Raw genomic sequence first — 115,343 nt, forward strand, 5'->3', positions numbered from 1 at the left:
GATACGCACGTCACGGCTCGGATTATGAATGATGTCGAGGATCTCCGTCCACTTCTTGAAGTTCAGGCGCTTCGCTTCCATCTGAAAATGATCGAGTACGACCTGATCGAGCCTCTCGTTGCGATACATCTCGGGAATCTCATAGATGCTGTTCTGAATATCAGAGGCTGAGATGATATTCTCGTTGCGCACGTTGCAGAAAAGAGAGAGCTTCTCTTTCATATCCTGACTGAGCGGAGTGCGCACGCGACAGACAAGCACGTCGGGCTGAATACCGTAGGTCATCAGCTCCTTTACGCTGTGCTGCGTCGGTTTCGTTTTCGCCTCACCGGCTGCCGTAATCGTCGGCACAAGCGTCAGATGAATGAAGCAAACGCCCTCTCGCCCCTTTTCGCGTCGCATCTGTCGGATGGCTTCGAGAAACGGAACGGACTCGATATCGCCGACGGTGCCGCCGATCTCAACGATCACGAAGTCGATCTCTTCGTCATTGGTCAGATCGGTGATGCGTTTCTTGATCTCGTTAGTGATATGGGGAATAACCTGAACCGTGCGGCCCAGATAATCGCCGCGTCTTTCCCGCTGTATGACGGCGTTATAGATCTGCCCCGTGCTGACAGAGTTTGCCCGGGTGAATTTCGTATTTCTTGTAAAGCGTTCGTAGTAGCCGAGATCGAGATCGGTTTCGGCCCCGTCGTCGGTAACATAGACCTCGCCATGCTGAAACGGACTCATCGTTCCGGGGTCGATATTGATGTAGGGATCCATCTTCTGCATCGTAACGCGGTATCCACGGCTTTCGAGCAGAGTTCCAAGAGCAGCGACGGTCACACCTTTTCCAAGGGACGAGCAAACTCCTCCGGTAATGAAAATATAGCGGGCACTCATGAATCGGCAGACTCCTGCAAGCGGGGATGTACTCCACCATTTTTCTTGCGGGAATACATGTCGAGATCGGCCTGATGCATTACGGAATCCAGATCATCCAGTCTGCCTGTAGACAGCCCGTACGAAAATGCAAAGGCCGGATCATGCTCGCCACAACGCTCCTGCAATCTGTTTAACGAGGCTTCGAGGCGTCCGAGGATTTCAGGCAGCTTATCGGGAGACGAATTCTGAATCAGTACAAGGAACTCATCCCCTCCGATGCGAAAAATTCGGTCCGTTCCGCGTATCAACAGCTGAAGATAATGCGCGATATAGCAGAGCGCCCGATCTCCGGCCTGATGCCCGGCGCCGTCGTTGATCGCCTTGAAGTTATCCAGATCGATGACGGCAAGGGCGCAGCCTCGATCTTCGCTGCGTCTGCCTGTCCACTCTGCGCGAAGATCCTCAAGCCGGCGGCGATTGAAAACGCCCGTCAGCGGATCACGATGGGCGAGATCTCTCGTCTCTTCGTAAAGCATGGCGTTTGCGAAGGCGATGGCGGCAAAATCGGCGATGGTCTGTATAACGATAAAATCCTGATGCGTGTAGCCGCCGCCGTCGTAGCGGTTGATCAGCTCGATAACGCCATACACCCTTTCTCGAAAACGAAGCGGAACGGCCATGACCGATCGCGTCTCGAACCCGGTCTGCTCGTCCACCTTGCGCGAGAATCGATCATCTGAGCGGGCGTCGGGAACGAAAACGGGCTCCCCGGTCTGGGCGACGTATCCGGCGATGCCCTCCCCTGTTTTCAGCCGGATGTTCTCGATACGCTTCAGATCGATGCCTTCGGCGACGACAAAGAAGAGCTCGTCGGAGTTCGCATCGACCCGCATCAGGCTCCAGTGCGTCGGATTAAAGAAGGTCTGAATCTCCTTCATCACGCCTTCGACGATATGTCTGAAATCGAGAGACGAGGTGATCAGCTTGCCGATGCTTGCATAGAGATGCAGCAGGGAATGGTCGGCTCCGTCGGTCTGAGAATCATCCATCCTGTCTGACTCTTGCAAGATGCCTCCCCGCGTCAAACGGTTTCTCGGCGCCTTGCAGGCACGTGAGGCGCTCAAAATGAGGCGATTTCGGGTGAGATCTGCTCTCAGGTGGGGGTTTGCACCTTTACCGACGGCACCCTACCGGGGAAAGGGCGGCGCTTTTCCGGCCGATGGCTTTGTACTGTTACGGTTCAGTAAGAGGGAGTTCTTTATGCCGGAGGAGGCGGCGGGGTTAGTCATGAGCATCCCTCAAGCGATCTTTCCAGTAGTCGGGATGACGGCTCTGGTGGGCTACCGCCACGATATAGACAATATCATCATGGAGCATGTACAGAATATTGTAAGGGTAACGATGCAGACTCTTTGATCGAACCAACGTCTCTCGAACCGTAGAACCCTCGGGAAAGGTACATACATAGGTGAGGCACCGATCAAATTCTTCTACAAAGTTTCGGGCTGCCCGACTGGATCTGATCCGATAGTATTTTATCGCCTCCGTGAATTCTCTGTCGACCGCCGCATCGAATTTATATCCTCTCATGCACCATGGCCCGGGCCTTCGCCATCACGACATCGCCTTCGAGCAGTTTCGCTTTACCATCAAGGATTGCCTGCGCACGCTTTTCCGCTTCGGCGATCCAGGCTTTCTCTATTTCCGGATCTGTCTTTTCCACTTCTTCAGAGAGATCCAGGAAAAGAAGCTCTCGTTCTTCGGGCGTCAGTTCCTTCACCGCTTCTCTCACTTCTTCCAGAGTCAACTTAGCCATCGCCATTTACCTCACCTCATAAGCTCTTCACTTCACGCCTTTCGTCCACTCCTTTTCTGCTGCTCGACCGGCTTCACCCCTGCTCCACCGTCGGCGTCAGAATATCTGCGTAAAGAACATAAGGCTGCGCCTGCTCCACCCAGCGTAGCTCCTCGGCCTCCAGATACTGTTGCAGCTCAGAACGCTTGCCCCGGCCGTTCAGATACTCAAGCAGCCGGTCGTCGCCTGCAAGCATCTCGATGGCAAGCAGGTCGTCTCTGTATTCGTAGGTCTCGGTTCGCCAGGCAAAATCGGCAAACCGCTCTTTTATGAGGCGCAGCAGAGCCAGACTGAAGAGCAGAGAATGAAAGCGGCGGCCGAGAGGAAGAAGCTGCCATCCGTTGCAGACCGAGCCTGCGAATTTGTGAAACGTGGGAATAAAGCGCAACGGACGTAACGACAGATCGTCCTGGCGAATCTCATCTCTCTGTGCAAGAGACATCATCCAGTTCTCGTCGATATACGGAGCGCCGAAGATCTCGAAGGGCCGCGTCGTTCCGCGCCCCTCGCTCAGATTCGTTCCTTCAAGCAGACATTGCCCTGCATAGACGAGCGGCGTGATAGGCGAAGGCATATTCGGCGAAGGAGGAATCGTCCAGGGCGGCTGCATGGCTGTGCGCCTGTCTATCTCTTTCGTTAACCATCCGGTTTCATCTTTGATCGGAATGCTGTGATCATAAGGTATGACGGCAAATTTCAGACGGTGTCCGTTTTTCAGATCGGGATGCCGGTCGCGGTAATATAGAAGAAGCTCCGCCGCCGTCAGCCCATGACGATGCGGAACGCCGGGCACTCCCACAAAAGAAGCATAGCGACTCTGAAGAGGCGTCCCTTCAACGGCCCTGCCCGCCGGATTCGGACGATCGACGATACAGAATGCAGGCGGATTCTCAAGAGTGAGAGCGACCTGCATCGTATAAAAAACGCTCGTTAAAAATGTATAGTACCGCGCACCGACATCCTGAACATCTACGATAATCATATCAAGATCCTTTAATAAGGATGCATCGGGAAGAAGCGAACTCTCACGCTCCCCGTACAGCGAAACCCACTGCACGTCGCGAAGAAATCGATACGGCGAAACGGAATCGATCGGTATCTGATCCTGTAGCTCGGCAAAAAGACCATGCTCTGGAAGAAAAACTCTCTCAAGTCCAGGGATAACCTCAAATGAATAACGATTTCTGGCAAAAGAAAAGGATACCTGATTGGCAAGTAGTCCGACGCGCATCTCGCGGGGAAGGACATCAAGCAGGCGATCGACGGGATCAATGAGCATGAGACAGTCCACGCTAAGATTCCAGGCAGTCAAACCCTCCACTTGAGGCCGAACCAAAAGAGATGCGGAAAGTTTTACAGGCACGGAACTCCTTTATGAAAAATTCTCGCAGCCTGAACCTTTTAGAACCTGCGACATTGACGAAACGCGAAAAAAAACCGAATCATTGAATAAACAAACAAGAGTCTGGCGTCTCATTTACGTCGGATGTATACAAAGCGGCAAACCCCTCAGAAAAAATCCAGTGGAGAGAGGTTACGTAAACGTTAAAGATCGGATCGCCGATGATCGGTGGTCACAGGCAGGGGAATGGGATGAAAAAGAGTATGAATGCTTTCGTTCTGAGGGCAGCTTTGCTGCTTTTCTCTGCTATGCTTTCTGGCTCCTGCGCTGCCTGGCCTGCGTTCACGGCGGCGGCCGGTCTTGCAGCCGGTACAGGCGGAGGCGGATCTCTGTTTTTCATGCCAGGCGGCAGCAGCGAGAGCGTCCTTTCTTCGATTGAGATAACGGCGCCTTCACCGACTTTCGCGAAAACGACGACACAGGCCCTTCGCGCAACAGCGCTCTTTTCAAACGGCACACATTCCGATATTACGGCCGATGCTCTCTGGTCATCGTCAGATTCGAGCATCGTGAGCGTATTGCCCGACGGCACCGCCACCGCTGTAAATACCGGCTCGGCCACCATCACCATAACGTACTCGGGTAAAACGGGTCAGCTCGTGCTCACGGCAAGCTCAGCCCCTCTCACCTCGCTGAATATCTCCTGTGTGAACCAGGCAAGCGCCCTTCCCGTCGGCGTGACGCGCGCCTGTACGGCAACCGGCAATTTTGCCGATGGATCGACACAGGACCTTACGTCTGATCCGAATACCGTCTGAAGCACCGCAAGCAGCCATATTGCAACGATCTCATCGACAGGCGTCGTGACGGCGCAGAATACGGGAACGACGACTATCAGCGCAAGCCATAACGGGATTCAGGCCGCCGGGGTTAGTCTGACCGTCAGCGCCGCCGCACTCAGCTCTATCGAGATATCGCCGGCGAATACGTCTTTGCCGTTAGGCAAAAAGCAGCAGTATACGGCAACAGGTACCTACAGCGACGGATCGACGCAGACGATTACCGATCAGGTAACATGGTCGTCGGCAGACACGAACATAGCGACGTTCAGCTCTGCTTCCGGACAGGAGGGATTCCTCTCCACACATGCCGAGGGATCGGCGACGCTGACGGCGACGCTGGGTGCTGTGTCGGCTTCGACAGGCCTGACCGTAACCGAGGCCGTTCTCGAATCCATCAGCATTACGCCGCCTCCCCGTCCGCTGCAAAGGGAACGACGCTTCAGTTAACGGCTACCGGATTGTTTTCCGATGGAACGACATCAAATATCACAGATCAGGTAAATTGGTCGAGCGACGACGCCGATATCGTAACGGTCGCTAACGGCGCAGGATTCGAAGGAAGGGCGACGGCCGTCGCCACCGGGTCGACGACGATCACCGCTGAAATCGGCGGCATCGACGCCTCGATAACGTTCACCGTAACGCCCGCCGTGTTGAGTTCGATTCAGGTTCATCTCGACGATTCCTCGATTGCGAAAGGAACATCGACGACGGCTACGGCAACAGGCGTTTATACCGACGATCCACGCAGGATATCGGAGATCAGGTTTCCTGGACGTCTTCGGTGCCTTCTCGCGTACAGATCGGAACGTTAACAGGAACGACCATAGCCCTGATCTCGCCCAAAACCGGTTCGACAGGAAATGCCACGATTACGGCGACGCTTGGCGCAGTAAACGGCACGGCTACGTTAACCGTCACGGCGGCGACCCTTGTTTCTATACAGATTGATCCGACCAACCCCTCCGTTGCTCTCGGGTTGACGCAGGCCTTCACGGCGACGGGAACGTACACCGATGACACGACGCAGGATCTCACGACGTCTGTAACATGGAATTCCAGCAATACCTCTGTGGCGACGATCAGCAATGCAGCCGGACAGGAAGGCGTGGCGACGACGCTATCGCAGGGAACGACGCAAGTCGGCGCACAGCTTGGCGCAGTGAACGCGCCGACCACGACCCTGACCGTCGGTGCGAAAGCACTGCAGTCCATTACGATTGCGCCTAATCCGACGCTCAGCATTGCAAAAGGCCGCACCCAGAATTTTACGGCAACAGGTAATTATACGGACGGGTCGACGTCCGATCTGACCGAGACGGTAACATGGGTCAGCTCTGATACGGACAGCGCTGCGATCAGCAATGTTGCAGGCAGCCGCGGACGTCTGACGGCCCTTGATGAAGATACCGTCGATATAACGGCGACCTACAACTCTATTACCTCCGATGCCACGGAGGTTACGATCACGGCCGCCGTGCTTGATTCGATTCAGGTAACGCCTGACGATGCAAGCCTCGCTAAGGGCCTTCAACAACAGTATACGGCAACGGGGGTTTACTCCGATGCGACGACGCTCGATCTGACCGATCAGGTAACCTGGAGCTCGTCTAACGCCAGAGCGACCGTTTCCAATGCAGGCGGATCTCAGGGAATGGTTGTGGCGGTAACGACAGGTTCCGTTTCCATCTCGGCGACGCTTGGCGGGGTCACCGGTTCGACCGATTTAACCGTAACAGCTGCGGTTCTTGTTTCGATCGCCGTTTCGCCGACCGAACCGTCGATCTATTCAGGACAGACGCAGAATTTCACGACGGTAGGAACCTACAGCGATGCCTCGACGCAGTCGATCACAACACAGGTAACATGGACATCTTCAGCGACGACCGTTGCCACCGTTTCAAACGCGGGCGGTACGGAAGGCAGGGCGACCGGAGTTGCCGCCGGCTCTACGACCATAACGGCCACACATGCAGGAACAGGCATAAGCGGCTCGACCACGCTAACCATCCTTGCCTCTGACACGACGGCTCCGACGGTAATCGGAGCGGCGTCCCTGTCGCCCACCACAGTCAGGATAACCTTCTCTGAGCCTGTGAACGAAACGGAGGCGACGACGGCCTCAAACTATAAGGTCTCCCTCGCCTCTGCCGTATCAGGCAGCTGTTCGGATAACGGAAATTTTGCGACCGCTCCGACCACGCTATCGGTTTCGTCCGTCAGCGGCTCGGGCGCCGTCTATACGCTGACCCTGGGCAGCTCCCAGACAAGCGGACCATCGTATACCGTACTCGTCGATCGCGACGGAATTCATGACGTCGGCGCTCCGACTGCCAATGCTCTTGGATGCCCGAACTACGCCGACTTTGTCGGTCAGGAGCAGCTTAAAGTAAGTTCCGCCATATGTGCGAGCACGACATCATTTATCGTGACCTTTTCTAAGCCGGTGAGAACAGGCAACAACGTAGCCGGATCGGCCGAGTGCACGACAGCTACCGAATGTGGATATCGTTACCTGACGACTGGCGGAACGTCGCTCGGCAACATCACCAGCGCGAAGGTTCTTGATGGCGTCGTCTGCGGCGGGGCGACGGCCGATGCCAGCAAGGTCTGCTTGACGCATTCGCTCAATCAGTCGGGAGCGCAGTTTGGTATCGTTGTGGCGAACGCAGTGAACGGCGACGGCTTCGATAATGCCTGGGGATCTATTCGAGATTCCGGAAACACAGAAAACGTGCAGACCTCGCCCCGTGATCGCGTCAGCTTTCTCGGCTGCGGCAACTCCCCCATGAACTTCTCCGATGGGCCGATCTCGACGAATCCGTTCAGCGACGGTTCTTCTTTCGGTTATTTAACCGACTATAACGGGCAGATCTATATCGGCCCGAACAGCCTGGGGAACGCGGCGACCCGCTTCGCCTATAACGGCGGTTCGCCCGATCCCGTATCGTTCTCTTTCACTAAAGATACGACGGGCGAGAATTCCCGGAATACGGCCACTACGCGCGATGGCGGCATCGCCGTCCCTCCCTATGTGACGCTCGGTCATTCCGGATGCACGGCGAACTCCGGAAATCTGTCAACCGGATGCGGTCCCGATAACGAAAACGGACGAGGCGTTTTCTCTACCGGAATTCTCAACGGAATACCGTATCTCTTTCTCGCAGGCGCTCGTTCCGGACAGAACTTCGATTACGTATATTACACTGCCGACACCGATACGGGGCTCGACTTTCGATACATCGACCTCGGAACTATCACGGGAACGGTTACGGCCGGTACGCAGGCGATGGTCGTGCATAACGACCGACTCTATGGCGGATTCGCAAAATTCAACTCCGGCTCGAACGCCCCTGACTTCGGCTATGTGACTTTCAATTCTGCCGATAGCGGCACCGGTTACTGCACAGCCGGCCAGAATTGCGACGCTGAGATCGGTTCCCGGGGGCAGAGATTCTTTATCAACTACCTGCCGTATTTCGGCGGTGATACACAGGGCGACCACTGCGTTTCAGGAACTTGCAACTGGGGTTATTATGTCGGCGTCGATTCGCTGTACGTTTTTCGCGGCTACATATACGCGGCGAACGGAGGTCTGAACAAGGTCGATCGTAACGGCTCCATCATGCGATCTACGGTTTCCGAACCGATCAATGTGTGCACGGGAAGCTCCCCCTATTGTTCGGACTGGACGGAGATCGGGCCGCGATCGCATTCGCGCTGGTACAACTCAAACGCCTGGTGGTCCCTTGAGCTAAAAGGCATCTCGGATCTTATTCCCGCAGATCGGGCGTTTGCGATGTTTGCCGAGTACAACGGTAATCTCTATGTCACGCGAACTGTATGCCAGACCGCACAATCAGCGGCGACCGGTATTCCCGGAAGCTTTACCGCAATCGCCGGATGCACGGACGGCACCGATACCAATCGGCGGGCCCAGCTCTGGAAATGCGTACCGGAGACGACGGGCGGGGCTGACGTCTGCGATGCAGGAGACTGGTCGGTCGTCGGCGATAACGGAACAGGGATTACAAACTTCGGCGATGCGAATAACCGAAGCATCACGATGGTGATAAAAAGCGGACCGTATCTGTATGTGGCCTTTGATAATACAAACGGCCTTGAGGTCTGGCGTACATCCGAAGCGAATCCCGGTTCATCGTCGGCCGTATGGACGCAAATCGGCGGCGACGGATTCGGCGATCCGACGAACATCCGCCAGTTTTTTTCGGCCGTGTCCGTATCGGTGAACGGCGTGGATTTCCTTTACGTGAGCGCCGGTCGTAACGGCGTTCCCGTGCGAGTCTACAGGCAGCAGAACTGATGAAAGCGATACGACTGTTAAACATTCCCGTGTTACCCTTGATACTGCTGGCGGCCTGCAGCGTCGACGCCCGGCCGCTTCAATTTGAAGTCGTGCCGCGTTTGCAGGGTACCGCCGTTCAGGCCGGCGGTGATGGTGATCTCGTCGGAACGCAGATCTATCGCTTCTCGCTAAAACGAGCTATCGACGTCACGCTCTCCGCAGAGATCGTAGCTCAGCGAACAGGCATAAGCGCAAGCTTCGTTCGGGAGGGGCTTCTGTTTTCGCCGGCAATCCCCTGCCAGAGCGCCGGTCTGATCATTCGATGCCATGCAGCGGCCGGCCAGACCCTTATAGGAACCTACCGGATAACCCTGAATAGCAATGACGGCAAGCCGATCACTTACAGACTCTTTGTGGCTTTACAGGGCCCCGGCTATGCTGAGGTGGAGGCGCCATGAACGTTCAGCTTCGATCATTATTGATTCTCGGCGCAGCACTATTTCTTACCGAAGGGTGCCGTCATGCCTATGTGCGGTATGGCGAGCTCCCGCCGGCAGTCTGTGTGAATTATCCGGAATCCATGGATTGCGCTCGCGCCAGAAAACGACAGACGGAGCTTCAGAATACGCCCGGGGAGCGCCATATCATCAAACAGAACTATTATCTCTTCGGATACTATCCGCGGAACGTCGTTCTCGACGTGCGGCAGTACTGCCCCGGCGGTCCGCGCTCCATTCATCGTTATACAGGCATGATGGACGGATTTCTCGAACAGCTAACGTTCACCATTTACTCCCCCCAAACGGTAGAAATTGAATGTGCACCACAATAACGAAAGCATCGGGCGCCAACGGCTGGCTACATCGACTCGCCACTGTGCTCTTTGCCCTGTCAGTCATTTTCAGCACGGCATTCTGTCATTCGGTCGTTATCGTTATCGGCGAAGAGAAACCGCCGGCGAGCATATCTGATGCTCCGCCCGAACCGCTGCGAAAAGAGCGGCAGGCAAGTACGGCTATGGGCATCATCGGTCTGGCTAAAGAACCGGAACCCATCGTGTGTCGCCAGCAAAAGCCCGAGGTCAGAATCGTCACAAATTTCACGGATAACGCGATTCACTTCTTCATCGGGCCCTTCTACACGACACGGACGGTGGAGATCTACTGTAGATAACCCGTCGACTAACGACGGCTCATTCGAGAATCTTACGTAATCCGGCTCGTCCGACGGCTGAGAGCAGCTCGGCGCTACGACCGCGTTCTTCGAGAATCGTGCGCGTCAGGATGGTCGTCACCTTGCCGGGACCGAAGTCCAGAACATGCGTGATCGTCGGATCTTCAAGCAGTCCGCGCAGAGAACGATCCCAGTAAAGAGGCATCGACATCATCACGTCGGCAAGAAACTCGCCAAGCCGATCCATCTCACGAAGGTCTTTGCCGTCATAGAACGAATGGACGGGAAATTTCAGGTCGCTGCCTCTGTAGGGGAAGCTGCGACAGGCCACGTCGGCAAAGAAATCATGAATGGCAGGGCCCATCGTGTCGGGTCGATGAAATGGAATCGACACATTCACGAAATTCCAGCTGTATTTCCTTTCCTCGAAAAGGGATAGATAATGCAGCCTGAAGCGAGCCAGATCGGCGGCATGCCCGGTAAGAACGTTGATACGATCGGTATTGATCAGAGAAATGCGAACCGGGAAGGCCTCGTAAGGGCCCGAGGCATTAAAGAGGTCGACATATTCTTGCAACTCTTGCGTCGTCGGGCCTGTCACAACAGACATAGGGCGAGGGGCTTCTCTTTCAACGGCGACGATGCTTTCCATTACGTCGGCGGGAACGGCAGGGAACCCATAGGCGCGTTGCGAATGAAAACCGGCAATCGTATACCAGACGATGAAGCGATACACCGCTTCAAGCATATCCTTGCCTTCAAGGCCAAGGGCCGAGAACACCGCGGCCTGAAGGCCGCCGCTATGTCCCGTTCCCGACGACACATGCGGATAAAATGCTTCAGGAGTATAGCCGCCGAGAACCGCCGCTACATACGACCCAAGTTGAGTAATCTGGTTGCCCGCGAAGGTAATAGTGCAAAGGTAGAGATCGTCATCGTGAGGCCTTACCGTTTTTTCAAGCCATTGCTTGAGTGGAAAGCCCCGCGGATAAAACCGATCAAACTCTTCGCGAACATCGGGCCGATTCAAACAATGTTCGATCGCTTCAAAGCAAACGTCGAAGAACCCAGCAAGTTCAGGCCTTTCGTAGAGAATCTGCATCTCTTTGAGGAAGGAATTACCCTGTCCTCCAAATTGAACATAGAAGCGATTCTCGCCGGATCGGGCGCCTTCCAGAAGAGCGGGAAGCATGGAAGATCAGCCGTACAGAGGAGGGGTATCGGTCAACCCGAATTTCATTTTAGAAATTTTATAAATTTCCTTATAACTGTCAAGGATATTGAATTCGGTTCAATAAGCAAACCGAAGCTTCCTTATTTTTTACTTTACACCGCATGATACTAAAAAATATGAATTGTTTCATAAATGATACACCCGCGGAGCAGCGCTCCCTATTCTTCTCTGAAACCAGCAGGTAACCCATGAACGATACACAGGTCGATATGATTGCGTCGATTCGCGAGCAGATTCAAACCCTGGAGCGGTGGAATCCTGGAATCAAGCGAGTCGATCCCGCTCGAAGATCTGGAAAACTTCAGAAAGTGCTCATTGCCAACCGCGGCGAAATCGCAAAGCGCTTCTTCCTTTCCCTTAAGGAAGAAGGCATTCGTTCCGTCGCCGTAGTAACCGATCCCGATAAAGGCCAGACATGGTACGAAATGGCCGATGAGGTCGTTATGATCGGCGGTTCACTGAACTATACGCACATACCGTCCATTATCGGAGCCGCCATCCTGACGGGCGCGAATGCCATCTATCCGGGTTACGGATTTCTTTCAGAAAACCCCGACTTCGTCGAAGCCATTCACCTTGTCTCTGAACAGGGTCTGAGCGAAACGCCGATCGCCTTTATGGGCCCCGATGCAAGCATCATGCGCAGAGTCGGCAACAAACTCGACGCGCGAAAGCTTGCTAAAGAATACGGCGTTCCGCTTTTCGAAGGGACCGAAAACATCTCTGACGTAGAGCATGCGAAGAAAGAAGCGGCTCGCATCGGTTATCCTGTTATCGTAAAACTCAATGCCGGCGGCGGCGGAAAAGGCATGCAGGCCGTTTTCACCGAGGCCGAACTGGCCGGCGCCATCGAATCCTGTCAGCGCATCGGCAAGATGCTGTATCAGGACGACACCTATTATCTGGAAAAATTCATCGTTAAGCCCGTTCATATCGAGGTTCAGATCTTTAACGGAACGGCGGTCGGCATTCGCAAATGCGCCGTTCAGCGGCGTAACCAGAAAATCGTCGAAGAGAGCGGCGATCATTTTCTTTCCAACCATACCCGACTCGCTCTGCTTGCCGCGGCCGAGAACATGGGCCGCATCTCAGGTTACGAAAAAAGCGGCGGTGCGGGAACTGTAGAGTTTCTCTATGATCCCGACTCCGACGCGATGGGCTTTCTTGAGATGAACACCCGCCTTCAGGTCGAGCATCCGGTGACGGATCAATCGTTAGGCATCGACCTGGCTCGCTGGCAGATTCTTCTTTTCGACGGCCGGGAATCCGAGATTCCCTTCACGCGAGTTCTTGAGAAGCGTTTCATTCACAAAGATCACACCATTGAGTGCCGTATCTATGCCGAAGACCCCGAGAATAATTACACGCCGTCTCCGGGCAAGATCGAAGAGCTCGACCTGCCGACGTTTAACGGCATCCGCTGCGACTTCGGGTTTCGAAGAGGAGACCGCATCCTGCCTGACTACGATCCGATGATCGGCAAACTCATCGCCACGGCCGAGACGCGCGACGAAGCCTTACTGCGGATGGAGCGAGCCTTAAACGAGCTCTATGTACGCGGAATCACTACGAATCAGTATCAGCTGTTGCGCATCCTGCGTTCCGAGCACTTCAAACAGGGAGATTATACGAACCGTCTGCTTGAAGAGCACCCCGATCTCTCGCAGCCCGTACAGGAAGGCGAACTGATCCGCCAGGCTGCTATTCTTGCAGCACTTGCCGAGAACATCAAACTCTTTCGCGAGAAGCGAGACGAACTCTTCTTCAGCAAAGATCTTGAGGCCGTTCTGCATCGCATGGATCTCATTACGTTGCCCGAAAGCTACGAAGTCGAGATCCAGGGCGCAAGCTACGAAGCGCGGTTTCTACAGACGGGCCTGAATACGTTTTATGCCTATCTGAATCGCGTCTTTCAGGGCGAGATCGAACTGCTACCCGCCCTTTCCGGCGAGAACGACTATACATTCCGCTTCGAATATCGCTCCTGCCCGGTACGCGTCGACAGACGTCCCTCCGTTCAGATCATTCGCTTTCCCGATGCACGAGGGCGCATCCACTTCATGAAGGTGAAGGTCTCGGCCCGCGGCGCAAGCGCCGGACGTGATCCGGCGGGGATGGTACGCTCTCCCATTCAGGGAACGTTCGTCAAGATCCACCAGCCAGGCGGCAAACCGGTGGGACGCGGAACGCCCGTGAAGAAAGGCGATCCCATCATCGTGCTGTCGGCCATGAAGATGGAAACGACGATCAGCGCGCAGGCGGATGGAACGCTTTCCTATCTGATCGAAGACGGGGATCTATCGCGACTCGAGCTCGGTCGCACCGGCGATGGCCGCGTCATCGGACGACCGATCACCGAGGGTGAAGTCCTCTTCGTCATCGAATCGGGCGAAGAGGCGACCGAAGACACCTCAGAGCCTGTATCCAACGGATTTCCCGAAGCCCCTCTTCCGACCGGGCTCAGCGAATGTTATCGTCATATCTTTTCAGATCGCTTCATGGAAGAAGCGCTGAAGAATCCCGACGAATATCTTCCCGTCGTGCTTGATCTGTGCAGACTGCTCTATCTCGGTTATAACCGAGAATCGCTCGATCTCATTAACTCTATAGTCGCTATTCTGAAAGAGTTACCCGAGAACTACGACCTGAGTCGTATGGTTCCGGAATCCCTTTTTGCTGATCTGCTGAGCGTTTTTACTGAAAGCAAAAGGCTCTTCTCGCCGCTTGCAGGTGGAAACGTATCCTACTTCAGAGAAACCTATCGCATGTTCGCCCGCTGGGGCGACGTCGCCTATCAGCTGCCGACGCCGTTTCGCTACACGATTCAGAGTATCTTTCTATCGTACGGCGTTGGCGATTATCGTTCAACGGCCGAATACGAACGAGGGCTGACCGGAACGGCATTTCTTTACATTCTGCGCTCCTTTCACTCGACGCGCGACGTCCCCGACATCATGAAGCAGGTGCTGAAACATGCGGCGCAATTCCGGCGTCCGAGCAGCCGGCTCAAGAACCTGCTTCGTAAGCTTGTCGTTCAGGAAGAGGCCGAACAGGAACACTCCCTGGCCGCACTTGCCACCGAGACATTGAACAAGCTGGGCGTACGTTCGTGGAATATGGAGATGACCTACTGGGTTTCGCGTAAGTATCTGCCCGATCTTCGCAAGATGAAGAACGATCCGCTCTCCTTCTCGCATATCGATCATCAGACGCTACGGGCCAACATGGAAGCGTCTCTTGCAAAGCCGTCAGATGATCTCATTCCCTCTTCGGTGAAAGGCATCCTGCGAGAGGAGCTTGTCAGTAAGATCGACGCGCTTAAAAGCAAAACCACGCTGAAGCGCCTCTACTCGCCGAAAGATAAGATCCTCATTTACCTCGCCGGCAACGAAGAAGAGCAGCGTTATTTTGCCTTCGGTCTGGTCGACGAAGTCGTCGCCATGCGCGATAAAGACAGCCGCATCATCGGAAGCGAATCCGTCGAGAGAACCGACATCGACGCCGTCCGCGTCCTGCACGCCTACCAGTCCATTCGTTATCTGCGCGGAAATATCGTCGACATGGTCATCGCCGATGAATCTGTTCCGCTTGATCTCTCGTCTACGGCTCCGGACGTTTACAGTTATCAGGTGATGATGAATATCGTCATGCGACTCATCCCCTTCTTCAATGATCCGGGCATCGATAACAACATCATGAGCATACGGGCGAAGTCTCCGCACACCGGCCGTACGGTGCGCAAGCGGATCTTCGCCACTCCGAAGCAGGGACGCATCATCCTCAATCTGCTTGCGGATAACGATCCAAGAAACCCCTACTGCACGACGCAGCTTGATGCGAAAACCGAGCATCTTTTCAAACTCGGCAAATGGCCGGCGGAACTCTGGATCGACGAATGCTTTGATCCCGATACGGCGAAAGAGATATTGCTCCCGTCCATTGATGGGCCGGCCGATTCTCGTGTCGCCGTCGGTAGCCGTATCTATGCGGGTAAGATCCGCGGCGAAGACGCCGTTTTCTATTTCAAGGATTCGCGCATCGCCGGCGGAGCGACCGGCGACCTCGAAGGAAGAAAGTATGTGGCCGCCTGCTGGCTTGCTGTGGCGAAAGGATGCCCGCTTTACGTCTGGAATGACGGCGCCGGAGCGAATATCAAGCAGGGCATGGTGTCGTTGAACAGAGCCGGTGAAGGCTTCTTTATGAATGCGCTTATGGGCGCCAACCTCACGCCATTCGAAATCTACCGCGAGATTGAACGCCATGATGATCCGGTAATGAAACAGGTCGTCGATGAGATCAGCGTCCAGGAAGGCGTTGACGGCATAAAGAATCCGCCTGCCTCGCAGGCCTTTGCCGTCGCCGTCGGTGTCGGATCATCCACCGGCCTCGACGTTTACGGTTCCAGTCAGGCCGCCATTCAGGTGATGGTCGACGACGAACAGTCGTATCGCGTGCTTACAGGCTCGGCCGTCATCAAGTCGGTCACGGGTGAAGATCTGACTAACTATGAGATCGGCGGGGCGCGCATCATGAACAGGGTCACCGGTACAGTCGACCGGGTGGCGCGCAGCAACCTGCATCTGCTCACGGTAATTCATGAGCTTCAGGAGCTTTTCACCGGCGTGAAAAGCCTGCCGGCAATCCGTCGCATTCCTGTCTCGAAAAATAAGATCGGCCGCGACGCCGACGACGTGTTAACCCCCGACATCATCAAAGCGAACATGGACAACGGCCTATTCGTTCAGTTCAAAGACGAATATTACGGAGGCGGCGCGCTGACAGGCGGTTTCGGCCGCATGGCTGGCCGACCTGTTCTTGTGATGGGACCGCGCAGCAACATGGGTCTGCGCTCGTTTCAGTCAATGGTGCGAACGGCCGAGCTTCTGATCGAGGCCCGCAAACTGGCAGCCGATCAGATCGTCGTTCTCGGTGATGAATGGTTCAGCGAAACGCCGCGCACCGACGCCGCCACGTTGCGCGCCCGTCAGGACGTGCTCAAGCTCATGTCGACGAAGGCAGGATTGCGCATTCATATCGCCACCACGGTCGGCGGATTACGCAAGATCATGCTGCATTCGTTTTGCGACGCTCTGGTCTTCGTACGTGATAGAGACTATGAAGAACGCGACGAAGACGTTATCCGAAACAGCGCCACGCATGTAGTGAACAGCCTCGATGAGGCCTTTGATCTTTCCGTTCGCATCATGCAGCTGCTTCGTCCGATTGGCTCGCCACAGGTCCAGAAGGCGGATTCCGTTCCGGCACTACCCGCAGAATCGACACAGCCTTTCGATATCGTAAGCTCGGTGATCGCCCCGGCATTTGATGCGAACAGCTTCGTCGAATGGTGGGCGGAGATGAACGACTCGAAGAAGGGCCCCTGCCTTGTCACAGGCTTCGCCACTTTAAACGGAGAATCGGTAGCCATCCTGGCCGATCAACCTGCCATCATGGGAGGGGCTCCCGACGCTCCGGGCACCGAAAAATTCCGCATGTTTACCGAGCTGGCGGAGCGCAACGGCATCCCCATCGTCATGCTTTCGAACGCACCTGGCTTTGTTCCGGGAACGCGGCAGGAGCGTCTGCGCATTCAGCAGATCGGCGGACGTTCTCTTGATGTGAACGTTCTTTCCACTGTTCCGATCGTATCGGTCGTGTTGCAACAGAACTATGGCGGGCGTCAGATCCATGCCTTCAGCAAATATCTGCGCCCGGGAACGGTCTCTTTTGCGCTTAAAAGCTCTATCCTCGCCGTCATGGGTGGCAGCTCGGCCTTTGATCTTTTTCAGGGAAAAAAATACGCCGAGCTGCGCGCAGCGGGGAAGGATGCCGAGGCCGAACAGCTGCGCAAAACCTTTGTCGATGACTTCAACACAAAGGCCCGCGCAGAAAACGATGCTCTCGGAACGGGAGTGCTCGACATGGTCATCGATTCGGTCGCCGAGCTGCGCACCAATCTGATCTCGTCGCTTCAGCTATCGCGTGAACGCAACGGCTGAGCCGCCGGGCCGATTGGCGCCCTGGCGTCATTTCCGGCGAATGCTCGCTATTCCTGAGAAAGACTTCGCTTGCCGCCGGGCTGCCGGCGGCATTTGCTGGAACTATGCGCCGTTCACGAAACTCCATACTCGTCATTCTGCTCTCATCGATTTCTTTCTTTGCCGCATGCGGAAAAAGCAGCGCCGCCTTCGAAAAGCAACTCAGCGAGGCCGCGCTGCGACCGGTAGCGGCCCCTGCGTCCGTTGCTCCTGAGACGATCGGCTATGTGCTCTTTGATCCTGCAACGGGAACGGTCGTCGAGGAGTTTAACCGAAGACTGCCGCTGATTCCTGCTTCGACGACGAAGGTGCTGACGCTCGGCCTCGCCCTGCGCGACCTCGGCACCGATTACCGCTTCAAGACGACGCTTGGCTACAACGGCGATCTCGAAACAGGCGACCTTGTGCTCTCCGGAGGCGAGGATCCCGAGCTGCGCGTTCGCGATCTTCTGAGTCTGCTCGGTCAGTTACAGAGCCGCATCGGGACGGAATGGACGGGCCGATTCTATTATGCCGGCGAGCCGCTCTTTGCAAGAGATCGCATCGATGAATCCATGGAAGCGGAAGCGGCATACAATCCGGCGCTCGGCTCCCTTTCCCTTGATTCAAATATCATCTATCTGCGCTGGAAGAAGACAAAAGGATCGTCTGAAGCGCATCTCGTTCCCTCCCTGCCCGGCATCGATCTTTCGCTTTTGAACAAAGAACCGGGAGAGGAGGACGAACGAGAGGTTCTCTATGCGGGCCAGGGAGAGGGATGGCTTCTTCGTAAGCCGAAGCAGCCCGAGGGCATGCGCGCCGTTCCTGTAAAAGACGCCGGACTTTTTACGGGAAGGGTCTTTCAGAGGTTAGCCGCCACTCGGGGCGTGCGTATTCCCGATCCTCAACCGGCCACAACCCCCGACGCCGACAGAACTCTGGCCGTTCATGAAAGTCGGCCTCTTGAAGCGATCGCCGAGCAGATTCTTGCCACAAGCGATAATGTGATGACCGAGCTCGTACTGCTTCATCTTGCAAAAAAAGAATCGAGCAGGCCGCTGCCGCTCCATGAAGCGGCCACCTTTCTGGAAAACCAGTATCGTTCTCGAATGCCAGGTCTTGACTGGACCGGCTTTCAGCTGCGCAACGGCTCTGGACTGACATCGGGCAATCGTATTACTGCCGAACAACTGCTTGCCTCGCTTCTGTACGCCGATTCAATAAACGGAGGCATTGAGCGGCTGCTGCCCATCGGCGGATGGACCCAGGGCATGATGGGGCGGCTGAACCGGCCCGATGAAGCCTTTCGCGTCGTAGCCAAAGCCGGGGGGATTTATTATTCTGTCTCGTTGACTGGATTTGTTTATCCGAAATCCGGGCGACGGCTCGCCTTCGCAATAATGATCACGGACCTGAATCGTAGAAAAGCATACGAATCGGCGAACGATAAGCTATCACGTCGAAAAAGCAACGAAGCCCGCATGTGGATGATGCAGAATCGCGAGGCGCTGGATGGCATCGTATCTTCATGGATCTCTCGATACTGAGAGTAATAATCAACAACCATGGCATCATGAGCACCTGTGCGCTCGTTATTGGCATGATTTCTAAAGGCTATTTTACGTTAGTCTGAGACTCTGTATCATTTTTTCGGTTTGTTACGTCATTTTGCTTGCGCGGAAAGTGTCTTACGGCACAGTACCGCGACAGCAATCTGACAGGCTTTAATGAACTAAAGAAAATGAAAACAACCGAGAAATTGAACGACGAGCAACCGATTGAAATCGCCGATGGAATCTACTGGATCGGCTTTGCCGACTTCGAGGCCGGATTCTCGAATAACCCCTATCTTGTAGCTGACGGAAACGAGGCCGTGCTCTTCGATCCCGGTCCCGGGCATCCCGTCTTTCGCGACATCGTCTATTCCAAGATTCGCCAGATCATCGACCCCGCAAAGATTCGTTACATCGTAGTTCATCACCAGGACCCCGACCTGTGTGGCCTGATCCCTTTTCTTGAAAACCAGCTGCACCCCGAGCTTACCGTAATGGCTCATCCGAGAACGGCTCTGTTTCTTCCGTATTACGGTATTCGTCGCCCCATCGTGCCAGTAGGAGACGGCGATCAACTGCAACTCGCCTCGGGTCGTCGCATACAGATGATTCATACGCCTTATGTTCATTTTGCCGGCAGCATGGTCAGCTACGATATAAATACCGAGAGTCTTTTCTCATCCGACATCTTCGCTGTGTTTAACCGAAACTGGAGCCTTTTTGCCGATACGTCATATATCGAGCATGCGAAAAGTTTTCTCGAACACTACGTTGAGAGCGAGGCCTCTCTGCAATTCGCCTACGAACGATTCAAAAAACTGTCGTTAAAACGCATTCTGCCTCAGCACGGCGGCATCATCGTCGACGAAATCGATCAATTTCTTGATTTATTGAAAGAGGCCCGTCCCGGTCGCCTGTTACGCGAACTGAAAGACTCGCCGACGGAAACCCAGCTGCATAGAATAACCGAAGAATCCCGTCTGTGGCTTTCGGAGTGGTTGGGCCTGCCTCTCTCGACCGATAGCTCGCTCGAACAGCTGCTGCAAGCGGCAATGGATCATTCCATCACCACCGTAGCTCTCTTTATGGAAGAGGTTTCCAGGGTCGCAGACAGAACCGGAACTTCCAATCCTCTCATCGCCGGACGAACTCACAGCAGTGAAACGTTGAAGGCCGCTCCGGTAAAAAAGATTCTCGACTCAGTCGTCGAACGCTACCAGACGCGAAGCGTCGGCTTCAACGAAAACAACACGGCCGAAGAGGCTCTGCAACAGGGTCTGACGGCACATCGCAAAGAGGCCTATATTGCCTTCATCGACATCCGACGTTTCACGGCATGGAGCTCAGACAAAACTCCAGAAAGGATCATCTCACAGCTGAGCGAGCAGCACGAAGCGGTCAGCTCTGTGCTTCAGGCGAACGGAGGGTTCATCAACAAGATCATCGGCGACGGCATCCTCGCATATTTCCCGGCCAGCACACAACAGTCTGGCGATGCGGCGCTGCATGCCTGTATCGAAGTGCAGAAGCAGATCGCCTCGCGCCGTATGCTCGGCGTCGGAATCGGACTTGCCCGCGGCGAAGTCGTGCTCGGCGACCTCGGCGAAAAAACCCGCCTCGACTATACGTTGATCGGCTCTGCCGTTAACCATGCGTCTCGGCTTTCGGACGGCGCCGACCGCGGCGAAGTGCTCATTTCTGAAAGCGTCCTCGATGGTTTAACCGAAAGGTCCTTGCAGAGAATCTCAAAGCTGCGCACCTCTGACACGATCTCGATCAAGATCAAGCCCTACGATCCCGAGCTTGAAGCGATCCGACTTCGCGTAGTGCAATATGGGACCGCCGGAACTGCCGGAATCTGACAGATACTCTATCGATTCCGGCAGTTTTTCCTTCGATCGCTATCAATCACATATTCCCGTGCGATTCGAAAACGCCGAGAAAAACAAGCGAGCCCTTCTCTTTTCGATAGCGCAGTTCTCCGGCTATCGGAACAGACTCGCCGGCCTGTTTTTCATACCAGCGCTCGCTTGAGAGATTCTCAAGCAGAGCGGTATGTTCGAGCAGTCGACGGCCCTGCTCTGACGTTGAGGACTGAATGACCCAGCCGACGTATTCGCGCTGATAGCGCCCTTCACGTGCGTTCTGCACGTTATTGCGCATATCGGAGGTCAGACGTATCGATGCGCGAAAGGGAACAAAGACGAGCTCCCTTTCCACGGCATCGGTGCGCTCCTTTACGGATCGCAGCTCACCAGTCTCAATAGATGTAACCTGACCGACAAGAGAAAGAGACTTCTGCAAATCCGCCTCTGCACTATCAAGTCCCTCGCTGCAGCCTGCAACGATGACCGCAACGAGGAAAATTAATCGGCATTTCATCAGTGTTTTCCCGGCGCAAGCGGCACGTTCCGACGTTCATAGAGAATATACGCTTCGATGGCGATCATCTTCGGATCATCATACTTCAGCTCCGTCCCCTGAAGCGGATTACGGATGCACCAGTTAATCATCTCGCGCATCGTCGCCACCTTTCCCAGCTGCTTCTGGAACTTCGGGTATGTCTCAGGATGCGTGTTTGTGGCATTCGGATGGCACATCGCACACTGCACCGTATTGCCCGCAAGCTCCGGACCGTGAAACAGTCGATCCCCTTCTGCAACGGTTTCCATGAAGGCCTTATTCCACTTCTCTTCCTGGCTTTTATCCCATTCGTCTGCGAGAAGAAAGCCCGCTCCGGCCAGAAGAACGACCGAAAACAGAAGAGCCAGACGCAACGGAATCGAAATGGCAGACGCTTTCATTCTGGATTTCTCAAACATATACTACTCCTTTCAATAATGCGTCTGAGAGAGAGTCCTCTTCTCAGGGGATTGATACTCACGGTCGACGGGATGGCCAACAGAATCATCGTAGGCGACGACGCGATCTCTGTTCTCCCAGAGCTTGTAGGTCATCTCTTCTCGTCCGTTCTCAAAATTCACAAAGGCCCAGCCTGTTCCGTCTCTTTCATGGAAAGGATCCTGCCGATTCATGAAAACCGTCATCTTCGGAATATAGTGAGTATCCTGCTTGTAGCTTTCCGGATACGGCCACGGCCATCCCGTCGACATCAGGGCGTAGAAGCTGATGTTATCGATCTGGTTATACAGAACCTGATGCACATGGCCGTGAAAGACCGTCACCGTGTTGAACCGCTTCAGTTCGGCCTGCACCTTCTCGGCGTCGTCGGTCCAGAAGTTCCACGGCTTGAAGATCTTATACAGCGGCGAATGTGAAAGCACGATCAGCGGCGTTTTCGAATCGACGGCTTCAAGATCCTTCTTCAGCCATGCAAGCTGCGCATCTCCGACCATAAACGGCGATCCTTCAGGGTTATCCAGTCGGGCCATCTGATTCATGCGCTCTTCGGCGGACGGCCACTTTGCAATCCACTTTTCGTCGGTAAGGATGCTATTCAAAACGACGAAATGTACTCCCTTGTGGTCGAACGAATAGTAGAGTTTGCTGATCTTCTCTTCCCAGTACTTTCCAAGATCCAGATAATAGTCATGCTCTCCGATGACGTATTTGATGGGCGCATTCACCCTCGATAGCATCTGCATGCCGTGATCCAGCTCTTCTTTTTTCCCGAGCTGTGCCAGATCGCCGCCAAAGACGACAAAGTCAGGCTTCGGAAAAAGAAGATTCACCGTTTCGATGGCCTTGTTCAGACCGCTGTCAAAGTTGCGCACGAACTGTGTGCCTTTGATATGGGTCAGATGCGGATCAGAGATAAAGGCGAAAGTGAACTTTTCATTCGATGCCTTTGCTCGCCCTCCTCCTCCGCCGCAGCTGATCTCGATCAGACTGAGCGGCAACGTTGCCGCAAGAGCGCCCCCTGCTCGACGCAGAAAGTCCGCTCTGCTTATGCCTTTCTCCATAACACTCTCCTTCTGTACAGGTTATCTCGCAGCCCGGCATTCGTGCCGGTGAAGCGGGTGCCGTTTCAAAGACCGTCTTTTTATTTCTGTAACTGGATCGCTATCACCCGGGCAACAGCAGGCTCCGGCTTCAAACCGTGTATCACTTCGGAAGATCAGGGCTGGTAAGCGCCTTCATAAATTCGATCAGGTCGGATTTCTCCTGCGGCGTCAGCCCGAGAGGCCTTATACCGCTTGCAAGAAAGGGGTTAGCCTCTCCGCCGCGATCATAGAGATCGATCACCTGCTGCAGCGTCGTCAGGCTGCCGCCATGCATATAAGGGGCCGTTAAGGCGATATTGCGCAGCGTCGGCGTTTTGAAGGCTCCGAGGTCTTCTTGCAGGCCTGTAATCGCAAAGCGGCCGAGTTCCGACGTTTCTCTATCGGTAAGGATCTTCTCGTCAGATGCCTCTGCCTGGCCCTTTGCTCGTGCCTCCAGGATCTGCTGCAGCTTCGGCTGCACCAGGGCGAATCCTACGCCGAGGTTATGGAATTTGTCGTCGGTGAACGTGGCGCTCGTCTCACCGATCATGTGGCATTCCTGACAGCGTCCTTTGCCCGTATAGACGGCAAATCCACGGATGGCGGCGGGCGACATCGCCTTTTCGTCTTTGCCAAAGAGGTAACGGTCAAACGGCGAATCGCCCGAAATGATGGTGCGCTCGAATGCTGCAATGGCCTTCACCACGTGATCGATGGTGATCTGCTCGGCCTTTACCTGAAAAACGGTCTCGAATTGAGAGGTGTATTTTTGATCTGCTCTAACGATCTTCAGCAGCTGTTCGTGATCTGATAGGCCGTGCTCCACCGGATTGAGAAGCGGGTCCTTTGCCTGCGACTCGAGGTCCGGACGCCGACCATCCCAGAACTGCGTTTTCAAAAAGGCGGAGTTCAGCACCGTCGGGGCGTTGCGCGTGCCCGTCAGGCCTTTCACGCCCTTTGATACGCGCAGGCGGTCGACAAAGGCCGTAGCGGGATTATGGCACGTCGCACAGGAGACGGTACCATCCGAACTGAAACGAGCGTCGGAATAAAGCTCTCTGCCGAGAGCGATCTTCTCGGGCGTTTGCGGATTATCGCCGGGAACAGGTAGATCGGGCAAGCCGAGCATGCCCGTCTTCACATACGTAAAGGCTGTCGATTCTGGCGTCTTTTCTGCCTCGCCGGACGGACGACATCCGCCTGACAGCAGCACGGCCACCAACATAAATAAAAGGACTCTTTTTCTCTGCACCTGCATATACTCCCCCTATATACAATGGCAATACAGAATAGCTCTAAATTTAGACCCATTCTAAGCACAGGGGGCAAATTAGTGCAAGGCTTTTTTCTCGGAATCACTGCCGATCAGGATATTTCTCGAAATACTGTCTCTCGAGCTTGACTATCTCTTCACCGACCTGTGTGGCCAGGTCTCGTTCCGCTCGCATACCCTTTTCAGCGGTTGTCGGCTGGATGACCGAATACTCAAGGTCAAAGGCCGATCCCTTCGGTGGCAGGGCCGTATACGAATGCTGGCGATCGGAGCGCAGGTAAACGCAAAGCACACGCGTCTCGGGAAGATCCTTGATGATACGCCCGATGCCATACGTGAGCCTTTCGATGTCGAATCTGCCCCGGCGACTGCGCCCTCCCTCGGGGAAGATGATAAATGGATCTCCCATTTCGAGGATATACTCGATACGTCGCATGATCTCTTCGTGATGCTCCTTTCCTCCGGCACGGTCGATGGGAATGCATTTCGCCAGGTATATAATCAGGCGAAAGTACCATCGACTGGCAAAGACCTCACGGGCAGGAACGTTCCAGGCAAAATCCCCGAACCGAAACAGATATCTGTTCAGATCAGCGAAAGCCCACTGTAAGATGACCGAATCGATCATCGTTAGATGATTGGCGCAGATAAGAAGCGGCGCATTTTCTTTCTGCAAATCCTTTCGAAGCGAGGAGAAAAAAGCACGGTGCCTTCTGTGATCGACAATACGATAAGAGCGAAGGCCTCTGAGTAGAATCAGCACCACCATGCCCGTCAGAGCAAAGGCAAGCCAGCCAGCCGTTCGCTGCACCCAGATGGAAAACCGTGACGAGATTGAAATCGAGTGCATCGACTGATCCTCTACTTGCATATACAGTAACAGTGTAACAATGCCAGAAACGAAAAAGCCGCCGCAGAAAGCGGGCGGCTTCTCCAGTGATTCTGTTGGACCTCTTCGGCCTGCCCGTTCAGATAGAGGGCAGGAATCCGGCGAGGAAGGTGCCGATCACCGAGACGAGCAATCCGGCCATGAGCAGAAAAGACGGTCGCGGTAACGGCTCTGAGTCGGCCTGCGATTCCATGAACATATAAACGATCACTCGCAGATAATAATAGGCCGACAGGAAACTGTTCAGAACGCCGATGATGGCAAGCCATACGTAACCGTTCTCGACGGCCAGCTTGAAGATGAAGTACTTCCCGAAGAAGCCGGCCGTCGGCGGGAATCCGGCGAGCGAGAACATGAATACGGCCATGATGATCGCGATCCAGGGCCTCTTGAACGAGATACCGGCCAGATCAATCAGGTCGGTCTTTTTCTCGCCTTCGCGGCCGAAATAGGCCAGAAGGCCGAAGGCGCCGCCCGTCATGAGCGTATAGGCAAGCATATAGACGGCGATCGCATGCTGAATCTCAGCGGCATCGACTCTCTTAATCGCCGTAAAGGCGATGAGAACATAGCCTGCATGTGCGACGCTCGAATAGGCAAGCATACGCTTCACGCTTTTCTGCACAAGGGCGCCGATATTGCCGACAAACATGGTCAACACGGCGAGCACGGCAAAGGCCTCAAGCCATGTTCCCGGCATCTTGAATACGACCATGAAGACGCGGGCCAGTCCGGCGAAGGCGGCCGCCTTCACGCCCGTCGAAAGAAAGGCGGTAACGGGAGCGGCTGCACCTTCATAAACGTCGGGCGCCCAGGCATGAAACGGAGCAAGCGCCACCTTGAAGGCAAAGCCCGAAAGCAGAAGCACGGCAGCCACACCGAGCACCATAGAATCCATCGTCTGCACTTCAAGCTTCGCGTAGATCTCGTTAAAGAAGGTGCTGCCGCTTGCGCCGTACACGACGGCCATACCAAGAAGCAGAAAGCCCGTTGCAAAAATGCCTGGAAGATAATACTTCAACGCAGCCTCGATAGACTTCTCACGCACGCGAAAGTAACCGGCGAGCACATAGCCGGCCAGCGAAACCAGCTCCACGCCGACGAAAAGCGTCAGGAACTCGGCGGCCACGACGAGCGTGATCATACCGGCGACGGCCAGAAGCATCAGCGCATAGTATTCGCCCGTCACCGCCCTCTCCTGCTTCAAATACTGAACGGAGAAGAGAATGGCAAGAAAGGCCGAAAGCACACTCACGCAGATCAGCGTGGCGGCAAACCAGTCTATGACGACGCTGCCGTTAAAGAGCACATGACGCTCCGCTCCGACGCTCAGCACCGTGTTCACGCCGAATATGAGAGCGGCCGTCGTAAAAAGCAGGGCCAGATACGGCGCCAGGTGGCGTCCGCCTTCTTTCAGCATGGCCTCGTTAAACAGCAGGCCTATAGCTCCGGCCGTTACAAGCCAGAGAGGTAAAAGATCGATCAGTTCACGAGTCATCATATCAGTGTCCAGCCTCGCTGTGTTCTACCGCACCTTCGGGGGCGGGCTGCTCATCCGGCCCGGCCTTCTTCATGAGCTCGATCAGCTCTGAGCTGCTCTCGTCGGATTGCACGTAGCTGAGAACGTTCTTTTGAATGGAAGGCGCCATCGCATCGAAGAACGGCTTCGGATAAACTCCCATATAGAACATAAGGAAAAGAAGCGGCGCAAGCACGGTCAGCTCTCGCAGGCTGAGGTCCTTCACATCGTGCATGTGGTCGTTTGTTACGGGGCCGAAGAAGACCTTACCGTAAAGCTTCAGCAGATACCATGCTCCGAGAACGACGCCCGAAACGGCAATGGCGCCAAGCAGCCAGTCCGCCTGAAAGGCCGAGACCAGGATGATATACTCGCCGATAAAGCCGTTCAGGCCCGGCAGACCGGCCGAGGCCAGCGTCGAAATAAGAAATACCGTGGCGAAAACCGGCACGATCTTCGCAATGCCGCCGTAGTCGGCGATCTTGCGCGTATGCGTCTGATCGTAGATCATACCGATCAGGAAGAACATGGCGCCCGTCGAGATGGCGTGGTTGATCATCTGAATCAGACTGCCCTGAATGCCCGATTCAGAGAAGGTAAAGATACCGAGCACGATATAGCCCATGTGCGAGACCGACGAATAGGCGATCAGCCGCTTCATGTCGGGCTGCACGGCGGCCGCCATCGCTCCATGCACGATGCCGATGACGGCAAGAACCATCATCAACGGCGCAAAGAAATGCGACGCCTCGGGAAAGAGCGGCAGGTTGAAACGCAGAAGTCCGTATGTTCCCAGCTTGAGCAATACGCCGGCCAGGATTACAGAGCCACCGGCCGGAGCCTCGGTATGCGCATCGGGCAGCCAGGTGTGAAACGGGAACACCGGCACCTTAATCAAGAAGGCCAGGGCAAAGGCAGCGAAGACCCAGTACTGAGCGGGTAGCGGCAATCGCTTTTCAATAATAATCGTATAGTCGAAGCTGCCCGCATGATGCGCCAGATAAAGCACGGCCACAAGCATGAGCAGCGATCCGATCATCGTAAAAAGGACGAACTTCACCGTAGCGTAAACGCGGTCCTTGCCGCCCCAGATACCGATGATGAAGAACATCGGAACGAGCATCACTTCCCAGAAGATATAGAAAAGGAAGAGATCAAGGGCCAGGAAGGCTCCGAGCACACCCGTTTGCAGAATCAGAATGGAGCTGTAATAGCCGGCCGCACGTTCTTTAATGGAAGAATAGCTTCCAAGAACGACAAGCGGAAAGAGGAAGGTCGTAAGAAGGACCATCCAGTAAGAGACGCCATCCAGACCGAGCTTGTATGAGATTCCGAAGTCGGCCATAAGAGGGAAGCTTTCCACAAACTGAAAGCCATCGGCCGATGCCTCGAAGCCCGTCATAAGTTGCACGGACAGCGCTAAATTCGCAAGGGTTACGCCAAGCGCAACGAGAGCAGGCGCTCTATAGCCTCGCAGAAAGGGAATGATGAACAGTCCCGCCAGGGGTAAGAATATCAGAGCGGATAACACAGCTCACTCCTTTGTTTCTGTAGATTCAAGAACACCGCCATACCTCACGATCTCACAATGAGCAGGTCAATCAGAAGGAATGCCACGCCTGCAAAGATGTAGGCCAGATACATACGCACCTTTCCGTTCTGCAGCAGCTTCAGGCGATCGCCGACTGCATAGGCAAAGGGTCCGAGGCCGTTCACGAAGCCGTCGATCACCATGAAGTCGACGAATTTGAAAGAGACCCAGTCGGCGATCTTGCGGATCGGACCGAGAATCAGCGCCTCATAGAGCTCATCGACATACCACTTATTCTCAAGCAGCTTCTTGAAGCCGCCGGCAGCGGATGCGATCTTACCGCCGAAGGCAGGATTCCAGAGAAAGGCATAGAAGGCGCCAAGGATTCCAAGCAGAGCGACACCGACAGAAAGCCCCATCAGCGGAAGCTCAGCCGAATGATCGACGTTATGAGCCTCGGGCATCGAGACGCCGACAACGGGCATCAGGAAATGCTCGAACATATTGTGGCCGCCAAGCGCATGCGGAACGCCGACAAATCCGCCGACGATCGACAGAATCGCCAGCAGAACAAGGGGCACCGTCATGATAGCATGCTCGGAGATATGATGCGCATGTCCTCTATAAGAGCCGAAGAACGTGAGCACGATCAGGCGAGTCATATAAAAGGCCGTCAGCATGGCCGTAAAGACGCCGATTCCAAAAAGCGCATAGGGCAGCCAGGGGATGACATGATTCTCGGTGGCAATCGTCTTCCATAAGATCTCATCTTTAGAAAAGAATCCTGCGAAAGGCGGAATACCGGCGATGGCAACCCAGGCGACAAGAAAGGTGATCGCCGTTACGGGAATCTTCTTAAGCAGGCCGCCCATGTGGCGGATGTCCTGCTCGTGATGCAGAGCATGAATCACCGAACCGGCGCCAAGAAAGAGACAGGCCTTGAAAAAGGCATGCGTCATCACATGGAAGATACCGGCGTTATACGCCCCCACTCCGACTCCGAGGAACATGAAGCCGAGCTGCGATACGGTCGAATAGGCAAGCACCTTCTTGATATCGTACTGGGCGAGTGCGATCGTAGCCGCGAAAAGCGCCGTTAGAGCACCGACGATGGCGACTACGGTCGAAGCGACGGGCGACATGGCAAAAAGGAAATGCGTGCGTGCCACAAGATACACACCGGCCGTAACCATCGTGGCGGCGTGGATCAGAGCCGATACGGGCGTCGGGCCGGCCATGGCATCGGGCAGCCATACATACAGCGGCAGCTGAGCAGACTTTCCAGAAGCGCCGACCAGCATGGCAATACAGGCAATCGTAGCGATGCCGGCCGTGACGAACTCGGCCTTGCCCTGAATCTCGCTGAAGCTCAGCGTCCCGACGGCGCCGAATACGACAAACATGGCGATGAGAAATCCGGCGTCACCGATACGGTTGGTGATAAAGGCCTTCTTGCCCGCCTCTGCCTTCTCAGGATCGGTATACCAGAACGAAATCAAAAGATACGAACATAGACCGACGCCCTCCCAGCCGACAAAAAGCACCGTCATGCTCTCGCCGAGCACAAGCACGATCATCGAGAAGAGGAAGAGGTTGAGATACGTAAAGAACTTTGTAAAGCCTTCGTCGTCGTGCATATAGCCGACGGAGTAGATGTGGATGAGCGTCGCGACAAAGGTGATGAAGGTGAGCATCACCGCCGTCAGCTGGTCGAACTGAAAGCCGAGATCAATGTTCAGATCGCCGGCGTTGATCCACGTCCAGAGCATCTGCTTGAGCACGATACTCTCTTCAGAGAGAAGCTCTTTGAAGGCCATCATCGTGAAAACGAAGGTCGACGCGGCGGCGATGATGGCGATGGCGGCACTGATCGTCTTCGGAGCCTTCTCGGGCTTTTTCGCGAAGATCAGGCTGATCATGCCGTTCAGGAAGGCGCCGGCAAGCGGAGCGGCGGCGATCAGCCACAGGCTCGATGATTCAACGATGCGAGTTTCTGCGTGAGTCATTCGCTTATCCTTTCAGTTTGTTGAAAATATCGAGGTTGATATTTTCTTTCATGCGATAAAGTGCGATTACGATGGCCAGACCGACGCTGACCTCAGCGGCGGCGATGGCGATAACAAACAGGACGAAGACCTGTCCGGCCGGATCGACGAAGTTACGTGCGAACGTGATGAAGGCCAGGTTCGCCGCGTTGAGCATCAGCTCGACCGACATAAGCACGATAAAAACGTTCTTCCGTGTGAGCACGCCGACGACGCCGATCGTGAAGATCAGCACGCTGAGCGTCAGATAATGAGCGGGAGTGATGACTGTCATAGCTTCCTCTTCGAGATCACCAGAGCGCCGACGACGGCCGTCAGAAGCACAAGGGAGAGAATTTCAAACGGAAAGATATACTTACCGAAGATCAGCTTGCTCATCTCGGTAATATTGCCGAAGCCGTCGACCAGATCCAGTCCCGTAGCCTGAATGCCGGCCGTAATGATGAAGAAAATCGGCAGAAAAACGCCGCCGCCGGCTATGACGAGCACGATGGACGTCAGAAAACGATCGGCCTTCATGGGCCGCAGTTCTTCATTCGTAAGATTGAGGATCATGATCACAAATATGATCAGAACCATGATACCGCCGGCGTAGACGAGAACCTGGATTACCGCGACAAAGCTGGCCGACAGCAGTCCATAAAGACCGGCAAGGGCGACAAAGGCCATCACCAGCGACAGCGCCGCCGCGATCGGATTCGTTCGCGTGACGATGACGAGGGAGCTGATAAGCAGAACCGCCGCGAGCGTATAAAAAACGATGCTTTCGATCATCTCTGTATGTGCTCCAATACTAATTTTTCTAAACTAACCACGACGGCAAGCACGTTCACGGAACGTCATGCTTGCCGTGAGTCATCTGTCGCGGCCGCTCCGGATTATAGTGCGGCACATAGTCTTCATTATTGTGATCTGTGAGCTTCTCTTTCGTCAGAACGAAGCTCTCACGCGTATAACCGGAATGCGAGATATCCGGAACGTCCATGCGAATCGCATCAAGCGGACAGGCCTCGACGCAGAGACCGCAGAATACGCAGCGCAGAAGATCGATATCAAACTTCTCGGGGAATTTCTCGATGCGCGGATCGTCGGATTCGTTGGCCTTGATATGAATGCAATCCGCCGGGCAGTTTGTGGCGCAGAGCATGCAGGCCGTGCAGCGCGTCGACCCGTCCGTACGCTTCATCAGCCGGTGCCGTCCGCGCGTAGCCGGCGGCAGCTCCTTCTTGATTTCAGGATAGCTGAGCGTCGGCATCTCTTCGGGTTTGAAAAGATTCTTCACCAGGTGGCCGGCCGTCAGCATCAGTCCCGACGTCACCTCTCTTAAATAGAAGGTGCGGCCGCCTTTGATTTCAGGTCTCTTTACTATTTTCATATTCATCGACCTCAGAGAATCTTCAACGTACCCGTAACGAGAATGTTGAGCAGGGAAATGGGAATCATCAGCTTCCAGCCAAGATTCATCAGCTGATCATAACGGAAGCGAGGAAGCGTCCATCGCACATGAATATAGAACCAGCAGAAGAAAAGGGCTTTTGCGAGCAGCATCGTTACCTGAAAGGCGGCGACGATGATCTGGGCTATGTCTGCATCGATCTCAAGCGAAAGTGCAAGAGGAATACCGACAAGAGCGGCGACGGCAAGGCCGAACAGACCGAAGGCGATCGCATAATACTCAATAGCGCCAAGGCCTTTCTTGATGACGGCTTTCATGATCGGAGCTCGCTTGTAGACGATGTATCCGCCGACGATGCCGGTCAGAGCGGTCATACCGAGAATCGCAGCGAGCGTATACTGCGGATTGGCGCGCAGCATCTCAGTCGTCACGTACGGAACCTGATACCCACCGAAGAAGAGCGTGGCGACGACGACGGCACCGACGATCATGTTCGCGTATTCGGCCATGAAGAACAGGGCGAACTTCATCGAAGAGTATTCCGTATGATAACCGGCCACAAGCTCTGACTCGCCTTCTGCAAGGTCAAAGGGCGTACGGTTCGTCTCAGCGAATACGGCCGTTAAAAAGACGATAAAGGCGATGGGCTGTGCCACCACGCCCCAGTTCGGAATCGGCAGCGTATGGCCGAATGCCGTGAGCAGCTCTCCCTGCTTCGCAACGATGTTTTCGATGCGAAGGTCCTGATAGACCATCAGGATGGCGACGATGGAAAGGCCCATCGCCAGCTCATACGAAATCATCTGCGCCGAAGAACGAAGACCGCCGAGCATCGAATATTTATTGTTCGAAGCCCATCCGGCGAGGATCACCGCATACACGCCAAGCCCTGTGATCGCGAAGACCATCAGAAGACCGGATTCATAATCCGCTACCTGAAAGCGCAGATCGTAACCGGCGACATTGATCGGAGCGGCGATCGGAATCAGCATCAGCGGAAGCAGCGCCACGGTCATCGCCCAGAACGGCGCAAGCGTATAATAGAACTTCTGCACATGATACGGCGTCACGTCTTCTTTCATAAGAAGCTTCACGACGTCGGCAATGTTATGCAGCATGCCGAAGATACGCACGCCGCCGATATTGGCGCGAATCGGTCCCCAGCGGTCCTGAATAATGGCCGAGCCTTTACGCTCGAACCAGATCATCACGGGAATGAGCTGCAGCGGAATATTCCAGGCCACAAAGGCCATCACTGCGATGTTAATCAGACTGATATCAGCTTGCGTCATACCTTAGCTCCCTGCTGTTCGGGGAAGACATTGAAATCGACTTTCATATTCTGAAACGGCGCCGGTCCGATCGGAGCAAGCGAGAGCTGGATGCCCGTATCGGGAATCGTGCTGAAACGATATCCGTTCAGCTCGGGCGTCTCTTTTGCCATCCAGTCGAACAGAAAAACGGGATCCTGAAAGCGGAAGCCGTCAAAGCCAAGCACGTTCGCCATCTCGCCCACAAGCAGGGCCGGCGGAAGAACACGGTCTCCGTTCTCGGGCTCATAGGCCTGGCGGGCCGCCTGAAGCAGCGACGTGGCGTTCACATAGCTTCCGTTCGTTTCGACGAAGTTGCGAATCGGAAGGGCGATCGAAGCGGCCTTCGCCGTTTCATCGGCCTTCTGAGCGAGCACGATCAGGTTAGCCGCTTTGCGAATCCCTTCAAACTTCGCCTTATCGCTTGAACCGAGCAGGTCGGACTCTACGACGATCAGAACTTTAATCTCGCCCGATGCGGCCTTTTTCGCGATGCCCTCGGCGTCGGTCGGCATGCCGAGCAGCCTCGCTCCGTTTTCGTTCGAGGCATGCGACGGCAGCTTGAGGATATCGTCGCCTTTGCCGTCTGCCGTCGGAACAAAGACGGCGTAGTTAGACGAACCCATCTGCGAAAAGAGCTTTTTCACGGTGAACATCGTTTCAAGCGAAGAAGATCCGCAGACGATGGCGCCGATCTGCGAAGGATCGGTCGTGCGCAGCAGCTCTTCAAGGGCGGAGGCGGCGCTATCGAATCGCGCCTCCAGTCCTTTTAGAAGAGGAGTTTTCAGGCGATTATCTTCGAGCCTTGTAAATGCAAAACGACCGTCGTCGCACATCCATACGCGGTTTAACGCCTTGTTCTCGCGCGGCATATAGCGGTATACGCGATTGCGGTTATGTTCGACGGTGATGGTGCATCCGCGTGCGCAGGACTGGCAGACGGACTTCGCTTTTTTCAGGAACCATACACGCTGCTTGAAGCGGAACTCTTTAAGAGTCAGGGCGCCAACGGGGCAGACGTCGGTGATGTTTCCCGAGTAGTCGTTGCTGATCGTCTTGCCGGGGAAGGTCGTGATCTTCGCTTCATGTCCGCGGCGAATGATTCCAAGTTCCGAGGAGCCTGGAACGTTATCCAGGAAGCGGATGCATCTCGTACACAGAACGCAGCGTTCGCTATCGAGCACGATATGGTCGCCGGCATCCTGCACCTTGCCTTCTTTGAAGTAGCGGGGAACGATGCGGCGGTGATCATACTGACCGAAGTCCATGTAATGATCCTGCAGCTTGCACTCGCCTGCCTTATCGCAGATCGGGCAGTCAAGAGGATGGTCGAGCAGCAGGAATTCCAGAGCGGACTTCTGTGCCCGCTCGGCCTTCTCGCTCGTCGTATGAACGACCATGCCCTCGGCGACCTTCGTGTTACATCCGATGGTTAACATCGGTCCGCGGGGAGTCTCGATCTCCACCATACACGTGCGGCAGTTGCCGTCGACGGGCAGATAACGATGATAGCAGAAATGCTCGAGCTTGATTCCGTTTGTGAGGCAGGCTTCGAGCACGTTTGTGCCTTCGGGCACTTCGAACTCACTTCCGTTAATGACTACCTTGGGCATCTCAGAACCTCACGAAACGGCCGCAGCCGGATAGACGGCGGGTTTACAGTATTTTTCAAAGTCCGGACGGAACTTCGTAACGAAGCTACGCACCGGCATGGCGCAGGCGGCGGCAAGAGCGCAGATCGTGCGTCCTTCCATGTTGTCTGCGATTTCGACTAACATATCGAGCTCTCGCGTCGTCGCCTCGCCGGCAAGGATACGCTTGAGAATACGGTCGACCCAGGACGTTCCTTCACGACAGGGCGTGCACTGTCCGCAGGATTCGTCGGCATAGAAATGCGTCAGCGTTTTAAGGGCCTTCACCATATCGGTCTGGTCGTTCATGATAATCATGCCGCCCGTTCCGAGGAAGGTCTTATGCGCCATCATGCTTTCATAGGTCAGATACAGGTCTTCGGTTTCGGCCGCCGTCAGCACGGGCGTCGACGAACCACCGGGAATGAAGGCCTTCAGCTTACCGCCTTTTACGCCTTTCGCATATTTCTCGATGAATTCAGGCACATGCATGCCGAACGGAAGCTCCCAGTAACCGGGGTTGTTGATATGACCCGAAACGCCGAAGATGTTTGATCCGGTCGAATCCTTTGTGCCGATGGCGGCAAATGCCTCTCCACCGTTATGCACGATCCAGGGCACATGAGCCAGGGTCTTCACGTTATTCACGATCGTCGGGCAACCGAACAGACCTTCGACGGCGGGGAACGGAGGCTTGATGCGCGGCTGGCCTTTTTTGCCTTCAAGAGACTCGATCAGGCCCGTTTCTTCGCCGCAGATGTAGGCGCCCGCTCCGCGATGCGTCCAGATCTCCAGGTCAAAGCCCGAGCCCATGATGTTCTTGCCGACAAGTCCGGCAGCACGAGCCTCGGCAAGGGCCTCGTTCAGCATCTTGAATTGATTCGCGTACTCGCCGCGAATATATATATAGGCCGTGTGGCATTGAATGGCCCAGGCGCCACAGATAATGCCTTCGATAAGCAGATGCGGATCGTTCTCGATGATATAGCGGTCGGTGAAGGTGCCCGGCTCGGATTCGTCTGCGTTGATGCACAGATACACCGGTTTTCCCGTATTCTGAGGCACAAAGGACCACTTCATGCCGGTCGGAAAGCCGGCGCCTCCTCGGCCTTTCAGATTCGACTTCTTCACCTCTTCGATGAGGTCGGTCGGCTTCATGCTGAAAAGCTTCTGCAAAGACGAATAGGCGCCATGCTTGCGCGCCACTTCGAGTTTGCGGCTGTTTTCAATACCAAAGCGTTTTGTCAGGTGGGGTTCAAAACTCATCGTTATCCTCTCAACCCTTCTTCTTCAGATCTTGCAGCAGCGCCTCGAATTTCGGCACGTCAAGATTCTCGTGATAATCGTCGTTGATCTGCACGACGGGAGCCGTGTGGCAGGAGCCCAGGCATTCGACTCGCTGATAGGAAAACATTCCGTCGGGAGTGCAGGCTCCGGGCTGCAGACCGAGCTTCTCTTCGATGAACTGCTTGATCTCGTCGGCTCCGCGCAGATGGCAGGAAAGCGTCTGGCAGACTTGCAGATGGAACTTGCCCGGCTTTGTGCGCTGATACATCGTATAGAACGTCGCCACTTCGTAAACACGGGCGAACGGCACGCCTACAAGACCGGCAAGATATTCCATCGTCTCTTCGGAGACCCATCCGAACTCACGCGAGGCTAACCACAGAGCGGGCAACAGCGTCGCGCGGCGATCGGGATAATGCGTCGCGATCTCTTCGAATTCTTTCAGAGCGGCATCATTGAACTTAACAGCCATTCGTTATCTCCTCTGCAGCGATCGCTCAGCGATCCAGCTCTCCGGCAATGATGTTGATCGAACCGAGCGTGGCGATGGCGTCGGCGATCATACCGCCCTCGATCAGCTGTTGAAAAGCGGCATAGTTCATAAGGGACGGCGGACGGCATTTCACGCGGTAGGGGTTCTTGCCGCCATCTGAGATGATATGGAATCCAAGTTCGCCGTTAGCCGACTCGGTATAATCATAGATCTCGCCGATCGGCGGTTGAATCCCGTGCATGATGAGCTTGAAGTGATTCATCAGCCCTTCGATGTTGCCGTAGGTCATGTCTTTCGGCGGCGTGGCGACTCGTTTGTCTTCGCTCATCACCGGGCCCGGCTTCAGACGCTTGAGCGCCTGGCGGATGATCTTCGCCGATTCGCGGATCTCATAGAAGCGAACATAGATACGATCATAGGTATCGCCTCTGCTGCCGAGAATCATGTCGAAGTCATAGGTCTCATAGCCATAATAAGGATCGCTTTTACGCAGGTCTGATTCGACGCCGCAGGCTCGCAGCGTCGGGCCCGTCCATCCGAACGAAATGGCGTCTTCGGCGCTGATGACGCCGACGTTCTGCGTTCTTTCGATAAAGATGCGGTTCTTCTCGGTAAGGCGCTCCATCTCATCGGTAGAGGCGAGGATCTCGTCGAGAACGGCGTCGACCTCGGCTTCAAAGCCCGGATACAGATCGCGGGCCAGACCGCCGATGCGCATGTAGTTCGACGTCAGTCGGGCGCCACAGAGCTTTTCGAGGATGTTATACACGCTCTCGCGCGGATTAAAGGAATACCAGAAGTTCGTCAGGGCACCGAGGTCGACGAGGTTGGCGCCGACGCACACAAGGTGGTCGATGATGCGGTTCAGCTCGGCGGTGATGACGCGAACGGTGATCGCCCTCTCGGGGATCTCGATCTCCATCATGCGCTCGACGGCCTTGCAGAAGCCGATGTTATTCATGATGGCCGAAAGATAGTTCAGGCGGTCGGTATAGGGGATGCACTGCGTATACGAGTGAATCTCGCAATCCTTCTCGAAGCCGCGATGCAGATACCCCATCTCGGTGATGGCGGCGACGATCGTCTCGCCGTCCAGGGCGCACAGAGCTCGCAGCGTTCCGTGCGTCGCCGGATGCGACGGACCCAGGTTAACGAAAACGAGATCGGTTCTCTGTTTTTCTGTGCGAAACGAAAGAGAGCTGGAATCCCCTTCGTCGGTGATGACAGGCTTTACGGCTTCGCTCATCGCGGGTACCCCTTTTCAAGCAGACGGACGTCCATCTCATCCATAAGGTCGTCGGTCTCGCTCAGCCACTGCTGACGCGTGATCGGATAATCCTTACGGAGCGGATGCCCTACAAACTCAATATGATTCAGAAGACGTTTCGGATTCGGATGCCCCACAAAGCGCACTCCGTACTGGTCGAACGTTTCGCGTTCCAGCCAGTTCGCATTCTTGTAAAGATCGTGAATGCTGCCGACGGCCGGATCTTCCTCGGGAAGATATACGCGCAGAATTACGCGATGCCCTTTGCTCAGCGACTTGAGGTTATAGATAACGCCGAATCGCGCCTTTTTCGGCTGCGGGTACTCGACGTAATCCGCTCCGACAAGGTCGACGAGCATGTCGAACTTCAGATCGGCGTCGTCGCGAAGGCGCTTCACCAGAGCCGGCAGATGCGCCGGATCGATTTCGAGATCGAGCAGGCCATAGGAATCGGAGGCCGAAACCACGGCTCCGGAAATCAGGCCTTTAATCTTTTCTTGCAGCTTATCGTTCGTCAGCATGGCGCTCTCTCAATAATCGAACTTCGGCTCGGCAGCCTGGTATTGCGTCGGAGGGATGCGTCCCTCTTCGGTATTTTCCAGTTTATCCTGGAGCTTGATAACGGCGTCGAATACGGCCTCGGGTCGCGGAGGACAACCGGCAATATAGACGTCGACCGGAATGATATGATCGATGCCCTGCACCGTACAGTAGTTATTATAGAAGCCGCCCGACGAAGCACAGACGCCCATCGAGATCACCCATTTCGGATCGCTGATCTGATCGTAGACCTGCTTCAGAATCGGAGCCATCTTATGCGTAATCGTACCGGCGACGATAAGCAGATCGCACTGACGCGGCGAGAACCGCACCAGCTCGGCACCGAATCGCGAGATATCAAACACGGACGAGATAACGCCCATGAATTCAATACCGCAGCAGGCCGTTCCATAGGGCATCGGCCAGAGGGAGTTCTTTCGCCCCCATGCCACTACGGCCTCACGACGCGTCGTGATTACGGGAAACTGGTTGAACTCAAGCTGATTTATTCCCATTCCAGCGCACCTCTTTTAAGAAGATAGAACCAGCCAAAGACAAGGATACCGAGGAAGGCCAGCATCGAAACGAATCCATAGAGGATGTCGTTCTGAAACCATACGGCCCACGGAAAAAGGAAGAGTACTTCAACGTCGAAGATGAGGAAGAACATCGCCACCAGATAGAACTTCACATTAAAGCGATGACGGGCATCGCCGATCTGTCCTTTCGACTGAATACCGCATTCATAGGCCGACAGTTTAACAGGATCGTTTGTTCGCGGCCCCATAAATCGGGACAGGATCATAAAGAGTGTGGGGATAAGAACTGCAAGAAGGATCGTTACAACGAGAGGAAAAACATTCTGCAGAAGTTCAGATTCCATGAAGGAGCTCCTCGACGCACCGTGTGGAGGTCGATCACAGGTTTTTGATTCTCCGGCTCCGTTCAATTAAAAAACAACACAGCGCTTCTAAATCATTAAATTTTTCATAAGATTTCCTTATACAATACTCCCCTGGACTATATTTCAGAATTCTATGTAACCGGGATTCGCTGTTGACAGCATCTGACATAAGCAATGCTTCCTATTCTATGATTTGCTACGCTGTACTCAGCCCAACAATGAGACTGAGATTCATTATCACCGCATCCGCTTTCCTGTCTGCATGTACTGGCCTGCCGCCTGCTCCTCCCTCTCAGTGTGAACAGATACCAGGCATTCCGGGCCCCGAAGACTTTGTCGTCGATCGCAACACCACAGGCGATCGCCTGATCGTATCAAGCCATGAACGACGTTCCTGGCGCCCCGGAAGCATCTACGCTCTCTCTCTTTCTGCGAGGCATGAGATCGTCGAGATGCGGCGCGAGAACGAGCCCGAAGGCTTCGAACTCAGACCGCACGGCATGGACATGAAAACGATCAACGGTCAACGCAGGCTTTACGTCATCACACATGGAGCGGAACAAAACGGATCCGATCACTCCGTCGTCGTTTACACCGTTACAGGAAACGTACTGCGGTTCGAACGAAAGATCAGCGATCCGCTGCTGGCCTCTCCCAATGATCTCGCTCTGCTTGACGACGGTTCTTTCTATACGTCGATCGATTCGGTCTCGCGTGGAAGCATGATCGATCTGCTCTTCTCTTTAAAATCGGGACGCATCGTGTACTGCTCCGCCGGATCGGCCTGCACGATCGCCTACGATAAAATCGCCTTTCCCAACGGTGTCATTGCCCGGGGTTCGTATCTTTACACCACAGCGTCGCTGGAGAATCGCCTTATGCGATTCAGGATTCGCGAAGACCACACGCTTGAATCTCCGGAAACGCTCGCCGAAATCCCGGTCGGCGACAATCTCATGCAAACAGAGGCAGGTCTGTTAACGACATCGCATCCGTCGGGCTGGTCTTTTCTGCGGCATGCGCGGAATGCCGAGAATCATGCTCCGTCTGTGGTCTATCAATATAATAACGGGACGATGCGAGCCTTACTTGCCGACGACGGGCGCCGCATCAGCGCCGCCTCGGTGGCCTATATAAACGACGATACTCTGTATATCGGACAGGTTTTTGATCCGTTTCTTCTGCGCTGTCGTTTTCATACCGGTTCGCCATGAACCGGTAGCATTACCGAGAACGTCGCCCCTTCGCCTTCGGTCGCTTCAAACCAGACGCGACCGCCGTGGCGATGAACGACGCGATGAACGATGGATAACCCGACTCCCGTGCCTTCGAAGTCATCCTCGCTATGAAGCCTCTGAAAGATGCCGAAAAGACGGTTTGCATACTTCATATCAAAACCCGTGCCGTTATCAGCGATTGATATCACTACGGAGCCGGGCTGTCTTTCGGCAGAGATGACGATTCTCGCATCGGCCCGTTTTCTCGTAAACTTAAAGGCGTTAGAAAGCAGGTTGAAGAAGGCCTGTCGGATCAGGAGTCGATCCCCATGGATCGCAGGAAGCTCACCGCGCACAATCTCAACCTCGCGGAAGCCTTCTATAATGCGCAACTCTTCGAGCATATCATCGAACATCAGATCAAGCGAAACGGGTTCGGATCTTATCTGCTGACGGTTCAGCTTGGCGAACATAAGCAGATCGTCGATGAGCTGTCCCATGCGACGGGTAGCTTCGGCGATCGTATGCAGATAGCGTCGCCCCTTTTCATCGAGACGTTCGGCGTTACTTTCGGAAAGCAGATTCGAGAACCCATTAATAGCCCGTAAAGGAGCTCGTAAATCATGCGAAACCGTGTATGTGAAGGCCTCGAGCTCTCGATTCGCCGCAAGCAGCTCTTCGGTGCGTTCCGCCACCCGGCGCTCCAGATCCTGATTCAACGTTCGCACTTCATCTTCGGCCTTTTTGCGCCCGATAAGCAAACCGACCTGTGCGGCAACGGCGGACACCACCTGCACGCGGGATGAGGCCAGCTCCTCGGCGACGGCAAAATAGAAGCATAGAATAAGCTGCACGGTGTCGCCTGAAAGAACGGGAACGGCAATGCCCGATTTCAAACCTGCATCGACGGCGGCCGTCGCCCTGAGGAATCGATCCGGGTCGCCTAAATCAGAGATTACGATCGGCCGGCCATCTATCCACGCCCTTCCAGGAAATCCCTCCCCTTTCGCGAAGGTTAACGGCAGCGACACCTTACGAAACTCTTCCATGCCGGGTCGGCGGGTAAACCATGCCGGATAACAGATCAGATGATTTTGCTCTGAATCGGGAATCCATATCTCGGCAAAATCCCACTCCGTGGTATTGCAGATCTGAATCAAGACATGCCGCAGGGCCTGTTCCATGTCTTCGGCGACGCCCACGCCGATGGCCACGTCTCGCAGAAGCTGCATCTCTGCCTCTGCCTGTCGGCGTTCGCGAATCTCATGCAAGCGCTCCCGATTGACCTCAAGCAGACGGTGCATGAAGAATGAAAGCAGAAGCGAGAAAAGGGCGCCGCCAAGAAAGATAGGTGAGAACAATCCCTGAAACTGCGGCCAGCCTTCGATAGGAAGACCGGCGATCTGCCAGTTGCCGTCGGGTAAGGGAACTTCGAGAAGGATGGGGCTTTGACCGAACGTAGCCGCCTCTCCGTAAAAGACCTCTCCTTTTGCGCCGAGACCGTCTCTTCCGCGCATGGCGATCTTCAGACGTTTTGAGATATCGGGCATCGAAGTATGAGCAAGCAGACGTTCGAAGTCGATTATGGTCGACGATAATCCCCAGAACGTTGACGGGTCTCTGGAATTATGATCGGTCACGAAGATCGGCGTACGACCGATCACGCCGATGCCTCCCTGCACAAGCTCAACCGGACCGGCAACGACAAGCCTGCGATCCTTCATCATACGCTGCACGCTCGGCCACTGTTCCTCGTTTTGTGAGTAGTCCAGGCCGACCGCTTTTTCGTTGCCCTCGGTCGGATAAACGTAGATGACGACGCTTCCTCGGGCCAGGGCGACATGGCGGATCATATCGGTGCGACGGAAAAGCTCACGGGAAAAGGCGCGGAACTTCGGCTCTGAGATGCCGCCTTCAATCGTGATCAGACCGGCCAGGCCTTCGGTCAGATGCACGGCGCCCAGCAGCTCGCGACTCAGATCGCCACGAAGGGATTCGAGATCGCTGCGCACAGCCTCGCGGCGACGGTCCAGGTTATTCTCGAAATGTAGCTGAGATAGCCGGAAGGCGACGGCCGCACCCAGAAGGAAAAGCAGCACCGGCCCTGCAAACTCCTTGAATGCAGGGCGACGAAAGAAGCGGATCTTCTGGCCATTCTTACTCATGGATAAAAATCACGACAATTATGGAACCGGGGGATGCAGCCTTAGCACCGCCGTGGGTCAACTGCAAATCCTCGGGCCGGGGCGCAAAGAGTGACAGGTTGAATTTCCGCATAGCTTCTACTTGCCCGGAACGATTCGTCCCCGTTTCTTGTTATTATCGGTTCTGACATGCAATCAGACGGCAAACAGAAAGATTTTCAGGTCTCTGAATCCCCCCTTCCCTATGGACAGGATCTTGACCGGTGGCTGAGCGAACGCGTCGCCCTTGCTCCGCGCCAGCCGGGCTGCTACCTCTGGAAAGACGAAACGGGCGAGGTGCTTTACGTGGGCAAGGCCGTGCGGCTGCGCGATCGCCTGCGCAACTACCTCAATCCCGATGATCCGCGGCGCATCGTGCTCATGCAGCGAGTGCGGGATCTGGAATGGATCACCACCGAAACGGCGACGGAGGCATTGATCCTCGAAGATACGCTGATCAAGAAATTCTCGCCGCGCTACAACGTGCGCCTGAAAGACGACAAGCGTTATCCGTTTTTATGCGTTTCGCTTTCAGAGCCGTATCCGCGCATCTTTCTGACGCGCAGGGCTCGCGAAGACGGCAATCGCTATTTTGGCCCCTACACCGACGTAAAATCGGCCCGTCAGATCATCGACCTGATTCACAGAACCTTTCCGATCAGAAAAGTCAGACAGACGCTGCCGCTCAAACGTCCGCGTCGGCCGTGCATGAACTTTCATATAAAGAGATGTCTTGCGCCCTGTCAGGGAAACGTGCCCACCGAAGAATACGATAAGATCGTGCAGGAGATACTGCTCTTTCTTGAGGGTCGGCAGGAGCTTCTTGAGGAGCGCGTGCAGCGGCGCATGGATGAATACAGCGAGCGAATGGAGTTTGAGAAGGCCGCTCTTTATAGAGATCTGCTTCTCTCGCTGCGTTCGTTCACCGAAAGACAGAACGTCCTGCGGCCCGGAACGGCCGATGAAGACGCCGTCGCCGTCTGTTTATCCGGCGATGAATCGGAGCGTGATCATGCGCAGGCCGTCGTGCTCGAGTTTCGCTCCGGGCGCATGATCGCCCGCAAATCGTATGCGCTGCAGGCTGCCTCGGGGTTACCCGAAACTGAGGCGCTCGGCTCTTTCTTGCGGGAGTATTATCTGAACAGCAAGCAGCCTCCGCCGCGCATCGTCATCCCGTCGGATTTTGAAGGCCGCAAAGAGCTTGAAGATCTTTTAAAGGAGCGCACCGGATCGGCCATCCGCTTCGTCGTGCCGAAGGGCGAAGCACGCTCCCTTGTCGAGCTGGCCGCGAAAAACGCCGACCTGCTTCTGCGTGAGCGCGTGCTCGGACTGCGTCATCAGGACCGCAGCAAAGGCCTGAAAGAGATCGCCCGCATGCTCGGGTTAGGCGCTCCGCCGGCGTCCATGGAATGTTACGACATCTCGCACTTCGGAGGCAAAGAGACCGTCGCATCGGGCGTGCGCTTTGAAGACGGACTGCCGCGGCCGGCCGCCTATCGTCATTATATTATACGCAGCGTGGACGGCATCGATGACCCGGCGTCGATGCAGGAGGTCATCGCCCGTCGCCTGCAGCGCTTGAGCAACGAGGGCCGCCCCTACCCCGATCTCATCGTCATCGACGGCGGACATACGCAGTTAAGCGCCGCCCGCGAGGCCGCCGAGGCGCTGGGTGCATCACACGTGCCCATGGTCGGACTCGCCAAGCAGCGCGAAGAGATCTATCTGCCCGACAATCCCGTTCCGCTCACGCCCGATAAAGACAGCGCCGGTATGCGTATTCTGCGTCAGATGCGCGATGAGGCGCATCGCTTCGCCATCACGCATCAACGCAAACGACGCAATCAGGCGGCGCTGAAACACAGCGTCGAATCCATTCCCGATATCGGCGCCGTAAGAAAGCGCGCTCTTTTGAAACACTTTAAAGATAAGAAGATCGAAGAGGCCAGCTTTGAAGATCTGATTGCCGTTCCCGGCATCGGCGAAGAACTGGCCGAGCGCATCGTCAGGCATTTTGCCGCGACATCAGAAGGAAGGAACGCAAATGGATAACGATTTTGAAATCATCAACCGACATCTCGTCGTCAGCAAAGACCTGAACTTCTACGGAAACCTGCATGGCGGCGTCATGCTTCTGTGGATCGACGAGGCCGGCTATCTTTACGCCGTCGAAAAGATCGGCTATGCGAACCTCGTCACCGTCAGCCTTGAGAACGTACGCTTTCAGAATCCCGCACGCAACGGCGACGCCGTCGTTGTCCAGGGACGCATCAAGACCGTCGGTCGCAGTTCGCTCACCATTCAAACGCGCGCCCTTGTAAGAGATCCCGAAGGTCCGCGGGAGATCATCACCTGCGACATCACCTACGTCTGCCTGAAAGATGGGAAGCCGTTCTCGTACTTCAAGTCGCCGGACTATTTGCAGCGGGCGAAGTAGGAGGCGGGGGGTGGGATGCGCGGAGGTGGGGAGTCTGTCGAAAAACCTGAATCAATTCTGAATTCCCCTGGAAATTACCGGCCGGGTAGATTATCGGGGAGCATGGCACGCTACAAACAGCCTGACTCTGATCAGAGCCAGATCGTTATCTTGAATTTCTCGGAGTTGTTTCCGGAGGATCATCCCATCTCCCGCCTGCTTGAGACGGTCCGGCGGCTAGATCTCAGCCGCTTTGATGCGAGTTACAGGAATGATTCGAAGCAGGGAGGTCGCCCGGCCATGCCGCCCGACCGAGTTCTGGCTATCATCATCTATTCATTGTTGTATGGAAACCTTTCCATGCGAGCCCTTGAGCGAGATCTCGGACAGCGTGCAGATTTGATGTATCTGTCCGGTGGGATGGAGATGGATCATTCAACCCTCGGAAAGTTCCGGCTGAGGCATGCGGCAGCAATTCAGGAATTGTTCACGCAGACAGTGTTCCTCGGTATCGAATCGGGATTCATCGATCTGGATACCGTCAGCATTGACAGCACAAAGATCAAGGCCAGTGCAAACAGACGGGATATAGGCACTCGCGAGGAACTTGAAAGGCGTTACGAGCATCTTGAATCTGTCTGTAAGAAACGCTACGATGAATGGGAGGCATCACAGAACGATGCAGAACAGGAATTACTGGCAAAGAAAATCCAACAACTGGAGATCCAGAAAGAGAAGCTGTCTCTGGGGCTGGAGTTCTTGAAATCCAGACCTGACCGAAAGCGAGTTCATCTTACAGATCCAGATGCAGACTGGCACAAAGACGGATCCAACAGCTTCATCGTGGGTTATTCGGCCCAGAATGCAGTGGATTTCCAGAGTGGCATGATTGTTTATCAGGAAATTGTTACGGGACAGAGCGACAGTACATTCACCAGTTCGCTTGTGAACAGAGTTGAGGGCGTAAAGGCGGAGTTCCTTCCCAAAAAAACAGACGAAATCAAATACGTTCTCGATTGTGGATATGCGAGCGAGAATATTCTCAAAGAGCTTACAGGGCATGACCTCTATATGCCAGACCGGGAACTGGCACACAAGAAGACCGGCGGTAAGATCAAGCCGGAGGAAAGAAATGAGGCTGCCGCTGAACCGCCTCTGATTGAGAGCAGCCATGCCTTGTTGCAATTCCACTACGACCGAGACAACGATTGCTTTCAGTGTCCGGCCGGCGAAATCCTCACCTTCCAGCGCGAGAGAAATCTACAGGGAGTCCTCTACCGGCACTATCGACGTTATGGCTGTTCCCGGTGCTCTATGAAAGAGCAATGTATTGGCCCGGAAGGCAAGCGCAAAGAGCTCTGGATTCAGACCAAACATATTCCCGATTTACAAGTCCGTAGTTTACCTCCCCATCATGGAAGCAAAAAAAAGAAAACGGGGATGCGGTCTATTTCCAATCCCCTTACCCTTCTCATGAGAGAGAAGCTGGCAACTCCAGATGGGAAGAAAACCTATGCTCGCCGATTTCCATCTGTCGAGGGCGTCTTTGGTGTGATGAAAAGTGCTCGTAATGGCTGGCAGTTCTTGCGGCGAACAAGAGAAAGGGTTCAAGTTGAATGGTCTGAGCGGTGCATTGCCCATAACCTTGCCCGAATGATCGGGTTTGTCCGGGTAAATCCGATTGCGGCTGACAATATCTGAGCAAGAGCCCGGTCGGGCGACCGGGAGCTCACGCGCTTAACGAGATAGGTTTTTCGACAGACTCGTCCCAGAACCCACCCTCCGAGAATCCCGTGACATACTTCAGCCCATCCCACGCCGCTCCGATGCCGCTGCCAATCACGCCTGCCAGCGCACCATATCCGCCAAGGGTACTCATGCCACCTTCCCAGAATCTGCCCCAGGCAGTGTCAGCAGATTTCACCGGTGCGTCAAAGACGAGGTTGCCATTCTCATCGCGACGACCAAATACGCCGGCTCCCGTCATCAGGTCGACCATACGCTGAGTCTGGTTGAAGTCATTTGTATCCGCAGCCCAGTCGCTCAGGTCATTCTGCCAGTCTCGGGACTGCGACTGCATCATCGTTCCGAGTACGCTGCCCAGATCTGAGAAATCAGATTCCGCCATCGCAGCGTAGTTGTTATCCTGACCGGCATACATCTTACCATACTGCACCGTCATATGCATTCCCGTGGAAAAAATCGAGCGAGTTAAGTCGCTGGCCAGAGTTCCTTGCTGCAACTTCATAGCGCTTGCCGTGCCTGCCGATGCAAACGCTATGGCCGTCCCTATAAGAGCGTTATCCCCACGCTCCCCTGCCAGGCTCCAGTGTCCTGTATAACGACCATCGCTGTCATATTCCATTCCAGAATTCACGAGATTCAGGCCGGTCATAGTCGCCATCGCATAAGCGCTGCCTGCTTTCGTTGCTGCTGCAGCTGCGTTTGCAGCGGCAACGGCTCCCTGACCCGCGGCAGCATTCCCTGCGGCAACGGCATTGCCGGCTACAGCGCCGCCAGTCGCTCCACCTACCACGTCGACCAGCGTATTCATCGCCCCCTGATCCGTCATCTGATAGCTGCGTTTGCCTGTCTTCGGATCAACGTGGATCGAGTTGCCGGCAGCGCTCATCGTTGCACCGACCGCTATCATAGCCGCTCCGATTGCAGTGCCCACTCCCGGAACAAACTGCGCTGCTGTACCCGCCGCTACAAGCAGCGACCCGCCAACCCGTAGAGGCATCACAGAGGCCTGTAGCAACTGCGCCTCCCACATATAACCGGCATCCTTACCGTAAACCTCAGAGGCGACTCGCACGTTCTGGATAGAATTGGCAAGAATCGTCACCGGGTTAAACTGATTCACCGTCGCCGTAAGCGGATCAATCGATCCGGCCATGCGTTCCATACGGCCGGCGTCTTTGCCGTCTATATATCGGTTCACAAGATCGAGCTTGTTATAAAAGCCCAGATAGATGCCGCTCGGGCGATTCCCGCCGTCGCCTAATTCACCGAAGCCGGGGTCATTCACATACTTCAAAATGTCGAGGGCGGCAGAGGCGTTGTCTTCGCTGATGGCCGATGCTATCGCCTCCTGCACCTTCGCGTCGGCATAGCCCTTCAGGTCGTCGTCTTCGTCAAGGCCGGACGAGATCTTCTCGCTCGAGCCTGCAGGCTTGCCGATCCACCATGCTAATTCGCCGATGACCTCTTTATCACGGGAGTTCTTGCGTTCCGATACCGTGCCGGTGCCCATGATCTTCTCAAAGGCATGCTGTAGAATAAGCTTCTGCACGGCAAAGAACGATTCTACCTGTACCGTGTCGGCGGCTTCGAGGAACGACGGCAGATCGGCCATGATCTCGTCGCGGCTCTTATTGATCATGCCGCCATTCTTATCGCGAAGCAGGGCTCCGCCGGAATCACCGCCAAGAGAAGAGAGATAACCGTCAAAGGCTGCTCTGCCGTCAAACCACTGATACGCCTCTACCATGCCGACGGCGCTTGAAACAAGCTTGCTCTGCTTGATATAGACGTTACCCGACCTGACAAATCCCGCTCCAAGAGCAGCCATCTCGGTCTGCTGCTCGATGGCACGGTTCTGACGGTCGATCTGCTCCAGTAGATCTGACATGAGTTTCTGATACTGCTCCAGGATCTTCGCGTTGGCATAGACGACCATCTGAGGCTCAACCGCAACCTCTTCTCCGCTATGGCGCGTATTTATGAAAGGCGGGGCGCTCCGCGTCCTGCTCCGCTCTCGGGAGGGAGCGGTTTCACTGGGTTTTGAGGCCTCTTGTTCCGGGCGCCACGGTTAACGTAAATGCTTCAGGGAAATAGAAATGCCACCAACCGGCGGGCTCTTGCGGCGAGGAACTCCTCGCTATAAACGCAGGCAAAGGGAACAACAGAAAGGCCAGCAAGCGGGTCCCCTCTTCGCCGCGGCGATCCCTGGCGCGGGATCCGTCTGGAGAATTTACTGGCGTTACCCGAGATCCTTGCTTCACCGAAGAAGAATCATCGGTCAGACCGAAGTGATCTTTTCCAACAGCGCTCCCGAGGGCGGGAACAATACCATGAAGTAAGGGCACCTCTCCCCATAGAAGTCATATTCTTATGACGACGTGATCCGAATTCTCGAAAAGGCTGCGCCTGAATTTAACAGTCGGCCTCACGGTCAGCTCTACGGTCTTTCCCCCGATGACATTCTGGCGGGAAAGATGCCCGATAAACGGCTCTTCCGTGAAAAAATCGAGCAGGCGAGAGCGAACCGACCGGAAATCAACAGAAATGAGTTCTGCGGTATCTGCTGATAACATAGGAAAGCCGTTAACTGACCTCAAATCCTCGAACAGCTTGCGGATTTTCCCTCGTGAGGATAACTCAACGGGCATTTTACAGCTTCTCAAAATAATCGGACGGCTTTCTCGAATTTCAACAGGCCAGCGTACAGAGAAGGTCCGCCGCTACTGTTTTTCATCGATACAGCCCTCAGACGGATAACAACGAATAAACCTTTCTCCAGTGTCGTTTGCTATTACTTCTTTCAGATCTTCCCGGCACTCATCAGCCCTGTTCTTGACAAGACGATTATCGTTCCATAGGCCCCAGTCCACTTTTCCCTCGCGAACGACGGCGCCACAACCATACAGCTTACCCGCTAGAAAATGACCGATGTATCGATCCCAATTTGCCCATTGGATAAAATAGGGATTGTTTTGCTGATCCGGTGCTGGCACAAACATGGAAATAGCATCAATATCAATATAAACAATTTCACCACTATCCTCGCTGCAATCTCCTTGCAGGCAGACGATATGATTATCCAGCCATCTTCCATTCAAAACCGTTTGACCTGGGGCGGTACGAATGCCATTCCCCTCGCGATAGTTCCATCGTACATTTCCCTTATAGACGACACCATTTCCCCAAGTAATTGTCGCATCACCTTTCAGATATCCGTTTTCAAAGATACCATCATAATCAACAGGATACTCCTGATCGAACACAAAAGTATACTGGGTCCCTCGACCATTCTTACAATCACCCTTGCAATATGGGCGGTATTCTCCTTTGGTCGAAGGATCACTGCACATCATAACCATTAAGCATAAAAATATGGAGGTGACAAAACTCAGGCATGTGACAGCACCCTTGCTGACCAGGCGCTGTCGATCATCGAGGTTCGATTGGATCGACATATTTTGATTTTCTCTTATCTGTATACTGCGCATAGTAGAAGCCACCTATTCCCTTTTGGTTTTTGTAGTACTTGTTAATTGACGGACCAGTAGATCGATCGTCTCCAAGGCTTTCTGTTACAGTTATATATTCGCCCCTCTTGTAGTCAACAACCTGAACAACATGGCCGGCAAAGGGTTTTCCGTTCCAATTTACTACGCCGTTCGGCCGCCTTGATACACCATTGGCCAGCTCAGAAGAAGAAACTATAATAGTACCTCGCCTGATTTCGTCAGTAGGTTTGTAAAAATGCCTGTTATAGAGGATATTCAGCGGACCGGTATATCCGTTTCGTTCTTTACCTACATCCCACTGTGCTTTGGCCCATGGATCCTTATTCATGCCAGCCATGTCAAAACGAGAGGCAGGCCATTGAATATGCGTCAACGTATCCACATACTTAGTATTCGGGTCTGTTCCAAACGCCTATGTATGAAGATACGATATCCATTCCGAACAATCCAGACCGATTCCCATGGCTGCAGGGTTAAAAGTGAAATTATCATACTTACCATCAGGTTGAAAGTGTTTACTTCCGTTACCCTGATAATGGTGGTAGTAATTGCCATACACTTTTTTCTCGGCGCTTCGTACCATGCGCTCACCGATCCAGACACCTTCCTTCTTCCATAGATCGTTTGTTTCTCTCGTGCTATTCCAGAAGTCTAACTCTTCAGATGCACTGAATGGCCGCATTGGCTGCCCCGGCTGCGGTGGTACGGGCGCTTGATAGGCCGGCTGTTTGCCAGATAGGCCCAGATTCTGCCTGATATTTTCACTAAGTCTTGATGTCGCTCGATTCCAATTTTCCTTTAGCTGATTAAAATAGTCAAGGGCTTCTGGAGCGGTCTGGTTGTCCGATGGCTGTGATGCCGCAGTATTCGACTGTGACGGATCTGTCTTCCTGTAAGCTGTAACAAATTTCTCAAGCGGCGTTATGTCAAAGCCTGCATTGATCTTCCCCCCTTTTCCTGGACAGGAGACAGTAAAATGAAAAGGGGTAGTTTATGGGCAAAAGAGGCCAGCATTACGATGATAGCTTTCGCAGAATGGCGGTGGATCGGTGGATTCGCGGCGGCAAAACCAGCAAAGAGGTGGCAGACGATCTTGGGATCTCAGTCAATTCCTTGAGAGCATGGAAAGCGCTGTATCTATCAGAGCCGGGTGGTCCTCAGCAGCAAAACCTGCAAGAGGAAGTTAATCGTTTAAAAAAGGAAGTCATGGAGTTACAGGAGGAGCGCGATATTCTAAAAAAGTCCGTTGCCATCTTCTTGAAACCCCGAAAATGAAATTTGCCTGGATACAGGAGAATCGCTCCGAGTTTTCGGTAAGGAAGATGTGCCGTGTGCTTGATGTATCGGAGAGCGGCTTCTATGAATCACAGATTCGACCTCCTTCACAGCGCTCAACAGAAGATGCTCGAATCGTGGAGGCAATCAGAGTGATCGCTGATGAAATGTTTGGCACCTATGGCAGCCCTCGCGTGACTCCGGAACTCAAGGGGATTGGGATAAAGGTTAACCGAAAAAGGGTGGAACGGCTGATGAGAGAAAACGGCATTTCTGCAATAAATCCGAGGGTTTTTCGTGTAAACACGACGGATTCCAACCATGAATTGCCGGTTTCGCCCGATCTTGTTCAGCGGAACTTTGAACCCGGTGAACTTGATCGAATCTGGGTAACTGATATCACCTATATCGAAACAACCGAAGGATTCGCTTACCTGACGACCTTCATGGATCTTGGAAATCGTGAAATCGTCGGTTGGGAGCTTTCTGACAATATGCGAGCAGAATCAATCGTTGCCGCTTTAAAGCAGGCCTTGAATCGAAGGAGGAATAATATCAATGGCCTGATTATACATTCAGATCGCGGGGTACAATATGCATCGAAAGACTATCGCGATGTATTGAAAGGTAAGAAGATAAGCCAGAGCATGAGTCGCAAAGGGAACTGCTGGGACAATGCTGTTCAGGAATCGTTCTTTCATACCTTGAAGACTGAATGTTTATACAGAATCGGGTTTATTCCAAATTTTGAAGACCTACGAAGAATTCTGTTTGACTATATCGAAGTATTCTACAACCGTAAAAGGAGGCATTCTGCTCTCGGGTATTTAAGTCCGACAGCCTATGCACAGCAAATTGCATGATTCCCTCCGGAATATGGGGGGAAGATCACAATTTGATATGTCCGTTGCAAATCACTACTGACAGTGAAGCTGGTCGCTGAAAAGAGATGTACCGAAATTTCCAGGACAAAATAGAACAACTCGTACTCGAGCTCATAACGTCTGAAGGAGAAAAAACGCTTCTGAACTATGAGGAAAAAATTATTACGGATCTTCAATTCCCAAATAAGTTGCGAATAGAGTTACTTGAAGAGATAAGAGAACTTTTTTCAGATTCACCCGAGTTTCGTGCTCGTCTACACGCATATGCAAGAGAAGACAAAGTTAAGCGTGCCGAATCTTTGACTACCTCTCTTATCAATCACCTACCAGAGGAAGAATTGCGTGAGAAGTTAACGCCGTTGCTGAGGGATCAATTTGAGCTTTCCCTACCTGAGGATTTGCTGCAGAAGATTCTATCAGAACCACGTGAGACTCGATGCTCTCTGTTTCAATCCATTGTTCCATTCACTGAGGCAGAAACAGTCTCATTCTACTGTAACTGGGTCACCACGTACTTTAGCGTGCGATCTTTACAAGACATTCATGTTGAAAGGAGTGAATTGATCGACACTTTTCAATTCGAAATAGGAGTGCTTTGCTCTGAAATCGTCATCATGTATTCGCGTGTCTCCCATCCACTTTTTGAGTTCCCCCCGAAGACTAGCCCAACCTACAATCTTTTTAAAACCATAGGTCACGATCTCGCCGAGGAAGAGCAATTCGCGAAGTACGGGTTGCTAGAGATAGTTGATGATCGTGAGCTATTGGAATCTTTCCCTCGTATACTCGATCACGCAGCAGTTGTTTCGGTCGATGTAACTTTAGCTAGTACTGAACTTTATTCATTTTTACGCGATTTGCATTCAAAATACAAATTCAAGCTTTCTCTTCGACCCGACAATATCAGTTGTTTCCCCGGGATTGAGCGGCGCATTTACCTCAAGGAGGCTATCGAATATGGCAAGATTTTCGAAACACTTAGCCTGTTCTCTGGTAAGCTCAATACCAAACTAAGAAATGCAGAGCTTGATGCCTTTTGGGCCAGCATTAAGGATACGGATCTTATTTTTGAAGAGCTTCTTAATGATTTTATTTATTTCGATAACTATTATGTAACAAATATGATTCATATAGTTCTCTTGCAGACGGGCTCAGGTCCTATCATCCAACACCTGGATCATGAATACATCCTCTATACTGAGGATGAATTCGCTCGGCGCCAAAAGTCACCCAAAATAAAGGGAACAGGTCGGCGGCGTGTCAAAACGTTCAAAATTGATAACGCCACAATGCCACTCGACATCAAGAGAATCCTATTACCCATTATGATACTCACGTTCAAAAACAAGCAATTAGTTTTGGAATACTTCGGTCTCGACTAATTGTAGCATGCCTTCAATAAACTCAAAGATTATTCGCTCCGCTGAGCGACTTTCCTTGATTCCAAAACTCGTATCCGACCCCTACCCTCTACCCTCTACAGAAGCCGGTTGAATGCGAGCTCAAATCTGCCCGGCAGTCAGTTATCACAAACCCTTATGACTCCGTTTGCAATTCTCTACAAACTTCCTAAATTTGACATTTTCCAAATCTGTGGTATAATCTTTCCCAAAAAAAGGAGACTATATGACGGCCCAGAATTCACCTCACAAAACCCCCGTCGATGTAGAAAATCGACAGGATTCAGGCTCCGCTATGCAGGAATTATCCGAAATCAATGATTCGGCAAACTATGCCCTTAAGGGCATGCCCCTCCTCCATTATCAGCACAAAAGGGCTGCCGCACCCTCTCCTGCGGCTCAGAATGCCGCCGCCTTTCCCGGCCCTATCAATATAGTGTTCGCCTTCAAAGTCTTCGATTTCATACTACAAAATCTATATTCTAAACCTTGCAAGTGCGGCTCTACATCATTCACACCTGTAAAAGGGCACCTGGATAAGGTCCGCTGCAAGGAATGTCACAGGCAGACCTCAAGGCTCTCCCACACCCCTTTTAGAAACCTCAGAATTCCGCAGTGGATGATGGGATGGCTTATCTACGAATCTATGGTTCGCCACCCTGCCGTCCTTACATCAGCAGAGATCACAAGGCGGCTTGGAGTAAACGAGAAAACTGCCCTTCTTATGAAGCGCAGACTGCAACTCATGGCCCATGATATGCGACCTGCATTTCAGTCCCTGATACGAGAAGAGTTAGCAGAAGCCTTTCCACAGCCCTATAAACTGCCACCAGACGGCGAGGATGTAAGGCCAGCCGTTGCCGGCAAGCCTGTAGTGCACGCCGATACAATGGCCCTGTTTTCGGCCTCTTTAAGGGCAAATAAGGGCAGAAAACACCACAAGAACAAAGGACTCACTGCAAGTATCTATCTCTCTGATAAGTTAGGTGGAAGGCAGGTAGGAACGCTCGCTCATGTCATGGGAACGGAAAAAGGCTGGGTGCAGATCGACTCTATCTCTGATCTAACAGCAAACACTGTCGGGCCTATCATCAGAAAGGCCATACCCAGAAATGCAGCGATATTCACCGACGAGGGTTATCAATGGCTCTATAGAGTGTATCCTAACCATCGCATGGTGAATCACTCCAAGAAATCTAAAGATAAGCGCTATAAGATGGCAAGGGATCGCTGGTGCCAGAATGGAGTGCATAACCAGGTATCAGAAGGCATCAACGGCTCTCTAAAGATCGCGATGAGGGGCTACAGATATTTCAGGCCAGAGCACTCCAACCACTATCTTATGGAGTGGGAATTCTTGAGGAACCTTAAATATTTCGGCCTCGATAAGATAGCCGAACACATCAAGCGCAGTGATTTACCACGAAGGGGAATATTCGATTGTGCTGATAATGGTGGTGGAATCAGACGAGAACGTCTTCTTCGCCGCCGCGAGCGACGACGATCTCGCCGGCCTCTTCGAGCTTGCGAATGATGTTCACGATCTTCTGCTGGCAGTCCTCGACGTCTTTCAAGCGCACGGGGCCCATGAACTCCATATCTTCACGTAAAAGGGAGGCGGCGCGCTTTGACATGTTGCGAAAGATCTTATCCTGCACGTCCTGGTCGACCGACTTAAGCGCCTTGGCCAGTTCCTGGTTATCGACCTCGCGAAGCACTCGCTGGATGGCGCGGTCGTCAAGCAGCACGATGTCTTCGAAGACGAACATCTTCTTCTTGATCTCTTCGGCCAGTTCGGGGTCTTCCTCTTCGAGAGCTTCGATGATCGTCTTTTCCGTTCCGCGGTCGACGTTATTGAGGATCTCGACGACGGCATCGACGCCGCCGGCCGATGTATAATCCTCAGAGGCAAGTGTGGACAGTTTACGTTCGAGAACTCGCTCCACTTCACGTAAGACGTCGGGCGAAACGCGCTCCATCGTCGCGATGCGGCGAGCGACGTCGGCCTGATAGTTATGCGGCAGCGAGGCGAGGATCTGGCTCGACTTGGTGGCGTCGAGATAGCAGAGAATGAGCGCTATGGTCTGCGGATGCTCCCCCTGAATAAAGTTTAACAGATGCTGCGGGTCCGTGCGGCGAATGAAGTCAAACGGACGCACCTGTAAACTGGATGTCAGGCGGTTGATGATGTCGATGGCCTTCTGCGTTCCAAGGGCCTTTTCGAGAACTTCGCGGGCGTAATCCAGACCGCCCGTCGTGATGAACTCCTGGGCCATCATGAGTTCGTTGAACTCAATCAGGATGGCTTCTTTGTCTTCGGGCGTGACCTTGTCGAGCTTGGCCATCTCAAAGGTGAGGCTTTCAATCTCGTCTTCACGCAGATGCTTGAAGATTTCCGACGCCACCTCGGGGCCGAGCGTAATCAGGAAGATGGCCGCCTTCTGGCGTCCGGTATACTGTTGCTTTTTCGATTGCAGTACAGACACTGTGATCTCCGATCTTCCTGACAGAAGCTTTACCGCAAGGGGCCAGGCAACCCTTTTTCGGTCCTTCTCAAAATCGGTAGGATTCCGGTTAAGGAACATAAAAAAACCGACGAAAAACATTTCTATTTTCGTCCTTATCAGTATAGAACGGATGCGTATGAGCCGACAACTATTCCCCGAAAGTCCCGCCTATTTGCGGCAGCTCAGCGCAGCCGGCAGGGAGCGCGCCAGGGCTCTGTTTATTTTTCTGAACGCTCTCATTCTTATCAGCACGGCCTTTATCCTTGCCCTGAATCTGCTGTTAAAACCGCTGCCGACGGTCAATGCGCTTATCGTCTCAGCGATCGCATCTTCTTTCCTGTGTCTGTGGCTTCTTCATAACGGCCGGCCGCAACTCGCCGGCAATATTATCAATGGCGTTATCTTTGCCGTTATCCTCTATCTTACCTATCTCGATGCAACAGGCGCCTATCCGCTGCACGGCTTCACGCAAACGGGTATGATGGCGGCCGGCCTGGCGCTGGCCGGCCTTTTCGGATCAAAACGGCTGCCCCTTGTTTTCGGAGTCGTGTATTCACTCACGCTCCTCGGGCTGGTCTTCTATCTCTCGTCTTTGCATAACTGGTCGGATTTACGACGCTCCACCGTCGAGTTCACGCTCGACGGCATCATCGCCCTTGTCGCCGGCTCCATCCTTATCTTTCTTCTGCGTCGCATCTACGATCGCTCTCTGGCCGCCATATCGACGCGAAACCGTCGCCTTGAACGTTTCTTGAGCAGCCTGCGTCGCAGCGAGGAGCGCTTCCATCGCCTATCTGACGCCTCCTTTGAGGCGGTCGTGCTCTCTCAGGACGGACGCATCCTCGAAGCGAATCGGGCCTTCACCGAGCTTTTCGGGCATAACGCCGACGACGATGTGACGATAGAAGGCCTGGTGAGCGCCGAGCATCGAGATCGCCTCAGATCCCTGCTCAACTCCGACAGTCGCAAAAGCGCCGAGCTTTTATGCAAAAGAAGGGATGGATCGACCCTGCTTGTCGAGGCGCGCTCTTCGATCATCAAGAACCCCGATAGCGCCGTGCGCTCCATCGTGATGCGTGACATTACAAACGAGCGTAAAAACCTCGAGCTTCTCGAACATCTCGCCTATCATGACGCTCTGACAGGCCTTGGTAACCGCAAGCTGCTGCAACAGACGACCGAGAGTATTCTCGTAGAAGGCAGACGCTGCGCCATACTTCTTGCCGACCTCGATCGTTTCAAAGAGATCAACGATACGCTCGGCCATCCTTTTGGCGATGCTCTTTTACAGGGGCTTGCGCATCGCATTCGCGAGAGTTTCCCTGCTCCCTTTCTCACCTGTCGGACGGGCGGCGACGAATTCACGCTGCTTATTCCCGATCCGGACGGCGAGAGCATGGTTCGCGACATAGCGCAGTCGTTCAGCGACGCCATCAACCGAGCCCTTCGCACAGACGGCGTCACGCTTGAGATGCAATGCAGCATCGGCGCCTCGTATTCGCCGAATCATGGGTCGGATTTCGAGGCACTATTCCGTTGCGCCGATGTGGCCATGTATGCCGCCAAGAGGTCGGGTACGGGCATCGCCGTCTATGCAAGCATTCTCGATCTTCACAATCCGCGACGTCTCATGCTTCTTTCTGATCTCGGACGCATGGTCCGCGAGAAAGCCTTCGAGCTGCATTTCCAGCCCAAAGTCGATCTTATAAACCACGACATCGACGGATATGAAGTTCTCACTCGATGGACGCACCCCAGGCTCGGTTCCATTTCGCCGGCAGAGCTGATACCTCTTGCCGAAACGGGAAACCATATCGGATTGTTAACCGAAACCGTAATCGACGTTACGCTCGAGCAGATGCGCTCATGGGCGCCACAGTTCAAACCGACTCTGGCCGTGAACGTTTCGGCTCGCAATCTCGTCGACGAGATGTTTCCAGAGAGAGTCATTCAGGCCATCGAAGAGTATAACATCAATCCGGCGCAGCTCGAGCTTGAGATCACCGAAAGCGCCTTCATGCATGATCCACAACGAGCACTGCAGTCCGTATCACGACTCAATCAGGCCGGCATCACGCTTTCGATCGACGACTTTGGAACGGGCTATTCTTCGCTTTCGTATCTGACTGACCTGCCCGTTCAGGCGTTGAAGATCGACCTCAGCTTTATTCGCGAGATGATCAAGAAAGAGAAGCATCAGATCCTTGTATCGTCGACGATCCAGCTTGCACACGGTCTCGGCCTTGCCGTCATCGCAGAGGGCGTCGAAAACGAAGATACGGCTCGGGCATTAAGAAAGATGGAATGCGACTTCGGCCAGGGCTTTCATTTCGGAGCGCCCGTACCGGCGCCCGCTATCATGCGCCGCTGACGATGATGCATCCTTTTCGTTCATTTTTTTCCGTGCTCGTTGATCAAATCATTGAAAAACCGTCAAAAAAATGAAAGCGAGCCCGACCTGGCCTGTTCTTCATCACATGATACAAAGACGAATTTCGCGCCTGAGCCTCTCTCTCATCACACTGGCGCTCTGCGTCACCGCTCTCAGCGCCGCCTCGCAGCGATTCAACACAAACATCATTTTACGAGAGAATATACAGGGATTGAATGCAAAGCAGATCAAGCGACTGCACGCCGACATGCAGAGAGTGATCGCCATTCTCAGCAGTCACAGAGATGTGGCGAATCCTCCTTCTGCTCTCTGTATGCATCTGTCGGCCTATACTCCGCCGTTTATCAATGCCTCACAACAACCGACTCTTGATTTGCAGGTACCGACAGACTTCCATGACGGCAAATGCGGCGAGGTCATGGGTTATGCGATCACCTTTCGCTGGAACGATCCGAGGCTTCTACTTGGCGACGAGCTGACCGGGCCCGACGGAAAACCGATCATCATTCAACGATCGAGCGTACATGTGTTGCCGCCGCTGCATTCCGATAAAGACGGCGTTCAGATCTTCCATCGCAGCATATTGATTCAGCGTAAAGGCGTTAATCTGCTCGAAAAGGTTACCCGAGGAGAGTATCTGAACGCCTTGATCGCCTCGTGGGATCGTCTTCTTTTTGAACAGAGCGGAGCCGCAGATCTACGAAGCCAGCGAGACGCCGCCTCACATGAGCTGGATTCCCTTTCGGCAACGGAAAGAAAGCAACCGGCCTGTCTTACGGATTCGCTCTTTTCTTCGGCGGGAGACGGCGATTGTGATGAAGGGCAATTCCTCTATCGCGTGCAGCCGCAGTATTTCTCTCGTATGCAATCGCCGGCCGAGCTGCGGCTTCTTCTTATCCACTACGCACAGGATAAAGACGAGAGCGACATCGAAGACATCCAGTATCTACAGAAAGTATTTAACAGTCTGAACACAAAGGCTCTTTCAGATGTCGTGAATCAACCCTGAAAGGCCCTTCGATCGTTACGCCGGAACGTCCACTCCGGCGTAACAATGATTGCCGATCCCTCTTCGTACCAGGGCGATAGGTCGGCAGACTGCGGATTCATTAAAACATGAAACTCCTGAGCCGGCATATAGCTCTGCCCCAGAAGATAAAACCGGCGACCTGCATCATCGACGGCTACATCAAGGACGATAACGGCATGACCTGGAGATCCGGCCTGAATCAAGATCTGTCCCGGTTGAACGGAGCCGGCGATACTGACCGTATCGCGCTGCAATGAAATCGAGCCGGCATACATAAAAAGCGTCGTCAGATAACCCGTAAGGGCATCATGCCCTGCTGCCCTTGACGCACCGCTTCTCCAGAGGACGCGGTTCCCCTTTACGACGGGCCGTTCTCCGTTGCGCCATCTCTCAAAGGGAATGATATCACCCGATGTGAAAGAGAACCGGATGCGCGAGAACTCACCTCGCGAAAAAAGATACTCCGACCTGAGCCTGATCAACGCATCGGCGCATTGCTGCAGATCGCGACGACCGACGGGCATATCGACGACGCGAAAGTGAGCGTCCTGGTTTTGTTTCTGTTCTCCGTTGAAAAGCATGACGGGCACTCCCGGCTTTTTGAGCGGAAGATACCGGAGCCATTCGGCAAACGATCCACGAGCAACGTCGATGCGGCGTGCCTTCACAGGCGGCCTGATATCGGCGACCGTCTCGTGAGATGTCGATGTCAGCCAGGCATAGCGGGGCGCAGAGAGAAGATCGTCAGATAGCGTAAAAGAAGAGAAAACGATGAGAAGAGAGAAGAAGCATGGAGACAGGGAGCGTAAGCAAATGATGATCCCCCGGAGAAAGCCCGGGGGATGCAGATCAGTGTTTCTTCTCACAGTCGTTCTTGCAGACTCTGAGGTTGTTGGCGCAGGCGGCCTTTTTAAGGGCGCTGGCTCCGTTTTCACAGGACTTATGTTCGTCGGTGCAACGCTTCACACAGACGCCATATACGGCCTGCTGAGCCGGTGTGCGTTCTTTCGGCTTCGGATCGGCCATAAGCGTCGATACGGCGAAGAAGAGCATCGGTAGTAAAAGCAGTGTTCGTTTCATCAATTTCTCCTCGTTCAAGATAGACGATTAAGAACCGTCGTTGTTCACAGTCTCTCATTATGGAATGATCTTTGCAAAACTTTTTTTCTTCATTTTATCTGGATTATTAAAAAGCGCAGACGTTTCTGCCCCCTCCGGTTCAGGAATACTGTGAAAGCCATGCCTCCATTCTGCGCTTCACTTCTCTCTTGAGAGATTCGGGCGAAACAACCTCGATCTCAGGCGCATACTGAAGAACCATCTCGGCAGCAACTTGCAGGGTATCGAATCGAACATCGACTTGCAGATGTGAACTCCCTGATCCGTCATCCTCTGTCAGCAGGTGAACATAAGGCCGACGACGCAGCTCTTGCAGCAACAAGCGCGGAAGTCGGATGCATGCATGAAACTCAGGAAGCCTCTTCTTGAAATCCGTCAGTGAAGCCTGCCAGTAAGATGCCAGGTCAAAGCCTGCCGGCCTCTGCACATCATCAAACAGAAGTCGAACGTCCGTGAAACGGGAGGCTCGATAGCTGCGCACCTGCGTTTCGTGCACGGCAACGATATACCAGATGCGGCCTTTAATGACAAGGCCAAGCGGATGCAGGATGCGCTCCTCTGACGAGCCATAACGGGAGAGGATCTGCTTGCCCGAAAAAACGGCCTCCTGCAACGGAGCAAGAAACGAAAGCTCTTCACCCGACGAAAACCAGCCCGCTCCGTCGACATGCATACGCTCCTGAAATTCATGAAGGGCCTGCCTGTAGGGAGCCGGTACAGAGGCAAAGAGCTTCTCGCGGGCGCTCTGCAGACTGCCTTCAAGGCTCAGGTCGCCGGCAATAGCCTCCCCACCGAGAAGCAACGATAGCAGCTCTCTGCGATTCATGCCTGTCAGGCTTGTGCGATACCCTTCAGAAAGCTGCCATCCGCCTCCCTGCCCGCGCTCCGCGTAAAGCGGGATGCCGGCCAGACAGAGTGCCTCAAGATCACGCTGCACGGTGCGCGCAGAGACCTCAAGGCGTCGGGAAAGCTGCTTGACCGAGATTCGACCGGCAGCCTGCAAGATCATGAGCAGACGCAACAACCTCTCTGAACGCATGCCGCCACTGTAGCAGACAAATACGACAGAACACGTCTTATTTCGGGCCCGATTAGCAGGCTGTTAGAAAAACGGGTAATAGACACAGCAAAGGCCCGGTTTCCCGGGCCTTCACGTGCTCTGATAAAGATTCAGGCTAAGAAAAGGTGAGCTATCTCAAGCCTCGTCTTCGTCCTCATCCTCGTCGCCTTCCATTTCTTCAAGCAGCTCAGAATGGCGTACGACGGTACCGGGCTCGATCGACTGCTCTTCAAGAGCGGCCTGGGCGTAATCAAGCAGGTCGGCTACCATTCCGTAAAGCTCCTGCTCTTCGTCGCTGAGCTCCTGGATGACTTTCAGGTCTTCTTCATCGATCCAGTCGGGAACTTCTTCACCGGCTGCATCGACCTCGCTCAGCGTCAGCACCGCCGCAAGGCGCTCCTCGAACTCATCTTCGAGAGCGGCAATCGTATAGGCAGGAAAAAAGCCGTCTTCATCTTCTTCCTGTTCGATGGCCACCTCTACGGAAAGCAGAGGTTCGGCCTCATCATTGCGGTAAAAGTGCAGTGGCCACAGGCGGACCTCGGTGGGTTCCTCACCCTCAAGCTCCATTGTATCATCGGTGGGATTGCCCACCTCCATGCGGATGTCCAGTTCGGTCATGCTGTCGTTTAATCGACTGCGGCCTGGCAGTCGATCCATTTTCCGAGTAACCGTAGCCCGCAGTCGGCACTCGCAGCCGGCTGCCATCCGAACAAATGAATCAAATTCACGCAACGACGCTGAAAAATACCGATCCCCGCGTTCGGTGCCTTTAATTAAGCTGTCTTTTAATTCGTTGCCTTTTACTTCATTTCTTCTGAAAGCCTGTGCAGTCGCTCAAAGGCGACATTGATTCGGTTGAAGTTTTCCATAAGCTCCTGAGACCGCGCAGAAAGATCGAGCGCATGCTGTTCCAGATACTGGATGCTTTTCATGATCTCTCCTTGACCGGTGCGCTGCTCTCGACCGGCGTTCTGCACATCGGTTGAGATGTGGTAGATGCGTTCGAGAGATCGAACGAATTCCTTGAGCGTGTGCAGATTCTGATGATGGCTTCCGGTCAGATGCTCAAGGTTTACGACGACCTCGCTCAAAACGCCGCTCTGCGTTTCGAAGGCGCGGTTCAGATCGGCAAAGAATCCCGATCCCTGCTCGATCATAGAACGGCTACCTTTAATAATCTTCTGAATGTTCTTGGCATTTTCCTGACTGAACTCGGCAAGTCGTCCGACCTCCGAAGCGACGACGGCAAATCCGCGACCGTGATCGCCGGCTCGCGCCGCTTCAATAGAAGCGTTGAGCGCAAGCAGATTCGTTTGATCAGAAATAGAACTGATCACCTCGTTGATCTCACCCAGTCGCACAAAGGATTGCTGTAGCTCGGCAAAAAGCTCGGTCGCAGATTTCAGAACGACCGTAACCGCCTGATTCGTCGTTCCGGCCTCTTGCACCTTACCGTAGAAATGCTCGTTATCATGCAGCATCTTTTCCAGCAGCTTAGATAGCTCCTCACTTCGCCGGTTCATCGACTCGATGACCTGAAACTGCTCCTGCATGTTACTGTAGGTGAGCTCCGCCGAAGCCTTGAGCTCTTCCATCGTTGAACCGATCTCTTCGATCGATCCTGCCTGCTCCTGCGACTTCTGCGAAACGCCGCCTACAAACGTTCGCGTCGAATCGAGTCCCTGCTTCAGAGAATCCAGGTTCTCTCTGAGAACTCCGGCGCTCTCAAGCAGCCGGCCATTCAGGGATCTCGATTCATCGCCCGAACGATTCACATCTTCGAGCAGAGATCGGCTGAATCCGATGACGGCTCTTACGATGAAGGCCGTCGCGAAAAGAAAGGCAAGTTTCAATACTTCGAGTATGAGGTTGTGGTTTCGGCCGGAATAAATCTGATTCATGTCATCCACAAAAACGATACCGGGCGCCGTAAGAACGACCGCAGAGAAGGCTCCATAGATAACAAGAGCGGTTAAACCGACGACGATCGTAAAGAATCTATCGTTGATCAGAGCCGACATGATAATGTAAAAGAAAAACAGGGCATAGAAGACCTGATTATTCAGGTTGGGACTTCCTGATTCGGGAACGATGATAGCATCAAGAATGAGCAAAACGCCGGTAATGCTGATCTCAAACAGCGTGAAGAATTTTGCCACGCTGAGCAGACGCCCCTCCGTCCATTTAAAACGATAGTGGTGAAAGATCAAAGCCATGATCAGAATGACCGTCGTTCCGAAAAGATGGTTCCCGAAAACCACCGGATGCATGATCGTATAGGCCGAGGCCAGCGACGAATAGAAGAATACGACCAGTGCAAATCTGATATAGTTGATCGTAAGAAGAGCTCGTGTCTGCGTCGACAGAGCGAGAGAAGTGTTTTTCTGCATGAAGTCCTCTTTATGCGACCGGATTACGATTTGCCTGCCACGCTGTCTCTCATAACAGACGTTGACGCCGCGAAAAACGCAGGCGATTTCACAAGATCGTGCCCGCGAAATCTCTTCTGCAAGGTGCCGATGAAGCAGCTTTTTCATTGTCAAACCTGTGCATTCGGCGTTGTATAAAAACGATATGAAAGGGACTTCGGCAGAAAAGGCGGTGCGTATTAGAGTTCACTACGCCTCGCATAAGGGGCTCGTTCGCGAGAAAAACGAGGACTCTATTCGCATTGGCGACACAGTAATAACGGACGGACAGGCGGATAGCGTTACGACCGGTGAAATCAAACTTCTGTCGGGAAACTGGCTCGCCATCGCCGATGGACTCGGCGGACATGGGAGCGGTGAAATAGCAAGCGCCGTCGCCGTGCAGGCCCTCGGTCAACCGTCAAACCGGCTTTACGATGAGGCCGGTATTCGCGGCGTACCCGGCTTCGTGATGAATCAGCTGCGTCGAAGAGCTGCGGCCGGCGACGTTTCGCGCAGTATGGGAACGACTCTATCGGCCCTGTGCTTTACGGAGGCAGCGCTCTTCCTTGTGCACGTCGGGGACTCGCGCATCTATTCTCTGCCCGATTTCAGGCGGCTGACCCGTGATGATACGCAGGTGCAGGCTCTCATTGAAAAAGGTGAGATCCCCGAACAGATGCGCAACCGGCATCCTTTAAAGAACCGCCTCACGAGAAGTTTAGTCGCCGACGGCAACACGCCTGCTACGCTTGTAAAAAAGATCCCCGCCCAATATGCCGCCGAATTTTCCTTTCTGCTCTGCAGCGACGGACTGTGGGAGAACTTCGCGGACGACGAAATGAGAGAACACCTTCAGCGCATGAACGAGAACGGGCAGAGCCTGGCCGACTTCGCCGGATGGCTTCTGAGCACAGCTCTGGAACGAGGAGGGAGCGACAATATCAGCCTGATAATTACCGAGCCGGTTCTATAAGATCGTCTTTCAATGCAGGCCACAAGCGATCCGTCATCAGTCTGTAGCCTTCGCTATTCGGATGCAGGCCGTCCGCAAGATTGTACTGTGGGCGACCGACGATGTCGATCATCGGAAACGGAATGAGCTCGCTGCCAGCAAGTTCGGCCATCCTCGGAAAGATGGCGGCGAATCTCTCCTGGTAGCTTGCTGAAAAACCGGGCAGCGGGCCGAAGGCGACGATGCGAATGCGAACGTTGCGGCCGCGCAGGTCTTGGATCAGATTTTGATAATCCTGTTCGACTGCGGCTGGATCCTCTTGCAGAAGAAAATCGTTGGCGCCGAGAAATACCACGACGGTCGATATGCCCGGAAACTTCTCGAAGTAATAAGGAAGCCGACGGGCCGCCATCTCCACCGTATCGCCCGGCACACCACCGTTGATCACCATCGTCCGAACTCCGTGTCCTCGCAGAAGCCGCTCGATGCGCGCCGGAATCGAATCGGTCGGTGGAACGAGATACCCGTATGTCAGACTGTCACCGAGAAAAAGGACGGCGGATTTCATGCCTCTTCGACTTCAAGGATGGCCAGCTGATCGCCGACCTTAACCGTGCTTCCGCGCGGCTGCGTTATCTCGACGATCTGACCTGTATGAGGACACTCAAGAGGAAAGGCCGCTTTATCGGTCACAAGCTCGCAGAGTTCGTCGTTCTCAGAGACGGACTGCCCCGGTTGAACGTTCCAGCCGACCACCTCGATACGCTCTGCATCGCCGATATCGGGAACCATCAGCGGAATTCTTTTCTTGCTCATCATGCGCTCCTTCACACCAGGTTCCTGCCGACTGGAATGAGATCAATCCCTTCTCTTTCGTAAAAAGAGCCTCTGCTGGCCGTCCTTGAGTTCGTCGAAGTAACCCGCCGGTGCGAAATGCTCCCACAGCTCCCGGAAGGCCTCGCGAAGCGATTCGCCATAGGCATGACAGTCGTAACCGGGTCTGCGCCCTTCCTGTTCTTCAAGCGCCGCCTTCTCTTCGGTCAGATAACGACGGCGTCGATCCCTTGACTTCTTCGAAAGAATCAGATATCGCACCTTTTCTCCTGGCTGCAGCTCGATGCCCATCTCGGCAAGCTGTTCCAGAGAAAGAGAGCTCGCCCCATCGACGGTGTATTCGTCCACAGAGCGACTCACCGTACGACGCAGAAGCAGATCTCTCCAGGGGATTTCACTGTTATAAAGACGCTCTTTCCATATACGATAGAGTTCATCCATCGTCGGATGAAGCGCCCTGAGATCGGCGATCGTTTCAGCCGTCGCCATCACATCGAGCATCTGCTGCTGCACATGCCGCAAGAAGTCCGGAGTGTCGCGGCGCCGGACCTGAATGCCGCGCATCTTCATTGTGCCGTCGGTGAAACGCCCGAAGTAACGGTTGGCGACAGGAAGACGCTCGTCCTGACGTGAAGATAAAAAGACGATCCAGGAGTACTCTCCTTCCAGAGACATCTCCACCGATGTCGCCGCAGTAATCGCATCACAGAGCTCCTGCAGCTGCTGCCCGTGACCGGTAGGGCCTGCTACGGGATGAACCGTTGGATCATCAAACGGTGACTCTTTCTGCAAGAAGAGGCAATCGGTAATAGCATGCAGCACTCTGTATCCTCTCTGTTCAGAGATGCGTTTGGCGCGAAGCAGCTTCTGTCTTCCGAAGGCGGTGACGGCTTCATGGCTTTCGAGCCGCCCGAACTTGGCATTGCGATAACCGAGATAGCCGAAGCAGGTTACAAGCAACCACTTCAAGGCATCCTGTCTCTGATGGGCACGTTCCCGCTCTTCTGCCGTCGGCGCATGCTTCTTCTGATGCTTCAGGTAACGTCGGAGTTCCAGTATCGGCGCAAGTGATAGCGGGACGATCCCCTTGCGACGACGGCATACGGGAAAATGCGCCTCGGGTACACGATCGCAATCCGCATAGGACGGCGCGCAGCAGGAGCAGAGAACCGTCTCAGGAGAGAGGTTATGGTGGACCATAATCGTCGGATACATCTGGCTGAAATCGATCTGAATGACGTTCTCTCGAACGTTTGTTTCGCGTATGTCGGGCTCATAGACGAGACCTCCTTTATCGGATGTAATCAGTTCAAGGGCGCTTCGCGGCTCTTCGCTGTGACTTTTCTGCCAGGGGACGAGATAGTTCTGCTTCAGAGCGACGGCGGTTTGAATCATCGTCATGGCCGCCCCCGTGGAGGAGCGCGCCATCCTCTGCACGGGAATACAGGACAGGCGCGAGAGCTGAATCACTCCCTCAAGCCCGCTCTCGCGATGCACGAAAGAGTTGTGGCGGTCGATATGCCACCGCCCCTGTAACGGATAAGACGGCGCACGAAAGATCATGCTGCCGTAGGTGAAATAGCTGCGCCCTTCTGTGATAATCTTGCGGTTCAGTGCCATCTCGCCTGCGGTGATGCGATCGGCCTGCAAAGGGATCTTCTGTTCTTTTGCATGTTTGAAAAGAGCAGGAAATATGGTACGATCTCCGTATTCCGAAAGGATGACGTCGGGGTCGTTACGATAAAAGAAGTCGTTGAAACGATGGATCATGCGCACCGGGTTATCCGTAGGCACCTCGATCTGCTCGGCGCCCGATTCAAGCAGCAGAGCGTTGCCGCGAAGACCGAATCGATGACTGGCGGCCAGAGACAGATAGGCCGTGCGAAGCGGCACCACCGGATACTCGATCGCGGCGGCATCTTCAAGCATGCTTCCGTCAAGCAGATCGAGTCGCTGTTCTTGCTCATTCCATTCGCACTGCAGTCTCAGGCGAGCCATGGGAATCCAGCGGCGATGAAGCAGATAGAGCGTCGGCAATTCAACGTCGCTATGATAGATCTCGATACGCTCGAAAAAGGCATAGAGTTTACGGTGAACCGTTCTGAGAAAAGAAGGTTTTGCAAACGTATAACACACTACGGGCATAACATGACCCGTGTAGAAGTGTATGCGTTCCGTTCGCTCGGGCGAACAGGCGAGTACGCCGAGAACCTGAAGCCTGCGGGTCAGTCTGTCAATCACGGCGGCATCGCCATGCACGTAGATGGACGGCTGAAAACGATCGCAGATCAGATGCGTGCGACCGGTATCATCTCGCATCCAGAGCAGCATGACGTCTTCTCTGTTCTGAAGATCAAACAGATGTCCTTCTATGGTTATCATACATCGGTAACATCTTCCGGACTGCTTGCCTCTACAGAGTTCCCTTCGGCGCTTACCTCAGAGCTTCCCGGCGGATTTCCCTCAGAGCTTTTCAGAGAGTCTTTCAGCCTCTGTAGCTCTCGCTTCATTCTGCTGAGCTGGCGCTGCTGCTCTATAAGAATCGAAAGCATAACCGGATCAGAGGGATTCGGAAAGGCCGCCATGACGCCGGCCTGTACATGCAACTTCGCATAAAGCATCAGATCATCGAAAAGATGCTGATCTTCTCTTCGCAGAGAGGCGCGGAACTTGCGGAATCGATCCCTTACCTTCTCAAGCTGCCATGAGTAGGCGGCGACGGTGCGTCCCATAAAGCCCTCCTGTCGAATGCCGCGTCTTTCTCTGTTTGCTTCAGACGCGGGCGCATGATGTCGGATGTTACACGTGAAGAAGAGCGACCGGTCACCCTCCACACAGAAGCGGCAAGCGCTTCAAGCTCGGGAAAGATCGCCTTGAAAGAAGGATGAGAGTAATGCTCCCTCTCCACGATAAGAAAAGGGGAGGCGGTGGAGCGCAATCGAGCGACCATGCGCCTCAACAAAAAGAGCCCCTCCTCTTCGCCGACGTCGCCATCAAAGAACTGCTTCATCGGAGCAAGCAGAACCGTTAAAGGACGCCGTTCTTTCTCAGCCCTGGCGATGGCTTCGAGTATATGATACGGGGTAAACACCCTCTGCACCAGGATCGCCGCAAGCAGCACATCTGGATTCACGTCCCGACGCAAGGCCTCATCCACCAGGCGAAACACATCAAGTCGGATGGCGCAATCAATGACCAGCACAGGCATGTCTCGCAGAGCAAGGTCTGCAATCCACAGATGAGAGACGTCTGTGGGAAAGCTCTCCCCCGAAAGAAGGGCGACCCCTTCTGGAGGCCATGACTTCGGGAGCCACAGCCCTGAGCGTCGTGATTCTGAGAGCCACGATTCTGAAAGCCTTGCCTCTGAAGGCGACGGGTCGAGAGCAGAAGGCAGCGCAGAACGGGATGAAGCCGGAGGCATAAGCACAATCATCTGAATACTTATCAAAAGACAAGCAAATTTACGACGCCAGATTTTCTCTGCACGAATTTTTTGTGACATTGCAAAGGCACCGGCTCAGTCTGGTGAGACAACCCCATGCTCAAAAATCACAGACTTCGACTCATCACATTTGCCGGCCTGTTCGCTGCTCTCGCCACCGGCGCCGTCCTGCTCACTCCTGTTCTCTATGATCGCGGATGGCTTCAGTTCAACCATCCCGACAAAGAACGCTTTCCCGTCCGCGGCCTTGATGTCTCTCATCATCAGGGAGTCATCGACTGGCCGCTGGTCGGCCGCTCTGAGTACCGCTTCGTCTATATCAAGGCCACAGAAGGCGGCGATTTCACCGATCCACAATTTCACCGGAACTGGAAAGCAAGCGAAGAGGCCGGACTGATTCGTGGAGCCTACCATTTCTATACTCTCTGTCGGCCCGGAAGGGATCAGGCCGAGCATCTTATACGAACCGTGCCCGGGGCTCACATGCTTCCGCCGGCCATCGATCTGGAATTCGGCGGCAACTGCTCGAAACGCCCCGCCAGAGATGAATTCAATCGGGAACTGAATCAATTCCTGGACATGATACGGACCCACTACGGCTCAGAGCCGATCCTCTATACGACAGAGGAATTCTTTAAGGCCTATGGAGATCCCTCATGGATGAAGCGACTCTGGATACGCGACATCTTCTTCGAGCCCGATGATTTTCCGGGTTGGATCTTCTGGCAGTATTATTCAAGGGCCTCCGTTCCGGGCATTAACGGCCCGGTCGATGTCAATGTATTCTATGGAACAGAGGCCGATCTGCATGGCCTTATCTTACAAGAAAAGATAGACAACGATCGCTGAACGGTAGCAGACTGCACTATGTCGCTTTTCTCGACGAACTGGAACGACCACTTCGCCCGACTTAACGAGCGTTACGGAAAACGCAAACATCCGCTTGAGTATCGGAACCTGTATCAGCTGATGATCATGACCATACTCTCGGCCAGAGATTCGGATAAACACATCAATCAGGTAGCGCCGCCGTTTTTTGACGCCTATCCCCGCCTGAGCGATCTGGCCCGTGCAAAGCCGCGTGATCTGCATCCGTTACTTCGCGGAGTCACGAACTACGAAAAGAAGTGCGAATGGATCTGCGAGACGGCAAAGCAGATCGGATCGGACGACAAGATCCCGCTCACACTTGAGGGCCTTGTTGAGATGAAAGGCATCGGACGCAAAACGGCGCTTGTCATACTCCGGGAGATCGGCAAGCCGGGAAAAGGCATCATCGTCGATCTGCATGTCGAGCGCATCGTCCCGCGGCTTGGACTCGGCGAAGGAACGCCTGTGAAGATCGAGAAGGCACTTATGGGAACGCTTGATCCGGCGCTCTGGGCCGATGCCGGAATGTCGCTCTCCTTTCTCGGGCGTGAGATCTGTCGCCCCACAAATCCGAAATGCCCCGATTGCATCTTCGTCGACGTCTGCCCCTACTTCCAGAACCGGAAGACGTGATTTCAAAGACTTCTTTAAGAAAAGGCAACTGTGCCGGTTTTTGAGATGCCCTGTGAAAACAGGCCGTTTCTATCTTGTCAGCGGAGTTTCGATTGGTTTCTTGAACTCATGCAGGCCATGACAGACCTTGATGAGATCCGACAGACGCTCGAAAAGACGATGATGCCGCATGAGCTCGAAGAGGCCATGCCGCTGATCGAAGAAATCCAGCGTCTTAAGCGCGAAAAAAACGCCGTCGTTCTCGGCCATAATTACATGACGCCTGCCGTCTTTTATGGCTGCTCGGATTTTATCGGCGACTCTCTCGGTCTGGCCCGCAAGGCCGCCGATACGGAGGCCGACATCATCCTCTTTAACGGCGTGCATTTCATGGCCGAAACGGCCAGCATCCTCAATCCCGATAAAAAGGTTCTCATCGCCGACCCTGAAGCCGGATGCTCGCTCGCCGAAAGCATCACCGGAGCCGACGTGCGCGCCATGAAGGCGCAGTATCCGGGCGTTCCCGTCGTTACGTACGTGAACTGTTCGGCCGAGGTGAAGGCCGAAACCGACATCTGTTGCACAAGCGCCAATGCCCTGAAAGTCATCGAAAGCCTGCCCGATGATACGATCCTCTTTCTGCCCGACGCCTATCTTGCAAAGAATATGCAGCTTCAAACGAAGAAGAAGCTCATCCCCTATGAAAAAGGGAAGTGCATGGTTCACGAACAGTACACGGGCGAAGATATCGCTTATTTTCGCAAGCAGTTCGACGATCTGCTTGTGATCGCTCATCCTGAATGCGATACCGACGTAACGCAGGCCAGCGACTTCAGCGGAAGCACCTCGCAGATGGAAGGCTTCATCGCCCGAAGCTCGAATAAAAACGTATTGCTCGTCACCGAATGCAGCATGGCCGATAACCTGCGCTCCGTTTTTCCAGACCGTATGTTTGTGGGCACCTGCCACACATGTCCGCATATGAAGAAGATCACGCTTCGCAAGGTGCGTGACGCCCTGCTCTTCGAACAGTTCGAGGTGCGCGTTCCCGAAGACATCCGCGTGCGAGCCGTGAAATCCGTAGAACGCATGATCGCCATCGGCTGATAGTCTGGAAGACCGGCAGAGTTAACCGCAGAGATGGCCATGAAAAGCAAGTAGACGGTGCAAAGTTCTGATGTACTTCCAGTTCGACGGGGCTGGAAGGCCGGTGGCAGGTTGTTCTGCGAAGTGGGACTTGTGATCCCGGCTCAGAGATTAACCTAAACCGGCCACCGAACTTCCATATGAGGTGCCGAGAGGAAAGCTCGGATGACCTCGAATAGGAGACTGGTGTACAAATCAGAGCTTGTCAAGCCCTTCCTGCTCCTTCGTTACTACGAATGAAGAGAGGTGATGGAGTATGGATACGAACAAACCGGTAGTCGGAATCGATCTGAGCAAAAGAACCCTTGAAGCAGTCCGGGTTACGGGCGAACGAATCGAGCGGTTTTCCGGGAAAACAGATGATCAGGGGCTCCGAACCCTTGAAAAATGGCTGAAAAAAGGCGAGACCGTCGTTCTGGAAGCCGGTAGTCAGGCCTTTCGCATTGCTCGACGGCTGGCTAAAAATATCGGCTGCGACATGATCGTGTTGAATCCCGGCGATGTTGCCGTCATCTATGACTCTTTGAAAAAGACGGATAAAGAAGACGCTCTGAAACTGGCCCGGCTGGCGCAGCGCCATCCCCGGGAAGAGTTGCCGACCGTGGAAATTCCGACAGAGAAGCAGGAAGTAATCCGTCGACTCTCTACCGAACAGGCGCACTGGAGCGAGATGATCAGCATGAGTAAGAATCGTCTCCATTCCGTATTCGTCGAAGCAGGAATTGTTCATCTCACAAGAAGCCACCTGAGTCGACGAGAAAACAGGCAGGAAGCGTTTGAATCACTTCCAGAGGTCTATCAGGCTGAGGCTTCCCGGCTGATGCGAGATATCGACCACATGGAAGGGTTAGTTGAAGAGCTGGAAGAGCAGATTCGAGGCGCATTAAAAGAGAATCTGGATTATACATCCCTTGTCATGTCGATGCCCGGTGTCGGTCCTATCCTTGCGCTGGCTTTGCTCGGTTATCTCGGCGATGGGAAAAGGTTTTCCAGCGCCAAACAGGTGGGCTTCTTTGTGGGCCTTGTGCCGAAGGTCCAGATATCCGGAACGATGGTGCATTACGGACATATCGTTCACACGGGATGCAAGCCTATCCGACGAGTCATTATCCAGGCCGCATGGGCATTGACCCGATCCAATGAAGGCGGAGATCTGCGGGCCTTTTACCAGCGACTCTATCCCATCAAAGGGAAGAAAAAGGCCATCGTCGCAGTTGCTCGAAAGATGACCGAGATCCTGTATCTCATGGTGAGGAACGGTGAGTTTTATCGGCATTCAAACCCTGTTAATCTGAAGAAGAAACTGAAATACTACGGTCTGCACAGTGCAGCCGCTTGAAAAGGAATCGCCTGATTAAAAAAATTGGGTCGGAGTGTGGGAGGGGCTTGACTATGGTCATGTAACATAGGAGGTCGCAGAGGTCGCAGAGGTCGCAGAGGTCGCAGAGGTCGCAGAGGTCGCAGAGGTCGCAGAGGTCGCAGAGGTCGCAGAGGTCGCAGAGGTCGCAGAGGTCGCAGAGGTCGCAGAGGTCGCAGAGAACACTGAGAAGACCGGAGAGGAGATAGGGATAAGAACGGTTTCTCCTATCTTCTTCTTTCACGCCTTTCGCGATAAAAAAAAATTCTTACCCTTCTCTCCGCGCCCGCTGAGCCCTCCGCGGTTAAACCTCTTTGCTGTGAGAAAAAACAGAACAATTCACCACAGAGAACGCTGAGGTCGCGGAGAAATCCAGAAGGAAAGTCGGGAGAAGCGATAGGGTTTCAATATCGCTACCGTTAGATTCTCCGATTTTTCTTCTTTCTCGATTTTCGCGTATTTCGCGGTAAGCAAATCCTTTTGACCGCGAAAAGCGTGAAATACGCGAAAACGATCCGAAATAGAGAAGCGTTCGCGTGCGGAAAGGCCTTACCCCACTCCTCCTCTCCGCGCCCTCAGAGCCCTCCGCGGTTAAACCTCTTTGCTGCGATGCTGCGAGAAAAATCAGAACAATCCACCACAGAGGTCGCGGAGAACACAGAGAAGACCTGAGAGAGAAGAATCTGAACCGGCGGCCTTTTCCTCTTGGTCTTCTTTCGTACTTTGCGCGACAGAAAACCCATTTACCAGTAGAGTAGAGAGGGTGCCGGAAGCCCGGCAGCCCTCCCCCTCGTCAAACCGGACGTGCAGATTTCCCGCATCCGGCTTTCCCGAAAACAGACCATCCCAGAGCGTATTCATTTGAGATAGAGCAGTCCCATTTTGCTTATCTGGGAGTAGAAGCTCACACCATTCGGCGGGCGAAAACCACGCTGACTTCTTCTCTTTAAATGCACTGTTAAGCGATGAACTGTATAGGAGTTGACTTTTCTAAAGGAAGCCGCTGGATAACCGAAGCGAAAATAATTTGACCAGCCGACAAGGGTTCTGTTGATACCGCCTATCATCTCATCAATAGGTTGATAGCACATCTTCTTGCCCGTCATGATCTTAAGCCTATCCCGCATCCGCTGCACGGCTTTCTTAGAGGGTAACACATTCAAATAGTCTCGATTTCTGCCCTTGAGATCGCGATCAAACCGAAAGGTAAACCCGAGAAAATCCAGACTCGCTTTCTTCTCCTTCAAGTTGACTGTCTTCGTCTTGTCACGATTGATCTTAAGACCCATGCGGGCTTCAATGAATCCCTCAACAAAATCGGTGAGGCGATCCGATTGATACCGGGCCAACACGACAAAGTCATCCGCATAACGAACAAGTTTTGCGTTGGCCCACACAGCGGGTCCGTTACGACCATGAAACACCTTATCGAAGTAATGTAGAAACAGGTTCGCGAGCAGCGGGGAGATCACTCCCCCCTGAGGCGTTCCCTGTTTCGATCTTGCGATGCGTGGTGGACTCCCTTTATCGTCGGGGGGTTCAACCACAGGCGTCTTCAACCACATCCGGATCAGTCGCAAGACCGACCTGTCACTGATTCTCTGCTCAACGCAGAGAATCAGTTTGTCATGTGGGATGGAATCGAAGTATCCTTTGAGATCAGCATCATATACAGCCTGAAAACCCGACAGAATATGACTTCTGATTTCTGCGAGCGCTGTATGTGCAGATCTTTTCGGTCTGAACCCGTAGGAACAGTCGAGAAAATCAGCCTCATAGATAGGCTCGATAATCAGGAGAGTCGCCATTTGCACGACTCGGTCTTTAATCGTCGGAATGCCAAGAGGACGGCGTCTTCCATCCGGCTTCGCAATATACTTCCTGCGGACCGGGCTTGGTCTGTACGTCTTCTCTTTCAGTTCCTTCTGTATCGATTCAAGAAATGCTTTCGCACCTCCTTTGCTGTTCTCAATTTGTTTGAAGGTTATCCCGTCAACGCCGGGAGAACCGCGATTCGCTTTCACTCGTGAATACGCCGCCTCCAGAACGTCCATCCTGAAGATACGATCATAAAGCACGTAAAATTTGAAGCGTGGTTCGTTCCTCGCCTTGTGATAGAGTTTCGATCTCAAAAGAGCGAGCTTCTCGGAAAGTCCCTTCTGGTTAAGCGGTATCGCTGCCTCAGTTCCCTTTCCTTCTTCCGTAGAGGATGTTTCCATCAAGCGGTCTTACTCCTTTTCTTATCCAAACTTGTTTTCGGCAGAGTCCCTTCGCTCCACCGGAATTACCCGACTTCCTCGCTACTATGGACTCCTCCGACTCCCGATGAGGATGAGTCACAGTTATGGATTCCTGTCACTCGTTGCCGAATCCCTCACCGGGCCTCCCAGGTTCCTCATGTCTTCCTTCTGCAAGTGCTATCCGCTCTGACCCCGAGCAGCCAGTCGGGTGCTAACCATTGCTTCCCCGACCGTGTCAGGCTTCACCAACTCCGAGAGGCTGGCCGCTGCTAATGGTGTAACGAGGCTCATGTCGGTTCACTTTTGTTACGGCCCTTACATTTGATCCGCGTGGCTTCACCCAAATGGATTACTCCAGCAGATGCACGCTTCACTACCCGCCGAATGGCTAATTGCGGGGTGGGTACCTTTCAACCCACGGGAGAACACAGGCTTATCCTGGCGCACCGGAGGCACGGAGGAAATCTAATAGGAAAGTCGGGAGAAGCGATAGGGTTTCAATATCGCTACCGTTAGATTCTCCGATTTTTCTTCTTTCGTGATTTTCGCGTATTTCGCGGTAAGCAAATCCTTTTGACCGCGAAAAGCGCGAAATACGCGAAAACGATCCGAAATGGAGAAGCGTTCGCGTGCGGAAAGGCCCTACCCCACTCTTCTTCTCCGCGTCCTCTGAGCCCTCCGCGGTTAAACCTCTTTGCTGCGATGCTACGAGAAAAAAAGAAAAATCTACCGCAGAGGTCGCGGAGAACACGGAGACGATTAAAAAGGTAGGTATGAGGTAGACTTCCCATTCTTTCCTCTTTCGTGCTTTTCGTGTATTTCGTGGAAAGCACTCTTACTCTTCTTTCTGTCTTTCTCCGTTGTTATTCCTTCTTCTCTCCTTTCGCTTACAAGAAAGCCATAAGAGTGTAGACCACGGAGACACGGAGGAAAGATACGATCGATAAACAAATCAAAGGCCCTCGATTTCTTTCGCGCCTTTCGTGTATTTCGCGGTAAAAAACTCTTACCCTTCTCTCCGCGCCCTCTGAGCCCTCCGCGGTTAAATCTCTTTGCTGCGATGTTACGAGAAAAAAAGAAAAATCTACCGCAGAGGTCGCGGAGAACACGGAGAGGATAAAAAAGGGTAGGTATGAGGAGGACTTCCCCTCCTTTCCTCTTTCGCGCTTTTCGCGTATTTCGTGGAAAAAAGGATCTGTTTCTCCGCCGATTCTCTCCATTTTTCCCGTGACAGGCATAAAAAACGCTCGCCAAAGTGCATATACACACCATAATCAGTGTATATGCACACAACAGTAGAACAACCCGCCTCCAATGAGGTAGCCCTGTTCCAGATCATCGGCGAGCTTGAAAAGCATCCCGAATCCCTGCACCGCATCCGCTTCAAGGATTGCGACCCGTTCGGCCACCTGCACAACGCTCGCTACGTCGACTACGTAATGGAGGCTCGCGAGGAGCACCTGAGAAACCATTACACGCTCGATCTGCAACGGCATGCCGAAGTCACCGGACATGGTTGGGTCGCGCGCAGTTCTCAGCAGGTTTTTTTACGGCCCGCTCGCTGGAACGAAGATGTCTGGATTCAGACGGCCATCCTCGATACGACCCCTTCGGGCATGAAGGTTGAGGCCGTCATGCGCAGCGTGGATCGCAGTATCGTTCATGCGGCCGTCTGGATGGAATTCTCTTATATTGATCTGAAGCGGGGGCTGCCCATCCGACACGAGCCCGAATTTCGTGAATTCGTCGATTCTCTTCAAATCGAGAAAGGATTCCGGCTTTCCCTGCCTGAGGAGCGTATAAAATCGTTCCGAAGCAGGCGGGAATGAGCGACGATAGATTTTTTCTTCTCTGTATCAACCACAACCTGAAGCGGACGGCCAGGGCGACGACGCAGGCCTTCGATACGGCCCTGCGTCCGCACGGATTACGCATCGGGCAGTTCAACGCCCTTGCCGCTCTGCGTCAGCTTGGCGACCTGACGCTTAAAGAAATGGGAGAGTTCCTCGGCCTTGATCGCACGACCCTGCTCCGTTCAATCGAGCCTCTTACAGAAAGAGGCCTGATAGAGCGTGAAAAAGAAGGGCGTCGCGTTATCCTTCGTATGACGCCCGAAGGACGCAATCTCTTTCGCAAGACATTCCCCGTATGGCGTCAGACGCAGGAGGCCATGCTTGACGCCTTCGGTCGCGAACGCTGGGAGGCGATGAAGCGAGACTGTCATGACCTCGAACGCATCGCTCAGGAGACGAAATGATTCGCCCCGGCGACGTTTTCCTGCTCGCCGACAACGTCGGCATCGCCGCCTTTGCCATCACCGGAATGCTCACGGGCATACGACACAGGCTCGATATTATCGGGATTTTGACGGCGGGCTATCTCACCGCCTTCGGCGGCGGCATCATGCGCGATGCTATGATCGGGCGTATCCCCTACGTTTTCCAGGATCCGGTACCGTCGTCCGTTGCGACGATCTCCGTTCTTCTTGTTCTGGCCTTTTACTTTATAAAGAAACGTCGCGCCTCTCGCATAGAACAGAGTCGGATAACGATCTTCTTCGACGCCATCGGCCTGTCCTCTTTTTCGATTGCGGCCGCTCTGCTTGCTATCGACAGGGACCTGAATCTTTTCGGAGTCGTATGGATCGCCTTTATAACGGCCACCGGAGGCGGCATGGTGCGCGATATGCTTTTGAACCGCGTTCCGAAGCTGCTTTTTACGGAGTTCTACGGAACGATCTCAATCCTCATAGGCCTTCTGCTTTATTTGTTATCGAGATACGACCTGCATAGAAACGAGGGCGTGTTGATCGTAATTTTTGTTAGTAGCGTTCTTCTACGTCTGGCCGCTTACCGGTGGAACTGGTCGCTTCCCGTACCGGATAGCTCCGGTAGCACCGACGACAGATCTGAGAATTGAGCGATGACTGCATCGGGGCTTTCTTCGCCTCGAATGCCGAAACCGTACTCGCAGAAGATCGTTTTAACTCCGGCACGCCGTCCCGCTTCGAGATCGGTATGATGATCGCCGATCATTACCATCTGCCCTGGTTCTCTTTCCAGGGTTTGAGCGATACTGAGAAGTCCCTCGGGGCAGGGCTTCAAGCAGGGGCCGTCGCCACCGACAACGATCTCAAAAAATGGAAGCAGACCGAGCTTTTCGAGAATGATAACCGAGGCGGCGCGATACTTATTCGTAAGCACGGCCATGCGATAGCGGGATTTCAAGCGTTCGAGCGTCTCCATTACGCCGGCATACGCCTCGGTCAAGTCGGTACAATGTTCGGTATAGTGCTCCCTGAACGCAGCCAGAGTCACGTCAAGCTCTTCGCCTTCGGCCTCATCGCCCGTTAACTCCGGAAAGCAGCGCTGAACAAGCTGACGGGCTCCGTCTCCAAGGTGCGAGCGAATCAATGCAATATCGAGAGCGGGAAGACCTCTGCTTTCTCTCGTGAAATTGATCGAGGCGGCGATATCTCCCGAAGAATCGACGAGAGTTCCGTCAAGATCGAAAACAAGCAGCTGTAACTCAGACATCCGATGCATGCCCCTCCGCTACGGCATCGTGCGGTCGACTGCTGCGTTCCTCGGCAAAGGCTACGACCTTCTTCTTGAATTCAGGATAACGACGTAGAACGCGATCGAAGGTCGATCTATCGAGATAATACAGGTCGCAATACTCCGCCGCTCGCGCGCTGGCCGTTCGCGGTTGATGAAAAAGCAGAGCCATCTCGCCGAAGAAATCCCCTTCGCCAAGCGTCGCCTTTATCTCGATATCGTCGACCGTCAGAATCTCCACCCGCCCTTTCGAAACGAAATACATTCGCTCACCGAGTTCTCCGCGACGGAATACATAGTCGCCCGGAGTGTAAACGACCGGCCGCAGCTCGACGACAAGCTCTCTGATAAATTCGTTAGACGATCCTCTGAAAATCGGAACCTTTTCCAGGATCTCCATATTCAGATGGATGACGACGTCGGCCTTTAGAGAATCGGGTAGATCGGTGATGACGGATAGCTCATCGTACCCGCGACGGCTTTCCCACAGGTAGTTGTAGTAATTACGGATCCGAGATTGAAGACGCGGCGGGATGTTACGATACCGCATAAACGCCGTAACCTGTTCCATCTTCTCCTGATGATGCGCTCGCGCTACGTCGAGGTTCGCAATCATGGTGGCGATGTTACCGATCAGGTAACCATAGACGCCAACGCCGAGAACCATGACGGCCATCGTATAGATGAGCTGAACGGCATTGGTGCGGTCGGGCGTGATGTCACCGTAGCCCACTGTAGCAATCGTCGTAAGACACCAATACAGAGCGTTCAAATAGTCAAGCAGCGGATCGCCGGTAGAGCCGACGATGGCCAGCCAGCCGCAGGAAACCCAGTGAGCGGCCATGAGAATCCAGTAGGCCAGGATACTCATACGCAACAGGCCCGGATGAAGCGTCGACTGCCTTTGAATGGTTCGCAGAATCCCGGCCAGATGAAACAGCCGAAGAACACGAACCATTCGCACCAGACGCGAGATGCGCTGCGCAAGTAGCGCAGGCAATCCAAGTGGCCCGGCCAGAAGAAAGATCAGATCAAACGGCAACGCCGCCAGAAAATCAGGAACGAACCATGATTTCATGTAACGCCGTCTGACCTCCGAACGATCGACGATCAATCGCCCCTGCTCGGACTGCACGGTATAAAACTGCAGAACGACATCGACGAGAAATATTGCGGCAAGAAGAGAGTCGGCGACGAAGATCCATCCCTTTGCCGTATAACCAAAAACGAGACGTAACGGCACCTCAATCGCCGCGAAGGTTACGGCGAAGAGGATGAAACCATCCCATGCATGCTTCCATCGGTTATCAGGATAGATCAAAGCAACAACTCACCGCTGATTCTGAAAGGGACGCAGCTCTTCAATACCCTTCATCTGAAGATCTGAAGAGATGGTGGCATCGGCAAGCATTCTGTCGCGCAGCTCGACGATCTCTTTCTCACATTCTTCGTCGAGCCTGTAGCCGTTTTCATAGATAAGTCGGATGGTCTGCTCGGCCGACGATCCCTTTACGTTCAGATAACCCGAAACGAAAAGCGAGTTGGCGACGCGCAGCCCCTCGCCCTGACGATCGCCCAGATAAACCTCGCGACCGGCCGCCATGCGGATCTCGGCCGATGGGTTAGCCATACGGAATACGGAGAGGATTTTCAGGCAGTCGTCGGCGGTAAGGCTTTCGGGATTTTTCACCGCATGACCTTCGACGGGCAGAAAGAAGTTTACGGGAATGGAGGCCGCACCGAGTCGATTCAGCTCGAAGGCGACGTTTACAAGATCGGCGCGACTTTCACCCATGCCGGCGATGACTCCGCTGCAGAGCGAGATGCCGCGCGAAGAAACGTGTTCCAGCGTGTTCAGGCGATCCTGATAGGAGTGCGTCGTGGCGATCTCTCCGTAATGAGACTCTGACGTGTTCAGGTTATGGTTATAACGATCAAGACCGGCGTCGGCGAGAATGCGAGCCGTTTCGGGATCATTGATGAGCCCGGCACTCAGACAGACCTTCATGCCGAGCTCATCGTTGATACGTTTGATCAGCTCGGCATATTTTTCGGCCATACGCGGCGAGGTTCCGCGACCGGCTGTGACGAGGCAGTAGCGATGCGCTCCGCTCTTTTTTGCCGCCTTAGCCTCTTCCATGATTTCGTCTTCGGGTTTCGTCTGGTAAACCGGAACTCCCTCTGCCGATTTGCGCTGAGCGCAATAGCCGCAATCCTCGGCGCAGTTTCCGTTACGAATGTTATTCAGGATATGAACGAGAACGCGATTCTCATGAAAATGACGCCGTATCATTTCACCTATACGAAGCACGTCTTCGGTGGCGATGTCGGGGCTTTCCAGAATAGCAAGAGCAAGCTCACGATCAATCAGACCGGAACGCAGCGCTGGATCTGAGTTCAGACGCTCCCGGACGCGTGTTTCGAGGGACTGAAGGGCTTCACCGGAAAGAAGGGCGGACATGGATTCGAAAAAAACGCTGTCCGTGCAGCCGCAAGTACTTTTAAGAGACCTATGTCCGAAGGCCTTTCTCACAGACAGAGCTGGAATTATCTGAATTTTTGCGGCGTTTCACCGCTGTATGATCCGGCCCGTATGGCCGCCCACCGTTTCGATGAACGCCATTCGCTTCAGGGGGCGCTTGTCTTCGCCGAATACCCGGACGTCCTGGGCGAGCTGCGACAATCGGCAGGCCGGCTGCTGCATACGGATGCGAACAATCTGTCGTTCGTCAAGAATACGGCAGAAGGCCTATCTATGATTGCCGCCGGATATCCGTTACAGGCAGGCGACGAGATCGTCAGCTACGTGCACGAATACCCCTCGAACCATTATCCCTGGCTCGTTCAGGAACATAGAGGCGCCACGCTCAAGCTCATTCAGAACAGAGCATACGGGCTTCTTGCCTGCGACGATAGCATCACACTGCCAGGGCCGTGCAGCTTTTCGCTTGAAGATATCGATGCATTGGTAACGCCGCGCACGAAGATCATCTCTATCAGCCATGTGCAGTTCACGTCGGGCTTTGCCGTCGACCTGAAACAGCTCGGCGCTTATTGTAAAGAGCGAAATATCGACCTCGTCGTCGACGCCGCTCAGAGCCTCGGTGCGCTTCCGCTGTATCCCGAGATGTGGAATATCTCGGCGATTGCCGCATCGGGCTGGAAGTGGCTGCTTGGCCCGATCGGCTGCGGGCTGCTCTATACATCCCCTGCCTTTCGCGAGAAGATTCAGACGGTCATGACGGGCGCCGATCTGATGAAGCAGGGCCAGGATTATCTGAATCACACATGGAATCCATATACGGACGGACGCAAATTCGAGTACAGTACCTCGCCCGTTTCTCTTGCCGTCGCTCTCAAGGTCTGCATCGACGAGCTGCCTCTTCAGAATACCATCGAAGGAGTGCGCGATCATATCTTCGCCATGCAGGACGTCTTTATTGAATTGCTGGATCGCTCTTCATTGGCTGGAATAAAAGAGAAGATACGTCCGCTCTGCTTTCAGCCCGAGCACCGATCAGGCATACTCTCGCTTATCGTTCCCGATCCCGATACTGCTTCACGCAAGCTGCGCGATAAGGGTATTGTCTGCACCGTGCGCGGAGGTTATCTGCGACTGGCTCCGCATCTGCCGACGACGGCTTCAGATATTGAGCGGTTTTTCAGTGCGCTGGCTTCAACTGTTTGAAAGCCGTCCCCGAAATCGCTTCTCTGGAACTGGTTTCTTCTCTCGTTGCTCCGGCAGCCCGGCGACAGACCGGCCGACGTTAGCCGGCCTGTTCTTCACATGCGCTGAGATTGTCGACAAGCTTCTGCAATACCCGGCGACACGTCTCCATATCTTTCTCGGCAATGCCTTCGCGCGCCTCCACACGAATCTCAGAGAGTTGCTTCTGGATCGTACTCAACGTGGAACGCCCGAAGTCGGTGAGCTGCACGAAGTTGTTGCGTCGATCTTCGATCGTGCTTGTTCGCTGGATCAGTCCCTTGCGTTCCATGCCCGAGACCAGCCTTGAGATGCCCGTCTTGTCTTTAAACATTCGGTCGGCAAGATCCTGTTGATTCACCTGCGATTCACATCCGAGCATCACGAGAATCAGGCATTGTTCACTTGTCAGTTCCATGCCGCAGCTGGCCATCCTGCGATTGAGTCGCCTTCGCATGGAGTAATGCGCCCTGCCGAGCAGGTATCCGAGTGGATCGGACGTCTGAGGAGGTTCTGGTTGCATGGAACGACTTTTCATCGGGTTATCAATCTCCTGTCAATCGGGATTCGGAACCCGAGCCATCCCGGGTCCGAACTCAGGGATCAGGCCGTTAATCCCCTTTCCCATGTAAAATTCTTGTTCAGATAGTAGTTATTCACCGTAGCGAACAGGATTCCGATCAGGTTGGCCCCATAACTGGCCGCCTGGGCCGGAATCTGATCGGGAGTAACGGCAAGAAGCAGGTTCCAGACGGAGACCTGAATCAAAAACCCATACAACGCCACGACGTGAAATTTTCCAAATCCTGCCAGATTGGACGTAAATCCCGTGCGTTTCCTGTCTTTAAAGGTCCAGGAGTTATTGGCCATATAATTAAAATACACGCTTAACTCGAAACCGATCAGGACGGCAAGTGACGGTCTCAAAAGCGTGCCGCGCTGATATTCAAGGCCGAACAGCGCGGTGGCCAGAAACTGCCCCAGAAGGTTCACAAGAACTCCCGCCGAACCGATCAGGGCATAGCGAAAGAACGTGGTCGAAAGCGTCCGTCCGAGACGGATCTCAACCAGCGCAAAAATATATTGCAAGATAACCGCTCCGTCCAGCTTCGTCTGACCGTGCATCCGATTACGAAAGCGATAGCCGACCTCACGCACCTCGCGTCCTTTTGCTCTTGCGAGAATCTCAAGCAGGATCTTGAATCCTTTCGGGTTTAACCGATCGGCAATCTGTTCAAAGGTCTCTCTTCTAACTCCGAAGAATCCGCTCATCGGGTCATTCACTCCGACAGGTAGCATGATTTTCGCCATCATCGTAGCGGCAAGGCTCATCATCTTGCGAATCCACGACATCTCTCCATAGCTTCCGCTTTCGGCCATGCGCGAACCGACGACGATTTCGGCGTTCTGTAACTCCTGCACCATGCGCGGGATCACCGACTCGTCATGCTGAAGATCGGAATCCATGACGATAAAATGCCGTCCGCCTGCTGATGCCATGCCGGTAACGACAGCCGACGATAATCCTCTCTCATCGATGCGACGGATCAGACGCAGACGGTGATCGGTCATGGCCATCTGCCGCACCATATCGTAGGTATGATCGGGCGAGTTGTCGTCGACGACGATCAATTCAAAACTGAGATGCGCCTCTTCAAAAAGTCGAATCAGCGTCGGAATCAGAATGCTCAGATTCTCTCTTTCGTTATACGTGGGAAGTATGACAGACACGTCTACAGCATGACGGTTCCGCTGTTTTCCCGGAAAATATTCCCGCCTGAATAGCGGCTTGCGTTCCTTGAGCTCCTGCATATTTTTCTCCTCTCTGTTTCAGGGGGTCGCCGTGTGTAACAGGCGACTCTGTTTATCTAATACAGCCCGATAACAATCTGCATTGCTCCGGACCGCTCTTTTCATTACGTAAGATCGTTTCGCAGGAAGCCAGTTTACCTGAATGCTTTCTGCATCCTGTATAACATGCCGATCGGACGGCCCGCTTCGTTGCTTCGTCCCTGCCCTGCAGAGCGTCTGCCTGACAGTAAAGAAGTGCATCGCAGAAACGGCCACAGAGCAGATCGGCGTCTTCCTTAGAATAGTGCGTTTGCTCAGTGGCTTCGCCTTTTTCGGTCGGTATAAGCTTGTACGAGGCCACGGCCAATACACCGACCGCTATCAGAATTACCGGCAGAAAGCGCCAGAGCTTCGAATTTTGAAATCGAATCGTCCACTGCGTAAGATCTGAAGATTGATCGCCCGTATGCCGGCTCATTGTGAGGCCTCCTTCACAGGCGCATACAGCACGCTCCTGCCTTCAAACGGAAGCCGCCAGTCAGGCGAAGAGACTGAAGAGCGCAGAGAAGAAAAACCGGGAAAGTCAATCGGTCGGATGCTCCAGTGTGACCACTCGGCCAGGCGAGCATACCCGGCTGGAGCAGACACATCCTCCTGTAATACAACGACGGCTCTTTCGCCGTCTGCACAGTGGATGCGCTCTTCTATTGAGGCATGGGCGATATCGCTATTAGGTATAAGCAACTGTAATTCAAAGACATCCCACCAGTTACGACTTACAAGACAGACGCCCTGCCCCTTTAGAAGGGATGCCTGCTCTGCAGGAAGAATCGGACGGGTAACGGCAGGCAACAGGCCAAATTGCATGACCAGCATGATCACCGCCGGAGCAAGAAGATGCATGCCTCCCCACTTCCAGTCGCTCAAACCAGAAGAGGCTGCCATCCAACCGGCACAGACTCCCGCGAGAAGTAATAGAGATAGCAAAACCGCCAGATAGGTCGAGGCAAAGAGAAAGAGTGCGATCGAAAGAAGAAGAGCCAGAACGGCGCTCTGAACAAAAAGCAGCCATCCGGCAATGCGATCTTCTTTACGAAACGAAAGGCCCACGGCGACAAAAACAAGCGGAAGGACGGGAACCACATAATAGGGGTCCTTGCGATCGGGCAGAAGGTGAAGCAGCGTTATAAGGATGGCAGCCACAAAAAAAACACGCGCCGTGTACGCAGCTGGCCCTCTTACAGGGTGTAGAAACGAACGTCCGGCAATCCAGAGAACAGGAAGCGTAAACGGCAACAGATAGAGTAGCCATCCTCCGAAGATGCGCATCATCGGCTGGTTATCCGCCGCGAACTTGCCTGCATTCTCGACGACGAAAAAGAACCAGAGCGTTCCAGTGTGACCGTTTGCGGCCAGGGCTACGACCCAGATCAACGGTACAATGAACGACGCCAGGCTGAAAACGATGCCGTCCTTCAAGAAGCTGAGTAGCATTTCTCGCATGCGAGGCGTGTTATTCAGAGCACCCGGCGACCAGAGTCGCATCCCGGCCTGCGAGAGGAAAAGCAACGCTGCATAAACATGGAAGAGTGGTCCTTTATAAAGGAAAGCGATGCCTGTCAGGAACCCTGCCAGAGCCATAAACGCCATGCCCTTCTGGATGCGCCAATGCCGGACGAAAGAATAAGCGACCGCCGTCAAAAAGAAGGCCATCGGCAAATCCATCATCAGCAGACGTCCGAATTTGAAGGCTGCCAGCGAAACAAGAAAGGCGGCCGTAGTAAGAAGGCTTCGCGCAAGAGAGAGCGCATGCAGCCGTGCAATCAGGAATAGAAAGACGGCCGTTCCTGCGCCAAGCAGGGCAACGACAGAACGGTCAGCCAGAAGGGATCTACCGAATAAGGATTCGCCGAGCATCCCCATCCAGAAAAGCAACGGCGGCTTATACGAGTTCGGTTGCTGCGTGAGCTGCGGCATGAGAATCGAGCCGGCATCAAGGCTCTCACGCACGGTGGCGATATGCATGACCTCATCGCCCTGCCGCAGCAGGTTGAGGCCTTCCGCTCCGGGAAGCAGGAGCGTGCTTCCGGCTACAAAAATGGCCAGCGCAATCAATCTCTCTTTCGCCCGGGACGACATGCTCCTGTAAGGAAAATGAAACTGCCGCCGGCGTCAACAGATTTAGGTTGCAGGTGCAACTTTTTCAAAAAAAACTGAATACACTGAATGCATTGAACGGCCGGTTCAGACCTGCAGGCTCTTTCGAAAACGCAATGATCCGTAGCTCAAAAAAGCAACGGCAAAGCCGGTCAGCACCAGAATATTCGGCCAGACCTGCTCCCACCCGCTCCCTTTCAGAAAAATCTCACGCTGTGCGCGCAGGGCATACCGCATGGGGTTGAGCAACGTTCCGTATTGAACGGCCTGCGGCATGTTCTCGAGCGGGAAAAAGAAATCCGAAAGTATAATAAAAGGAAAGAGAACGGCAAAGACCGTCATCATCGCCTGCTGCTGCGTCTGGCTGATCGTCGAGATAAAAAGGCCCATACCGAGCATGGCGAGGATATAGGCGAGGTTCAACACGACAAGCGCCGACAGCGAACCGGCAAGCGGAATCTGAAAGATGAGCATTCCAATACCCGTAGCGATGGCCGCGTCGACGGCGGCAATTACCGCATAGGGGATGGTCTTGCCGAGCATCAGCTCCCATCCGCGGATGGGCGAGACGACAAGCTGTTCGAAGGTGCCGCGTTCTTTTTCGCGGGTGATGCCCATCGCCGTGAGCATCGTCGTGATGACCGTGAGGATCATGGCGATGATGCCCGGCACCATATAATGCGATGAGACCAGGGCCTGATTATAAAGCACCCTTGTCTCGATGTGAAGCGGATGCACGGACGGACGCAGGCCTGAAACGGCGGCAGGCATCGCCTTTTCAGCCGTGCTGTTTAAGATGCGCAGCAGATAGCCCATTGCAATCGTCGCCGAGTTGCCATCTGACCCGTCGAGCATGAGCTGAACCTGCGCCTTTGCATCGGCCGAGCGAAAGTGGCCTTCGAGTCCGGGCGGGATGACGATCACGATACGCGCACGGTTCTGCATCAGAGCGCTGACGCCATAGTTAACATCGCCGGTGATTTCGGTAACGTGAAAATAATCTCCGCGGCTGACGGCCGAGAAGATCTCACGCGAAAGGCCCGATCGATCCTGGTCGACGATGATGGTGCGCAGGTTCCGCACCTCATTATCCGTAGCGACGCCGAACAGGATCATCTGCAACACGGGCACGGCAAAGATAATCAGAAGCATTCGTTTGTCGCGAAACGTCTGAATCCATTCTTTCATGATGATGGCACGCAGAGTCATCAGGCCACCCTCTTCACGGTTTTGCGAGTCGCCACAAAGAGAACAAAGGCGGCAAAAAGAGCAAGAAAGACAAGCTCAAGCACGTAGGCCTCCGGGCCGGTGCCTTTCAGGAATAACGTGCGCAACACGACGAGAAAGTATTTCGCCGGCACTATATAAGTAATCATGCGAATGATGGCAGGCATGCTCTCTATTGGAAAAACAAAATTTGAAAGGATAATACCGGGAAGCATCGTCGCCACAAAGGCCGCCTGCATCGCCGGCAGCTGACTTTTCATCACGCTCGACAGCATCATGCCGAGGCCAAGCGTTCCCGTCGCGAAAAGCACGGCGCCCGGAAGCAGCCAGATCGGATTCCCGCGAAACGGTATGCCGAATACGACGACGGAGAGCACGGCCGTCATCGTCGTCTGCAAGACGCTTATGCCGATGTAGGGGATGATCTTACCGATGATGATCTCGTAGGGGCGCACAGGCGTGGCGATGAGCTGCTCCATCGTTCCCCTCTCCCACTCGCGGGCGATGACAAGCGAGGTTAACAGAGCGGCAAGAATGGCCGTCGTCAGGGCGATGATACCGGGCAGTATATAAAAGCGGCTTTTCAGCTCGGGATTAAAGTAGATGAGCGGAGCGGGTGAAAGGCGTGCGACTCTCATGTCGGCTAACCCGGACCTGTTCAGGCCGTCTTTCATGATCGACTCGGAATACCGCGCAGCGCCAAGCAGAAGATAGTTCTGACCGACCGTCGCCGCGTTATTATCGCTTCCGTCAAGGAGCGCCTGTATCTCGGGCTGATCCCCTCGACGGATGCTTCGGGCAAATCCTTCAGGAATAAAGACGCCTATCTTGATCTGACCGTTATCAAGGGCAGTCATTAAACCGGAGTCGGTCGTTTCGTATCGCTCCAATCGAAACCATCCCCCTGCCGTAAGGTGGGCGATAAAGGATCGGCTCTCTTCTGTGCGGTCGCGATCGACGACGCCCATGCGTATGCCGTCGATATCAAAGTCTACGGCATAGCCGAAGATGAGGATCATCACAACGGGAAGAATAAAGGCCAGGTAAAGCGTGCGAAAATCACGCCGGATGTGAATCCACTCTTTCCAGGCCATCGCATAGATACGCTCCAGTGTCGCCTTCATGCCTGCGCCCTGCCTATTACATAAACGAACACGTCTTCAAGAGATGCAGGAACGACGCGCACCTCGCATCCCTTCTCTCGCAGGGCTCGTTGAAAACTTAGCGCCTTTCCCTTAACGACAACATGATAGCCCCGACCGAAGGGATCGATGCGAACGATCTCATCGCTACGCTGCCTCCATGATTCAAGCAGAGCGCCGACGCTCTCGCCTCCGTGAATCTCAAGCACGGGCCCTGGCAGAATCGTCGCTCGAAGTGCGGATGGGCTATCAAGGGCGTCGATGCGACCCCGATTCATAAGGGCGATGCGGTCGCACTGCTCCACTTCGTCCATATAGTGGCTTGTCACGAAAACCGTGCGTCCGCGCTCCTTCATCTCGCGGATCAAATCCCAGAACATACGACGCGACGCCGGATCGACGCCGGCTGTCGGCTCATCGAGAAAGATCAGCCGCGGATCGTGAATCAACGAACAGCTGAGCGCAAGGCGCTGCTTGACGCCGCCCGGAAGTTTATCCGTGCGCATGCGACGATCTGACTCAAGCCCCGTTTCCTGCAGAATCTGATTCTTACGCCGGCGCAGCGGATCGCCTGCAAGGCCGCGAATACCGGCGGCGAAATTGATGTTCTCTTCGACGGTTAAATCTCCGTATAACGAAAACCGCTGTGACATGTAGCCGATGCTCTGTTTGACGCCTCCCGGGTTTTCGGCGATATCGATACCGAGAACGCGTGCGCGCCCGGAGCTTGGAGGTAGAATACCGCACAGCATGCGGATCGTCGTCGACTTACCGGCGCCGTTTGCACCGAGAAAGCCGAAGATCTCGCCGGCCTGCACATCGAACGAGATGTCATCGACGGCGCGAAAGGAGCCGAAGTGGCGGCTGAGATTCTCAACAAGCACGGCCCGATTCATGCATGCTCCTTCTGGTACTGCACCAGCATGAGCAGATCTTCGATGCCGGGGTGTGCAATCTTCATGCGCCGGACGGTCTTCTTGCTACCGGCAAATACGACGCGAATACCTTCGGGGGCAATAGCGGTTAAAGCTCCTTCGGGTAACTCACGTCGCAGGCGCTCCAGATCGTCGGCAGGCGTTCTCGTCTCGAAAACGAAAACACGGTTCTGCAGCTCGCGAAGCAGTCCGACCGGCGTCCCTTCGCGTAAAAGCATACCGTCATACATCAGACCGACACGATGACAGCGCTCGGCCTCGTCCATATAGGGTGTACTGACAAGCACGGCCACACCGTCGGCTGAAAGAGAGAAAAGCAGGGCCCACAGATCTCGACGCGAGACGGGATCGACACCGTTCGTCGGCTCATCCAGAAGAAGCAGATCGGGTCTGTGCAGAATCGAACAGGCGATGGCAAGCTTCTTGTACATGCCGCCTGAAAGGTCGCCGGCCTTTCTCTCTTTGAACTCCGAAAGCCTCACAAACTCCAGAAGCTCATCAATGCGTCGCTCCCGGTTTTTGTGAACGCCGAAGAGTCGCGCGAAAAAGGCAAGATTCTCGTACACGGTCAGATCGGTATACAGGCCGTAGAGCTGCGGCATATAGCCGATGCGCTCTTTGATACGATCGGGCTCTTTCGAGACGTCAAGGCCCATCACATGAATCGATCCTTCATCTGCGGCTAACGCTCCGGCAAGCAGCCTCATCGTCGTCGTCTTGCCAGCACCGTCCGGGCCGATCAGTCCGTAGATTTCGCCGCGTTCGACCGTCAGGCTTACATGCTCGACGGCGCGAACATCGGCGAAGCGACGCGAGACATCCGACATGCTGATGACGGAGCGAGAATCGGCGCCTGTGATGATGCTTGTCGGCACGGATGATACTCCTATCTGCTCTGCCCCTGCGGGCGTCCCCCATCTGCTTCTCGCAGTGCGATGCGCGCATCGGCCGGCATGCCCGGCTTGAGGATGCGCTCGGAGTTATCCAGGCGAATGCGCACCTCGTATACAAGGCGCGCCCTCGCATCGGCCGTCTGTACGTTCTTCGGAGTGAATTCCGCTTCATCGGCAATGGATTCGATTATGCCCTCGAACTCCCGATCCAGTCCGTCGACTTTTACAAAGGCCTTTGCTCCCGTCTGTATCGAGTGCAGGTCGGGGCCAGGAAGATAGACGTTCAGGCGCACAGTCGAAAGATCGGCGACACTGAGAATGGCCGCTCCCGGAAGGGCTACCTCGCCGATCTCAAAATTTCGCGAAAGCACGACGCCGTCGACAGGCGCCAAAAGCGTGATCTCGCGCACCCTGCTTTTTGAACGACGCAGAGCGGCCTCAAGCTGACCCGACTGCGCCCGTGCCGCCTGCAATCTGGATAACGATACCTTCTCGCGAGTGAGCAGACGATCGAGATCCTGACGGGCCAGGCTGCCCGATCGAAACAGCTGCTCACCGCGCAGACGTTCTTTGCGGGCGTTCTCATAATCGGCCTGGGCCTGTGTGATGCCGCTTCGCGCCGCCTCCAGGCCTGACCGAGAAAAATCGACATCGGCCTCGATCTCCTCATTCTGTAAAAAGACCAGAGCGTCTCCTTTCGCAAAGCGATCGCCCTCGCGCACGGCGATTCCTGCGATACGCCCGGCATACAGAGGCGAGATGCGGATCTGATCGACCTCGATCGTTCCCGATCCGGCGACGGCGGCGCCGTTATCCGAGCAGGCCATCACGACGGGAAGCGGTAACAATAGCGAGACGAAACTGATTCTTCGAAATGGGCTCATGGCTTGCTCTTGTTAAAGATCTCAAACTGGCCGGAGCTACGACCGCTCCAGCGCTCCCAGTCGGCGAGGTTTTCATAGAATTCCGCGGTGCTGCGCAGAAACTCCACCTCGCTTTTCAAAAGCAGCACCTCGGCGTCGAGCAGGCGACTCAGATCGATCGACCCGTTTTTGTGGGCCACCTGAGCCGCCTCAAGAGCAAGCTTCGCTCGCTCCACTCCGACCTTGCGTGATAGAATGGTGCGGCGTCCGCTTTCAATACGCTCGATTAATAGATCGTATTGCGCCTTCAGCGTTCGCTCAAGCTCGTCGGCCTGCAGAGCGGCGTTCTGCGCGTCGATCTTCGCTCTTTCATATACGGCCTCGGATCTGCCCGAATCAAAGATCGGATAACTCAACTGCAAGAAGGCGCTGTACTCGGTTCCGTATCTTTTATCGCCGAGATACGGGTTAACCTGAGCCGCCTTAACGCCCGTAACGACGGTGGGCAGACTCTCGGCCTTCTTCGCCTCGGCCGCCTCTTCGGACGCCCTGCGCTGAAAGGACACGGCCATCAGTCGGGCAAACTCGGGCTCTTCAGCTCGCAGAAGGGCGACGTCGAAATGCATCGCCTGCTCTGATGCACGCTGCAGATCACCGATCGGATCCGGAAGATCTTTCACATTGAGCAATATGGCAAACTGACGCAGCCCGGTGCGCTTGCGATCGGCGGCCTCATCGACGGCGATGCGAGCATCTTCCTCTTCGGCCTGCGCTCGCAGCAGCTCAAGACGTGCGATCGTTCCCGCCTTGAACGCACGATCGGCGTCGGCAGAGCGACGGCGATGACGATCAAGATTGTCGGTGGCCAGATGCTCCATCTCTTTTAGCAGAAGAATCGTCAGATAGGCCCGGCGCACATCAAACTGCACCGTGCGGCGACGATCAAGCAGAAGCCAGCGCGAGGCCTCTTTCATCTGCTTCGACGCCTCCTGTAAATGCGACCGGCGTCCGCCTTCATAGAGAATATAACGCAGCTGTGCGCCGTGACTGAACATATCGTTACGACCCATGTTCAGCTCAAGCGGAGCCATTCCAGGCAGGATCTCTTTACGCACTCCGGGGCGCGGATCGATATGGGAATAGGAGCTGAACAGGCTGAGCTCCGGATACGAAAACGAGTCGGCAATCGCGCCGTCGAGCTCAGCCTTCTTGAGCTCGTTCTCCTGCACGCGCAGCGACGAGTTCGCCTTCCATCCCTGCTCGACGGCTTCGGCCAGCGACAGGCCTTCGCCGCTAAGAGCGAGCGGATGTGCGAAACATACGATAATGAAGAAAGCGGCAACAATCAGGAAGGCGTCTTTTCGCGAACGGCCGCCGCCATAATCGACGCCATCGTATCGCGATACTGAGCCGGATCGAGCTGCACGAATTTTTTCCATTCCAGAACCTCCTGAAAGAGGATGTATCCCATAATAGAACCCTGAATAATGCGAAAGAAAATATACGGATCGACGCTCGCATTTTTCATACGCGGCGTCATCGCTTCGGTTAACGGAATCCACAGCGTATCGTGAATCTGCCGAACGAATCTCTGTTTCTCGTCGTCGGGCAGCGTCATGAGCGAATTGAAAACGATGCGAATCATATCGCGCAGACGTCCTTCGCGAGCGCTTCTTTCGAATAGATCGAAGACGTCTTTCAGGATCGCCTCAAGATCGTCGCCTTCGCGTTGCGCAATGAGCGATTTCATGACGACGTCGAGGTTGGATCCGACAATGCCCTGCACGAGAGCGCCGAGGATGGCCGTTTTGTTCTCGAAATGATGAAAGATCAGCCCCTCTGAGACGCCGGCCTGCCGGGCAATTGCCTTTGTCGTCGTGCCATGAAAGCCCTTCTCGGCAAAAAGAGAAAAGGCCGCCTCAAGGATCAGCTGGCGACTTTCCTGTGCATTCCGATCGTGCTTTCTGCCTGTCTTCGCCTCTTTCAACTCCTGCCTCCGCCAAATCCCTGATTCACCCGACACAAATCCTGCGCAAACCGAGCAATCACTTTGTAACTGATTAATCACTCAATAACGAATCAGTCAGAAGCTGTCTATTCTTTTTTCAGCCGAGAGTGGAGGATCTTACAAAGAATCCTTAAACGGGGGATTTTTTTTACCACAGAGGTCGCGGAGGGCACAGAGAAAACCAAGGCGATCTCCATTTCTCTCGCTTTATTCGCATATTTGGCGGATAGAAATCCATTTACCACGGAGACACGGAGAAAAGGCAGAAAGATAGGTATGAGATCCACTTCCCCTTTTTTCGCGCTTTTCGTGTATTTCGTGGAAAAAATCCATTCATCACTGAGGCACGGAGAAAAGGCACGATGGATGAGGCGATCAAGGGCTACAGATTTCTTGCGCGATTTTCGCGTATTTCGTGGTAAGAAAATCCTTTTGACCGCGAAAAGCGCGAAATACGCGAAAACAATCCGGATAAGAAAAGCGTTCGCGTTGCGGAAAGACCCCAACCCTCCTCTCCGCGTCCTCAGAGCCCTCCGAGGTTAACCTTCCTGATAGATAACACGAGAAAAAGCCAATCCACCGCAGAGGTCGCGAAGGACACAGAGAAGACCGGAGAGATCTCCTTCTCTCGCTTTATTCGCATATTTGGCGGACAGAAATCCATTCACCACGGAGACACGGAGAAAAGGCAGAAAGATAGGTACGAGATCCACTTCCCCTTTTTCGCGCTTTTCGTGTATTTCGTGGAAAAAATCCATTCATCACTGAGGCACGGAGAAAAGGCACGATGGATGAGGCGATCAAGGGCTACAGATTTCTTGCGCGATTTTCGCGTATTTCGTGGTAAGAAAATCCTTTTGACCGCGAGAAGCGCGAAATACGCGAAAACGATCCGGATAAGAAAAGCTTTCGCGTTGCGGAAAGACCCCAACCCTCCTCTCCGCGCCCTGTAGAGTAGAGAGGGTGCCGGAAATCCGGCAGCCCTCCCCCTCGTCAAACCGGACGTGCAGATTTCCCGCATCCGGCTTTCACGAATACCTGTTTCACTGCGTTAAGCATAGGATAGGAATTGCAGCCCCTGTTTCCTCAAATAGGAATTCCAGGTGTCACCCTCCGGGAGCTTCGTCTTACGCTGGCTTTTCCTCGTGAGGAATTTCCAGAATTTCAGATGGAGATAGTAGTTTACTTCGCTGTAGGCTCTCTTGCGGTATCCCACTGCGAAGTAGTTATCCCATCCTCTGAGCGTGCGATTCAGCTCTGCGATGGCCTGATCCACCGGTTTATAGGAGTTCCTGTAGGAGAGGAATTCGTGTATTTTCCCTTTTAGATTCTTGACGGATTTCTTTGACGGATAAACATTCAGGCATAGATAGTTCCTGTGATGGATTCCTTTTTCGTACCGGAAGGAGAAGCCGAGGAAATCAAGAATCGGGCCTGTCGTTCGCAGATCGACCCACCTTGTTTTCTCTCTGTTTATCGTCAGACGGAATCGTGTTTCAAGTAGATCCTCAAGATGATGGATCATCTCTTTCATCGGTTCCTTCATCAAGATCACGAAGTCATCCGCATAGCGTACAATGGATGCCTGAATCTTCCTGCTCGTAGTCATGGCATGGAAGTATTTCTCGAAGTGATGGAGGTAGATGTTGGCGAGAAGCGGCGAGATGACGCCTCCCTGAGGCGTGCCTATCGTGCTTTTGTGCCATTTCTTCTTTCCATTCTCATCGACATCCACTATCGTCGCTTTCAACCACATACGAAGCAGCTTCAAAACGGATCGATCAACGATTCTTCTCTCGACTGCCTTCATGAGATTGTCATGCGGGATGGTATCGAAATAACCCTTCAGATCCGCGTCATAGACAACACGCTTGCCTCCTTTCAGTTCAGACCGTATCGCTTCAACGGCATCATGTGCCGAACGACCCGGTCGGAAACCGTAAGAGGTGTCCAGAAAATCCGCCTCGAAGATCGGTTCGATGATCAGGAGGACGGCCATCTGGATAACGCGGTCTTTGATGGTGGGGATTCCAAGGGGTCTTTTCCGACCATCCTTCTTCGGAATGTACACGCGTTTAACAGGGTCCGGACGATACGTTGATTCTTTCAGGCTGATTAACAGTCCCTCAAGAAATCCATCCACACCGTCTTTTCTCTTTTCAATGTCCTCAAAGCTGATTCCGTCGATGCCCGGCGCACCCTTATTGGCCCTTACTCGTTTCCACGCAGATTCAAGGGTGTCCTTCCTGAGCACATGGCCGTACAGCGAGTAGAATCGAAACTTTGCTTCCGCTTTTGCTTTGTGAAAGAGCTTCGTTCTCAAAAGAGAGAGGTCCGCAGAGAGTCCCCACTGGTTTAGCGGGCAGTAGTCTGCATTTTCCGTAGTAGTTTCCAATCGGTCTTTCTCCTCATCTGAATCAGCTTGTATTCGTCAAGCCTCCTTCGCTCCATCGGAGTTACCCGACTTCGACGCTACTATGAAGCTCTCCGACTTCCCTTCCTGACCGCCCGACGGTTATTCATTCCCGCCGGACGTTTGCTGGCGCATCAGGAGGGATCTCCCAGGTTCCTCGCGTTCGCCTTACATGCGCGCTGTCCTCCAAGACCCCGGATAGCTCCGTGGCGGTGAGCGATTGTTGACCGCTCACGGATGGCAGGCTTCACCATCACGGACAGGTTGGCCGCTATCAGTTGAGTAACGAGGCTGAATAGGTTCGCTTTCGCTACGGCTCGCATGTTCATTTCCCGTGGCTTCGGCCTTTCGGTTGCCCTATGACCGCACGGTTCCTTAACCGCCGAACAATCAATTAGCGGTCCAGGGACGTTTCACCCTGGTGGCTCACACAGGCTTATCCTGGCGCACCCGAGCCCTCAGTGGTTTATTTCTCCGCGGTTTATCTCTCCCCGACTTTCTCCTGCCTCCGTGGTCCATTCTCCTGGTTTTCCCCCGTGCCGCCTCTCCGTAATTCCCCCTCCCGGCTTTACCTCCGCGTCCTCCGAGCCCTCTGCGGTTTACTTCTGCTTTTTCGCCATTCGCCTCCCCTTATTCCCGCTCTCAGATTGCTTGCCTGGCGAAGCCCCGGAAAAGAATGAGGCCATGCCTTCTCTCCATATTATCCAGCATGTTCCGTTTGAACCGGCCGGCATCCTGCCAGATCTCGCTCGCCGGCGGGGCTGGTCGGTCTCCGTAACCGAACAGTTTTCTGGCGATATGCTGCCTCAGGTCGAAAAAATCGACCGCCTGATCGTCATGGGCGGACCGATGGGCACAAAGGACGAGGCGGAGTTCCCCTACCTGACTGCCGAGAAGGCCTTTATCAGGGCTGCGATCGCCCGGGGCACGCCCGTGCTTGGCATCTGTCTTGGAGCACAGCTTCTCGCCGAGACGCTTGGCGCCACCGTGCGGCCCAACGGACAGAAAGAGATCGGATTCTTTTCCGTTCAGAAAACCGACGCCGCTCGTAGCAGCCGCTTCTTTGCCGATTTTCCCGATACGTTCACCCCGCTTCACTGGCATGGCGATACGTTCAGCCTGCCCGACGGAGCGACACAGATCGCCCGAACAGACGTCTGCGAACAGCAGGCCTTTGAGTTCGGTCCGCATATCGGATTGCAGTTTCATCTGGAGATGACGCCCGAGCTGCTTGCAGGATTGATCGAGAATGCCCGGTACGAACTTGTCGCTGCGCCCTTCATCATGTCAGAGGCTGAGCTTAAAGAAAAGGCCGGCCTGTTAAAGGATGCGCATGCGCTGATGGTACGGCTTTTCGAACGCTGGCTGGAGTGAGCGAGGGCTGACGTTGCTTTGATCAGTCTTCCGGCAGTCGAATGCGGATTCTATCGGGCGAGGCCGTAATGATGGCACGATTTTTCAGATCTACGGGATGCTTTTCAAGGATGCGCTTACAGAATGGTCCCTGTTCCGATGACTTAATGCCGGTAAGGCGAATGATGCCGGCATGCAAGACTCCGTACACAATCGCCAGTTCTCCGAAATCCTTATCAAGAGTAACAAGAACGGCGTCGTTCTCGAAGGCGTATCTGAGCATTTCTTTATCGCCCGGGTCACGGCCCCATTCTACAGCCCATACGACCTCGAGTCCTTTACTGCGAAGATAATGGACAGCGGACCTTCCTATACAGGAATCAAGAAGCAGTTTCATTGCATACGGAGGCGTCAGACTGTGATTTCGACCCGTTCATGCGCAACCATTCTGTGTGCGTAGGCAAGGCATGCCAGGATGTCTTCTTTCTCCAGATAAGGGTATGCATCAAGAAGAGATTCGATGCTATCTCCGGCGACAAGCATGCCGAGGATATGTTCTACGGCAATTCTGTGCCCCCGAATGATCGGCTTTCCCGAGAAGATATCAGGATTGAAGGTGATGCGTTTCAGAAGTTCCTGTTCTTTCATGCTTTCATTCTCCCTGTAAACCAGTCTCTCGATGGTGAGGCATTCATCATTAAACCGCATATCGAGCAAGTCTCAAGTTTTTTTCTCGTTTCACGTGCAAACCGGGCGACATTTTGCCGGCCAGAATCCCGCCGGGCCTCGTTTTTTTTGCTGGACGAGGAAAGCGATCTGCGTCTGATTGGACATATACCCCATAGGGGTATATGTCCCGGATTCAGGAGGATCACATGGCAGAGCATCGTTTTATTCAAGAGATTCAGGCGTCGCAGTATGAGGCCCTTGTGGTCGGCGCAAAAGGGCCGGTCATCCTTGACTTCTATTCAGAGGATTGTGTTCCCTGCGAAGCGCTCGCTTCGAAGTTTGAGAGCCTCGCCGATCTTTTCGGTGAAGAGATCCGCTTTTATAAAATCTTTCGTCAACAGAACCGGGAGCTGGCCACAGAGCTCGGTGTGCGTTCCTCGCCGACCCTGATCTTCTATCGCGACGGTCAGGAGGTCGGACGTCGACTTACGGGCGCCATCCGCAAAAAGGACATCGTTGAACAGATTGGCCAGCTGATTCCGGCCGACGCCTTTAATCGCCTCTACGCAAAGCGTTCGTCGTCTACGCGGGAGGTCGACGTGGCCATTCTTGGCGGCGGCCCTGCCGGGCTGACGGCAGCGCTTTATGCGGCGCAGGCCCGGCTTAACGTGCTTGTAATCGATCAGGATCTGACCGGCGGACAGGTGAAGACGACGCATATGATCTCGAACTATCCGGGAACGGGCGGACCTGTATCGGGATGGGAGCTTTCAGAAAAGATGCTGCGTCAGGTGCAGGAAGCGGGCGCCGACGTTATCGCCGCCGTCGACGTTACGATGGCGAAGCTGAAATCGGGCGAGAGCGTTATCCGAATTGACGATGAGATCGAAGTGCATGCCCGATCCGTCATCCTCGCTACGGGCGCCGAGCCGCGAAGCCTGGGCGTGCCGGGCGAAAAAGAGTTCCGGGGACGCGGCATCTCGTATTGCGCCACCTGCGACGGTAAATACTACGACGGCAAAGAGGTCATCGTCATCGGCGGCGGCAATTCAGCCGTCGAAGAATCGATCTTTCTCACGAAGTTCGCTACCAGGGTAACGATCGTGCATCAGTTCGATCATCTGCAGGCGAACAAACAGGCGCAGGAAGAGGCCTTCGCAAACGATCGCATCCGCTTTGTGTGGAACAGCGAGCCGCGCCGATTCGAGCAACTCGCGGACGGACGTATGAAGCTCAGCGTCGAAAACGTCAAGACGGGAGAGACGGATGAGATGATCACCGACGGCGTCTTCGTCTTTGTCGGCATGGTTCCGAATCTGACGGGCATCGAATCCGACGTGCCGATTGAGAAGAATCAATGGGGCTATGTTATCACCGACGAAGATATGGAGACGAACGTTCCGGGTATCTTTGCGATCGGTGACGTGCGGGCGAAAAAATATCGCCAGGCCGCCATTGCCGTCGGCGAAGGATGTATCGCCGCCATTGCCTGTGAAAAACGTCTTGAGGCGATGAAGCATAGCGAAAAAGAGCTTGCGAGCGTTTGATCGGCGCAAAGAGTCAGAGCAGGAATCACAGATGTCGACACAAACGAACGAAGCCATTCAGGTACGATACGCCGCCGAAGCTACGACAGCGTGCTGTCTTTCTTGCGGCGGAGCGCTCGATCATGCAAAGCCGCAGCCCGGCGAGACGCTTGTCGATCTGGGCAGTGGCCGCGGCCTTGATGTTCTGAAGTCCGCTCGTATGGTCGGTGCAACGGGCCGTGCCATCGGCGTCGATATGACGTCGGCCATGCTTGAGGTGGCCCGCTCCAACGCGGCGAAGCTGAAGCTCGACAACGCTGAGTTTATTCAGGCTGAAATCGAATCCCTGCCGCTTCCCGACGCCTCCGTCGACGTCGTCATCTCGAACTGCACGATCAATCATGCTCCCGATAAGGCGAAGGTGTACGCCGAGATCCACCGTGTTCTCAAACCGGGTGGACGCTTCGTCGTATCGGACGTTCTGGCCGATAACGAGCTGCCCGAGCATATCAAGAACGATCCCGAGGCCATCGCCGCCTGTTACGGAGGCGCGATCACTGAACAGCAGTATATCGACGCCATCGCCGCCGGCGGTTTTCGTGATCTCGAAATCCTCGAGAAAAGCGAGCCTTATGCGAAAGGCAAGGATCAGGTAATGGTGCGTTCGCTGACGCTGCGAGGCATTCGCCGTTGATCGATCTTTTACAGCGTAAAAGAGAGACCAGAAGAATAAACAACTCTCAAGAACCGCCACGTATGGCGTTTTTGAGGAAATGCAAACGGGCATTATTTCGCCAGTCGGCGAGTATGCAACCGCTCGAAACAGAGCGGGGCTTGAAACAAAATAGAAGGAGGCTGACATGAAAGCCGTCACCACCATCAAACCGGTTGCCGCTCAAAAAACGGTAGCTCAGTGCTGTGCAAAAAACAGCAAGATTATCTCAGGCTGTCACGATTGATTGCCGGCCCGGTTTTCCGGGCCTTTTTCATCTTTCTATACGGCGATATTCACAGGAACGTCGTGCGGCTTAAAGCGATCGCTTCGCCACGACAGCGAGCAAATTCCAGGACAGAAACACCATGATACAATCACGTTATACATTCACCTTTGAAACGGAATCCGGCCGCTCGTTCATCATGAACTACCTGACCGGAGCGCTCGACGAGCTCGAACCGCTCGAAAGACCCGAGCTCGAATCTCGTATGAAAGAAGGGAACTGGAACGACTACCATCTGACGCCGTATATGCTTGAGCGCGGGTATCTCTTTGCCTCAGCCGGCGACGAAGAGTCGATGATCCAGGAGAAGTTCCTCGAGTTTCAGGATGAATACGACAGGACGGCCGTTCAGCTGATCTTCTCGACGACCTATGTCTGTAACTTCTCGTGTGTGTACTGTTTTCAGGAAAGCTATAAAGAAGAATCGAAGATCCTGACCCCTGAAATCGTCGACGCCTTTTTCAGCTATGTGGAGCGCCGCTTCGGGAACGAGCCGGTGCGTCCGTATATTACGCTTTTCGGCGGCGAACCGCTTCTTGGCGCCGAGCGCTACAAGAAGAATCTGATCTACATGCTTGAGAAGGCAAAAGAGCATGATATCGCCATCTGCATCGTGACCAACGGATACGAGTTGAGTAACTACGTGCCCGAGTTCCAGCGCATCGGCGTGAAGATTCGCGAGATTCAGGTTTCGATGGACGGCAGCCCTGAGATGCAGAACCACAGGCGTCCGACGGCGGGCGGCAAACCCACTTTTGATAGGGTCAGCGACGGCATCGATACGGCCCTTCGCGCCGGCTACCGCATCAATCTGCGTATGATCGTCGACCGCGATAACCTCGAATCGCTTGTGGAGCTCGCGAACCACGCGCAGCAGTCCGGATGGATGGATTATCCGCAATCGCTCTTTGAAACGACGATCGGTCGCAACTACGAGTTGCATACCTGTCAGCCAAAGGCCAATCTCTATGATCGTACGACTCTCTGGCAGGACTTTGTCAGAGTGGCGAAGAAACATCCCATTCTCGCGAAGTTTCACCGACCGCAATTCCACGGCATGCGTTACCTGAAAGAAAACGGATCGTTACCCATGCCGATCTTTGACGGATGCCCGGCCGGTAAAAAGGAATGGGCCTTCGACCTGAACGGCGACATCTTCGGCTGCACGGCCTCTGTCGGTGTTGAGAAGTATCGCCTGGGCAACATCTTCGACGAAGATGCCGTGGCACAGCCCGTTGCCGCCGCACAGTTTGCCTGCACCGATACGCTTGAGACGCCGTACAGCTCGCATTTCAGAGACGATCTGATGCAGCCCATCGCCAATCCCGACTCTCTGCCCGGTCCGGCCGAACAGGCCATACAGTGGGCCCGTCGCGACGTTCTCGCCATAGATCAATGCCGGCAGTGTCCGGTCAGCCTCAGCTGCGGCGGCGGATGCGGCGTACTGGCGGCAAACCGCACCGGCAAGATCCTCTCGACGGATTGCCGGCCGGTCAAAGACCTGGTCGCTCTCGGCGCCGACTTCTACGGAATCGGTTAACCGCGATCGGCCATGATCGACGACTAACCGTCGCTCTTGCGATAATCGTCGATCATGGCGGCGAACAGCGCTCGAATGCTTTCGCCGCTTTTTGCTTCAAGCAGTCTCGCCAGATCGGCCTCAAAGCCTTCGGGGTTGCCGATCATCTTTACCTGGCGGATGCCCGGCACGTCGGTCGGACCGGTCGCCTCGCTATCGCGGTAGATCTCTTCACGCAGCTTCTCGCCCGGCCGCAGTCCTGTTACTCTGAGCTCGATGTCGACGTCGGGCATCTTCCCTTCGGCGAGGATCATCGCCCGCGCAAGATCGTAGATACGTACGGGCTCTCCCATATCAAGCAGATAGATCTCGCCGCTGCGCCCCATCTCGCCCGTCTTCATCACAAGCCGACAGGCCTGCCTGATGCTCATGAAGTAGCGCTCCATGTCTTTATCGGTTACGGTGACGGGACCGCCGCGATCGATCTGCTCTTTAAAGAGGGGGATAACGCTTCCCGAGCTGCCAAGCACGTTGCCGAAGCGCACGGCCGTAAAGACGGTCTTTCCATGCTCCCTGTAATGATAGCAGAGCATCTCGCCGATACGCTTGCTTGCTCCCATCACCGAAGCAGGCTTCACCGCCTTATCAGACGATATAAAGACGAAGCGCTCGACGCCGGCCTCGACGCTGAGCTCGATCAGGTTTTTCGTGCCGAGCACGTTCGTCTTGATCGCCTCGGTCGGATTCTCTTCCATGAGCGGTACATGTTTGAGAGCGGCGGCATGGAAGACGATGTCGGGTTTCTCCGCTACAAAAATGGAGGCCACGCGTTCTCTGTCGCGCAGATCGGCCAGATACGACTTCGCAGGGAAACGCTGCAACGTCTGAAAGAGCAGATATTCAGAATGATCTATGAGAACGAGATTGCAGCCGGCCTCAGATAGAGCCTGCACAAGGCCCGAGCCGATCGAGCCGCCGGCGCCGGTCACAAGAATCTTTTTATTCGCGTACAATGCCCCTCCCGGATTAGCAACAACCCTGAAAGAGGTCAGCGTCAGGCATTCATCGGTCAAGTAAAAACGGCCCGCCTGGGCGAGCCGTTTTTGAGCGTTATGAGCCCCGAGTACCGGGCTCTGAAGTCACTTCTTTTCGCGCTTCTCGGCGATCTCTGCAAACTTCTTACAAGATGCGGGCTGGCCTTCTTCAGACATCAGCTGCTGGCAGGATGTCTTTGTGATCTCTTCCATGCACTGAATGGCGAGATCAAGCTCTTCTTTCGTGTATTGAACCTCGATCTTCTCGGGTTTTGCCGCGTCACCGGTTTCATTTACGCCATACTCTTTATAGCAGGCCTCTTTTCCGCCCATCATCGAACGGGCCATCTCGCGCTGTTCGGCCGGCATAGTCTGAAGCTGCTCATCGATGCACTCAAACATCTTCTCACAGATCTTCTTACCTGTTTCTGCCATCTTCTCGGCCTGAGCGGCCGTCGGTTCGTTGCTCTTGCCGCATGAGCCAAGCGCTATTGCGGGAATAAGGGCAAGCATCCAGATCTTCTTCATTGTCATTCTCTCCTGTTTTTTTAAAAGTAAGAATACATCCATAAACGAATAAACAGGCCTCATCAAATGACTCGAGCTCGACGGATGCCTGTCGGCGTTCAATCAACGGGCGGAAGATCAAGCGGCATATCGGGATCGGCCTGGGCCTCGGAATCCCAGGCAAGGATAAATCGTGCGATAGGCGCCTCGAACTGATTGCCCTCGCTATCGCGCATGGCATAGCTGCCTTCCATGGTGCCCCATGAGGTATTGAGCGGACAGAAGCTTGTGTAGACGAAGCTTTCACCCGGCTGAATAGTCGGCGTCTTGCCGACGACGCCCGGCCCGTTTACCTCTTCGCTTTCTCCATCGCCGTTGATGATGATCCAGTGACGCGAAAGCAGCTGAACGGGCGTCGATCGTTCGTTCGTAATCTCGATCGTATATGAGAAAAAAAAGCGATTCTCTTCGGGACGAGAATGCCCCGGAATATAGACGGGGTAGGTTCTGATGCGAACTCCGCTCTCGACGGCCGGCTGTTCTACCTGATTCATGTTACTTTGACTCCGCACAGCATTCTACTTTGCATTCCGCCAGCGTCAACTCTTTCCCTGCAACGTTACTCTTGACAGAAGCGCAATCCTCTCCTTCTTATATTCGTGCTGCTCAGAAGGCCCGACTCGCTCGGGATCTATATTCACTTTCCCTATTGTCTTCAAAAGTGTCATTACTGTGACTTTTACTCCGTTCCCCTCGACGGTGAAGCACCGATCCGCGCCTTCCTTACAGGTATCGAACAGGAATGGCAGGCGCGATTTCCAGATTTTGAGTGCTTTTCCGCAGTCGATTCCGTCTTTTTCGGAGGAGGAACGTCCTCCCTGCTTCCGGCCTGGGCGCTCAGGCAGATGCTCGATCTCTTTCAAGAACGGTTCTCATTCTCGCCCGATTGCGAGATCACACTCGAAGGAAACCCCGAAAACCTGACTGAACAGTATCTTGAAGAACTCGCGCAAATCGGCATCACGCGCATCAACGCCGGCATCCAGACCTTCTCAGAAAGGCATCTGCGGACGATGAACCGTTTTTTCGACGCCGCCCGCTATGCCGACATGCTCGACATTCTCTGCCGGTCGCCCTTTCGCTCCAGAGGCGTCGATCTGATCTACGGCTTTCCAGGCCAGACCTTCGACGAATTCATGACCGACCTTCATCGCGTCGCCACAGTCGGATTGGAGCATCTGTCGGTCTATTCTCTTACCGAAGAGGCAGGCACCGGTTATGCGACTCGCGTCCGTGACGGATCGATGCCATCGCCCGACGAGGCGCTTCAGGAGCGGGTTTTCGAGACGCTTCCCTCCGTCATGTCGGATTATGGTTATACACTCTATGAAATATCAAACTATGCGAAGCCGGGATTCGAGTGCAGGCACAATCTGCGTTACTGGCTTTATGAACCGTATATGGGTCTCGGCCCTGGAGCACACGGCTTCGACGGACGATTCCGCTACGGCAACGTGCGCAATATCGACCGATGGAGCGCCCAGCCTGCTGCCGCCACAAAGAACGAACACGAGGTCGAAATCGATCTACCGCTCAACCTCTTTCGCTTAACGATCCCCTTTCGCCCTTCCTGGATGAAGCGTATTTTGAAAGAGAACGGAAGCCGGCGAGCCGACGACGTGCAGGCCTTCTTCGAAGAAGAAGCGAGTCTCGGTCATGGCTTTTTCGTCGACGACGACCTTTTTCAGTGGAACGAGGTCGGCCGGCTTCAACTCGACGGTATTATCGAACGATGGGTTCTGAATCAGAAGGCGAAGTAAAGGAAGGCGCCGGCGACGTCTCCATACATGAAAATCAGTATGCCCGTGAGAAAGGTGCCGCAAACGATCGCAGCATTCTGTAAAACAGGACGATCGACGATCCACTGCTTCACAGAATCATAATAACCGGGAATATTGGCCAGGAAAGCAAGAACCGTCAACGAAAGAGCCGCTCCGAATCCCGGAAGCGGAAGCCCTCGTTCCCAGAGCGCTACGCCTCGAAGCAGAGTCATACTCTGCTCCAGACCCGGCGCAGCAAAAAAAACGCCCGAGAACGCGAAGAGTCCGAAGGTATAACAGATTCGAAGAACGTTGAAGAAACGGCCTTCAGGCAGAAGTCGCACCTGCTTTAAACGCAGAGTTCTTTCGATGATCAGAACCGTGCCTATAAAAGCGCCCCAGATGAGCATATTCCAGGTAGCCCCGTGCCAGAATCCGCCAAGCGCCATCGTAATAAAAAGGTTAACAGAGGTCTGCCATTCGCCGCGACGTGAGCCGCCAAGCGGTATATAAATGTAGTCTCGAAGCCATGAAGACAGCGTGATGTGCCAGCGCGTCCACAGCTCCGACATGGATTTCGAGAAGAACGGGCCTTTAAAGTTTTCGGGCAGCTCATAACCGAGCAGCTTGCCCATGCCCCGCGCCATATCAGTATATCCCGAGAAGTCGGCAAAGATCTGCCCGAGAAAGGCGACGGGAAGAAGAAGATACACGGTAGCGTCGTAGCCGGCCGGATTCTGCCACGCTCCGGCGATCTCAGCACCGATGCGGTCGGCGATCAGGATCTTCTTGATCGCTCCAAAAATCAAAAGCAGCATTCCCCGACGCAGGCGGTCGACGGTCAACGTCGGATTATCGATCTGCGGCAGGAAGTCCGTCGCTCGAAGAATCGGACCGGCAATAAACTGCGGGAAAAACAGGATAAAAACGGCAAAACGTCGAAAGTCGATGCGGTCGGCAATCGTTCCACGATAGCAGTCGACGACGAAGGCGATCAATTGAAAGATATAAAAGCTGATGCCGATCGGCAGGATGATCTTCAGATTGTAGTCTTCAAGCAGATTCGCCCTGATATCGATAAGATACGGAATTCCGAACAGGTTGCCGGCACTTGAGGCGAAGAGATAGAAGTATTTGAAGAACGCAAGGATCGAAAGGTCGAGACCGATGGCAAGCCAGAGCAGAGCCAGCGAAGGTCTGCCCTGTCCGCGCTGCTCGATCAACTTCATAGCCACAGCATAGTTCACGCCGAGCACGGTAATAAACATGATAAAGAAGGGAACGGAATACCAGGCATAAAAAAGCACGCTGGCGACGATAATCAGTGAGTGCTTGCCGCGAATGGGCAGGAACCAGTACAGAAGAAATACGAAGAGGAAGAGCAGAACGAATATGGTAGAATTGAATACCATTTCCGTCAGATCGGCGTCGCCGGGCGCACTGTCAAGCCGGCCCTGTAATTCCTTGCCCTCCCGCTGCCATAGTAGAAATCGAGTTTATGAGCATAGCGTGGATCACTGGAACAAGCTCAGGCCTCGGTGAAGGCTTCGTGAAGTCACTTCTGAGCACTCATCAGATCACAGGATTCAGTCGGCGTCCGGGCAGCATCGTCGATGACCGTTACAGGCACATCACTCTTGACCTTGCCGATGTAGCGAGCATCCCCCGAATCATCGAACAGGCCGTCTCATCAGAGCCACAGCCCGTCGAGCTCGATCTGCTGATCCTGAATGCCGGTATACTCGGCCCGATTCGCGATCTGTACGGAACGCCGCTTGAAGAGATCGAACAAACGATGATGGTGAACGTCTGGGCCAATAAAGTAATGATCGATACGCTTCTATCGCTTGAAGAACAGGGTAAGCTTCGCGGACCTTCGCGCATCCTGGCCATCAGCTCCGGAGCGTCGCAGAACGGCGCAAGAGGATGGAATGCCTATTCTATCTCAAAGGCAGCTCTTAACATGATGATTCAGCTCTATGCCGCCGAACGTCCGAATAAGAAATGGATATCGCTCGCGCCGGGCCTTGTTCACACGGCGATGCAGGATACGCTTGCAAAAGAAGATCCGCAGCGCTTCCCCGCTCTGAATCGGTTGCTTGCCGCTCGCGGCACGGCCGATATGCCCGACGGCGCAACGGCGGCACGACGTATCATCGACGCCCTTGATCGCATCTTCGCGTCACCGAACGGCTCTTACGTCGACATCCGCAAGATCTGAGGCAGACGCTTTACGAGTCGGCCAAGTGCATCATACATCTCTGCGATCTCTGCATCCGTTGCGATAAAGGCCGGGCAGAGATAAACGGTTCCACCCAGCGGACGAATAAAGAGGCCTTCGTCAAGGGCGGCCTCGCTGATCTTCATAGAAACAGGCACGCCGTACGGCAGATCGGCCGTAATATCAAAGGCGGCCACCGATCCCATGCATCGCGGACGACCCAGAAGCTCACCGGCCGATTGCATCAATGAGGCCAGCCCGCGCCGATGCAAGGCCTCGGTCTTTTGCAATCGATCGCCGATTTGCAGATTATCGTAAAGCGAGAGTGAGGCAAGGGCAGCCACACATCCGAGAGGGCTTCCCGTCATCGAATGTCCATGATAGAGCGTATGCATGCGATCATCGCTCAAGAAGCCTTCGTAAATACGCTCTGATGCAAGTGTGGCCGCGAAGGGCAGATAGCCGCCCGAGAGGCCTTTGGAGAGCGCTGCGATGTCGGGCCAGACACCGGCCCGTTCAAAGGCAAAATAAGGCCCCGTGCGCCCTGCTCCCGTGAAGACCTCGTCAGCTATTAGAATAGCTCCGTATCGATCACAGAGCTCTCTTGCCTTTTTCAGATATGCCGGCGAGTAGAAATTCATCCCGCCCGCTCCCTGGATCAGCGGCTCGAGCACAAGACAGCAGATGCGATCGCCGAATTGCTCGAAATGATTTTCCAGCGACAGTAAGGCCTGCTGCATCTCGGCAAGGCCAACGCCCTCGTCGTCAAGCCCCTGTTGCGAGCAGGAGGGCGCTGCAAGATGATCCACCGAAAAGAGAAGCGGTTCAAAGACGGTATGAAAGATGGATCGCGCCCCCGCTGCCATCGCCCCGAACGTATCGCCATGATAGCCGTTTGCAAGGCAGACGATACGATCGCGAACCTCTCCCCTGTTTCTGAAAAACTGATAGGCCATCTTCAGAGCGATTTCCATCGCCGTCGAACCGTTATCCGAATAATACACGCGCGGCAGATGATGTGATGTGCGCTCACTCAATGCCTGTGCGAGTCGCAGACCGGGCTCATGAACGAAGTTTGCGTAGATGACGTGTTCGAGCGTGGACGCCTGGTCGGCAAGCGCCCTGTTTATGGTGGCGTTGCAATGCCCGTAGGTATTCACCCACCAGGAGCCGACTCCATCAATGACCCGCCTCCCCCCTGAAAGAGTGAGCCAGATTCCGCTGGCCTCTTCTACAAGCAGCGGCTCCGGAGCCAGCTTCATCTGTGTGAAGGGAAGCCAGGAATGACGGCTGTGAATGGTTCTCAGTTCTTTTATTCGAGAATCATCAAACGGCAATGACATAATACCGTTCTTCTCGAAGGGACTATTCCGACAACATCGACCATGACGTAAGAGTAATGGCATGGCGCTTTTTCCTTTCTTTTTTTATATTGAACGGTAAGATGGCTTTCGGAGTCTGGTCGAGTCCCATGGTTCTTATTGAGCCCCTTTCGGGCCGCACAACGCCTTTTCCCATTCTTTCAGGGGTAATACCGGTTACTCATTCTCCTGTCTGTCGTTCTGCATGTGGCCTTTCTCAAAACACGTCCTTCATCAGTAAATTCAACAGTATTCCAGTAAAACGCGTGAACAGGGTCGGTAGCCCGACGGCCGCGCCATCTGCGCCCCTGAAGATGACCCGAAAAGGTCTTCGTCAAAGGCACCATCATATTTGAGAGGAGAGGATCTCAATGCAGGATTCCCAGACAACACGTAAGACAGAGAAGCTTCTCTCTGCCACCATTCGATTCTCGGGCGACTCCGGCGACGGAATGCAGCTCGTCGGCTCGCAGTTCACACAGGTTACCGGCATGGCCGGCAACGATATGATGACATTTCCCGATTTTCCGGCTGAGATCCGCGCGCCGCAGGGCACGACGGCCGGAGTATCGGGCTTTCAGATTCATTTTGGCAGCACGCATATCTACACGCCCGGCGAGAAGGTCGACGTGCTGGTGGCGATGAATCCGGCGGCGTTAAAGGCCAACATAAAGGATCTGAAGACAGGCGGCATCCTCATCGTTAACACAGACGAGTTCGACGATCGTAATCTCAAGAAGGTCGACTATGCGACGAGTCCGCTTGAAGATCCGGAGCTACAACAGAAATACCGGGTGATTCCCGTCCCGATCACCGAATCCACGCGACGTACTCTTGCGAATTCCGGCCTTTCTGCCCGCGACATGGACCGTTGCCGGAATATGTTTGCCCTCGGTATCGCTTACTGGCTCTTTCAGCGCGATCCGGAGCCTACGGTCCGCTGGATTGAATCGAAGTTCGCAAAGAAGCCCGAGGTATCGCAGGCGAACGTCAGCGTGTTGATGTCGGGTCATAGCTACGCCGAAACGATCGAGCTCTTTGAAACGCGCTACGAAGTGCACAGAGCACAATTCGCTCCTGGAACCTACCGTAATATCACCGGCAACACAGCCGTCGCTCTTGGCCTTATTACGGGCGCTCATCAGGCCGGCCTGCCCGCCCTGTATGCCGGGTACCCGATCACGCCGGCCTCTGACATCCTGCATGAGCTCTCTCGTTACAAGAACTTCGGCGTGCGTACCTTCCAGGCCGAAGACGAGATTGCAGCCATGTGCGCAGCGATCGGCGCCTCGTATGGCGGAACGATCGGCATGACGGGATCGTCCGGTCCGGGTATCGCACTTAAATCTGAGGCGATGAACCTTGCCATCATGACCGAGCTACCGGTCGTCATCGTCGACGTGCAGCGTGCCGGCCCGTCAACGGGTCTGCCGACAAAAACCGAGCAGGCCGATCTTTTACAGGTTATGTACGGTCGAAACGGAGAGTCACCGATGCCTGTGCTGGCGGCGGCAACACCGTCGGACGGCTTTACGATGGCCGTCGAAGCCGTTCGCATCGCCCTTGAATTCATGACACCCGTCGTGCTGCTGACCGACGGCTATATTGCAAACGGTTCCGAGCCCTGGAAGCTTCCCGACATCGAAGCGCTGCCGAAGATCAAGAATCATCTCGTGTCTGAGTCGACGGATCGCTCCACGTTCAAGGCCTACTCCCGCGAAGAAGGCACGCTTGCCCGTCCGTGGGCGCCTCCAGGTCTTGCCGGCTTCGAGCACCGTATCGGAGGCCTTGAGAAAAACGAGGCCGGAAACATCAGCTATGATGGTGAAAACCACGAGCGTATGGTGAAGCAACGAGCCGAAAAGGTCGCACGCATCGCCGACGCCATTCCCGAACAGGACGTCTTTCCGTCGGCCGAGGGCGATGTGCTTGTCGTCGGATGGGGATCGACATACGGAGCGATCCGCGAAGCTGTCGAAAGACTGCGTGGCGAAGGGCATGCGATCTCGCATGCTCACATCCGCTACATCAACCCCTTCCCGAAGAATCTTGAATCCATCCTGAAAGGATTCAAGAAGATCCTCGTTCCCGAAATCAACACCGGACAGCTCGCCTTCATCCTGCGAGGGCAGTTCCTCGTCGATGCACGTCCCTGCGGCCGCGTTACAGGTCGTCCGCTTTCCGTAGATGAGCTTGAAAATACCTTCCGCGAAGCGCTGAAAGGTTGAGGAGAATACCATTATGAGCCAGGTTCTAACGAAAAAGGATTTTTCCTCGGATCAGGAAGTACGATGGTGCCCGGGTTGCGGCGACTATGCCATCCTCTCGGCCGTGCAGAAGGTCATGCCCGAGCTGGGCATCCCGAAAGAAAAGATCGTCTTTGTGTCGGGCATCGGATGCTCTTCGCGATTCCCCTACTACATGAACACCTACGGATTCCATACGATTCACGGTCGAGCGCCGTCCATCGCATCGGGCCTGCGCATCATGCGTGAGGACCTCTCCGTATGGTTGATCACCGGCGACGGAGACTCGCTCTCCATCGGTGGAAATCACCTCATTCATGTGTTGCGTCGCAACGTAGACATGAACATTCTACTGTTCAATAACGAGATCTACGGTCTCACAAAAGGGCAGTATTCGCCCACATCGGCAAGAGGAACCGTCGCCAAGTCCACTCCGGAAGGATCGCTTGACACTCCCTTCTCGCCTGTTCGGGTCGCTCACGGCGCCGGCGGTTCTTTTATCGCTCGCGCAAACGACAAAGACATGAAGCTGATGGAAAACGTCTTTCGGCGTGCCCAGCAGCATCGCGGAACGTCGTTTATCGAGATCTTCCAGAACTGTGTGATCTTCAACAACGGCGTTTTCGATGACGTCACCGATCGCGAGCATCGAATCGAAAAGACCATCACGCTCGAGCACGGTCAGAAGATGCTTTTTGGCCGCGACAACGAAAAGGGATTGAGCCTCAAGGCCGGCCATTTCGAGGTTGTGAACGCCGCGACGAATGGCGATGAGGTTTCCGTCTTTAACGAGAACGATCCGGCGTTTTTGCATGCCTTCATACATGCCGAGCACAATCCAGAGATTCCGGTCGCGATGGGCGTTCTCTACGCCGAAAGCCGGCCCGTTTATGAGGCCGATATAGAGCGCCAGGTAGCCGCTGTGACCGAGAAGAAAGGCCCCGGCGATCTTAAGAAGCTGCTTTACTCAGGAGAAATCTGGGATATCAAGTAAAGCTCAGCAATGAAGAACGCATTTCTTTAAGGAAAGCGAAACAGAAACCGGAAGAAGCGAAAACGGGCTTTCTTCCATTTACTTACAGCTCAGCAAGACGGATCTCCGGAGCTTTTTTCGGCTTATGGCCGACTCCGGGGATTTTTTTATAATTTAACGGACCAAAAAACCGTTTTTTGATATACAGGAAAAAAAACGTATAGGTAACGTTCATTTTCAGTTCATAGCTGTAGGAGGCAAAATGAATGGAAGACCCTCTTGGCGAACACTATATCATCGAGCTCTATGATTGCAATAAGAGCGTTCTGAACGACCTCGATGTTATACAGGGCACACTGCTGAGCGCGGCTGAAAGAGCCGGAGCAACGATTATCGACAGCCGGTTTCACCGGTTCGCACCCCAGGGCGTATCAGGGGTCATAGTCATCGCCGAATCCCATCTCAGTATCCACACATGGCCGGAACTCGGTTATGCGGCACTGGATTTTTACACGTGCAACCATGATATGGATATAGAGAGTTCGATGAGAATGCTCACCGAAGCGTTTCAAGCTTCGGACTTCGTTGTGGAGTATATGCCAAGAGGCATCCTGAATCCTGCCCGTCGCAGAGAGCTCAGGCTGCAGGAAGTCAATTTTGACCATCTCAAACCTGTAACCGGAGGTGCAGCATGCTGAGAACCGCTACGAGCTCTTCCTACATCTCTCCGCTTGCGGAGGTGCGTGCCACAGGCAATATCGGCCGCGGCATGTTTGCTAAAGAGCATATTTCCAAAGACACCGTTGTCGTCGTTCGCGGCGGCAAGATCTACTCCGGCGCTGAACGCGAAGAGGCGTCTGACGATCTGCGCAGCTACATGATTCAGGTCGACGAAGATCTTTTCATGGGCCCGGAATCTCTCGACGCCGTCGAAGAGGCCGAATTCGTAAACCATTCGTGCGACCCGAATCTCGGCTTCCGCGGACAGGTTACGCTTGTGGCCATGCGCGACATCATGCCGGGCGAAGAGCTTACGGTAGACTACGCCATGTCCGAAGCGCGTCAGCAGAACTTTGCATGCGAATGTGGTTCTCGCCAGTGCCGCAGCATCGTTCGTGAAACGGACTATCTGCTTCCCGAGCTTCAGAAGCGCTATGACGGCTACTTCAGCCCGTACCTTGCGAAGAAAATGGATCTCAAGCCGCAGGATCTGGCGAAAAGCCTGGCCTTCGAAGAAACCGGCGCCTGGGGTCTTGTCACCGCTCTTGATCTGTCGGACTGCGATCACGACATCATGCGCGACCGTGACGCCATCTACGCCTATACGGTAGAGCTGTGCAAGCGCATCGGAGTGAATCGTTTCGGCGAGCCTATCATCGTGCACTTCGGCGCCGATGAGCGCGTTGCCGGCTATTCGCTCGTACAGCTGATTGAAACGTCGCTTGTTTCGGGACACTTCGCAAACCTGACGAATCGAATCTATCTCGATATCTTCAGCTGCGCCCATTATGATCCGACCGAAGTGATCGAGTTCTCGAAGAACTTCTTCAAGGCGGGCGGGCATAACGCGAAGGTTTACCTGAGACACTGATTTTCAATCGATCAACGACAGGCCTTCTTCAAACTAAAGGAAGTCGGCCCTGTCGCCGCAAACCCGCACACGACGTGCGGGTTTTTTTATTTACCCCCTTCCTTCGTTTTGTTTTTCTGAAAACGGAGCCTTTCATGATCATCCCAAGAGACCCCCATTTTACCGCCGACCAGCTCGCCGAAGTTCAGGCGATCGTACACGAATTCGGCTGCACCATCACGCCCATTCCCGGACAAACGCGAAGCGTGTACGCTATCAAAGGCGATGAGCGTCATGAACTGATGATCAACCGTCTGGAGGGCCTCTCTTACGTTTCAAAGGTCGAGACCATACAGTCTCCCTACAAGCTGATGGATATGAAGTCGGGCCTTGCCGGTCACCGTATTCAGATCGGCGGCAAGACGCTTGCACAGGAATTGTTCGTCTGTGCCGGGCAATGCACCATAGATCCGAAGAACCCCGCATTCTTCATCGAAACGGCGCATGCGGTAAAAGAAGCCGGTGCCGACGTTATCCGCGGCGGCGTCTGGAAGCCGCGCACAAGTCCCCACGCCTATCAGGGTAGCTCCGAGGCCATCCATATTCTCATGCGCGCAAGAGAAGAAACCGGGCTTCCCGTGAACACCGAGGTCATGGACGAAGATCAGCTGCGTATCGCTCTTGATGCCGGCGTCGATATGATACAGGTCGGCGCTCGCAATGCGCTTAACTATTCTCTTCTAAAGAAGATCGGCGAATTGACTCGCGAATCCGGCACTCCCGTTTTACTGAAACGCGGCATGCATATGGGCCCGATCGATGAGTTCATCTGTGCCGCCGAGTACATCGTCGCAAACGGGAACCCGAACGTTATGTTCTGCCCGCGCGGCACCCTGCCGAACCTTGACGGATATCGCAACCATCCCGACGAAAGCATTACGCCGCTGCTCAAACAGAAATCGTGGGCGCCCGTCGTCGTCGATCCTTCTCATTCGGTCGGCCGGGCCATCTACGTGCCTCATGCCGCC

General features: G+C 54.2%; 100 protein-coding genes and 1 pseudogene (2 of these 101 running past the window's edge). 37 read left to right on the forward strand and 64 right to left on the reverse strand.

Annotated features, from left to right (window positions below; all coding sequences use genetic code 11):
- The 5 genes from pyrG to LEPIL_RS02270 all read right to left on the reverse strand — a co-directional run.
- Positions 1 to 888 carry the 5' portion of a CTP synthase gene (gene pyrG / locus LEPIL_RS02250; RefSeq protein ID WP_002769535.1) on the reverse strand. The gene continues 756 nt to the left of window position 1, outside the view, so the window shows 888 of its 1,644 coding nt (coding positions 1–888); it begins with the start codon at positions 886 to 888; the stop codon falls past the left edge of the window.
- A complete protein-coding gene (locus LEPIL_RS02255; protein ID WP_002769537.1) occupies positions 885 to 1,919 on the reverse strand; it encodes a sensor domain-containing diguanylate cyclase in 1,035 nt (344 codons plus the stop codon). Before LEPIL_RS02255 ends, pyrG begins: the two co-directional genes overlap by 4 nt.
- Positions 1,920 to 2,151: 232 nt before the next feature.
- On the reverse strand, positions 2,152 to 2,460 hold the full coding sequence (locus LEPIL_RS24170; protein ID WP_002769539.1) for a type II toxin-antitoxin system RelE/ParE family toxin: 309 nt from the start codon (positions 2,458 to 2,460) through the stop codon (positions 2,152 to 2,154).
- Complete coding sequence (locus tag LEPIL_RS02265; RefSeq protein ID WP_143464587.1) at positions 2,447 to 2,686, reverse strand: addiction module protein; 240 nt, start codon at positions 2,684 to 2,686, stop codon at positions 2,447 to 2,449. The genes LEPIL_RS24170 and LEPIL_RS02265 overlap by 14 nt, the downstream gene beginning before the upstream one ends.
- Before the next feature lie 73 nt (positions 2,687 to 2,759).
- A complete protein-coding gene (locus LEPIL_RS02270) occupies positions 2,760 to 4,004 on the reverse strand; it encodes a DUF1343 domain-containing protein (RefSeq protein WP_040918181.1) in 1,245 nt (414 codons plus the stop codon).
- 314 nt (positions 4,005 to 4,318) lie between these two features.
- On the opposite strand from LEPIL_RS02270, the pseudogene LEPIL_RS21475 reads away from it, so the two are divergent.
- The 4 genes and pseudogenes from LEPIL_RS21475 (at position 4,319) to LEPIL_RS02295 (ending at position 10,388) form a co-directional block, all read left to right on the forward strand.
- A pseudogene (locus LEPIL_RS21475) lies at positions 4,319 to 9,233 on the forward strand (beta strand repeat-containing protein).
- Positions 9,233 to 9,673, forward strand: a complete 441-nt coding sequence (locus tag LEPIL_RS02285) for a hypothetical protein (protein ID WP_002769545.1) — start codon at positions 9,233 to 9,235, stop codon at positions 9,671 to 9,673. Before LEPIL_RS21475 ends, LEPIL_RS02285 begins: the two are co-directional and overlap by 1 nt.
- Positions 9,670 to 10,047, forward strand: a complete 378-nt coding sequence (locus LEPIL_RS02290; RefSeq protein WP_002769547.1) for a Bor/Iss family lipoprotein — start codon at positions 9,670 to 9,672, stop codon at positions 10,045 to 10,047. The genes LEPIL_RS02285 and LEPIL_RS02290 overlap by 4 nt, the downstream gene beginning before the upstream one ends.
- Positions 10,032 to 10,388, forward strand: coding sequence for an LIC_10461 domain-containing protein (locus LEPIL_RS02295; protein ID WP_002769549.1), 357 nt, complete (start codon positions 10,032 to 10,034; stop codon positions 10,386 to 10,388). Before LEPIL_RS02290 ends, LEPIL_RS02295 begins: the two co-directional genes overlap by 16 nt.
- Positions 10,389 to 10,407: 19 nt before the next feature.
- Here LEPIL_RS02295 and LEPIL_RS02300 read toward each other — a convergent pair whose 3' ends face one another.
- On the reverse strand, positions 10,408 to 11,580 hold the full coding sequence (locus tag LEPIL_RS02300; RefSeq protein ID WP_002769551.1) for an ACP S-malonyltransferase: 1,173 nt from the start codon (positions 11,578 to 11,580) through the stop codon (positions 10,408 to 10,410).
- Between the two features lie 230 nt (positions 11,581 to 11,810).
- On the opposite strand from LEPIL_RS02300, the gene LEPIL_RS21480 reads away from it, so the two are divergent.
- The 3 genes from LEPIL_RS21480 (at position 11,811) to LEPIL_RS02315 (ending at position 21,054) form a co-directional block, all read left to right on the forward strand.
- Complete coding sequence (locus LEPIL_RS21480; protein WP_002769553.1) at positions 11,811 to 17,621, forward strand: carboxyl transferase domain-containing protein; 5,811 nt, start codon at positions 11,811 to 11,813, stop codon at positions 17,619 to 17,621.
- 104 nt (positions 17,622 to 17,725) lie between these two features.
- Positions 17,726 to 19,186, forward strand: coding sequence for a D-alanyl-D-alanine carboxypeptidase/D-alanyl-D-alanine endopeptidase (gene dacB, locus LEPIL_RS02310; protein WP_002769555.1), 1,461 nt, complete (start codon positions 17,726 to 17,728; stop codon positions 19,184 to 19,186).
- Positions 19,187 to 19,380: 194 nt separating this feature from the next.
- Positions 19,381 to 21,054, forward strand: coding sequence for an oxygen-binding di-iron domain-containing protein (locus LEPIL_RS02315; protein ID WP_040918184.1), 1,674 nt, complete (start codon positions 19,381 to 19,383; stop codon positions 21,052 to 21,054).
- 46 nt (positions 21,055 to 21,100) lie between these two features.
- On the opposite strand, the gene LEPIL_RS02320 is transcribed toward LEPIL_RS02315, so the two are convergent.
- From LEPIL_RS02320 to ndhC, 19 genes are all read right to left on the reverse strand, one after another.
- Positions 21,101 to 21,574, reverse strand: a complete 474-nt coding sequence (locus tag LEPIL_RS02320; RefSeq protein ID WP_002769559.1) for a hypothetical protein — start codon at positions 21,572 to 21,574, stop codon at positions 21,101 to 21,103.
- Positions 21,574 to 21,996: a c-type cytochrome gene (locus tag LEPIL_RS02325; RefSeq protein WP_040919343.1), complete on the reverse strand. Its 423-nt coding sequence runs from the start codon at positions 21,994 to 21,996 to the stop codon at positions 21,574 to 21,576. The genes LEPIL_RS02320 and LEPIL_RS02325 overlap by 1 nt, the downstream gene beginning before the upstream one ends.
- A gap of 30 nt (positions 21,997 to 22,026) precedes the next feature.
- On the reverse strand, positions 22,027 to 23,115 hold the full coding sequence (locus LEPIL_RS02330) for a metallophosphoesterase family protein (RefSeq protein WP_002769563.1): 1,089 nt from the start codon (positions 23,113 to 23,115) through the stop codon (positions 22,027 to 22,029).
- A gap of 142 nt (positions 23,116 to 23,257) precedes the next feature.
- Positions 23,258 to 24,394 carry a cytochrome-c peroxidase gene (locus LEPIL_RS02335; RefSeq protein ID WP_002769564.1) on the reverse strand — a complete coding sequence of 379 codons (1,137 nt, stop codon included), beginning with the start codon at positions 24,392 to 24,394 and terminating at the stop codon, positions 23,258 to 23,260.
- 97 nt (positions 24,395 to 24,491) lie between these two features.
- Positions 24,492 to 25,259 (reverse strand): lysophospholipid acyltransferase family protein, encoded by a 768-nt coding sequence (locus LEPIL_RS02340; protein WP_002769566.1) that lies wholly within the window; start codon positions 25,257 to 25,259, stop codon positions 24,492 to 24,494.
- Positions 25,260 to 25,377: 118 nt separating this feature from the next.
- Positions 25,378 to 26,799, reverse strand: a complete 1,422-nt coding sequence (locus tag LEPIL_RS02345; protein WP_002769568.1) for an NADH-quinone oxidoreductase subunit N — start codon at positions 26,797 to 26,799, stop codon at positions 25,378 to 25,380.
- A 1-nt stretch (position 26,800) separates the two neighbouring features.
- Complete coding sequence (locus LEPIL_RS02350) at positions 26,801 to 28,348, reverse strand: complex I subunit 4 family protein (protein ID WP_002769570.1); 1,548 nt, start codon at positions 28,346 to 28,348, stop codon at positions 26,801 to 26,803.
- Positions 28,349 to 28,392: 44 nt separating this feature from the next.
- On the reverse strand, positions 28,393 to 30,354 hold the full coding sequence (gene nuoL / locus LEPIL_RS02355; RefSeq protein ID WP_002769572.1) for an NADH-quinone oxidoreductase subunit L: 1,962 nt from the start codon (positions 30,352 to 30,354) through the stop codon (positions 28,393 to 28,395).
- A 4-nt stretch (positions 30,355 to 30,358) separates the two neighbouring features.
- Positions 30,359 to 30,667 carry an NADH-quinone oxidoreductase subunit NuoK gene (gene nuoK / locus LEPIL_RS02360; protein ID WP_002769574.1) on the reverse strand — a complete coding sequence of 103 codons (309 nt, stop codon included), beginning with the start codon at positions 30,665 to 30,667 and terminating at the stop codon, positions 30,359 to 30,361.
- Positions 30,664 to 31,167, reverse strand: coding sequence for an NADH-quinone oxidoreductase subunit J (locus LEPIL_RS02365; RefSeq protein ID WP_002769576.1), 504 nt, complete (start codon positions 31,165 to 31,167; stop codon positions 30,664 to 30,666). Before LEPIL_RS02365 ends, nuoK begins: the two co-directional genes overlap by 4 nt.
- A 55-nt stretch (positions 31,168 to 31,222) precedes the next feature.
- The gene (locus LEPIL_RS02370; RefSeq protein ID WP_002769578.1) at positions 31,223 to 31,768 is read right to left on the reverse strand and encodes a NuoI/complex I 23 kDa subunit family protein; all 546 of its coding nucleotides are present in this window, start codon (positions 31,766 to 31,768) and stop codon (positions 31,223 to 31,225) included.
- Positions 31,769 to 31,779: 11 nt separating this feature from the next.
- Positions 31,780 to 33,081, reverse strand: a complete 1,302-nt coding sequence (locus LEPIL_RS02375) for a complex I subunit 1/NuoH family protein (RefSeq protein WP_002769580.1) — start codon at positions 33,079 to 33,081, stop codon at positions 31,780 to 31,782.
- Positions 33,078 to 34,712, reverse strand: coding sequence for an NADH-quinone oxidoreductase subunit G (locus LEPIL_RS02380; protein WP_002769581.1), 1,635 nt, complete (start codon positions 34,710 to 34,712; stop codon positions 33,078 to 33,080). The genes LEPIL_RS02375 and LEPIL_RS02380 overlap by 4 nt, the downstream gene beginning before the upstream one ends.
- Positions 34,713 to 34,721: 9 nt before the next feature.
- Positions 34,722 to 35,996 (reverse strand): NADH-quinone oxidoreductase subunit NuoF, encoded by a 1,275-nt coding sequence (gene nuoF, locus LEPIL_RS02385; protein ID WP_002769583.1) that lies wholly within the window; start codon positions 35,994 to 35,996, stop codon positions 34,722 to 34,724.
- A 10-nt stretch (positions 35,997 to 36,006) separates the two neighbouring features.
- Positions 36,007 to 36,489, reverse strand: a complete 483-nt coding sequence (locus LEPIL_RS02390) for a complex I 24 kDa subunit family protein (protein ID WP_002769586.1) — start codon at positions 36,487 to 36,489, stop codon at positions 36,007 to 36,009.
- Positions 36,490 to 36,514: 25 nt separating this feature from the next.
- Positions 36,515 to 37,756 (reverse strand): NADH dehydrogenase (quinone) subunit D, encoded by a 1,242-nt coding sequence (gene nuoD, locus LEPIL_RS02395; protein ID WP_002769588.1) that lies wholly within the window; start codon positions 37,754 to 37,756, stop codon positions 36,515 to 36,517.
- On the reverse strand, positions 37,753 to 38,298 hold the full coding sequence (locus LEPIL_RS02400) for an NADH-quinone oxidoreductase subunit C (RefSeq protein ID WP_002769590.1): 546 nt from the start codon (positions 38,296 to 38,298) through the stop codon (positions 37,753 to 37,755). Before LEPIL_RS02400 ends, nuoD begins: the two co-directional genes overlap by 4 nt.
- Positions 38,299 to 38,307: 9 nt before the next feature.
- Positions 38,308 to 38,832, reverse strand: a complete 525-nt coding sequence (locus LEPIL_RS02405; protein ID WP_002769591.1) for an NADH-quinone oxidoreductase subunit B — start codon at positions 38,830 to 38,832, stop codon at positions 38,308 to 38,310.
- Positions 38,823 to 39,200 (reverse strand): NADH-quinone oxidoreductase subunit A, encoded by a 378-nt coding sequence (ndhC, locus tag LEPIL_RS02410; RefSeq protein ID WP_002769593.1) that lies wholly within the window; start codon positions 39,198 to 39,200, stop codon positions 38,823 to 38,825. Before ndhC ends, LEPIL_RS02405 begins: the two co-directional genes overlap by 10 nt.
- A gap of 239 nt (positions 39,201 to 39,439) precedes the next feature.
- Here ndhC and LEPIL_RS02415 point away from each other — a divergent pair, with 239 nt between their 5' ends.
- Entirely contained in the window at positions 39,440 to 40,435 is a 996-nt protein-coding gene (locus LEPIL_RS02415; protein WP_002769596.1) for an SMP-30/gluconolactonase/LRE family protein, read from the forward strand.
- Here LEPIL_RS02415 and LEPIL_RS21485 read toward each other — a convergent pair.
- Positions 40,417 to 42,603, reverse strand: a complete 2,187-nt coding sequence (locus LEPIL_RS21485) for an ATP-binding protein (protein WP_002769597.1) — start codon at positions 42,601 to 42,603, stop codon at positions 40,417 to 40,419. The genes LEPIL_RS02415 and LEPIL_RS21485 overlap by 19 nt on opposite strands.
- A gap of 168 nt (positions 42,604 to 42,771) precedes the next feature.
- Between LEPIL_RS21485 and uvrC the strand changes: the two genes are divergently transcribed.
- From uvrC to LEPIL_RS02435, 3 genes are all read left to right on the forward strand, one after another.
- Positions 42,772 to 44,673 carry an excinuclease ABC subunit UvrC gene (gene uvrC, locus LEPIL_RS02425; protein WP_002769598.1) on the forward strand — a complete coding sequence of 634 codons (1,902 nt, stop codon included), beginning with the start codon at positions 42,772 to 42,774 and terminating at the stop codon, positions 44,671 to 44,673.
- Positions 44,666 to 45,058, forward strand: a complete 393-nt coding sequence (locus LEPIL_RS02430; RefSeq protein WP_002769599.1) for an acyl-CoA thioesterase — start codon at positions 44,666 to 44,668, stop codon at positions 45,056 to 45,058. The genes uvrC and LEPIL_RS02430 overlap by 8 nt, the downstream gene beginning before the upstream one ends.
- Before the next feature lie 102 nt (positions 45,059 to 45,160).
- On the forward strand, positions 45,161 to 46,738 hold the full coding sequence (locus LEPIL_RS02435; protein WP_052608117.1) for a transposase: 1,578 nt from the start codon (positions 45,161 to 45,163) through the stop codon (positions 46,736 to 46,738).
- 28 nt (positions 46,739 to 46,766) lie between these two features.
- On the opposite strand, the gene LEPIL_RS02440 is transcribed toward LEPIL_RS02435, so the two are convergent.
- From LEPIL_RS02440 to LEPIL_RS23285, 4 genes are all read right to left on the reverse strand, one after another.
- A complete protein-coding gene (locus LEPIL_RS02440) occupies positions 46,767 to 48,719 on the reverse strand; it encodes a hypothetical protein (RefSeq protein ID WP_002769602.1) in 1,953 nt (650 codons plus the stop codon).
- Positions 48,720 to 49,143: 424 nt separating this feature from the next.
- Positions 49,144 to 49,431 carry a hypothetical protein gene (locus LEPIL_RS23280; RefSeq protein ID WP_002769603.1) on the reverse strand — a complete coding sequence of 96 codons (288 nt, stop codon included), beginning with the start codon at positions 49,429 to 49,431 and terminating at the stop codon, positions 49,144 to 49,146.
- A gap of 72 nt (positions 49,432 to 49,503) precedes the next feature.
- Positions 49,504 to 50,046 carry an MORN repeat-containing protein gene (locus tag LEPIL_RS02450; protein ID WP_143464813.1) on the reverse strand — a complete coding sequence of 181 codons (543 nt, stop codon included), beginning with the start codon at positions 50,044 to 50,046 and terminating at the stop codon, positions 49,504 to 49,506.
- A gap of 166 nt (positions 50,047 to 50,212) precedes the next feature.
- Positions 50,213 to 50,629: a hypothetical protein gene (locus LEPIL_RS23285; RefSeq protein ID WP_002769607.1), complete on the reverse strand. Its 417-nt coding sequence runs from the start codon at positions 50,627 to 50,629 to the stop codon at positions 50,213 to 50,215.
- 656 nt (positions 50,630 to 51,285) lie between these two features.
- On the opposite strand from LEPIL_RS23285, the gene LEPIL_RS02460 reads away from it, so the two are divergent.
- The 4 genes from LEPIL_RS02460 (at position 51,286) to LEPIL_RS02475 (ending at position 55,385) form a co-directional block, all read left to right on the forward strand.
- The gene (locus tag LEPIL_RS02460) at positions 51,286 to 51,567 is read left to right on the forward strand and encodes a transposase (RefSeq protein ID WP_002769616.1); all 282 of its coding nucleotides are present in this window, start codon (positions 51,286 to 51,288) and stop codon (positions 51,565 to 51,567) included.
- Entirely contained in the window at positions 51,564 to 52,430 is an 867-nt protein-coding gene (locus LEPIL_RS02465; RefSeq protein ID WP_002769618.1) for an IS3 family transposase, read from the forward strand. Before LEPIL_RS02460 ends, LEPIL_RS02465 begins: the two co-directional genes overlap by 4 nt.
- 86 nt (positions 52,431 to 52,516) lie before the next feature.
- Positions 52,517 to 53,833 (forward strand): hypothetical protein, encoded by a 1,317-nt coding sequence (locus LEPIL_RS02470; RefSeq protein ID WP_002769620.1) that lies wholly within the window; start codon positions 52,517 to 52,519, stop codon positions 53,831 to 53,833.
- Between the two features lie 244 nt (positions 53,834 to 54,077).
- Entirely contained in the window at positions 54,078 to 55,385 is a 1,308-nt protein-coding gene (locus tag LEPIL_RS02475; protein WP_002769622.1) for a transposase, read from the forward strand.
- On the opposite strand, the gene fliG is transcribed toward LEPIL_RS02475, so the two are convergent.
- Positions 55,315 to 56,457: a flagellar motor switch protein FliG gene (fliG, locus tag LEPIL_RS02480; RefSeq protein ID WP_002769624.1), complete on the reverse strand. Its 1,143-nt coding sequence runs from the start codon at positions 56,455 to 56,457 to the stop codon at positions 55,315 to 55,317. The genes LEPIL_RS02475 and fliG overlap by 71 nt on opposite strands.
- 37 nt (positions 56,458 to 56,494) lie before the next feature.
- Between fliG and LEPIL_RS21490 the strand changes: the two genes are divergently transcribed.
- Both LEPIL_RS21490 and LEPIL_RS02490 read left to right on the forward strand, forming a co-directional pair.
- A complete protein-coding gene (locus LEPIL_RS21490; protein WP_002769626.1) occupies positions 56,495 to 58,729 on the forward strand; it encodes a putative bifunctional diguanylate cyclase/phosphodiesterase in 2,235 nt (744 codons plus the stop codon).
- Positions 58,730 to 58,835: 106 nt separating this feature from the next.
- Positions 58,836 to 59,759 carry a hypothetical protein gene (locus tag LEPIL_RS02490; RefSeq protein WP_143464808.1) on the forward strand — a complete coding sequence of 308 codons (924 nt, stop codon included), beginning with the start codon at positions 58,836 to 58,838 and terminating at the stop codon, positions 59,757 to 59,759.
- Here LEPIL_RS02490 and LEPIL_RS02495 read toward each other — a convergent pair.
- From LEPIL_RS02495 to LEPIL_RS02515, 5 genes are all read right to left on the reverse strand, one after another.
- Positions 59,750 to 60,448, reverse strand: coding sequence for a DUF4846 domain-containing protein (locus LEPIL_RS02495; protein ID WP_157135011.1), 699 nt, complete (start codon positions 60,446 to 60,448; stop codon positions 59,750 to 59,752). The two genes, LEPIL_RS02490 and LEPIL_RS02495, sit on opposite strands and share 10 nt — an antisense overlap.
- A 181-nt stretch (positions 60,449 to 60,629) precedes the next feature.
- Complete coding sequence (locus LEPIL_RS23290; RefSeq protein ID WP_002769632.1) at positions 60,630 to 60,860, reverse strand: hypothetical protein; 231 nt, start codon at positions 60,858 to 60,860, stop codon at positions 60,630 to 60,632.
- A gap of 139 nt (positions 60,861 to 60,999) precedes the next feature.
- Positions 61,000 to 61,938 (reverse strand): helix-turn-helix transcriptional regulator, encoded by a 939-nt coding sequence (locus LEPIL_RS02505; RefSeq protein WP_002769633.1) that lies wholly within the window; start codon positions 61,936 to 61,938, stop codon positions 61,000 to 61,002.
- A gap of 156 nt (positions 61,939 to 62,094) precedes the next feature.
- On the reverse strand, positions 62,095 to 62,580 hold the full coding sequence (locus LEPIL_RS02510; protein WP_002769635.1) for a hypothetical protein: 486 nt from the start codon (positions 62,578 to 62,580) through the stop codon (positions 62,095 to 62,097).
- 182 nt (positions 62,581 to 62,762) lie between these two features.
- Positions 62,763 to 64,352: a methyl-accepting chemotaxis protein gene (locus tag LEPIL_RS02515; protein WP_002769637.1), complete on the reverse strand. Its 1,590-nt coding sequence runs from the start codon at positions 64,350 to 64,352 to the stop codon at positions 62,763 to 62,765.
- Between the two features lie 184 nt (positions 64,353 to 64,536).
- On the opposite strand from LEPIL_RS02515, the gene LEPIL_RS02520 reads away from it, so the two are divergent.
- Positions 64,537 to 65,346, forward strand: a complete 810-nt coding sequence (locus LEPIL_RS02520) for a PP2C family protein-serine/threonine phosphatase (RefSeq protein ID WP_002769639.1) — start codon at positions 64,537 to 64,539, stop codon at positions 65,344 to 65,346.
- Here the strand turns inward: LEPIL_RS02520 and LEPIL_RS02525 are convergent.
- The 5 genes from LEPIL_RS02525 to LEPIL_RS02545 are packed head-to-tail and all read right to left on the reverse strand — an operon-like array spanning position 65,327 to position 69,580.
- Positions 65,327 to 65,893 (reverse strand): GDSL-type esterase/lipase family protein, encoded by a 567-nt coding sequence (locus tag LEPIL_RS02525; protein WP_002769641.1) that lies wholly within the window; start codon positions 65,891 to 65,893, stop codon positions 65,327 to 65,329. The two genes, LEPIL_RS02520 and LEPIL_RS02525, sit on opposite strands and share 20 nt — an antisense overlap.
- Entirely contained in the window at positions 65,890 to 66,141 is a 252-nt protein-coding gene (locus tag LEPIL_RS02530) for a biotin/lipoyl-containing protein (RefSeq protein WP_002769643.1), read from the reverse strand. The genes LEPIL_RS02525 and LEPIL_RS02530 overlap by 4 nt, the downstream gene beginning before the upstream one ends.
- Positions 66,142 to 66,183: 42 nt before the next feature.
- Complete coding sequence (locus LEPIL_RS02535; RefSeq protein ID WP_002769645.1) at positions 66,184 to 68,541, reverse strand: DNA polymerase domain-containing protein; 2,358 nt, start codon at positions 68,539 to 68,541, stop codon at positions 66,184 to 66,186.
- Positions 68,538 to 68,891, reverse strand: a complete 354-nt coding sequence (locus tag LEPIL_RS02540) for a DUF8156 family protein (RefSeq protein ID WP_002769647.1) — start codon at positions 68,889 to 68,891, stop codon at positions 68,538 to 68,540. The genes LEPIL_RS02535 and LEPIL_RS02540 overlap by 4 nt, the downstream gene beginning before the upstream one ends.
- Positions 68,846 to 69,580 (reverse strand): hypothetical protein, encoded by a 735-nt coding sequence (locus tag LEPIL_RS02545; protein ID WP_143464809.1) that lies wholly within the window; start codon positions 69,578 to 69,580, stop codon positions 68,846 to 68,848. The genes LEPIL_RS02540 and LEPIL_RS02545 overlap by 46 nt, the downstream gene beginning before the upstream one ends.
- Before the next feature lie 117 nt (positions 69,581 to 69,697).
- On the opposite strand from LEPIL_RS02545, the gene LEPIL_RS02550 reads away from it, so the two are divergent.
- The 4 genes from LEPIL_RS02550 (at position 69,698) to LEPIL_RS02565 (ending at position 73,568) form a co-directional block, all read left to right on the forward strand.
- Positions 69,698 to 70,450: a glycoside hydrolase family 25 protein gene (locus LEPIL_RS02550; protein WP_002769651.1), complete on the forward strand. Its 753-nt coding sequence runs from the start codon at positions 69,698 to 69,700 to the stop codon at positions 70,448 to 70,450.
- 18 nt (positions 70,451 to 70,468) lie between these two features.
- A complete protein-coding gene (locus LEPIL_RS02555; RefSeq protein ID WP_002769653.1) occupies positions 70,469 to 71,104 on the forward strand; it encodes an endonuclease III domain-containing protein in 636 nt (211 codons plus the stop codon).
- 117 nt (positions 71,105 to 71,221) lie between these two features.
- Complete coding sequence (gene nadA / locus LEPIL_RS02560; RefSeq protein WP_040919364.1) at positions 71,222 to 72,190, forward strand: quinolinate synthase NadA; 969 nt, start codon at positions 71,222 to 71,224, stop codon at positions 72,188 to 72,190.
- A 295-nt stretch (positions 72,191 to 72,485) separates the two neighbouring features.
- The gene (locus tag LEPIL_RS02565; RefSeq protein ID WP_002769659.1) at positions 72,486 to 73,568 is read left to right on the forward strand and encodes an IS110 family RNA-guided transposase; all 1,083 of its coding nucleotides are present in this window, start codon (positions 72,486 to 72,488) and stop codon (positions 73,566 to 73,568) included.
- Positions 73,569 to 74,443: 875 nt separating this feature from the next.
- Here the strand turns inward: LEPIL_RS02565 and ltrA (LEPIL_RS02575) are convergent.
- A complete protein-coding gene (ltrA, locus tag LEPIL_RS02575; protein ID WP_002769328.1) occupies positions 74,444 to 75,805 on the reverse strand; it encodes a group II intron reverse transcriptase/maturase in 1,362 nt (453 codons plus the stop codon).
- 1,304 nt (positions 75,806 to 77,109) lie between these two features.
- On the opposite strand from ltrA (LEPIL_RS02575), the gene LEPIL_RS02590 reads away from it, so the two are divergent.
- From LEPIL_RS02590 to LEPIL_RS02600, 3 genes are read left to right on the forward strand one after another with little or no spacing between them, the layout of a single operon-like run.
- Positions 77,110 to 77,655 (forward strand): acyl-CoA thioesterase, encoded by a 546-nt coding sequence (locus LEPIL_RS02590; RefSeq protein WP_002769664.1) that lies wholly within the window; start codon positions 77,110 to 77,112, stop codon positions 77,653 to 77,655.
- Positions 77,652 to 78,083 (forward strand): MarR family winged helix-turn-helix transcriptional regulator, encoded by a 432-nt coding sequence (locus LEPIL_RS02595; RefSeq protein WP_002769666.1) that lies wholly within the window; start codon positions 77,652 to 77,654, stop codon positions 78,081 to 78,083. The genes LEPIL_RS02590 and LEPIL_RS02595 overlap by 4 nt, the downstream gene beginning before the upstream one ends.
- On the forward strand, positions 78,080 to 78,745 hold the full coding sequence (locus LEPIL_RS02600; protein ID WP_002769668.1) for a trimeric intracellular cation channel family protein: 666 nt from the start codon (positions 78,080 to 78,082) through the stop codon (positions 78,743 to 78,745). The genes LEPIL_RS02595 and LEPIL_RS02600 overlap by 4 nt, the downstream gene beginning before the upstream one ends.
- Here the strand turns inward: LEPIL_RS02600 and LEPIL_RS02605 are convergent.
- From LEPIL_RS02605 to bioB, 3 genes are read right to left on the reverse strand one after another with little or no spacing between them, the layout of a single operon-like run.
- On the reverse strand, positions 78,676 to 79,362 hold the full coding sequence (locus LEPIL_RS02605; protein WP_002769670.1) for an HAD family hydrolase: 687 nt from the start codon (positions 79,360 to 79,362) through the stop codon (positions 78,676 to 78,678). The genes LEPIL_RS02600 and LEPIL_RS02605 overlap by 70 nt on opposite strands.
- On the reverse strand, positions 79,355 to 80,704 hold the full coding sequence (locus tag LEPIL_RS02610; RefSeq protein WP_002769672.1) for an ion transporter: 1,350 nt from the start codon (positions 80,702 to 80,704) through the stop codon (positions 79,355 to 79,357). Before LEPIL_RS02610 ends, LEPIL_RS02605 begins: the two co-directional genes overlap by 8 nt.
- A gap of 9 nt (positions 80,705 to 80,713) precedes the next feature.
- A complete protein-coding gene (gene bioB, locus LEPIL_RS02615) occupies positions 80,714 to 81,844 on the reverse strand; it encodes a biotin synthase BioB (protein WP_002769673.1) in 1,131 nt (376 codons plus the stop codon).
- A 51-nt stretch (positions 81,845 to 81,895) separates the two neighbouring features.
- On the opposite strand from bioB, the gene LEPIL_RS02620 reads away from it, so the two are divergent.
- Positions 81,896 to 83,071: an aminotransferase class V-fold PLP-dependent enzyme gene (locus LEPIL_RS02620; RefSeq protein ID WP_002769674.1), complete on the forward strand. Its 1,176-nt coding sequence runs from the start codon at positions 81,896 to 81,898 to the stop codon at positions 83,069 to 83,071.
- A gap of 79 nt (positions 83,072 to 83,150) precedes the next feature.
- Here LEPIL_RS02620 and LEPIL_RS02625 read toward each other — a convergent pair whose 3' ends face one another.
- From LEPIL_RS02625 to ltrA (LEPIL_RS02690), 12 genes are all read right to left on the reverse strand, one after another.
- Positions 83,151 to 83,612: a MarR family winged helix-turn-helix transcriptional regulator gene (locus LEPIL_RS02625; protein WP_157135012.1), complete on the reverse strand. Its 462-nt coding sequence runs from the start codon at positions 83,610 to 83,612 to the stop codon at positions 83,151 to 83,153.
- An 80-nt stretch (positions 83,613 to 83,692) separates the two neighbouring features.
- On the reverse strand, positions 83,693 to 84,901 hold the full coding sequence (locus tag LEPIL_RS02630; RefSeq protein WP_002769676.1) for a glycosyltransferase: 1,209 nt from the start codon (positions 84,899 to 84,901) through the stop codon (positions 83,693 to 83,695).
- 52 nt (positions 84,902 to 84,953) lie between these two features.
- Positions 84,954 to 85,358, reverse strand: coding sequence for a Cys-rich protein (locus LEPIL_RS02635; RefSeq protein ID WP_002769677.1), 405 nt, complete (start codon positions 85,356 to 85,358; stop codon positions 84,954 to 84,956).
- Positions 85,355 to 87,019 (reverse strand): ArnT family glycosyltransferase, encoded by a 1,665-nt coding sequence (locus tag LEPIL_RS02640; protein ID WP_002769678.1) that lies wholly within the window; start codon positions 87,017 to 87,019, stop codon positions 85,355 to 85,357. Before LEPIL_RS02640 ends, LEPIL_RS02635 begins: the two co-directional genes overlap by 4 nt.
- Positions 87,020 to 87,124: 105 nt before the next feature.
- The gene (locus LEPIL_RS02645) at positions 87,125 to 88,246 is read right to left on the reverse strand and encodes an ABC transporter permease (RefSeq protein ID WP_002769679.1); all 1,122 of its coding nucleotides are present in this window, start codon (positions 88,244 to 88,246) and stop codon (positions 87,125 to 87,127) included.
- Positions 88,246 to 89,388 (reverse strand): ABC transporter permease, encoded by a 1,143-nt coding sequence (locus tag LEPIL_RS02650; protein ID WP_002769680.1) that lies wholly within the window; start codon positions 89,386 to 89,388, stop codon positions 88,246 to 88,248. Before LEPIL_RS02650 ends, LEPIL_RS02645 begins: the two co-directional genes overlap by 1 nt.
- On the reverse strand, positions 89,385 to 90,302 hold the full coding sequence (locus tag LEPIL_RS02655; protein ID WP_002769681.1) for an ABC transporter ATP-binding protein: 918 nt from the start codon (positions 90,300 to 90,302) through the stop codon (positions 89,385 to 89,387). Before LEPIL_RS02655 ends, LEPIL_RS02650 begins: the two co-directional genes overlap by 4 nt.
- Positions 90,299 to 91,216 (reverse strand): ABC transporter ATP-binding protein, encoded by a 918-nt coding sequence (locus LEPIL_RS02660; RefSeq protein ID WP_002769682.1) that lies wholly within the window; start codon positions 91,214 to 91,216, stop codon positions 90,299 to 90,301. The genes LEPIL_RS02655 and LEPIL_RS02660 overlap by 4 nt, the downstream gene beginning before the upstream one ends.
- An 11-nt stretch (positions 91,217 to 91,227) precedes the next feature.
- Positions 91,228 to 92,118, reverse strand: coding sequence for an HlyD family secretion protein (locus LEPIL_RS02665; RefSeq protein WP_002769683.1), 891 nt, complete (start codon positions 92,116 to 92,118; stop codon positions 91,228 to 91,230).
- Positions 92,115 to 93,536, reverse strand: coding sequence for a TolC family protein (locus tag LEPIL_RS02670; RefSeq protein ID WP_040918204.1), 1,422 nt, complete (start codon positions 93,534 to 93,536; stop codon positions 92,115 to 92,117). Before LEPIL_RS02670 ends, LEPIL_RS02665 begins: the two co-directional genes overlap by 4 nt.
- Complete coding sequence (locus LEPIL_RS21495; RefSeq protein WP_002769685.1) at positions 93,443 to 94,084, reverse strand: TetR/AcrR family transcriptional regulator; 642 nt, start codon at positions 94,082 to 94,084, stop codon at positions 93,443 to 93,445. Before LEPIL_RS21495 ends, LEPIL_RS02670 begins: the two co-directional genes overlap by 94 nt.
- 1,072 nt (positions 94,085 to 95,156) lie before the next feature.
- Positions 95,157 to 96,500 (reverse strand): group II intron reverse transcriptase/maturase, encoded by a 1,344-nt coding sequence (gene ltrA, locus LEPIL_RS02690; RefSeq protein WP_002769687.1) that lies wholly within the window; start codon positions 96,498 to 96,500, stop codon positions 95,157 to 95,159.
- Positions 96,501 to 97,202: 702 nt separating this feature from the next.
- Here ltrA (LEPIL_RS02690) and LEPIL_RS02700 point away from each other — a divergent pair.
- Positions 97,203 to 97,892 carry a type 1 glutamine amidotransferase gene (locus LEPIL_RS02700; protein WP_002769689.1) on the forward strand — a complete coding sequence of 230 codons (690 nt, stop codon included), beginning with the start codon at positions 97,203 to 97,205 and terminating at the stop codon, positions 97,890 to 97,892.
- Positions 97,893 to 97,914: 22 nt separating this feature from the next.
- On the opposite strand, the gene LEPIL_RS02705 is transcribed toward LEPIL_RS02700, so the two are convergent.
- Positions 97,915 to 98,268, reverse strand: a complete 354-nt coding sequence (locus tag LEPIL_RS02705) for a DUF5615 family PIN-like protein (protein ID WP_002769690.1) — start codon at positions 98,266 to 98,268, stop codon at positions 97,915 to 97,917.
- Between the two features lie 14 nt (positions 98,269 to 98,282).
- Positions 98,283 to 98,519: a DUF433 domain-containing protein gene (locus tag LEPIL_RS02710; RefSeq protein WP_040919376.1), complete on the reverse strand. Its 237-nt coding sequence runs from the start codon at positions 98,517 to 98,519 to the stop codon at positions 98,283 to 98,285.
- Between the two features lie 227 nt (positions 98,520 to 98,746).
- On the opposite strand from LEPIL_RS02710, the gene LEPIL_RS02715 reads away from it, so the two are divergent.
- The 3 genes from LEPIL_RS02715 to LEPIL_RS02725 all read left to right on the forward strand — a co-directional run bounded on the left by LEPIL_RS02715 (position 98,747) and on the right by LEPIL_RS02725 (position 102,604).
- Positions 98,747 to 100,087, forward strand: coding sequence for an FAD-dependent oxidoreductase (locus LEPIL_RS02715; RefSeq protein ID WP_002769692.1), 1,341 nt, complete (start codon positions 98,747 to 98,749; stop codon positions 100,085 to 100,087).
- 31 nt (positions 100,088 to 100,118) lie between these two features.
- Complete coding sequence (locus LEPIL_RS02720; RefSeq protein WP_002769694.1) at positions 100,119 to 100,760, forward strand: methyltransferase domain-containing protein; 642 nt, start codon at positions 100,119 to 100,121, stop codon at positions 100,758 to 100,760.
- 386 nt (positions 100,761 to 101,146) lie between these two features.
- On the forward strand, positions 101,147 to 102,604 hold the full coding sequence (locus LEPIL_RS02725; RefSeq protein WP_002769700.1) for a radical SAM protein: 1,458 nt from the start codon (positions 101,147 to 101,149) through the stop codon (positions 102,602 to 102,604).
- A 23-nt stretch (positions 102,605 to 102,627) separates the two neighbouring features.
- On the opposite strand, the gene LEPIL_RS02730 is transcribed toward LEPIL_RS02725, so the two are convergent.
- The 3 genes from LEPIL_RS02730 to apaG form a co-directional block, all read right to left on the reverse strand.
- On the reverse strand, positions 102,628 to 103,596 hold the full coding sequence (locus LEPIL_RS02730; protein WP_002769701.1) for a UDP-N-acetylglucosamine 4,6-dehydratase family protein: 969 nt from the start codon (positions 103,594 to 103,596) through the stop codon (positions 102,628 to 102,630).
- A gap of 126 nt (positions 103,597 to 103,722) precedes the next feature.
- Positions 103,723 to 104,145, reverse strand: a complete 423-nt coding sequence (locus LEPIL_RS02735; protein WP_002769702.1) for an LA_2478/LA_2722/LA_4182 family protein — start codon at positions 104,143 to 104,145, stop codon at positions 103,723 to 103,725.
- 98 nt (positions 104,146 to 104,243) lie between these two features.
- Positions 104,244 to 104,678 carry a Co2+/Mg2+ efflux protein ApaG gene (gene apaG / locus LEPIL_RS02740; RefSeq protein WP_002769703.1) on the reverse strand — a complete coding sequence of 145 codons (435 nt, stop codon included), beginning with the start codon at positions 104,676 to 104,678 and terminating at the stop codon, positions 104,244 to 104,246.
- A 105-nt stretch (positions 104,679 to 104,783) separates the two neighbouring features.
- Between apaG and hemW the strand changes: the two genes are divergently transcribed.
- Positions 104,784 to 105,944, forward strand: coding sequence for a radical SAM family heme chaperone HemW (gene hemW, locus LEPIL_RS02745; RefSeq protein WP_002769704.1), 1,161 nt, complete (start codon positions 104,784 to 104,786; stop codon positions 105,942 to 105,944).
- Here the strand turns inward: hemW and LEPIL_RS02750 are convergent.
- Entirely contained in the window at positions 105,929 to 107,356 is a 1,428-nt protein-coding gene (locus tag LEPIL_RS02750; protein WP_002769706.1) for an MBOAT family O-acyltransferase, read from the reverse strand. The genes hemW and LEPIL_RS02750 overlap by 16 nt on opposite strands.
- An 86-nt stretch (positions 107,357 to 107,442) precedes the next feature.
- Here LEPIL_RS02750 and LEPIL_RS02755 point away from each other — a divergent pair, with 86 nt between their 5' ends.
- A complete protein-coding gene (locus LEPIL_RS02755) occupies positions 107,443 to 108,165 on the forward strand; it encodes an SDR family NAD(P)-dependent oxidoreductase (RefSeq protein WP_002769709.1) in 723 nt (240 codons plus the stop codon).
- On the opposite strand, the gene bioA is transcribed toward LEPIL_RS02755, so the two are convergent.
- On the reverse strand, positions 108,141 to 109,508 hold the full coding sequence (bioA, locus tag LEPIL_RS02760; RefSeq protein ID WP_052608125.1) for an adenosylmethionine--8-amino-7-oxononanoate transaminase: 1,368 nt from the start codon (positions 109,506 to 109,508) through the stop codon (positions 108,141 to 108,143). The two genes, LEPIL_RS02755 and bioA, sit on opposite strands and share 25 nt — an antisense overlap.
- Before the next feature lie 389 nt (positions 109,509 to 109,897).
- Here bioA and LEPIL_RS02765 point away from each other — a divergent pair, with 389 nt between their 5' ends.
- From LEPIL_RS02765 to LEPIL_RS02790, 5 genes are all read left to right on the forward strand, one after another.
- Positions 109,898 to 111,754 carry a 2-oxoacid:acceptor oxidoreductase subunit alpha gene (locus LEPIL_RS02765; protein ID WP_002769714.1) on the forward strand — a complete coding sequence of 619 codons (1,857 nt, stop codon included), beginning with the start codon at positions 109,898 to 109,900 and terminating at the stop codon, positions 111,752 to 111,754.
- Between the two features lie 13 nt (positions 111,755 to 111,767).
- Positions 111,768 to 112,766, forward strand: a complete 999-nt coding sequence (locus LEPIL_RS02770; protein ID WP_002769716.1) for a 2-oxoacid:ferredoxin oxidoreductase subunit beta — start codon at positions 111,768 to 111,770, stop codon at positions 112,764 to 112,766.
- A 245-nt stretch (positions 112,767 to 113,011) separates the two neighbouring features.
- On the forward strand, positions 113,012 to 113,443 hold the full coding sequence (speD, locus tag LEPIL_RS02775) for an adenosylmethionine decarboxylase (RefSeq protein WP_002769720.1): 432 nt from the start codon (positions 113,012 to 113,014) through the stop codon (positions 113,441 to 113,443).
- The gene (locus LEPIL_RS22795; RefSeq protein WP_002769722.1) at positions 113,437 to 114,336 is read left to right on the forward strand and encodes an S-adenosylmethionine decarboxylase; all 900 of its coding nucleotides are present in this window, start codon (positions 113,437 to 113,439) and stop codon (positions 114,334 to 114,336) included. Before speD ends, LEPIL_RS22795 begins: the two co-directional genes overlap by 7 nt.
- Positions 114,337 to 114,470: 134 nt before the next feature.
- Positions 114,471 to 115,343, forward strand: partial view of a 3-deoxy-D-arabino-heptulosonate 7-phosphate synthase gene (locus LEPIL_RS02790; protein ID WP_002769724.1) — the 5' portion only. The gene runs 195 nt beyond the window's last position; 873 of the gene's 1,068 nt are visible here — the first part of the coding sequence; it begins with the start codon at positions 114,471 to 114,473; its stop codon lies off the right edge, out of view.

The organism is Leptonema illini DSM 21528 (assembly GCF_000243335.1).
In the GTDB taxonomy this organism is placed as follows: domain Bacteria; phylum Spirochaetota; class Leptospiria; order Leptospirales; family Leptonemataceae; genus Leptonema; species Leptonema illini.

What these genes read in the sequence shown, in the direction of transcription:
- LEPIL_RS02770 (WP_002769716.1), top strand. Translation starts at nt 111,768, where the DNA reads ATGAGCCAGGTTCTAACGAAAAAGGATTTTTCCTCGGATCAGGAAGTA.
- LEPIL_RS02720 (WP_002769694.1), top strand. Translation starts at nt 100,119, where the DNA reads ATGTCGACACAAACGAACGAAGCCATTCAGGTACGATACGCCGCCGAA.
- LEPIL_RS02670 (WP_040918204.1), bottom strand. Translation starts at nt 93,536, where the DNA reads ATGGAAAAAATTCGTGCAGCTCGATCCGGCTCAGTATCGCGATACGAT.
- uvrC (WP_002769598.1), top strand. Translation starts at nt 42,772, where the DNA reads ATGCAATCAGACGGCAAACAGAAAGATTTTCAGGTCTCTGAATCCCCC.
- LEPIL_RS02725 (WP_002769700.1), top strand. Translation starts at nt 101,147, where the DNA reads ATGATACAATCACGTTATACATTCACCTTTGAAACGGAATCCGGCCGC.
- LEPIL_RS02465 (WP_002769618.1), top strand. Translation starts at nt 51,564, where the DNA reads ATGAAATTTGCCTGGATACAGGAGAATCGCTCCGAGTTTTCGGTAAGG.
- LEPIL_RS02265 (WP_143464587.1), bottom strand. Translation starts at nt 2,686, where the DNA reads ATGGCTAAGTTGACTCTGGAAGAAGTGAGAGAAGCGGTGAAGGAACTG.
- LEPIL_RS21485 (WP_002769597.1), bottom strand. Translation starts at nt 42,603, where the DNA reads ATGAGTAAGAATGGCCAGAAGATCCGCTTCTTTCGTCGCCCTGCATTC.
- LEPIL_RS23285 (WP_002769607.1), bottom strand. Translation starts at nt 50,629, where the DNA reads ATGGCTGGCATGAATAAGGATCCATGGGCCAAAGCACAGTGGGATGTA.
- LEPIL_RS02565 (WP_002769659.1), top strand. Translation starts at nt 72,486, where the DNA reads ATGGATACGAACAAACCGGTAGTCGGAATCGATCTGAGCAAAAGAACC.
- fliG (WP_002769624.1), bottom strand. Translation starts at nt 56,457, where the DNA reads ATGTTTTTCGTCGGTTTTTTTATGTTCCTTAACCGGAATCCTACCGAT.
- LEPIL_RS02665 (WP_002769683.1), bottom strand. Translation starts at nt 92,118, where the DNA reads ATGAGCCCATTTCGAAGAATCAGTTTCGTCTCGCTATTGTTACCGCTT.
- nadA (WP_040919364.1), top strand. Translation starts at nt 71,222, where the DNA reads ATGACAGACCTTGATGAGATCCGACAGACGCTCGAAAAGACGATGATG.
- bioA (WP_052608125.1), bottom strand. Translation starts at nt 109,508, where the DNA reads ATGTCATTGCCGTTTGATGATTCTCGAATAAAAGAACTGAGAACCATT.
- LEPIL_RS02555 (WP_002769653.1), top strand. Translation starts at nt 70,469, where the DNA reads ATGTCGCTTTTCTCGACGAACTGGAACGACCACTTCGCCCGACTTAAC.
- LEPIL_RS02590 (WP_002769664.1), top strand. Translation starts at nt 77,110, where the DNA reads ATGCACACAACAGTAGAACAACCCGCCTCCAATGAGGTAGCCCTGTTC.
- apaG (WP_002769703.1), bottom strand. Translation starts at nt 104,678, where the DNA reads ATGAATCAGGTAGAACAGCCGGCCGTCGAGAGCGGAGTTCGCATCAGA.
- dacB (WP_002769555.1), top strand. Translation starts at nt 17,726, where the DNA reads ATGCGCCGTTCACGAAACTCCATACTCGTCATTCTGCTCTCATCGATT.
- LEPIL_RS02405 (WP_002769591.1), bottom strand. Translation starts at nt 38,832, where the DNA reads ATGGGAATAAATCAGCTTGAGTTCAACCAGTTTCCCGTAATCACGACG.
- ndhC (WP_002769593.1), bottom strand. Translation starts at nt 39,200, where the DNA reads ATGGAATCTGAACTTCTGCAGAATGTTTTTCCTCTCGTTGTAACGATC.
- LEPIL_RS22795 (WP_002769722.1), top strand. Translation starts at nt 113,437, where the DNA reads ATGCTGAGAACCGCTACGAGCTCTTCCTACATCTCTCCGCTTGCGGAG.
- LEPIL_RS02620 (WP_002769674.1), top strand. Translation starts at nt 81,896, where the DNA reads ATGTCCGAAGGCCTTTCTCACAGACAGAGCTGGAATTATCTGAATTTT.
- LEPIL_RS02640 (WP_002769678.1), bottom strand. Translation starts at nt 87,019, where the DNA reads ATGTCGTCCCGGGCGAAAGAGAGATTGATTGCGCTGGCCATTTTTGTA.
- LEPIL_RS02545 (WP_143464809.1), bottom strand. Translation starts at nt 69,580, where the DNA reads ATGCCTCCGGCTTCATCCCGTTCTGCGCTGCCTTCTGCTCTCGACCCG.
- LEPIL_RS02650 (WP_002769680.1), bottom strand. Translation starts at nt 89,388, where the DNA reads ATGAAGGCGACACTGGAGCGTATCTATGCGATGGCCTGGAAAGAGTGG.
- LEPIL_RS02655 (WP_002769681.1), bottom strand. Translation starts at nt 90,302, where the DNA reads ATGAATCGGGCCGTGCTTGTTGAGAATCTCAGCCGCCACTTCGGCTCC.
- LEPIL_RS02370 (WP_002769578.1), bottom strand. Translation starts at nt 31,768, where the DNA reads ATGAAAATAGTAAAGAGACCTGAAATCAAAGGCGGCCGCACCTTCTAT.
- LEPIL_RS02595 (WP_002769666.1), top strand. Translation starts at nt 77,652, where the DNA reads ATGAGCGACGATAGATTTTTTCTTCTCTGTATCAACCACAACCTGAAG.
- LEPIL_RS02765 (WP_002769714.1), top strand. Translation starts at nt 109,898, where the DNA reads ATGCAGGATTCCCAGACAACACGTAAGACAGAGAAGCTTCTCTCTGCC.
- LEPIL_RS02435 (WP_052608117.1), top strand. Translation starts at nt 45,161, where the DNA reads ATGGCACGCTACAAACAGCCTGACTCTGATCAGAGCCAGATCGTTATC.
- LEPIL_RS02540 (WP_002769647.1), bottom strand. Translation starts at nt 68,891, where the DNA reads ATGGGACGCACCGTCGCCGCCTACTCATGGCAGCTTGAGAAGGTAAGG.
- LEPIL_RS02400 (WP_002769590.1), bottom strand. Translation starts at nt 38,298, where the DNA reads ATGCTGACGAACGATAAGCTGCAAGAAAAGATTAAAGGCCTGATTTCC.
- LEPIL_RS02375 (WP_002769580.1), bottom strand. Translation starts at nt 33,081, where the DNA reads ATGACGCAAGCTGATATCAGTCTGATTAACATCGCAGTGATGGCCTTT.
- LEPIL_RS02315 (WP_040918184.1), top strand. Translation starts at nt 19,381, where the DNA reads ATGAAAACAACCGAGAAATTGAACGACGAGCAACCGATTGAAATCGCC.
- LEPIL_RS02535 (WP_002769645.1), bottom strand. Translation starts at nt 68,541, where the DNA reads ATGATAACCATAGAAGGACATCTGTTTGATCTTCAGAACAGAGAAGAC.
- LEPIL_RS02430 (WP_002769599.1), top strand. Translation starts at nt 44,666, where the DNA reads ATGGATAACGATTTTGAAATCATCAACCGACATCTCGTCGTCAGCAAA.
- LEPIL_RS02270 (WP_040918181.1), bottom strand. Translation starts at nt 4,004, where the DNA reads ATGCTCATTGATCCCGTCGATCGCCTGCTTGATGTCCTTCCCCGCGAG.
- nuoF (WP_002769583.1), bottom strand. Translation starts at nt 35,996, where the DNA reads ATGAGTTTTGAACCCCACCTGACAAAACGCTTTGGTATTGAAAACAGC.
- LEPIL_RS02700 (WP_002769689.1), top strand. Translation starts at nt 97,203, where the DNA reads ATGCCTTCTCTCCATATTATCCAGCATGTTCCGTTTGAACCGGCCGGC.
- LEPIL_RS02600 (WP_002769668.1), top strand. Translation starts at nt 78,080, where the DNA reads ATGATTCGCCCCGGCGACGTTTTCCTGCTCGCCGACAACGTCGGCATC.
- LEPIL_RS02645 (WP_002769679.1), bottom strand. Translation starts at nt 88,246, where the DNA reads ATGACTCTGCGTGCCATCATCATGAAAGAATGGATTCAGACGTTTCGC.
- LEPIL_RS02285 (WP_002769545.1), top strand. Translation starts at nt 9,233, where the DNA reads ATGAAAGCGATACGACTGTTAAACATTCCCGTGTTACCCTTGATACTG.
- LEPIL_RS02625 (WP_157135012.1), bottom strand. Translation starts at nt 83,612, where the DNA reads ATGCAACCAGAACCTCCTCAGACGTCCGATCCACTCGGATACCTGCTC.
- LEPIL_RS02345 (WP_002769568.1), bottom strand. Translation starts at nt 26,799, where the DNA reads ATGATGACTCGTGAACTGATCGATCTTTTACCTCTCTGGCTTGTAACG.
- LEPIL_RS02520 (WP_002769639.1), top strand. Translation starts at nt 64,537, where the DNA reads ATGAAAGGGACTTCGGCAGAAAAGGCGGTGCGTATTAGAGTTCACTAC.
- LEPIL_RS02335 (WP_002769564.1), bottom strand. Translation starts at nt 24,394, where the DNA reads ATGCAGGTGCAGAGAAAAAGAGTCCTTTTATTTATGTTGGTGGCCGTG.
- LEPIL_RS02755 (WP_002769709.1), top strand. Translation starts at nt 107,443, where the DNA reads ATGAGCATAGCGTGGATCACTGGAACAAGCTCAGGCCTCGGTGAAGGC.
- LEPIL_RS02510 (WP_002769635.1), bottom strand. Translation starts at nt 62,580, where the DNA reads ATGACCGAACTGGACATCCGCATGGAGGTGGGCAATCCCACCGATGAT.
- LEPIL_RS02490 (WP_143464808.1), top strand. Translation starts at nt 58,836, where the DNA reads ATGATACAAAGACGAATTTCGCGCCTGAGCCTCTCTCTCATCACACTG.
- LEPIL_RS02525 (WP_002769641.1), bottom strand. Translation starts at nt 65,893, where the DNA reads ATGAAATCCGCCGTCCTTTTTCTCGGTGACAGTCTGACATACGGGTAT.
- LEPIL_RS02380 (WP_002769581.1), bottom strand. Translation starts at nt 34,712, where the DNA reads ATGCCCAAGGTAGTCATTAACGGAAGTGAGTTCGAAGTGCCCGAAGGC.
- LEPIL_RS02390 (WP_002769586.1), bottom strand. Translation starts at nt 36,489, where the DNA reads ATGGCTGTTAAGTTCAATGATGCCGCTCTGAAAGAATTCGAAGAGATC.
- LEPIL_RS21480 (WP_002769553.1), top strand. Translation starts at nt 11,811, where the DNA reads ATGAACGATACACAGGTCGATATGATTGCGTCGATTCGCGAGCAGATT.
- LEPIL_RS21490 (WP_002769626.1), top strand. Translation starts at nt 56,495, where the DNA reads ATGAGCCGACAACTATTCCCCGAAAGTCCCGCCTATTTGCGGCAGCTC.
- LEPIL_RS02750 (WP_002769706.1), bottom strand. Translation starts at nt 107,356, where the DNA reads ATGGTATTCAATTCTACCATATTCGTTCTGCTCTTCCTCTTCGTATTT.
- LEPIL_RS02295 (WP_002769549.1), top strand. Translation starts at nt 10,032, where the DNA reads ATGTGCACCACAATAACGAAAGCATCGGGCGCCAACGGCTGGCTACAT.
- LEPIL_RS02325 (WP_040919343.1), bottom strand. Translation starts at nt 21,996, where the DNA reads ATGAAAGCGTCTGCCATTTCGATTCCGTTGCGTCTGGCTCTTCTGTTT.
- LEPIL_RS02365 (WP_002769576.1), bottom strand. Translation starts at nt 31,167, where the DNA reads ATGATCGAAAGCATCGTTTTTTATACGCTCGCGGCGGTTCTGCTTATC.
- LEPIL_RS02705 (WP_002769690.1), bottom strand. Translation starts at nt 98,268, where the DNA reads ATGAAACTGCTTCTTGATTCCTGTATAGGAAGGTCCGCTGTCCATTAT.
- LEPIL_RS02470 (WP_002769620.1), top strand. Translation starts at nt 52,517, where the DNA reads ATGTACCGAAATTTCCAGGACAAAATAGAACAACTCGTACTCGAGCTC.
- LEPIL_RS02550 (WP_002769651.1), top strand. Translation starts at nt 69,698, where the DNA reads ATGCTCAAAAATCACAGACTTCGACTCATCACATTTGCCGGCCTGTTC.
- bioB (WP_002769673.1), bottom strand. Translation starts at nt 81,844, where the DNA reads ATGTCCGCCCTTCTTTCCGGTGAAGCCCTTCAGTCCCTCGAAACACGC.
- LEPIL_RS02415 (WP_002769596.1), top strand. Translation starts at nt 39,440, where the DNA reads ATGAGACTGAGATTCATTATCACCGCATCCGCTTTCCTGTCTGCATGT.
- speD (WP_002769720.1), top strand. Translation starts at nt 113,012, where the DNA reads ATGGAAGACCCTCTTGGCGAACACTATATCATCGAGCTCTATGATTGC.
- nuoL (WP_002769572.1), bottom strand. Translation starts at nt 30,354, where the DNA reads ATGACTCACGCAGAAACTCGCATCGTTGAATCATCGAGCCTGTGGCTG.
- LEPIL_RS02300 (WP_002769551.1), bottom strand. Translation starts at nt 11,580, where the DNA reads ATGCTTCCCGCTCTTCTGGAAGGCGCCCGATCCGGCGAGAATCGCTTC.
- LEPIL_RS02630 (WP_002769676.1), bottom strand. Translation starts at nt 84,901, where the DNA reads ATGCAGGAGCTCAAGGAACGCAAGCCGCTATTCAGGCGGGAATATTTT.
- LEPIL_RS02460 (WP_002769616.1), top strand. Translation starts at nt 51,286, where the DNA reads ATGGGCAAAAGAGGCCAGCATTACGATGATAGCTTTCGCAGAATGGCG.
- LEPIL_RS02710 (WP_040919376.1), bottom strand. Translation starts at nt 98,519, where the DNA reads ATGAAAGAACAGGAACTTCTGAAACGCATCACCTTCAATCCTGATATC.
- LEPIL_RS02320 (WP_002769559.1), bottom strand. Translation starts at nt 21,574, where the DNA reads ATGAAATGCCGATTAATTTTCCTCGTTGCGGTCATCGTTGCAGGCTGC.
- LEPIL_RS24170 (WP_002769539.1), bottom strand. Translation starts at nt 2,460, where the DNA reads ATGAGAGGATATAAATTCGATGCGGCGGTCGACAGAGAATTCACGGAG.
- LEPIL_RS02255 (WP_002769537.1), bottom strand. Translation starts at nt 1,919, where the DNA reads ATGGATGATTCTCAGACCGACGGAGCCGACCATTCCCTGCTGCATCTC.
- LEPIL_RS02635 (WP_002769677.1), bottom strand. Translation starts at nt 85,358, where the DNA reads ATGAGCCGGCATACGGGCGATCAATCTTCAGATCTTACGCAGTGGACG.
- LEPIL_RS02735 (WP_002769702.1), bottom strand. Translation starts at nt 104,145, where the DNA reads ATGAAGAAGATCTGGATGCTTGCCCTTATTCCCGCAATAGCGCTTGGC.
- nuoK (WP_002769574.1), bottom strand. Translation starts at nt 30,667, where the DNA reads ATGACAGTCATCACTCCCGCTCATTATCTGACGCTCAGCGTGCTGATC.
- LEPIL_RS02505 (WP_002769633.1), bottom strand. Translation starts at nt 61,938, where the DNA reads ATGCGTTCAGAGAGGTTGTTGCGTCTGCTCATGATCTTGCAGGCTGCC.
- ltrA (WP_002769328.1), bottom strand. Translation starts at nt 75,805, where the DNA reads ATGGAAACATCCTCTACGGAAGAAGGAAAGGGAACTGAGGCAGCGATA.
- LEPIL_RS02530 (WP_002769643.1), bottom strand. Translation starts at nt 66,141, where the DNA reads ATGAGCAAGAAAAGAATTCCGCTGATGGTTCCCGATATCGGCGATGCA.
- LEPIL_RS02330 (WP_002769563.1), bottom strand. Translation starts at nt 23,115, where the DNA reads ATGGAGAAAGGCATAAGCAGAGCGGACTTTCTGCGTCGAGCAGGGGGC.
- LEPIL_RS02715 (WP_002769692.1), top strand. Translation starts at nt 98,747, where the DNA reads ATGGCAGAGCATCGTTTTATTCAAGAGATTCAGGCGTCGCAGTATGAG.
- nuoD (WP_002769588.1), bottom strand. Translation starts at nt 37,756, where the DNA reads ATGAGCGAAGCCGTAAAGCCTGTCATCACCGACGAAGGGGATTCCAGC.
- LEPIL_RS02440 (WP_002769602.1), bottom strand. Translation starts at nt 48,719, where the DNA reads ATGGTCGTCTATGCCAACGCGAAGATCCTGGAGCAGTATCAGAAACTC.
- LEPIL_RS02515 (WP_002769637.1), bottom strand. Translation starts at nt 64,352, where the DNA reads ATGCAGAAAAACACTTCTCTCGCTCTGTCGACGCAGACACGAGCTCTT.
- LEPIL_RS23290 (WP_002769632.1), bottom strand. Translation starts at nt 60,860, where the DNA reads ATGAAACGAACACTGCTTTTACTACCGATGCTCTTCTTCGCCGTATCG.
- LEPIL_RS02605 (WP_002769670.1), bottom strand. Translation starts at nt 79,362, where the DNA reads ATGTCTGAGTTACAGCTGCTTGTTTTCGATCTTGACGGAACTCTCGTC.
- LEPIL_RS23280 (WP_002769603.1), bottom strand. Translation starts at nt 49,431, where the DNA reads ATGCCCGTTGAGTTATCCTCACGAGGGAAAATCCGCAAGCTGTTCGAG.
- LEPIL_RS02340 (WP_002769566.1), bottom strand. Translation starts at nt 25,259, where the DNA reads ATGCACTCGATTTCAATCTCGTCACGGTTTTCCATCTGGGTGCAGCGA.
- LEPIL_RS02475 (WP_002769622.1), top strand. Translation starts at nt 54,078, where the DNA reads ATGACGGCCCAGAATTCACCTCACAAAACCCCCGTCGATGTAGAAAAT.
- LEPIL_RS02290 (WP_002769547.1), top strand. Translation starts at nt 9,670, where the DNA reads ATGAACGTTCAGCTTCGATCATTATTGATTCTCGGCGCAGCACTATTT.